Genomic DNA, 115,343 nt, shown 5'->3' on the forward strand with positions numbered 1-115,343 from the left:
CAAGCGACGGTGGAGCGGATGGTCGGACATTTTGAAGCACTGCTCGGCGGAATCGTGAAGGATGCCAAGCGGACGGTGGCCGAATTGCCGCTGGTGACTGCAAAAGAGCACGAGCAATTGCGGGTCTGGAATGGCGAGGTGGGGACCCTTCATGATCTTTGCCTGCACCAATTGGTGGAAGCGCAAGTTCTGCGCACCCCGCAGGAGATCGCCGTGGTCTTTGAAGGCGAGACGTTGACGTTCGCGGCGTTGAACGCCCGAGCCAATCAGCTCGCACACGCCTTGCGTGCGCAAGGTGTAACTGCGGATGTGCCGGTTGGAATCTTCATGGAGCGTTCGTTGGAACTGGTCATCGGCCTGCTTGCCGTCTTAAAAGCGGGTGGTGCCTATGTGCCGCTCGACCCGTCCTACCCGCAGGAGCGCATCGGCTGGATCGCGGAAGACACGCAGCTGTCAGTCGTGTTGACACAAGAAGCGCTGGTGGAGCGCATCCCGGTCAAAACGGCGCACCTGCTCTGCCTTGATCGCGACCGCGAACTGTTGGCGGCACACTCGGAAACCAATCTGGAGACGGTCGTGAAGCCAACCGATCTCGCGTACATCCTCTACACATCCGGTTCAACAGGCCGTCCGAAAGGGGTCGAGATCCCGCACCGCGCGATCGTCAATCACATGCTTTGGATGATTCAGGCCTATCCGCTGGACAGAACGGATAAAATTTTACAAAAGACGCCGATCGGCTTCGATGCATCCGTGTGGGAGTTCTGGGCACCACTCCTCTCTGGTGCGCAACTGGTGATGGCACGCCCTGGCGGTCATCGGGACAGCGGCTATCTGGTTGGCGCGGTGAAAGAGCAGGGGATCACCGTACTGCAACTTGTGCCGACGATGCTCGGACTGCTGCTGGATGAGCCGGAGATCGGTGCGTGCACGACGTTGCGACACGTTTTCTGCGGTGGCGAAGCGCTTTCGGTCGGTTTGCAAGATCGCTTTTTCCAACTTGTAAACGCCGAACTGCACAACCTGTATGGACCGACAGAATGCACGATCGATGCGACCGTCTGGGACTGCGAGCGTGAACAGCGCAGCGTGCCGATCGGACGGCCGATCACCAACACGCAGGTGTACGTGCTCGATGCCGACCTGCGTCCCGTCCCCGCCTTGGTGGCAGGTGAGCTGCACATCGGGGGAGCAGGCTTGGCAAGAGGATATCGCAACCGTCCTGATTTAACGGCCGAAAAATTTATTCCGCATCCGTTTGCAAACGGAGAGCGGATCTACAAGACGGGCGATCTTGCGCGCTACTTGCCTGACGGGACATTGGAATATCTTGGCCGACTGGACCAACAAGTGAAGATTCGCGGGTTCCGGATCGAATTGGGCGAGATCGAAGCGGTATTAATAGAACACTCGGACGTGCGCGAAGCGGTTGTGACTGCGCATGAGGAGGCTGGCGACCAGCGCCTGATCGCCTATCTCACCTGCCACAACACGGTAGCGGCACCAGATGCTGACCTGCGTGGCTTTTTGAAGCAAAAACTGCCCGAATACATGGTGCCATCGGCTTTCGTCGTTTTGGAAGCACTACCGCTATTGCCAAATGGCAAGGTTGATTTGAAATCGTTGCCCGTGCCTGAGCGAGGCCAGACAAATGCGACCGCACCTTCGATTCCCCCGCGCACACCGACCGAAGTACAACTGGCGGGCATGTGGTGCGAAGTGCTCGGCATCGAGCGCGTTGGTATTGCTGACAATTTCTTTGAACTCGGCGGGCATTCGCTACTCGCCATGCAGATTGTGACACGTATCCGCAAACAGTTTGGAGTGGAACTGCCAGTAGCGCGCCTGTTTGAAACGCCGACGATTGCAGAACTCGCACTTGTGGTAGACAGTTCAAAGGACGTTCCGAAAGTGAAAAAGATGGGGATGACCAAACTGTCTCGCGCCGCGCACCGTATCGATCAGCAAGACTGAGAAAGGGGATTCTCGAACATGAGCCACCCGGCCAACACACCGCGACCTCCGTATTATGCGGTGATCTTCACATCCTTGCGCACCGAAGGAGACAAGGGCTATGGTGACATGGCCGACCTGATGGTCGCACTCGCCTCCAAACAGCCGGGTTTCCTCGGCTTGGAAAGCGCGCGCGAGGATGGACTTGGGATCACCGTCTCCTACTGGGAGTCGCTCGAAGCGATCAAAGCGTGGAAAGATCATGTGGACCATCGCGAAGCACAAGCGAAAGGCCGCAGCGACTGGTACCGCAAGTACGTGACAAGAATTTGTAAGGTGGAACGCGATTATTCATTTGAATGAGATGAAAAAAGGTGATAGAGACGCAAAAAAAGGCGCCCGTGTCGAGACACGGGCGCCTTTTTACTTATGCGATTTTCGTTTCTAATTCTTCGTCTTCGTCGTTGTTAAACGCATCGCGGTCAAATTCGCCTTCGGAATTGGCGATGACCAGCGCAGAGACGGTGGTGCCGGTCGCGTTGATCGCGGTGCGGGCCATATCGATGATCGCGTCGACACCGAGCACCAGCGCGAAGCCTTCCAGCGGGAGGCCGAGCGTGGTCAGCACCACGGTGGTCGCGATCGTAGCCGGACCTGGTACACCGGCTGTGCCGATCGAAGCGATCATCGCGGCACCTACGATCAGCAGGTAGTCGGTGAAGCCAAGATCAATGTTGAAGACGCGGGCGACAAAGATCGCCACGATTGCCGGGTACAAGCCACCGCAACCGTTCATGTTGATCGTAGCGCCGAGCGGTGCGACGAACGAAGCGATCTTCTCAGACACTTTAACGCGCTTGGTGATCACTTCGAGGTTGACCGGAAGTGTGGCGTACGAACTGCGCGTGGTAAACGCGACTGTGATCACCGGATAGATTTTTTTCAGGAAGCGGAACGGATTGACACGCGCCACAAAGGTGACGAGCGATCCGAAGGTGATCACAAAGTGCAGCAGGCAAGCGATATACACGGCAATGATCACTTCACCCAGCGGGAGCAGGGTAGACAGACCGTACTTCGCAGCCATCGAGGTCATCAGGCCGAAGACACCGTATGGAGTCAAGGCGATGACCAATTTCACGACGCGGAACATGATCCCAGCAAACGAATTGATGAAATCCATGAAGGGCTGGACTTTTTCTGGCTTGCGTGTCCGCTCGATCAAGATCGCGACGGCGATGAACAGCGAGAAGATGATCACTGGGATCACTTTGCCGGTTGCCATTTCATTGATCGGATTGGACGGAACGAGGTCGAGCAACACTTTGTCAAATGTCGGAATCTCGCGCGCTTCAAAGGCGGCGTCTTTCACGAAGGTGACGCCTGCTCCTGGATCGATCACCAGTGCGACCAGAATGCCGATCACCGCCGCGATCCCCGTCGTAGCGAGGAACAGGGCTACAGTTTTGACACCTAGCTTGCGTAACTGGCTCGGGTCGGTCAGCTGCGTGACCGCCGTGATGATCATCGCGATCACCAGCGGCATGACGATCATTTTGATCAAGGAGACGTAAATGGAACCGATGGTGCCAACTTTGATCGCGTCCGCACCAAAGAAGGCGCCGACGCCGACACCGAGCAACATCGCGAGGATGACACGGGTACCAAAGCCGACTTTTTTAGTTTTTAGAAAATACAACAATGCCAAAATCACAAACGAGACAAGCAGGCTTGCAATCATCTGGGCACCTCCTGTGCAGATAGATTTTCATACAAGATAGAGGATCGATATATCTTGTTCTTAGTAATCTATATCGGATTACTTGGATATATAATAGAGCCGCCGATTCGGGAAGTCAATAGGTAGATAATAAAAGAATAAATCCACTAAATGGGACTCTTTCAAATATACTGATAATAGAATGACCTAGTCTGGCAGACTGTCGCGAATTGGAGGTGCAAACCATTTCCGGTTCATGTGAGCGCGGGTGGAGGTGTGGCTTTTTACAGATGAAAGGGACAGAGGCTGTAGGAGCAACGATGTAAATTTTCAGAAGGTGCAATCTTGGTGAAAACTTTAGAGTTTCAGGAAGGTTTATGCTTGTTTAATAAAGAAATAGAACACATAGAAAACATGTGCTAGAGATGGGAACGATAGAGCAATAACTGTGAGATGGCTAGGGAGGTCTATGAGATGGAGCATACAGGGAACCAGGCGATCAAAGAGGGAGCATTTGTCTTCCCAGCATCATTTGCTCAGCAGAGGCTGTGGTTTCTCGATAGGTTGATGCCGGGCAGTTCGATGTACAACATTCCGTTTGCGATTCGATTGGAAGGCAGTCTGGATGTAGAGGCGATCAAGCAGAGTTTAGAAGAGATCGTCGCCCGCCACGAGACGCTGCGCACGGTGTTTGACGAAAAGGACGGCGCCCCGATGCAGGTCGTGCTGCCCGAAATCGCTTTTACCATGCCGATGGTCGATTTGCGCCATTTGCCGGAAACGGAACGAATGGATCGCGCGCACCATCTGGCCGAAGAGGATGCCAACTGTCCATTCGATCTGACCCAAGGGCCCCTGATGAGGGCGACGCTTTTGAAATTGGATGAGCAGGATCACGTCCTGCTTTTGAATATGCATCACATCATCTCTGACGGCTGGTCCTGCGGCGTGATGATGCGGGAAGTTGCGGTGCTCTATGAAGCGTTTGTCAACCAACTGCCATCGCCGTTGCCGGAGTTGCCGATTCAGTATGTTGACTTTACGAGTTGGCAGATCGATAAACTGTCCGGGGCGGAGCTCGACCGTCAGCTTTCGTACTGGAAAGGGAAGCTGGGCGACCATCCTCCGGTGTTGCAATTGCCGACCGACCGTCCGCGTCAGGCGGTGCAAAGCCATCGTGGGGGGGCGATCGATTTTCGGTTGTCCAAAGAATTGTCAGATAAATTACGGGCACTGACTCATCAGGAAGGCGTAACGCTGTATATGACCTTGCTCACGGCGTTTTCCAGCTTGCTCAGCCGTTATAGCGGGCAGTTAGACATCGCTGTCGGCACGCCGATCGCAGGCCGCAACAACGGGCAGATCGAAGGGCTGATCGGCTTTTTCGTCAACACGCTGGTCATGCGCACCGACCTGTCGGGCGCGCCGACGTTCCGCCAACTGTTGCAACGGGTGCGCCAAACGGCGCTCGATGCGTATGCTCATCAAGATCTGCCGTTTGAGCGGTTGGTTGAAGAGCTGCAGCCTGAACGGAATATGAGCTACACACCGCTGTTCCAGACGATGTTCGCCGTGCAAAATGCACCGATGGGCGCGCATCACCTGCCAGGGCTTACGATGAGCTCGTTGGAGACGGGACAGCGCAACGCGAAATTTGATCTCAACCTTGCGATGACGGAGTCTCCGGAAGGTTTCTTTGGCTCGTTTGATTACAGCGCCGATCTGTTCGACGAAACGACGATTGAGCGCATGGCCGGTCATTTTACGAAACTGCTCGAAGGCATCGCGGCGAATCCGGATGCTCAGGTGGCGAAGCTTCCAGTGTTGACAGAGAGCGAACGGCAGATGCAACTGGTGGACTGGAATCAGAACGCAGTGGACTACCCACACGACAAGACGATTCCGCAACTGTTTGACGAACAGGTAGCGCTCTATCCCGATAAGGAAGCGTTGTCCTTTGAGGGGACGGTGTTAACCTACCGTGAACTGAGCGAAAGAGCAAATTCGCTTGCACACCTCTTGCAACGAAAAGGGGTAGGACCTGACGTGCTCGTCGGTCTGTGCATGGAGCGTTCGCTAGAGATGGTGATCGGCTTGCTCGGGATTGTGAAGGCGGGTGGGGCCTACGTGCCGCTTGACCCGTCCTATCCGAAAGACCGCATCGCCTACATGCTCGAAGACAGCGCAGTCAGCGTGTTGTTGACGCAAGAAAAGCTGCTCGTCGATCTGCCTGAGCATGGCGCAGAGGTGATCTGCCTCGACCGCGACTGGGCGCAGGAGGTGCCAGCCTGCACGGACGCTCCGGTGCTCGAACTGACCGCCGACAATCTGGCCTACATGATCTACACCTCCGGCTCGACCGGTAAGCCAAAAGGTGTGTTGATCCCGCATCGCGGGGTGGCGCGTTTGGTGAAAAACAGCAATTACCTGATGTTTGGCGCGAATGAGACCTTCCTGCAGGTCGCGGCGATCTCATTTGATGCTGCGACCCCAGAAGTGTGGGGCGCGCTGCTAAACGGAGCCAAGTTGGTCGTGTTCCCGGCCCAGACGCCGACGGTCGATGTGCTGGTGCGCGTGCTGAGTGAGGAAAAAATCACGGTTGCACTGCTGACTTCTGGTTTACTGCCGCAACTGGCAGAAGCGAATCTGGACAGCGTGCAACATTTGAAACTGCTCTCGGTGGGCGGAGACGTGATGTCTGCGCCGCACGCCAAGAAGTTTTTGCAAAAGTTGCCTGGGTGCGTGCTTGCCAACGCCTATGGGCCAACCGAAAATACGGTTGCCTCGACGACGCGCTGGATGACCAGTCCTGAAGAGGTCACTCCGGTTGTGCCGATCGGCCGTGCGATCCGCAACAATGAATTGTTCGTGTTTGACGCGAATCTCCAACCGCTCCCGATCGGTGTGCCGGGCGAACTGTATGTCGGCGGTCCTGGTCTTGCCCGCGGTTACTTAAACCGCCCGGAACTGACCGCTGAGGTGTTCATCCAGCATCCGTACCGAACAGACGGGTCTCGCCTCTATAAGACGGGTGACCTCGTGCGGTACCTGCCTGATGGAAGTCTGGAATTTATGGGGCGCATCGACCATCAGGTGAAGGTGCGCGGCTTCCGCATTGAACTGGGTGAGATCGAGTCGGTGCTCGGACAGCATGAGGGTGTGAAGGAGACGGTCGTCATCGTGCGCGAAGACGAGCCGGGAGATAAGCGGATCACCGCGTATGTGGTAGCGCAGCAAGAAGCGATCACAGTGGCAGATCTGCGCAGTCTGGCCAAGGAAAAATTGCCGGAGTACATGGTGCCGTCCGCTTTCGTCGTGCTGGATGAGATGCCGTTAACACCGAACGGCAAAGTGGATCGCAAAGCGTTGCCGATGCCGGACGGAGCGCGAGACGCGGAGAATGACTATGTGGCGCCTGAAACGTTCGTTCAGCAAAAGCTGGCTGCGATCTGGGCCGACATTTTGCGCGTTGATCACATCGGGCAACAAGACAACTTTTTTGAAATGGGCGGACATTCACTGCTCGCCACCCGTCTGATGTCGCGCGTGCTCGACGATTTCGGTGTGGAATTGCCGCTGCGTGCGCTGTTTGAAGCGCCGACACTGGCCGAGTTGGCCACCCGCGTCGAAGCGGCGCAGGGCAGCGGGGTGATCGCTGATCAGCAATGGCTGGGAGCGCGAGCAGAAGCGGAGTTGGTTGCAGGTGGTGAGGACGGAGGCGAAGGGTACAAAGTGTTCCCGACCTCATTTGCTCAGCGCCGACTGTGGTTCTTAGATCAGTTGATTCCCAATTCGCCGCTGTACAACATCCCGATGGCGTACCGAATGGACGGACCGCTGGATGTGGAAGCGTTGGAACAAAGCTTCCAAGAGATCATTCGCCGTCATGAAACGCTGCGCACGACGTTCCGGATGAACGGCACATTGCCTGAGCAGGTGGTCAAATCTGATTTGAACTGGTCGCTTCAAGTGGACAATTTAGAACACTTGTCCGAAGCGGAGCGCGAAGCTGAAGCGGCCAACTTGGCCGAGGCGGAAGCGCGTCTGCCATTCAATTTGCAAGAGGGGCCGCTGGTGCGGGCGCAGTTGGTGCGTTTGCAGGAGCAAGATCATCTGATGCTCTTCACGATTCATCACATCATCGCAGACGGCTGGTCTTATGGCGTGCTGATCCGCGAATTGACGCTTTTGTATCAAGCTTTTGTGCAAGGAGAACCTTCACCGCTCCCTGCTCTGACCATTCAGTATGGCGACTTCGCAGTGTGGCAGAGCAACTATCTGCAAGGCGAAGTGTTAGACCAACAGATCAACTATTGGAAAAACCAACTTGGCGGCACCTTGCCGATCTTGGAGCTGCCGACCGATTTCAAGCGTCCGAGCGTCCAGACCTACGCTGGTGAAACGATGAGCTATTTGTTGCCAAGAGCGTTGATGCACAAGTTGCAAGCGTTCAGTCAGCAGGAAGGCACCACGCTGTTCATGACATTGCTCGCCGGATTCAAGACGCTGTTGTACCACTACACGAAACAGGACGATATTTTGGTCGGCACGCCGATTGCTAACCGCAATCGCAGCGGCATCGAAGACCTGATCGGATTTTTCGTCAACACGTTGGTTTTGCGCTCCGATCTGTCGGGTGAACCGAGCTTCAAAGAGATGGTCAAGCGGGTGCGCGAAACGGCGCTGGAGGCGTATCAATACCAAGATGTTCCGTTTGAAAAACTGGTCGAAGAACTGCAACCGGACCGCAATCAGAGCCACTCGCCTGTGTTCCAAGTGATGTTCGCGCTACAAAACTTTGCCGCCGAAGGGTCGATGAACGGTGAGATCAAGCTGATGCCGGTCGAGCAAGCCAGCAAGACCGCGAAGTTTGACTTGCTGTGGACGATGTCTGAACGCGAGGACGGCTTGATCATCTCCACCGAATACAACATCGATCTGTTCAAAGCGGAGACGATCGAGCGGATGATCGGCCACTTTGAGAACTTGTTGGAAGCTGCGGTAAGCCAACCGACGCAATCGATTTCGCTGTTGCCGTTGATGGCACAAGAAGAGGAGCGCCGCGTGCTGGAGCTTTCGGCAGGTATCGTGCTCGACTACCCCGATCAATTGTGCGCGCATCAGATGTTTGAGGCACAGGTGGCCCGTACGCCCGATGCTGTCGCGCTGGTGCTCGACGAGGAGCGACTGAGCTACGCGGAATTGAACGAACGAGCGAACCAACTGGCTCATCATCTGAAAGCGCGCGGTGTGCAGCCTGACGTACTGGTCGGCTTGTGCATGGAGCGTTCGATCGATCTGGTTGTGGCGACGCTTGGCATTCTGAAAGCGGGCGGGGCCTATGTGCCGCTCGACCCAGCGCACCCGAAAGACCGCATCGGCTTCATTTTGGAGGATGCGCAAGTGAAGGTGCTGGTGACGCAGACGAGCCTGATCGAACACCTGCCGACAGACGGCGTGCAAGTGGTCGCAGTCGATGGAGACTGGTCGGAGATCGCCAGACAGTCGGTGCATAACCCGAACAGTGGCGAGACGTTGAGCAACACGCTCTATGTCATCTACACCTCAGGTACGACAGGCAAGCCGAAGGGTGTCATGATGACCCATCGTCCGTTGCGCAACATGATCTCTTGGCAATTGCAGGAAACGCCGTTTGCCTTTGGTGAGCGGACGCTGCAATATGCGTCGATGACGTTCGATATTTCGTTCCAAGAGTATTTCTGCACCTTGACCACAGGAGGCACGCTCGTGCTGGTCACAGAAGAGGTGCGCCGTGACCCGGTTCGCCTGCTGCGCTATCTGTCCGAGCAGGGCGTGCACCGCATCTACTTGCCGTTTGTCGCGTTCCAGCAACTGTGTGAAGTGGCGGAAGGGTTGAATGAGGAATTGCCGTTGCAACTCAAAGAGATCACGACAGCGGGCGATCAGTTGCAGACCACGCGTCCGGTTCGTCATTGGCTGTCCAACCTGAATGGTTGCCGCCTGTACAATCAGTACGGGCCGACCGAGTGCCACGTAGTCACTTCCTACACGTTGCCGCTTGCACAGGAGGAATGGCCGTTGCTGCCGCCGATCGGTCGTCCGATCGGCAACACGCAGATCTATATCCTCGATCCGCAGATGCGTCCCGTTCCGGTCGGCGTGCCAGGCGAGGTGTTTATCGGTGGGATGTCGTTGGCACGCGGGTATCTCAACCGTGAAGAATTGACCGGGGAGAAATTTATTGCTGATCCGTTCTCCAGCGAGCCGGGTGCCCGCCTGTACCGCACTGGTGACCTGGCACGCTATCTGGCGGACGGAAACATCGAGTTTTATGGACGGATTGACACGCAGGTGAAGATTCGCGGTTACCGTATCGAGCTTGGCGAGATCGAAACGATTCTCGGACAGCATCCGGGCGTTTTGGAGACGGTGGTCATGGCGCGTGAAGAGGTGGAAGGCGGCGCGAAAACGCTGCTCATCGCCTATGTGGTGCTCGATCAAGAGCAGGAAGTGACAACGCAGGAACTGCGTAGTTTCTTGAAAGAGCGCCTCCCCGAATACATGGTGCCGCAGCTGTTCATGCCGATCGACGCGGTGCCGCTCACCCCGAACCGCAAGATCGACCGCAAGGCACTGCCAGCACCAGACGGTCTGCGTCAGGAGATGGAAGAAAGCTATGTTGCGCCGCGCTCGGCGACCGAAGAGCTGATGGCGGGCATTTTCCGCGACGTGCTGAAAGTGGAGCGCATCGGCATTCACGATCACTTCTTCGACTTGGGAGGGCACTCATTGCTCGCCACGCAGATGATCTCGCGGATTCGCGAACTGTTTGGCGTGGAACTTCCGGTGCGCGCGCTGTTTGAGGCGGCGACCGTTGCCAGCTTGGTCGAGTATATGAAACGCCACGGCGAGAAGAACATCGTTGCCGCACCGAAGATCGTGCCGATCGGGCGCGACGGTGAGTTGCCTCTGTCCTTCGCTCAGCAACGCTTGTGGTTCATCGATCGTCTGACTGAGCAATCGAGCTACAACATGTTCACAGGCGTACGCTTTAGTGGAGCGTTGGACGCTGAAGCATTAGAGCGCGGCTTGCAGGAGATCGTGCGCCGACACGAAGTCTTGCGCACAACATTCTCCATGGTCGATGGTCGTCCCGTGCAGGTCGTGCATCCGGAGATGACGCATCAGTTGGAGCGCATCGACCTTCGCCATCTGCCCCATCAAGAGCGGGAGGCGGAGACGTTGCGCTTGGCACAGCTCGAAGCGGCCAAACCGTTCGATCTTAGTGTCGGACCGTTGTTCCGCTCGACGATGCTCACGCTGACAGAAGAGGAAGCAGTCTTGCTGTTCACGATGCACCATATCGTCTCGGACGGCTGGTCGATCGGCGTGTTTGTCGGCGAGCTTGGGCGCTTGTACGCCGCGTTCGCAGAAGGCAAACCTTCGCCACTGCCAGAACTTGACGTACAATATGCAGACTTTGCCTATTGGCAGCGCGAATGGTTGCAAGGTAAGAACTTGCAAGCGCAACTGGCCCATTGGAAAGATCAGCTAGACGGCGCGAAGACGGTACTGCCATTGCCGCACGACCATCCGCGTTCGCCTGTGCAGACGCTGCGCGGAGCTTCGCATTCTCTACAGTTGTCCAAAGAATTGTCCGACCAATTACAAGCGCTGTGCCAACAAGAAGGCGTCACGATGTACATGACCATGCTGGCCGCGCTCAACACCCTGCTGTACCGCTACACGGGACAGGACGACATCCTGATCGGTTCACCGATCGCAGGACGCAACCGCAGTGAGATTGAGCCGCTGATCGGCTTTTTCGTCAACACGCTGGTCATGCGTACTGACCTGTCAGGGCAACCGACGTTCCGTGAACTGCTGGCCCGCGTGCGGCAAACTGCACTCGACAGCTATGCGCATCAAGACCTACCTTTCGAAAAGCTGGTCGAAGAGGTCCAGCCGAACCGCGACATGAGCGTATCGCCGCTCTTCCAAGTGATGTTCGCCGTGCAAAATGCGCCGATGGGCGATCTGTCGCTGCCCGGGGTGACGATGTCGCCGCTTTCGGCGGGTGCCGATGTGGCCAACTTTGAACTGTCACTGATGGTCTACGAATCGGAAAATGGCCAACGACATGCCTATAACTACCAAGCCGATCTGTTCGAAGCGGAAACGATCGAGCGTTTGGCAGGTCATCTGCAGCGTTTGCTCCAAGCGCTGGTGGACAATCCGGACTGCAAAATTGAAGAGTTGCCGCTGTTGACAGCGGGCGAAATCGAACAGCTGGAGAGCTGGAATGAGCGATCTTTCAGCTATCCACAGGATAAACGGATGTCCGATTACATCGCTGAGCACGCCGCCAACAGACCGCATGCGATGGCTGTCGAATGCGCAGGTGAAGCGCTGACGTACGCAGAGCTTGATGCTCGGGCAAACGCATTGGCCCATCATTTACAAGCACTTGGCGTCGGTCCTGATGTTCTGGTCGGGGTGTACATGGAAAAATCGCTGGAACTGGTAATTTCGCTGGTTGCTGTGATGAAGGCGGGCGGGGCATATGTGCCACTCGATCCCTCTCATCCGCAAGAGCGCATCGCCTATATGCTGGAAGACGCGCAGATGGCGGTACTGTTGACGACGGAGCAATACGCAGAACTGTTGTCAGTTACAGACGCCACTGTGGTTTGTGTGGATCGCGGGGAGACATGGGCAGCGCTTCCGAACACTGCGCCTGACAATGCGGCCAAACCGCATCATCTCGCGTATCTGCTCTACACATCCGGTTCAACTGGCAAGCCGAAAGCGGTGATGATTGAACATGCGCACTTGATCAGCACGCTCTGGGCGCTCATCGAGGAGTTTGGAATGACCAGCGACCTGCGCAAGCTGTCGGTGACGACGATGACGTTTGACATCAGCGTGGCTGAGATTTTCGCACCGCTGATGGCGGGAGGCACGACCGTGCTGCTCACCAAAGACCAAGTGCTAAACATCCCGCACCTGGTGGAAGGGTTGCGAAATGCTACTTCGTGCATGTCCGTTCCGAGTTTGATGCGCCATGTCACACAGGAGATTATGAAAGAAAATGCACCTGTGGACACGATGGAATTGATCTATGTCGGTGGCGAAGCGGTCACCGCCGATTTGCAGGCCGATCTGACCAAAGCTTTCCCGAACGCGCGCATCCTCGTGGCCTACGGGCCTACCGAAACGACCATCCTCTGCACGTACCACGAGGTGGAAGCAACTTCTACCGAGCGCTTGATCATCGGACGGGCGATGCCAAATGCGAAACTGCGCGTCTGTGATACATCGGGAGCGCGCGTTCCGATCGGAGTGTCCGGTGAATTGTACATCGGAGGCTTTGGTGTCGGCCGAGGGTATCGCGGACGACCGGAGCTGACCGCTGAAAAATTTGTGCTGGCGGACGGTGAACGCTGGTATAAGAGCGGCGACTTGGTGCGGTTCCTTCCAGATGGGAATGTGGAGTTCCTCGGACGGATCGACCATCAGGTGAAAATTCGCGGGTTCCGGATTGAGATCGGGGAGATTGAATCGCTTCTCTCTGCACATCCGCGAGTTGCGCAGGCTGTCGTGGTCGCGCTGGACGACGCACAGGGGGAGAAACGCCTTGTCGCCTATGTCGAAGCGAACGAACAGGAAGGGATGACTGCCGAACTGCGCGGTTATCTGCGTCAATCGCTGCCCGAGTATATGGTGCCGTCCGCATTTGTGGTGTTGGAACAACTTCCGGTCACCGAAAACGGCAAAGTGGACCGCCGGGCCTTGCCAGTGCCCGAAGAAATCGTCGTGGAGCGTGAGGTCGAGTTTGTTTCGCCGCGCGATGAGATCGAGACGGAGCTGGCAGAGATCTGGGAAGAACTGCTGGGCATCGCACCGTCTGTCAAGGACAACTTCTTTGCAATTGGCGGCCACTCGCTTTTGGCCGTGCGGATGATGGCGCTGATCGAACAGCGCGCAGGTGTGAATCTGCCGCTGTCCGTGTTGTTCAAAGACGGTTCGATCGAAGCTCTTGCCATGTTGCTTCGCCAAGGGGCAAGCACGAACGCTGGCTCTTCGCTGGTGCCGATCACTGCGCAGGGCAGTCAAAAACCGCTCTTCTTCGTCCATCCGGTCGGTGGTGGCGTGTTCTCCTACTTCGAACTGGCGAGACGTCTCGGCCCGGATCAACCGTTCTACGGATTGCAGGCGATCGGCTTTGAAGATGACAGACTGCCGCTCACGAAGATCGAAGAGATGGCCGCTTGGTACGTGCAAGAAATTCAAAAGGTGCAGCCAGATGGCCCGTATCTGTTGGGCGGTTGGTCGCTCGGCGGCGCGATCGCCTTTGAGATGACGCGTCAATTGCGCGAGCAGGGAGAAACGGTCGAACTGTTGCTGTTGATCGATACGATGGCGCCGGTTGCATACAACCAAAATCAGAATGGGCAACTTGATGATGTCAGTTTGTTGATGGCGTTTGCGAGTGATTTGGTGAGCACGAACGGAGGTGCTGACTTCTCGCAGATGAAAGGTGTGGCGAACGAACTGGCTACACTTGACATCGAAGACGCCCTGAAAGAGCTGTATCAACAGGCCGCCGCGTCGGGCGCGCTGCCGCCGGGCTTAATGTTCGAGCAGGTTCGTCGCCTGTTCCGAATGTTTAAAGCGAATACCCAAGCGGTGGAAGCTTATCAACCGGAGCACAAGTCGGATGAGCAGATGCGCATCGTCTTCTTCCGGGCGAAGGAAACACCGGAGCAAGCAGACTTTGCGCACTTTCGCCAAAACCTGAGCTATGGCTGGGACCAGCTTTCCGCAAACGTCGAGGTAGTCGAAGCGGCAGGGAACCACTTTACGATGTTGCATCCGCCACAAGTACAAACGTTGGCTGACCGCATCCAAGGATACTTGGAGCAAGTGCAACTCATGAGCAAGTAAACAACCAGTTGAGACCATATAGGCAAGGGTGGAAGAGAAGGGTCATTCGGATCTTCACACACCCTTGCCTTTTTTTCGGAGAGTGCAGGAACTGTGAAACATTCAGAGTTGATGTAGCTCTGCGACGATGTTACCAAATCGTTGCCAGATTACATGATGCCGTCACATTTTCTGCTCCTCGACACCATGTCGCTCACAGCAAACGGCACGATCGACCAGCTTTACCCGCACCACTCTGTGTATGTCCTAATGGGGAGGAAGAGTATGTTGGACCGGGGTGAACGGGTGCAAGGCGAGTTTTCGATACATCGCCTGCCAGGCACTCATTTCTCGATCGTCCGCCCGCAGAATGTGGAAACGCTGGCGTAACATCTGGAAAGCGTGATAGACTGTTCGGGTGCAAAAAAGGAGTGATTTCCAAGATGGCAAAACCGAAAAACATCTCGGCGGAAGACGTGCGTGCGCGTCTTGATCGTGGCGAGGTGCTACAGATCCTCGACGTACGGGAAGAGAGCGAAGTCGCAACGGGCTTGATTCCTGGTGCGATCCACATCAGACTGCCCGATGTGGAGGCCCGTTATGAGGAACTCGATCCGGAACTGGAGACGGTCATCGTCTGCCGCAGTGGACGCCGGAGCCGTTCCGCTTGTAATTTTTTGCTCCAAAAGGGCTTTACCAAGCTGTTGAACATGGAAGATGGGATGCTGGCATGGAAAGGTGAATTGGAAGACTTTTACTCATAATTGCCTGTACGAAAACCTGGCCATTAAATGGTCAGGTTTTTTTGTGCTTAAAAACCGGGAATTTTTATATAAGTCCTAAAATATTCGAAATATTTACCTTCAATTCCCTAGCAATCTATGGTAATAATGAATAGAGGTAAAAATAAATTTTCACGACAGTTACTTTGTTGATAATTCAAATTTAATTCATACTATTATCAGGGTGCGGAGGGGACGCAAGGTGAGCAGATACGATCGCTATCAATCGTTGGTAGAATTGCTCGGCCATCGAGCAAACGAGCAACCAGAGCGGACAGCCTATGTTTTTTTGCTGGAAAACGGACGGGAGGAACGCTGCAGCTACGGGGAATTGGATGCACAAGCCCGCGGGGTGGCGGCCAACTTGCAACAGAGCCAGCATGTCGGCGAGCGTGCCCTGTTGCTGTTCCCGCCGGGACTGGATTATCTATACGCTTTTTTCGGATGTCTGTACGCGGGGGTCTTGCCCGTGCCTGCTTACCCGCCGCGTTCGAACGGCCACTTTACGCGCTTGCAGGCGATTGTGACCGATGCCGATGCGACCGTAGCGCTGACGACTCCTGCTATCCTGCAGGAGGTGCAAAGCCGCTTGAGCGACCTGCCCGCATTGGCCGGACTGAACTGGATGGCACCGACACGGGAAGCGGCGCACGCTTTACACTCGCAGTGGCAACCTGTGCCAGTTGAACGTGAAAGTCTAGCTTTTTTACAATACACGTCAGGTTCGACCGCCTTGCCGAAGGGGGTCATGCTCACGCATGGCAATCTGATGCACAATCTGCACCTCATGGAGACGAAATTCGGAACCACGCCAGACAGCCGCTGTGTGATCTGGTTGCCTCCTTACCATGACATGGGACTGATCGGCGGGATTTTGCAGCCGCTATACACCGGGTATCCCGTCACCTTGATGGCCCCGGTCGATTTTATTCAGAAACCGTTGCGCTGGTTGGAACTGATCAGCAAAACGGGGGCGACCATCTCTGGCGGGCCGAATTTTGCTTATGATCTGTGCGTGCAAAAAATCGGACCAACACAACGGGAAGCACTCGACCTGTCGTCTTGGGAAGTGGCGTTTTCGGGTGCAGAGCCTGTGCGAGCGGCGACTCTTTCGCGCTTTACCCAAGCGTTTGCCCCGAGCGGGTTTCGGGAATCGGCCTTTTTCCCCTGTTATGGGCTGGCCGAAGGAACGCTGTTCGCAGCGGGAGGTCACAAAGCAATAGGGCCTGTCGTGCGCTCGTTTGATGCTGACTCCTTGTTGGAGAACCAAGCTGTGGTGGCGACAGAACCAAAAGAGCACGACCGCGTGTTGGTCAGCAGCGGACGTGCGAAGGAAAGCGGCCAGCGACTGGCGATTGTCGATCCGCTCAGCGGCAGGTCCTGTTCGGATGGACAGGTCGGTGAAATCTGGGTCTCGGGACCGAGCATTGCCAAAGGGTATTGGAAGCGTGAGGAGCAGACAGCAGACGTGTTCGGGGCCAAACTGCAAGGGGATAGGGTCGGCCAAGATACCTTTTTGAAGACGGGCGACTTGGGGTTTGTGTTGGATGGTGAACTGTATGTCACCGGACGGATGAAAGACTTGCTGATTTTGCGCGGTCGCAACTATTATCCACAAGATTTGGAACAGACCGTGCAGCAGAGCCATCCGGCTGTGCAAAACAGCAATGGTGCTGCGGTCGGGATCGAGGTGGACGGTGAGGAGCGGCTGGTGATCGTCCAAGAGGTTGAGCGCTCGCATCGCCGTTCCAATCTGTCCGAAGTGGCAGAATTGATTCGAAAGCAAATATCCCTCGAGCACAGCCTGCAGGCCCATGCGATCGTCCTGTTGCGTCCGATGAGCATTCCGAAGACGACGAGTGGCAAGGTGCAACGGCATGCCTGCCGCGAGCAGTTTATGAACGGCACGTTGGAAGAGTTGTTCTCAGACGTACCGTTTGCTGGCGATGAAATTGCTATGAAAAAGAGCGCTGAGCCGTCTCTGCACAGTGTTAACATGTCGCGCGAGGCTTTGCTAGCCCTAAACGATTCAGAGCGTCAGGGCGCACTCGAGCAGTTACTGGCGCAGTTGACCGCCGCTGTGATGCGTCTGCCGCTCGAACGGGTACAGACGGCAGACGGGCTCGATGTGCTCGGGCTCGACTCGCTGATGGCAGCCGAGATCAAGCAGGAGGTCGAAGAGCGATGGGGTGTGAGCCTGCCTTTTTCCCGCTTGCTCAGCGGACCGACGCTGGAAGAGTTGGCGGTCGAGATCGGGGGACAGCTTGCGACTTGTGAAGCCAGTCTGTCTCGGCAGGAAGCAGCGGAGGAGCGATTGAGTGGAGATGTTGCGCTGACAGACGGGCAGCGCGCCCTCTGGTTGATGCAGCGGTTGGAGCCGCAAAGTGCGGCCTATCAGATTGCCAAAGCGGTGCGGGTGCGGCAGGAGTTGGATGTCGAGGCGCTGAGGGTTTCCTTTCGAGCGTTGAGCAAGCGCCATCCACTGCTTCGCGCCGCGCTAGAGATGCGGGACGGAACCCCTGTGCTGTTCGTCCACGAGGAGCCGCTTTGGGACGTGGTGCTCGAAGACGTGGCTGTTCAGGAGGAAACGGAGCTGCACAGGCGCTTGCAAACGGCGGCGCTCCTGCCCATTGCTTCGGAAGGGGAAGCGTTGGTACGGGTGCACTTGTTCCAGAAAAGTAAGCATGAATTTGTACTGCTGTTGGTCATGCACCACATCATCTGCGACTTCTGGTCGCTCGGGCTGTTGCTCCAGGAGCTGACCGCACTGTACGGGGCTGTTCGCGCAGGAACGCAGGCCGACTTGCCGAGTCCTCCGCGTTCGTTCGCGAGCTTTGCCATCGAACAAAAGCGCAGGCTGGATGGCGCGCGCCGTGCTGAGTTAGATCGCTTTTGGAAACAACAGCTCGGCGATGACCTTCCGGTGCTCGACCTGCCGACCGACTATCCGCGCTCTCCGGTGCAGACGTTTGGCGGTCGCACCTATACCTTTGCACTTCCTGAAGCGGACAGTGGCCGTTTGAAGGACTATGCCAAGTCGCGTGGCGTGACGATGAACATGCTGTTCCTCGCCGCCTATCAGGTGCTGTTACATCGCTATTCCGGGCAGGAAACGGTGGCGGTCGGCACGCCAGTTTCGGGACGGACGGGGCTTCGAGATGCGAAGACGATCGGTTATTTTGTCAACCCGCTCGTACAGCGTGCCGATTTTGATGGCGCGTTGACGTTTGCCGATCTGTTGGCACAGGTGCGCGAGGGCGTGACTCGGTCTTTGGAGCATCAGGATTTGCCATTTCCGCTGTTGGTCGATCTTTTGCAGCCCAAACGCGATCCGGCACATCCGCCGCTGTTCCAAACACTGTTCACCTACCAGACCAGTCCGCTGCGCGATCTGCCGGGACTGTCCGGCTGGGCGTTGGGACTGGACGGGGTTGAAATTGGCGGTGGGGAGTTGGCGTTCGAATCGGTCGCGCTACCACAACAGTTTGTCCAGTTCGACTTGGCGCTGTCAGCAGCCGAGTCGGGTGGGCGTTTCTGTGCGGTTTTCGAATACAACACGGCCCTCTTTCTGCCGGAGACGATCGAGCGGATGGCCGACGCGTATCAGCAGTTGCTGGATGCGGTGTTGGAAGACGATCAACTTCCTGTCGGTGCCTTGCCGATGCAAAGTGCGACCGCTCAAGCTGACCTGCTTGTGATTGGACGCGGCCCGCAGGTGGGGCTGCCGCGTCAAGCGGGGATGCATGAGCGTTTTGAGCATCAGGTGCAGACAGCCCCCGAGCGTGTGGCTTTGGTGTTTGAAGATCAAACCTACACCTACGGCGAGTTGAACGCCCGCGCGAACCGATTGGCGCGCCATCTGCAGCGGCTTGGCGTCGGCGCGGGTGCTCCGGTCGGCGTGTGCTTGCGCCGTTCACCGGAACTGGTGACCGCACTGCTTGCCGTCTTGAAAGCGGGTGGGATGTACGTGCCGCTCGACCCTGAATATCCGGGGGAGCGCATCGCGTATATGCTGGCCGATTGTCAGGCTGCGGTGCTGTTGACCTCCTCCGATCTACAAGCAGAACTGCCTCCGTATGCTGGGACGACCTTGTGTGTAGAAGAGCAGATCGACTGGATGACAGAACCGGAGCAGGATTTGCCCGCAGTAGACCGTCAGCAGGCTGCGTATCTGATCTATACGTCCGGTTCGACGGGCCGACCGAAAGGGGTGGTGGTCACCCACCACAACGTGACTCATTTTTACTCGGGTATGGACGAGCAGGTCGGTTGCGCGCCGACCGATGCGCTGTTGGCGGTGACGAGCATCTGTTTTGACATCTCGGTGCTTGAACTGTTCTGGACGCTGTCTTGCGGGGCCAAGCTGGTGCTTTTGTCGGAGCAGGAAGCAAAAGGTACAGGTGGTGGTGAGTTTTCCTTGAAGCGGCAGGCGCAGAGGCACGGTGCGACGCTGTTGCAAGGCACGCCATCGCTTGCCAAACTGATGTTTTCAGATCCTGAGACCGTACAGGCGCTGACCGGGCTGCGGGCGCTTTTGCTGGGCGGGGAAGCCTTGTCTGCCAAACAGGCTGCCGAAGTTCGCGCTGGGCTTCCGAACGTGCGGCTGTTCAATATGTACGGGCCGACCGAAGCGACCGTCTGGGCGGTGTCGATGGAAGTGGTTGATGTGAAGGGACGTGTGCCGATCGGCCGCCCGCTCGCCAATGTGCGTACATATGTGTTGGACGACAGGTTACAGCCAGTGCCGATCGGTGTGGCTGGGGAGTTGTACCTCGGCGGCGACGGGATCGCCCAAGGCTACTTTGGACGTGCCGATCTGACGGCGGAGCGCTTTCTGCTCGATCCGTTTGCCTCAGGTGGTCGGATCTACAAAACGGGCGACGCTGTGCGGCAACTTGCCGACGGAACGCTCGAATTCTTGGGTCGGTTGGATCATCAGGTCAAAGTGCGCGGTTTCCGCATTGAGCTTGAGGAGATCGAGGCGGTGCTCCTTGCGCATCCTGCGGTGCAGGAGGCGGTGTGCACAGCGAAAGAGTCGGCGCTGGTCGCCTATGTGGTAACGGGACGCGATCAAGAGCTTTTGCAGCCGGAACTGCTGAGCTTGCTGAGGCTCAAATTGCCTGCGTACATGGTGCCAGATCACCTGCTGTTTTTAGAGGCGTTGCCGCTCACGCCCAATGGCAAAACGGACAAAAAAGCGCTTCCTGCACCGAGCGGGGACCGTTCGCGATCCTCAGCCGCCTATGTACCTCCCGCGACGGAGATGGAGCGCTTGATCGTTTCGGTCTGGCAGGACGTATTGGGCACAGCAGAAGTTGGAGTGGATGACAACTTTTTTGAAGTTGGTGGCAATTCGCTGAAAATGGAGCAAGTCTTCAGCCGCTTGCAACCGCAGTTGCCTAGTGTGGTCGTGATCACCGACCTGTTCCGCTATCCGACGATTCGGCTGTTGGCACAAAAGCTTGGAGAAAGTGCAGACAAGCAGCAAGAGCAGGCAGTCGAAGCGCAAGGGCGGGGCAGTGCGCGTCGGGAAGCGATGCAGAAGCGGCGTGGCAAACGCTAATACATGGTGGAGGGAATCGACGTGGATAAATTTGCAGGAATCGACCGCAGTGGGGATATTGCGATCGTCGGGCTGTCCGGCCGCTTTCCGCAAGCGGCCGATGTGGATGAATTTTGGCGCAATCTGTGTGCAGGGGTGGAAGGCATCTCCGTCTTGAGCGATGAGGAACTGCGCCAAGCGGGGGTGGCAGAAACGCTCTTGCAGGCGCCAAATTACATCAAAGCGGCTCCGGTGTTACCAGATGCGGAGCGCTTTGATGCGGCCTTTTTCGGCTACAGTCCACGGGAAGCGGAGATTCTCGATCCGCAGCAGCGTCTTTTTTTGGAAATCGCTTGGGAAGCTTTCGAAAGCAGCGGATATGATCCGCAAAATTATGACGGACGCATTGCGCTGTACGCAGGGGCGGGGATGAACCGCTACCTGTTGCGCAATGTGCTACCGAACCGTGCGCTGGTCGAGTCGGTGGGCGAAGTGCCAGTTATGGTGGCGAGCGACAAAGATTATCTCGCCACGCGCGTTGCTTATAAACTCGATCTGACTGGGGCGGCGGTCAGCGTCCAGACTGCCTGCTCCACATCGCTCGTCGCTGTGCACATGGCCTGCCAAAGCTTGCTTGGCATGGAGTGCGACATGGCGCTCGCCGGAGGAGTGACCGTCGCAGTTCCACAGAAAAGCGGTTATCTGCACAGTGAAGGGGGGATGGTCTCGCGGGATGGGAAGATCAGACCCTTTGACGCGGAGGCGGACGGCACCGTGTTTGGCAGTGGTGCCGGGGCGGTCGTCTTGAAGCGCTATGAAGATGCGGAAGCGGACGGAGATACGATCTACGCGGTGATCAAAGGCTCTGCCATCAACAATGACGGCTCGCGCAAGGTCGGCTATTCCGCACCGAGCGTCGATGCGCAGGCGGCGGTGATCACCGAGGCGCTGTCGGTAGCCGGAGTGGAGTCGGACACGATCGATTTCTTGGAGACGCATGGCACAGGCACGGCGCTCGGCGACCCGATTGAGATCGCGGCGCTTGCCGAGGTGTTCGGTGAGCGTAGCGACGGATCACAGCTCGTGCTGGGCGCGGTGAAGAGTAGCATTGGACATCTCGATGCCGCTTCCGGTGTGACCGGATTGATCAAAGCGGTGCTCGCGCTGTATTACAAGGAGCTTCCAGGGACGTTGCATTTTCGTACCCCGAGCCCCAAGCTGCAATGGCCGGAGTGGTTTCGGATCGACGCTGAGACTCGTCCGTGGCCGGAGCGCAGCGCGCCGCGTCGGGCAGGGGTGAGTTCGTTCGGTTTTGGCGGCACCAACGCACATGTGGTGTTGGAAGAAGCGCCGCCAGTGGAGCGGACGATGCCCGTGCGTTCGCAACATCTGTTGCTGTTGTCGGCCAAAACGGAATCGGCTTTAGAAAGTATGACCGATCGTTTGACCGAACATCTGGTTGAACAACCGCACCTGTCGATCGCCGATGTCGCGTATACGCTACAAGTCGGGCGAAAAGCGTTCTCGCATCGACGTGTGGTGGTCTGTCAGAGTACGGAAGACGCGATTGCCGTGTTGAAGGAACGCGATCCGAAACGGGTCTGGACGTTTCGGCAGGATGCTTCGCGCAAAACGGCGTTTATGTTTTCGGGAACGGGCAGTCAGTATCCTCAGATGGCCCAGGAACTTTATGCTGAGCAAGCAGTTTTTCGGGAGGCGATGAATCGCTGCTGTGAACTGCTCCTCCCGCTTACAGGCTTCGATCTGCGCGATGCGATCTTCACACAGTCGAGTCGCTCGTTGTACGAGACAGACGTGGCACAGCTTGCTTTGTTTGTCACCGAATATGCGCTCAGCATGCTACTGATCGACTTGGGGATTCGTCCCGATGCGATGATCGGACACAGCGTCGGCGAGTATACGGCCGCTTGTCTGGCTGGCGTTTTCACGTTGGAAGAAGCGCTCCGCCTCGTCGTCAAACGTGGACAGCTGTTTCAAAAGATGGGCGAAGGCAAAATGCTCGCCGTCTCGTTATCTGAAGAGGAAGCGATGCGCTTTGTGAGCGACGAAGTTGGCCTGGCCGCCGTGAACGGGCCGGAGCAGTGCGTGCTCGCCGGGTGTCCGGTTGCGGTCGATGCGCTCGAGCGACAGTTGGAGGCGGAGGGCGTGAAGTGTGCGCGCGTGCATCTCGATCGCGCAGGCCATTCGCCGATGATCGATCGCATTTTGGCTGAATTTATTGACTTGTTCCGCTCTTTTACCTTGAAAAGTCCGCAAATTCCCTTTATTTCGAATGTCACGGGGACTTGGATTACAGCAGAACAGGCGGTCGATCCACAGTATTGGGCACGTCATTTGCGCGAGACGGTGCGCTTTGCAGACGGGGTTAAGGAACTGCTGGCAGAGGGTGATCTGGTGCTGCTCGAAGTCGGACCTGGCAAGACCCTGCAAGGCTATGCGACGCGTGTCAGCCAAACGGCGGTGGCGCTTACCACCATGCGCCACGTGAAAGAGGAGCAGTCCGATCTTGCCTTTTTCCTGAACGCGCTCGGAAAGCTTTGGCTGTATGGCGTGGCGGTCGATTGGAAGCGCGTGACCGCTGAGGAAGCACAGCGCCGCGTGGCACTGCCCACATACCCGTTTGAACGCGAGCGGTACTGGGTGGACCCAGTGTCTGAACAACTTGCGTGGCAAGCGTTGCCAGAACGCGGTCCAGATGACTGGTTTTATACGCCGATCTGGAAACAGGCGCAACCTGTGCCAAGCGGTGGGACGGTTCCGAAAGCTGTTATGGTCTTTGCAGAATCGGATGCGCGAAGCTCAGCGCTGATCCGCAGATTGGAGGAACAGGGCAGCACAGTGACGGTCGTAAGCGCGGGAGATCAGCTTTTGCAAACCCCAGAGGACTATGCGGCCTTTTTCATGGAGTTGAAGGAGACGGGGCGCGTTCCCGATGCGATCGTGCATCTCTTGGCCTGGCGAGAAGATGCGGCAGGTCACTTCGAAGTCGAGCAGGAGAACGGATTGTTCTCGCTGTTGTACATCGCCCAAGCACTCGGGCGTGCGGCGGTCACCTCGGCGCTCGATCTGTGGGTGGTCGGTAGCGGACTTGTGCAGGTGGACAACCGGGACAAACTCCTGCCCGAGCGGGCGACGTTGCTCGGTGCCTGCAAAGTGATCCCGCAGGAGTATCGCAACATCACCTGCCGCGTGATCGATGCACCGCTGTCCGACCGTTCGGCCCTGCTGGTAGCCGATGAAATGGCCGCAAAAGAGACGGCGCGCCTGATCGCCTATCGCGGCGGGAAGCGACTGGTACAGGAATATGAAACGCTGGCAAACGTGCAGTGTGCGCCGAAACTGCGCGAAAACGGCACCTACTTGATCACAGGTGGATTCGGTTATCTGGGCGAAAAAATCGGGCTCTGGCTGGCGCAACAGATGCCGGTCAATCTGGTGTTGCTCGCCCGCCGTGAATCGAATCCTGAGCAGAGTCGTCAGGTTCAGACACTCCAACAGCTCGGGGCGAACGTCATGACGATCGCAGCCGATGTGACCGATGAAGACGCGCTGGAAGAAGCGTTTACTGCTGCCCGCAAACGATTTGGCGCCGTGCACGGCATCTTCCACACGGCAGGCGTGCGCGGAGAAGCGGCGATCGACCTGATCCCGGAGCTTACTGTGGCGGACGGGGAGAAGCATTTTGGACCGAAAGTGCAAGCCGTTTATGCGCTGGAGCGGATTTTGCGAGCGCATCCAGCCGACTTTTGTCTGCTGGCCTCGTCGCTTGTCACCGTGCTCGGCGGTTTGGGCTGTGCGCTGTATACGGCGGCGCACCAGTTTCTTGACGCCTTTGCACAAGGGCAGAGCGAGCAAAGTGAGACGACTTGGCTGACCGTGAATTGGGACGCCAAAACATTAGAATCGATCGGCGAGAGTCTGAAACGGGTGCTCGCGTTCGATCAGTCGATGGTGCTGGCGGCCTCCTATGGGGATTTGACGCTCGCTTTGAAAACGTGGACGACCTTTGAAGCCGAGCATACAGAGCCCGCAGCTGCGGCGGTCGCCGCGCTGACCCAGCATGCACGGCCACAGCTCTTGACCGCCTATGTGGCGCCTCGCGATGAAACAGAGGCACGAATTGCCGAGCAATGGCAGGAACTACTTGGCATCGGGCAGGTAGGCGTGTATGACAATTTCTTTGATCTGGGCGGCAACTCGCTGTTGGCGACCAAATTTGTCACCTGGCTGCGCGACGTATTTGAGATCGATCTGTCATTGCGCCTGCTGTTTGAAGCGAGCACGGTGGCAGATGTGGCGGAGACGGTGGAGGAGCTTTTGATCGAACAGATTTTGCAACAAACGGAGGGAGTATGATGGAAAAAGGTCAGGATCGCATCAAAAAACGGGCCCAATTGTCCCCCGAACAGCAGCGGCTGCTCGAAGAGCGCCTGCGCGGGAAAAAGGATGTCGCGGAACGGAAAACGCTGATTCCCAAGCGTCCGGACGGTGCACCCGCCCCTCTGTCATACGCACAGCGGCGGCTGTGGTTTTTGGATCGCTTGGAACCGGGCAACCCGGCCTACAACATTTTGAATGCGGTGCGTCTTCGCGGTGTACTCGATGCGGAGCGCGTGCAGCAGAGCATGCAAAAGGTAGTTGATCGTCATGAAGCGTTGCGCACCGTTATTGTGACGGACGGCGGTACCGCTCAGCAGGTCGCATCGGCAAGTGCCGACTTTCACTGGTACTGGATCGATCTGACCACACTGCCCGAACACGAGCGTGAAGGCCATATGCAGGGACTGGCTGAAGCGGAAGCGCGCCATTCGTTCGATCTGGCGCAAGGGCCGCTGTTGCGCGTCACCCTGCTGCGCATGGGCGAACAAGAGCATGTGCTGTTTCTGATGGTGCACCACATCGCAGCGGACGGCTGGTCGCTCGATCTGCTGATTCGCGAGTTTGCGCTGTACTATGAAGCGCTGTCTACGGGGCAGGAACCGAAGTTGCCAGAATTACCTGTGCAATATGCCGATTTTGCCGCTTGGCAGAGCGCAGGGCAGGGTGAACAGGCTTCCACAGGCTCGCTAGCCTATTGGAAAAAACAGCTCGGGGGTGAACTTCCCGTCCTTGAGCTGCCGACCGACAGACCGCGGCCGCGCGTTCAGACCTATCGCGGCGCCTTGCACCGCTTTGCACTGCCTGATGAGTTGACCGCCAAGTTGGAGCGGATCGGCCGAGCGGAAGGTGCCACGCTGTACATGACCTTGCTTGCCGCCTTCAAAACGCTGCTTTACCGCTATACGGGGCAGACCGACCTGTTGGTCGGCTCGCCGATCGCCGGACGCAGCCACAGCGAGACGGCCAGTCTGATCGGCGTGTTCGTCAACACGTTGGTCATGCGTAGCGGTGTGGAAGGAAGCATGACGTTTCGCGAATTGCTGAGTGCGGTGAAAAACACGGCGCTCGATGCGTACGCCCACCAAGATACGCCGTTTGAAGCGCTGGTCGATCTGTTGTTGACCGAACGCAATACCGCCTATTCGCCGCTGTTTCAAGTGATGTTCGATTTGCTGAAGAACCCGGTTTCTGAGACGCAGGTGGCAGAGCTGAGTCTTGAGCTGATCCGACTTGACCTTGGCGCGGCCAAATTTGACCTGACGATGAACCTGCTTGAAGACACGGACGGTCTGACCGGAACGATCGAATACAACGTCGATCTGTTTGATGCCTCGACTGCGGAGCGTCTGGCCCGGCACTACCAAGTGCTGCTGGCAGCGATCGCAGAGGGGGTCGACGTGACGCTCGACGAGTTGCCGATCACGGCGGCCGAGTTGGACGAAGCGGTGTTTGCTGAGATGAACGAGACGGTGCGAGCGTATGACCTCAGTGAAACGCTGCTGGTGCCCTTTTTGCGGCAGGCTGAGGCGCACCCGGAACGCATTGCATTGTCCGATCAAGGTCGGCTGGTAACCTATGGGGAGCTGAACGTTCGTTCTAATCGGATCGCCCATCTATTGCAGGCGCAAGGGATCGGGCGAGGGGATCGAGTCGGCCTGTTCATGACGAGAAGCGCCGATCTGTTTGCTGGCTTGTACGGCATCGTGAAAGCGGGTGCCGCTTATGTGCCGATCGATCCCGAGTATCCGGCAGAACGGGTGCGCTATATGGCAGAAGACAGCGGAGTCAAAGCGCTGCTCACCGAAACGGAACACGCGGCACTGGCCAAGGAAATGTTGTCTGGCGCCACGGAGTTACAAGCGCTGGTCGTGCTGGGGGCAACAGGAGAGCAGGAACCCACTCGCGGCGCTTGGCAGCTGTTGACAGAAGCGGATGTGCTCGCCCAATCGGAGACAACACCCGAACTGATCAATCTGCCGGACGATCTGGCCTATCTGATCTATACGTCAGGCTCCACAGGCCATCCGAAAGGCGTGCGCGTCACGCATCGCGCCATCGTCAACCGCCTGTTGTGGCATCAGGAGATGTTTGACGCCAAGCCGGGCGATGTGGTGGCACAGCGCACATCGGTCTGTTTTGACGTGTCGGTATGGGAGCTGTTTTGGGCGCTCCGCCATGGGGCGACGATGAGCATCGTGCCCTCCGCAGTGGTCAAAGATCCCTATGCGCTGCTTGCTCATCTGCAGGCGGAGCAGGTGACGGTAATCCATTTTGTGCCGTCGCTGCTTACGATGTTCACCAGCGCTTTGCACAAGATCGATTCAGCTAAGCGAGCCTTACCCGCATTGCGCTGGGTGGTGACCAGCGGGGAGGCGTTGCCAGCTTCTACTGTCGCCCAATGGTTTGAACTGTATCCCGAGGGGAGTCGAATCGCCAACCTCTACGGCCCGACGGAAGCGGCGGTGGATGTGTCTTGCTCGGTGATGGACCGACCGCCTGCAGGCAACGTGCTGATCGGCAAGCCGATTGCCAACACCAAGCTCTACGTGCTCGACAAGGCGGGCAAGCGCTGTGCGGTCAATGTAAAAGGCGAACTGTACATCGCAGGTGTGCAGGTGGCTGACGGCTATCACAACAAGCCGGAGAAGACGGCGGAAGCGTTCGTGCCTGATCTTGCGGGCGGCGCTTCGGATCGGATGTATAAGACTGGCGACTTGGCACGCGTCTTGCCAGATGGCAACATCGAGTACCTTGGCCGGGTCGATTCGCAGGTCAAAGTGCGCGGATTCCGCATTGAGCTCGGCGAGGTCGAGCAGGTGTTGACCCAGCATGAACAGGTGGAACAGGCGGCAGTGGTGACGCGAAAAGGGCCAGATGGAAATGTGGAACTGGCCGCATTTTACACGTCTCAGGCAGCGCTTTCTTCCGTGATGCTCAAAACATTTTTGCAAGGTATTTTGCCACAACACCTAATTCCTGCTCATCTGGTATTGCTTTCGGAGATGCCATTGTCGCCAAACGGCAAGATCGACCGTCTAGCTTTGCAGAAGCATCCGGTGCAGACCGTGTCAGAACAGCGCGAAGCCAAGCCGGAATCGTTGTTGCAAAAACAGGTAGCCGGGATCTGGGCGCGCGTGTTGCAGCGCGAACAGGTCGGGCTGCATGACAACTTTTTTGACATCGGCGGGCACTCTCTTCTGTTGGTTCAGGTGCATGACCTGTTGAGCGAAGAGGTAGAGATTACCTTCCCGATCGTCGAGCTATTCCAGTATCCGACCGTCTATCTGCTCGCTGAGGAGATTGGACGACGGATGGCGGGCGGCAGTCAAGAAGCAAAGCGTGCAGGCGTCGAATCGGTGCAGGCTGTGCGGCTGGACGAGCGCGACGTCGCGATCATCGGGATCGGGCTGCGCTTGCCCGATGCGGCCGATGTCTATGAGTTTTGGGACAACCTGATCGGCGGTCGGGAATCGGTGCGCGAGATTTTGGACGAAGAGTGGGAAGCATCGTGGTTCAACCAGGATCCGCAGGTGCGGAGCAAAGTGGTGCGCTCCGGTGCGTTTTTGGAGGACATCGACCAGTTTGACGCAAGATTCTTTGGTTTCTCGGCACAGGAAGCGCGCTTGCTGGACCCGCAACATCGGATTTTTCTGGAGTGTGCCTATCAAGCGATGCAAAATGCAGGCTATAACGTACAGGGGATGCCAGGCCGGGTCAGTTTGTATGCCGGGGCCTCGCCATCTCAATATTTGCCGCAGATGTACGGCTCATCGGTCAGCGAAATCTATCAGGCATCGACGGCCAACCAGCCGCGCTTTTTGCCAACGCGGGTCTCGTACAAGCTCAATCTGACCGGGGAGAGCGTCGCGGTCGATACCGCCTGTTCGACCTCTTTGGTGGCGGTGCATATGGCTTGCAAAAGCCTGCTGACCGGAGAATCTGACTATGCGCTGGCTGGCGGCGTTTCGATCAACGTGCCGCAGAAAACCGGATATGTATATGAGCCCAACTTCATTCTGTCGGCGGACGGGCATGTGCGAGCATTTGACAAGGACGCTTCGGGCACTGTTCCTGGCAACGGATGCGGCGTCGTGCTACTCAAGCGATTGCAAGATGCACAGCGTGACGGCGATGCGATCTATGCGGTGATCAAAGGGTCGGCGCTGAACAATGACGGCAACTTGAAGATCGGCTATACCGCTCCTTCCATTCAAGGCCAAGCGGAAGTGATCCGCATGGCCCAGACGGCCGCTCAGGTGGAGGCAGATAGCATCACCTATCTGGAAGCGCACGGCACGGGTACGCAGCTTGGCGACCCGATTGAGATCAACGCGTTGACACAGGTGTTTGCAGCGGACACGGAGCGACGACAGTATTGTGCGCTCGGCTCGGTGAAGACGAACATTGGCCATCTCGACACGGCGGCAGGCATCGCCGGATTGATCAAAACCGCTTTGTCGCTGAAGCATGGGATGATCCCGCCGAGCCTCAACTACAGCGAAGCAAATCCGCAGATCGATTTTGCCCAAACACCGTTTTATGTGAACACAGAAGCGGTGCGTTGGCAGTCGGACGACCGTCCGCGCCGCGCCGGGGTGTCTTCGTTTGGTATCGGCGGCACCAACGCGCATGTGATTTTAGAAGAAGCGCCAGAAAGGAGCGCACCTCTGTTGAAAGATCGAACGCATCATCTGGTTACCCTTTCTGCGAACAGCGAAGCAGCATTGCTGCAAGCGGCGTCGAACTTGCAGAAGCATCTCGAGCGCGAACCTGGTCAGGCGCTTCATGATCTCGCCTATACGTTGCAAAACGGTCCGGTGTTCCCACACCGTCTCGCGCTTAGTGCGCCTAACCGTGAACGGTTGACAGAACTGCTGGCTGCTGTGCAGGAAGGCGGAGCGGACGCTGGACTGGAAGGTGTGGCTGGCGGAACGTCACAGCTGACACCGCATGCTCAGGTCGCCTTTTTGTTCACAGGGCAGGGATCGCAATACAGTGGCATGGGCCGCGAACTGTACGCAGGTTCGGACGTGTTCCGTCAGGCGTTGGATGAGTGTGCGGCGCTGTTGGCAGGCGAACTGGAACACGGGCTGCTCGACTATCTGTTCGATCCAAAGTTGGAAACGGAACTGAACGAAACGCACATCACCCAGCCCGCCCTGTTCGCGTTGGAATATGCGCTCGCCCAATTGTTGCTGTCCTATTCGATCAAGCCGAGCGTGCTGATCGGTCACAGCTTGGGCGAATATGTGGCCGTTTGTTTGGCGGGAGGATTGACGCTGTCCGATGCGTTGACCTTGGTGGCGGCGCGTGGCCGTCTGATGCGCGATCTGTGCAGCCGTGGCTCGATGGTGTCGGTGCGTGCCGATGCTGGGATCGCCAAGGAAATGCTGAGTGGCCTTTCCGCCGTATCGGTGGCAGCTGTCAACGGACCACAGGAAATCGTGTTCAGTGGGGACAGCGGCGAAGTGGAGACACTGTGCGCTCGGCTGGAGCGAGCCGGTGTTGTTTTCAAAAAACTTCCCGTTTCGCACGCCTTCCACTCTCCGCTGATGGAACCGATGTTGAGCACCTTTGCCAAGCTTGTGCAAGGCATCGAAAGCAAGCCGCTACAGATTCCGGTCATCTCCAATTTAAGCGGAGAGATACTGGCAGGCGTAGTGCTCGATGCTGACTACTGGGTTCGCCACCTGCGTGAGACGGTACAGTTCGAAAAAGGGCTGCAAACGCTCGCGGGGCAACAAGACATCGCCGTCTTGCTCGAAGTCGGTCCGCATCCGGTCTTGAAACGCTTGACTGCGAATGCGCGTCGTGCCGATCAGATCGCGGTCGGTACGCTGATGCGGGGCAAAGACGCTTGGCAGGCGTTGTTGTCACAGCTCGGGGCTTTGTGGGCGGACGGTTTTGCCCTCGATTTCCAAGCGTTGGAGCGCGAATACTCACGCCGTCGCGTCCATGTGCCGACCTACCCGTTTGAACGTGAGTCCTATTGGATTCATACCGACCGTCAGCCGCATCAGGCCGAACTGCATGCGGCGCGAACGGAAACGGCAGTCGCACAGGCGACAGAACCACAGTTACAGCGCGCTTTGTTGGCGACCGACACGGAGCAGCAGTTGGCGGTGCTGTGGACAGATTTGCTCGGCACAGCCGAATTGCGCAGCCATAGCGACTTTTTCGGACTCGGCGGCGACTCGCTGACGGTGATCCAACTGCAAACACGCCTGCGCGATCACTTGGGCATTGAGGCGGAGTACAAAGACCTGTTCATCCATACGACGTTGGAAGCACAAGCGGCCTATCTGGATCGGATGCGCGGGGAGAACACCGCGTCAACGCTGATCCCCTCTCTGCCTGTGCAGCCGCACTACGAGCTGTCTTATGCTCAGCAGCGACTGTGGTTCTTGCATCAGTTGGAGCCGGAGAGTTCGGCGTACCACATTCCGGCAGCGATGCGTCTACAGGGTCGCTTGCATGTGGAAGTGCTGGAGCGTGCACTGGCCGAGTTGTCATCACGTCATGAATCGCTGCGCACGCACTTCATCAGCGTGGACGAACAGCCGAGGCAAGTGATCGCGGAACAGGCCACCCTCAAGGTAGAGCTGATCGACCTGCAAGGGATGCCCGATATTGAGGCAGCCGTGCTGCGCTTGTCTCGCGAGACGGCAGAGGAGCCGTTCGATCTGACCCGGGCTCCGTTGCTGCGCCTGCGACTGCTGAAATTGCAGGAAACGGAGCACGTACTGTTGTTCACCGTCCATCACATCATCTGGGATGGCTGGTCGTTCCAGATTTTCCTGCGCGAACTTGCCGCTCTGTACGAAGCGTTTGCGCGAGGGAAGGAAGCACAGCTGCCGGAGCTTGCAGTGCGCTATGCCGAGTATGCGGCGTGGCAAAAAGCATGGCTTGAGCAAGACGTGCTGGACAAGCAGTTGGCCTTCTGGCGTGAACAGCTCAGCGGGGAACTGCCTGTGTTGCAACTGCCGCTCGACCATCCGCGACCGCCGATGCAAACCACGCGCGGCGAGACGATCACGTTTACCATCTCGGCACAGGTGGCCGAGCAGATCGGTGAGCTGAGCCGGGAAGCGGGAGCGACGTTGTACATGGGGCTGTTGGCCGCATTTAAAGTCCTGCTCAGCCGATATTCCGGTCAGGAAGACATTCTGATCGGATCTGCGACGGCGGGGCGCAAGGTGCGGGAAGTCGAAGATCTGATCGGATTTTTTGTCAACACCGTCGTGCTGCGCAGCGACTTGTCGGGTGCCCCGAGCTTCCGCGAACTGCTCAGCCGCGTGCGCGATGTGACGCTCGATGCGTTGGCCCATCAGGACGTGCCGTTTGAGCGGCTGGTCGATGAACTGCAACCGGAGCGCAGCTTGAGCCACTCGCCGCTGTTTCAGGTGATGTTCGATCTGCAAAATGCGCCGATCTCCAAGCTGGAAGTGGCTGAATTGTCGTTTGAGCCGCTGCGCATTGACAGCGGGGCCTCCATGTTCGACATGACGGTCAATCTGCAAGAGCGGGAGAGCGGGCTGGAAGGACAGTTGGAATTTAACGCCGATCTGTTTGAGCGGTCTACAGTGGAACGAATGATCGGTCATTTTGGCCAACTGCTGATAGCTGTCACATCTGCGCCCGATCATCCAGTTGGCGAGTTGAACCTGTTGACTGCAGAAGAGAGTAAGCAACTGCTGGTGGAATGGAACGACACCAAGGTCGATTTCCCGCAGGACATCTGCTTGCATCAGCTGTTCGAAGCGCAAGCGGAGCGAACGCCTACCCGTATCGCCGCCGTCTTTGGCGAGCAGGAACTGACCTACGGTGAACTGGAGGAGCAGGCGAACCAATTGGCTCACCACCTGCAAGCGCTTGGCGTTGGGCCTGACGTTCCGGTCGGCGTCTGCGTCGAGCGCTCGCTGGACTTGGTCGTCGCCTTGCTTGGCGTGCTGAAAGCGGGCGGTGCCTTCGTGCCTGTCGATACGGAAGCTCCGTCCGATCGCATTGAACAGCTGTTGGACGAGGCGCAAGCGTCCGTCTGTCTGGCGCAGTCCCATCTGCAAGCAAATTTGCCTGTGGAGAGCGCACGCTTTGTGTACCTCGATACGGAGCGGACAGCCATCGCAGCCCATCCTACGACGAGACCGCAGACGGACGTAAAGCCACACCATCTCGTCTCGATCTACTACACGTCCGGATCGACAGGTAAGCCAAAAGGGGTGGCCAGCGAACACCGGGGCTGGGTCAACCGAATGATCTGGAATCAAAAAGCGCACGGAATGCAGGTGGGCGAGAGCGTGTTGCAAAAGACGACGCTGACGTTCGACGATGCGGCGGTCGAGTTCTTCTGGCCCTTGATGGTCGGCGGACGGATCGCGCTGCTCGAACCGGGGATGCACCGCGATCCGAGCGCGATCTTGGAAGCGGCGGTGGCGCACGAAGCAGTGCTGATCCAGTTCGTGCCGAGCGTGTTGCGCCTGTTCCTTGAAGCGATCACACCGGAGGATGAACAGCGGCTGTCCGCGCTGCGCAGCGTGGTGTCGAGCGGGGAAGCGTTGCGTCCCGACTTGTGGCAGTTGTTTCAAGAACGTCTGCCGGGACGTAAGCTGTACAACCTGTGCGGCTCGACAGAGGTGTCGATCGACTCCACTGTACACTTGTGCAACGAGCAAGACCTGCACGGCGAGATCGTGTCGATCGGCAAGCCGTTCGACAACAACACGCTCTACATCTTGGATACTAAGCGTCAGCCTGTGCCGATCGGTGTGATCGGGGAGATCTACTACGGCGGTGTCGGCTTGGCGAGAGGGTATTGGAACCGCCCCGATTTGACGGAGCGGGCGTTCCTCGACAATCCGTTTGAGCCGGGAACGAGAATGTACAAAACGGGAGACCGTGCGTACTTCCGCGCCGATGGCTCGGTGCAGTTCCTCGGGCGCAACGACGACCAAGTGAAGATTCGCGGCGTTCGTGTGGAACCGGGGGAAATCGAAGTGGTGCTGGCCGCACATCGGTCGGTGCAACACACCGTCGTCATGGCGCGCGAAGATGTGCCGGGTGAAAAGCGTCTGGTCGCGTACGTGGTGCCAGACGAGCGCAACCTGCCGGAGAGCGGCGAACTGCGCCGCTATCTGAAGGACAAACTGCCCGAATACATGGTGCCGTCCGCCTTTGTGCTGTTGGATCATATGCCGCTCACAGCGAACGGCAAAGTGGATCGCAAAGCGCTACCGAAGCCGGAACTGGATCGGATCGATCGCGCCGCTTATGTAGAGCCGCGCACGGAGAGCGAACGGACGGTGGCGGCCGTCTATCGTGACATCTTAAAGGCGGAGCGTGTCGGCGCTGATGACCACTTCTTTGAACTGGGTGGCCACTCGCTGTTGGCGGCGCAAGTCATCACGCGCTTGAACGAAGCGTTCGGGATCAGCATTCCGCTGCGGACGCTGTTCGAAGCGCCAGCGGTGGCCGATCTGGCGGCGCGCATCGGTGAACTGCAAGGCACGGCAGAAGGGAAAAGCACGCTTCCTGCGATCACCAGAGCATCGCGCGAAGAGCCGTTGCCGCTTTCCTTTGCTCAACAGCGGCTGTGGTTGCTCGATTCGCTTTTGGAGGAGCGTCACGCCTATAACATCCCGTTTGCGATCCGCTTGCGAGGCGATCTTGACGTCACTGCTCTGGAACGGTCTTTGTCTGAGCTGATCTCCCGTCATGAAGCGCTGCGCACCACGATTGCAGTGCTGGACGGCAGGCCGATGCAACTGATTCGAGAAGCGGCGCCTTATGATCTGCCTCAGCTCGATCTTCGTGATCAATTGCCAGAGACGCGGGAAGCGGGGGTGGCGCTCATCGTACAGGAGGAGGAGCGCCATCTCTTCGACCTTCAGCAAGGTCCGTTGGTCCGCTTCCGACTGCTTCGTACCGATGAGCAGGAACATGTGCTGGTCTTCAACATTCACCACATCGTTTCGGACGGCTGGTCGTCCGGCGTGATGGTGCGGGAAGTGTCTGCGCTGTACAAGGCGTTTGCCACGGGTGAGACGTCTCCGTTTGCCGAATTGCCGATGCAGTATGCCGACTATGCGGTCTGGCAGAAAGAGTGGCTGGCGTCCGGCGTGCTTGACGAACAGTTGAGCTACTGGAAACAGCAACTGGGCGGGGAACTTCCGGTGTTGCAACTGCCGACCGATCATCCACGCCCGTCCCGTCAGTCCCACCGTGGCGCAACCGCTACGTTCTCCATGTCGGAGCGACTGACCGCGAAACTGAAGGATCTCTCTCGGAAGCAAAATGTCACGCTGTTCATGACTTTGCTCGCCGCCTTCCAGACTTTGTTATACCGCTACAGCGGGCAGGAAGACATCGTGGTCGGCACACCTGTTGCCGGACGGAGCAAGCGCGAGATGGAAGCGATGATCGGATTTTTTGTCAACACGCTGGTCATGCGTACCGACCTGTCTGGCAACCCCTCCTTCACAGACCTGCTGGCGCGAGTCCGCGAAATGGCGTTGGGAGCGTTTGCCCATCAGGATGTGCCGTTTGACAGTTTGGTTGAAGAGTTGCAGCCGGAGCGTGACATGAGCCTGTCCCCGCTGTTCCAAGTGATGTTCGTGTTGCAAAACACGCCGATGCCAGATCAGGAGCTGGCGGGCGTCACCGTATCGCCCGTTGAAATCGCAGCGACGATCGCCAAATTTGACCTGACCCTGACGCTCGAAGAACGGGGCAGTGTGATCAGCGGCTCGTTCGAATACAATACGGACCTGTTTGAAACATCGACGATTCAGCGCATGACATCGCACTTGCTGACATTGCTGGAAGCGATCGCAGAGGGAGCGGAGCAGTCGATCGGAGAACTGCCGATGCTGACGAATGCAGAGCGCAGTCAACTGTTGGTGGAATGGAACGACACCAAGGTCGATTTCCCGCAGGACATCTGCTTGCATCAGCTGTTCGAAGCGCAAGCGGAGCAAACGCCCGCTCGCATCGCTGCCGTCTTTGGCGAACAGGAACTTACTTACGGTGAACTGGAAGCGCAGGCGAACCAATTGGCGCACCACCTGCAAGCGCTTGGAGTTGGGCCGGACGTTCCGGTCGGCGTCTGCGTCGAGCGTTCGCTGGACTTGGTCGTCGCCTTGCTTGGTGTGTTGAAAGCAGGCGGTGCATTCGTGCCTGTCGATACAGAAGCGCCGTCCGATCGCATTGAACAGCTGTTGGAAGAGGCGCAAGCGTCCGTCTGTCTGGCGCAGTCCCATCTGCAAGCAAATTTGCCTGTGGAGAGCGCACGCTTTGTGTATCTCGATACGGAGCGGGCAGCCATCGCGGCCCATCCGACGACGAGACCGCAGACGGACGTAAAGCCGCACCACCTCGTCTCGATCTACTACACGTCCGGATCGACGGGCAAGCCAAAAGGGGTGGCCAGCGAACACCGGGGCTGGGTCAACCGAATGATCTGGAATCAAAAAGCCCACGGGATGCAGGCGGGCGAGAGCGTCTTGCAAAAAACGACGCTGACGTTCGACGATGCGGCGGTCGAGTTCTTCTGGCCCTTGATGGTCGGCGGACGGATCGCGCTGCTCGAACCAGGGATGCACCGCGATCCGAGCGCGATCTTGGAAGCGGCGGTGGCGCACGAAGCGGTGCTGATCCAGTTCGTGCCGAGCGTGTTGCGCCTGTTCCTCGAAGCGATCACACCGGAGGATGAACGGCGACTGTCCGCGCTACGCAGCGTGGTGTCGAGCGGGGAAGCGCTGCGTCCCGACTTGTGGCAGTTGTTTCAAGAACGCCTGCCGGGACGCAAGCTGTACAACCTGTGCGGCGCGACGGAGGTGTCGATCGACTCCACCGTACACGTGTGCAACGAGCAAGACCTGCATGGCGAGATCGTGTCGATCGGCAAGCCGTTCGACAACAACACGCTCTACATCTTGGATTCTAAGCGTCAGCCTGTGCCGATCGGTGTGATCGGGGAGATCTACTATGGCGGCGTCGGCTTGGCGAGAGGGTATTGGAACCGCCCCGATTTGACGGAGCAAGCGTTCCTCGACAATCCGTTTGAGCCGGGAACGAGAATGTACAAAGCGGGAGACCGTGCGTACTTCCGCGCCGACGGCTCGGTGCAGTTCCTCGGCCGCAACGACGACCAAGTGAAGATTCGCGGCGTGCGCGTGGAGCCGGGGGAAATCGAAGTGGTGCTGGCCGCGCATCGGTCGGTACAACACACCGTCGTCATGGCGCGCGAAGATGTGCCGGGTGAAAAGCGTCTGGTCGCGTACGTGGTGCCAAACGAGCGCAACCTGCCGGAGAGCGGCGAACTGCGCCGCTATCTGAAGGACAAACTGCCCGAATACATGGTGCCGTCCGCCTTTGTGCTGTTGGATCATATGCCGCTCACAGCGAACGGCAAGGCGGATCGCAAAGCGCTACCGAAGCCGGAACTGGATCGGATCGATCGCGCCGCTTATGTAGAGCCGCGCACGGAGAGCGAACGGACGGTGGCGGCCGTCTATCGTGACATCTTAAAGGCGGAGCGTGTCGGCGCTGATGACCACTTCTTTGAACTGGGTGGCCACTCACTCTTGGCGGCACAAGTCGTCGCGCGCTTGAACGAAGCGTTCGGGATCAGCATTCCGCTGCGGACGCTGTTCGAGGCACCAGCGGTGGCCGATCTGGCGGCGCGCATCGGTGAACTGCAAGGCACGGCGGAAGGGAAAAGCACGCTCCCTGAGATCACCAAAGCATCGCGCGAAGAGCCGTTGCCGCTTTCCTTTGCCCAACAGCGCTTGTGGGTGATCGATCGCGTGCTACCAGGCAGTGCCGCGTATAACATCCCGATGGCGTTGCGCTTGCAGGGTCATGTCAACACGGCGGCGCTCGAGCGGACGATCAATGAGATCATCACCCGTCATGAAGCGTTGCGCACCACATTTAACGAGCAGGATGGTCAGCCGATTCAGGTGATCGCCGAGCCGATCTGGCAGGAGTTGAACCTGCTGGACCTGCAAGGCTTGGAACCTGCTGTACGCGATGCGGAAGTGTTGCGCGTGATCAAGGAGGAAGCGGAAAGCGGCTTTGATTTAACAGTCGGTCCGCTGTTGCGATTCCGTCTGCTGCAATTGAACGAGTTGGAGTTTGTGTTGCTGCTCAACTTCCATCACATCGTCTCAGACGGCTGGTCAACCGGGGTGCTGGTACAGGAGTTCCAAGCGCTGTACAGCGCGTTTGCAAGCGGGCAAGCGTCTCCGCTGGTGCAGTTGCCTGTGCAATATGCAGATTACGCCGTTTGGCAACGACAATTTTTGCAAGGGGATGTGTTGGACCAGCAACTGGCGTACTGGAAAGAAGTTCTCGGCGGCGAACTTCAGCCGCTGAACCTGCCGCTCGATCGACCGCGCCCGACCGTTCCGGCCCATGTGGGAGCCAAGGAGCTGTTCGTGTTGCCCAAGGAGTTGACGCTCGCTCTGCAAGCGTTGAGCCAAGAGCAAGACGTCACGTTATACATGACGATGCTGGCGGCGTTCCAGACGATGCTCCACCGCTACAGTAGACAGGAGGACATCACCGTCGGAACACCGGTTGCAGGCCGCAATCGACAAGAGTTGGAACCGCTGATCGGCTTTTTCGTCAACACGCTGGTCATGCGTACACGTTTTGCCGATGAGCTAAGCTTTGTGGAACTGCTGCAACAGGTGCGTGAGACGGCGCTCGGCGCGTTCGCTCATCAGGACCTCCCATTTGAAAAGCTGGTCGAGGAATTGCAGCCGGAGCGCGATCTGAGTCGCTCACCGCTGTTCCAAGCGATGTTCGTGTTCAACGCGCCTTTGACGGGAGCAACGCTTCCCGATCTGACGTTGACCCCGCTTGAGGTGGACAACGGTACGGCGAAGTTTGAACTGACTTTGACCTTGCAGGAAGTGGATGGTGTACTGAGCGGTTCGTTCGAATACGCGACCGACCTGTTCGAGGTAGCGACGATCAAACGGATGTCCTTGCATTTCCAAACGTTGCTGCAAAGTATCGTGGCGCACAAGGAGCAAAGCGTTTCCCGCTTACCGCTGATCACTGTGGCAGAAGAAGTCACTCTGCTCAGCTTGGCTCATGCGGACGCACAAGCGGCATTGCCGTATGCCACGATTCAAGCGGCGTTCGAAGCACAGGTGCAGGCCGCACCGGAACGGACGGCGATCAAGTTCGGGGAGCAAAAGCTTACGTATGCAGAACTGGATGAATCGGCCAATCGATTGGCTCGCCATCTGCAAAAGCGGGGCGTGCAGCCAGGTGACTTGGTCGCACTCTGTGCAGAGCGTTCGGTGGAGATGATCGTCGGCATGCTTTCGATCCTCAAAGCGGGCGGTGCCTATGTGCCGCTTGACGTCACCTACCCGGCTGAACGGTTGTCCTTCATGCTGGAAGACACGGGCGCGCGCCTGCTCTTGACCCAGGCACAGCTGACCCAAAGCTTGCCTGCGCACCGAGCGGAAGTGCTGTTTATCGACCAGGCATTGGCAGCTTCGGCTGAGGAGAGCGCTGAACAGTTGGTGCTCGACCTCACCGAGGAGGCGCTCGCCTATGTGATGTACACATCCGGTTCGACGGGACTGCCCAAAGGCGTGTTGACACCGCATCGCGGTGTGGTGCGACTGGTCAAGAACAACGAGTATGTCGAATTTTCGCCTGAAGAAGTGTTTCTCCAGTTTGCTCCCATCGCCTTTGACGCGGCGACGTTCGAGATTTGGGGCGCGTTGCTTAGCGGTGCGCAGTTGGTGATCTATCCGCCACAGCAGGCATCGCTGCACGAACTGGGACAATTTTTACAACAAGAACGAATCACGACGCTTTGGCTGACCGCAGGATTGTTCCACCAGATGGTCGAGCATCAGCCGGAAGCTTTGCAAGGGGTCAGACAGCTGTTGGCAGGAGGGGATGCACTGTCCTTGCGCCATGTCAAACAGGTGTTGGCAAACAGCAAGGGCCGTCTGGTCAACGGATATGGCCCGACGGAGACGACGACGTTCGCTTGTTGCCATGTCATGCGCACTCCTGAAGAAGCGGGCCAAGCCTCCGTGCCGATCGGCCGTCCGATCGGGCATACGGACATCTATGTGCTCGACCGCCATCTGCGTCCGGTGCCGCTTGGCGTGGTCGGTGAGTTGTACATCGGCGGTGCAGGTCTGGCACAAGGCTACTTGAACAGACCAGATTTGACTGAACAGGCGTTTGTGCCGCATCCGTTCCGGGACGGTGCCAAGCTCTACAAAACGGGGGACTTGGTGCGCTGGCTTGCAGACGGCACACTCGAATTTGCCGGACGGGCCGACCAACAGGTAAAACTTCGCGGTTTCCGCATCGAGCCAGGTGAAATCGAGGCTGTGCTTACAAAACATCCGTCCGTTCAGAGCGCGTTGGCGACGGTGCTTGCAGACGAGTCGGGCAACAAAATGCTCGTCGCCTATCTGGTGCCGACCGTTGGACAGACTCAGCCGAACGCAGCAGAGCTGAGGGCGTATTTGGAAGACCAACTGCCTGCTTACATGATCCCGAATGCGTGGGTCAAACTCGAGTCGATCCCGTTGACGCCAAATGGAAAAGTTGATCTGCGCGCATTGCCTGCCCCGAGTGAAGCGGAACATCTAGCCAGCAACCGCCCGTACCTCGCACCGCGCACGCAGACCGAAGAAAAGTTGGCGGGCCTCTGTGCTGTGCTGCTCGGCGTGCCGCAGGTGAGCGTGGATGACAGCTTCTTCGACCTTGGGGGGCACTCGATGCTCGGCATTCAGTTGATCACGCGAATTCGTCAGGAATTCGGGGTCGAGTTACCGATGCGCAGCCTGTTCATGACCCCGACGGTCGCACAGCTTGCCATTGTGGTTGAACAGTTGATGCAGGCAGGCGCTAAGCCTGCAGCCCCGAAGATCGCGGCCCGAAAACGTCAGGCGCGCACGATCGAAGGCGATCAGTTATAAACGTAGAGAAAGGATGGGGAGCGTATGACTTTCACCAGCCAAGAAGAGACAGCCAATACCACTGAGGTATACGTTTTTCCCGCCTCATTTGCCCAACAGAGAATGTGGGTGTTAGATCAACTCATGCCAGGTACGTCTGTGTACAACATCCCGTTTGCTGTCCGGATGCAAGGGGAGGTTGACGGGGATGTTGTCGAAGCGTGCCTGAACGAAATCGTGGCGCGGCACGAAGTGTTGCGCACGCGTTTTCTGCCGATCGATGGGCAGCCGATGCAAGTCATCTCGCCATCTCTTACCCTTGCGATGCTCCGCGCCGATCTGCGCGGAGCCGAGGAGGGGGAGCGGGAGGCAGCGCTGCGTCATCTGGTGGAAACAGAAGCGGCTCAGCCGTTTGACCTGCGCAAAGGTCCGCTTCTGCGCGTGCAACTGATCTGTGTGCAGGAAGGGGAGCACGTTTTGCTCCTCACCATGCACCACATCATTTCGGACGGCTGGTCGATGGGCGTATTCATCAACGAATTTGTCGCCTTGTATGAGGCGTTTCGCGCCGGGTTGCCCTCGCCGCTTCCAGACTTGGAGATTCAATATGCGGACTATGCGGAGTGGCAACGCGACTACCTGCAGGGAGAGGTGTTGGAGCAACAGCTGGCCTTTTGGCGGCAACAGCTAGGGGATGATCCGCCCGCGCTGCAGTTGCCGACCGACTTTCCTCGCCCGCCTGTACAGACCAATCGCGGGACGACGATGAGTTTTACGTTGCCGACCGAGCTTGCCGAACGGCTCAAGGTGGTCTGTCAGGAACAAGGAGTCACGCTCTTCATGTTGCTGATCACCGCTTTCCACACGCTGATGTATCGGTACAGCGGGCAAGAAGACATTTCGGTCGGCACGCCGGTCGCGGGCCGCAACAGCCAGGAGACGGAGGAACTGATCGGTCTGTTTGTCAACACGCTCGTCCTGCGTGCCGATCTGTCGGGAAATCCGGCGTTTGCCGATCTGTTGCAGCGCGTGCGCGAAACGGCGGTCGATGCGTTTGCCAGCGCAGACGTGCCGTTCGAAAAGCTGGTCGAGGAGCTCAAGCCGGAGCGCGATCTGAGCATCTCGCCGCTGTTCCAAGCGATGTTCACCTTGCAGACCACGACACCAAGCGGTATCGAACTGCCCGGAGTCACGATCTCGCCCTTCGAATTTGAAAGCCGCATCGCCAAATTTGATCTGGAACTTGCCATGCAAGATCGTCCCGAAGGCTTGACGGGATGGCTGGAGTACAACACTGACCTGTTTACGCCAGCAAGGATCTCGCGGATGTTGAACCATTTTCAAACGTTGTTAGAAGGGGTCGCCGCCAATCCAGCTCAGCCGATTGGCGAACTGCCGCTGTTGACCGAAGCGGAGCGTCACCAACTGCTGATCGAGTGGAATGATACGAGCGCCGAGTTCCCGCAGGACATCTGCCTGCATCATCTGTTTGAGCAACAGGTCGATCAAACGCCCGATCTGGTCGCCGCCGTCTATGGCGAGCAGGAATTGACGTATGGTGAACTGGAAGATCGGGCCAATCAGTTGGCGCATCATCTGCAGTCGTTAGGTGTCGGGCCTGACGTTCCGGTCGGCGTCTGTGTCGAGCGCTCGCTCGATCTGGTCATCGCATTGCTTGGCGTGCTCAAAGCGGGCGGTGCCTTTGTTCCGGTCGATCCGGAAGCACCACTTGACCGCATCGATCAGTTGCTGGAAGAATCGCAGGCGGCCGTTTGCTTGGCACAGGCCCATTTGAAAGGCGGGCTGCCCACGCAGCGCACGCGCTTTGTTTTCCTCGATGAAGAGCGTGCAGAAATCGCAGCCTATCCGAAGTTCAGGCCGTCGGCTCACGTATTGCCGCACCATCTCGTCTCGATCTACTACACATCAGGTTCGACCGGCAAACCGAAAGGCGTGGCCAATGAACATCTGGGCTGGGTCAATCGCATGATCTGGAACCAGAAAGCGCATAACTTGCAAGCGGGGGAAACCGTTTTGCAAAAAACGACCTTGACCTTCGACGACTCAGCTGTCGAGTTTTTCTGGCCGCTGATGGTCGGCGGACGTATCGCGCTGCTCGAACCGGGACTGCACCGTGACCCGCGGGCGATCCTGGCAGCGGCAGAGCGTTTCGAAGCGGTGTTGATTCAGTTTGTGCCAAGTGTGCTACGGCTGTTCTTGGAAGAGGTCACACCAGCGGCAGAAGCGAAGCTTTGCGCCTTGCGCAGCGTGATTTCCAGCGGGGAAGCACTGCGCCCCGAGTTGGTCGATCTCTTTTTCGAACGCCTGCCCGGACGCAAGCTCTACAACCTGTGCGGGGCGACCGAAGTATCGATCGACTCGACCGTACACCTTTGCACCGAAGACGATTTGCAGGGTGAAATCGTGTCGATCGGCAAGCCGTTTGACAACAACACGCTCTATATTTTGGACGCACACCAGCAACCTGTGCCGATCGGTGCGGTCGGTGAGATCTATTACGGCGGTGTCGGTTTGGCGCGCGGGTATTGGATGCGTCCCGACCTCACCGAAAAAGCGTTCTTGGACAACCCGTTTGAGCCGGGCACCCGCATGTACAAGACGGGCGACCGCGCCTATTTCCGTCCGGACGGCTCGGTGCAGTTCCTTGGGCGCAACGACGATCAAGTCAAGATCCGCGGCGTTCGTGTGGAACTGGGCGAGATCGAAGTGGCCCTCGCGCTACATCCGTCCGTTCGCGATAACGTTGTGATCGCACACGAGTTTGTCAAAGGGGATAAGCGCCTGATCGCCTATGTGCTGGCCCATCCGGGGCAAGCGGCCGATGTAGCCGAGTATCGCCGCTTTATGAAAGAGAAACTTCCCGACTACATGGTGCCGTCCTTGTTCATGCTCGTCGATCACATCCCACTCACGCCAAACGGAAAGGTCGATCGTCGCGCCTTGCCGCTGCCCAGTGCAGAACTGCTCGGACGGGAAGCGGAGTATCGCGCACCTCGCAACAGCGTGGAACAGCGGCTGACAGAACTGTACAGCGAAGTGCTGGGTGTGCCGAAAGTGGGCATCTCCGACAACTTTTTTGAACTGGGAGGCCATTCACTGCTCGCAACACAGGTTGTCTCGCGGATTCGCGATGCGTTCCAGATCGAATTTCAACTGCGGCATCTGTTTGAAGCACCGCTGATTTCCGATCTGGCGTCGCGCATCGAAGCATCCCTGTTCGAACAAAATGGGGATCGACTGCCTCCGATTCGGGCGGGTTCGCGCGACGGCAATCTGCCGTTATCTTTTGCCCAACAGCGCTTGTGGGTGATTGATCGAATGCTGCCGGAAAGTTCGGTCTATAACATCGTATTTGGGTTGCGCATGACGGGGGAACTCGATCTGTCGGCGCTGGAGCGAAGTCTGACTGAGATCGTCAGCCGCCATGAGATCTTGCGCACCACGTTCACCGAAGCAGAAGGTGTGCCTGTGCAGGTGATCGCCGAGGCTAGGTCACAAACGCTCGATGTGATCGACCTGACGTTGCTCGACAGCGAGGCTCGCGAGCAGGAAGTGCTGCGTCAGGCGCAAAGCGAGGCACAACGCGGATTTGATTTGACACGCGGCCCGCTGTTCCGCTGTTTCCTGCTCCGGCTCGCGACAGATGAACATGTGTTGGTGCTCAACATGCACCATATCATCTCCGACGGCTGGTCTACCGGCGTGTTGGTTGGCGAGTTCGCTTCCTTGTATGCCGCCTTTACAAAAGCAGAGCCCTCGCCGCTGGCGGAGCTTGCTGTGCAATATGCCGATTATGCCCAGTGGCAACGGGACTGGTTGGCAGGGGAAGTGCTCGACGCTCAATTGGCGTATTGGAAAGAAAAACTGCGCGGCGTCGAAACGTTGCAGTTGCCGACCGACTCTCCACGGCCGGCGGTGCAGAGCAATCGCGGTGGGCGCATTCCGATCCAGTTGCCGCAAGAGGTGGTACAGGGACTGAGCGAGTTGAGCCAAACGGAAGGAGCAACTTTGTACATCACGTTGCTCGCCGCTTTCCAGACCTTGTTGTACCGCTATACGGGTCAGGAGGACTTTGCCATCGGTTCGCCGATCGCAGGGCGCACCGCGGCGGAGATCGAACCGCTGATCGGCTTTTTTGTCAACACGCTCGTTCTGCGCAGCGACCTGTCGAAGGAGCTGACGTTCCGTGAACTGCTGGAACGGACGCGAGTTACGACGTTGGAGGCGTTCGCTCATCAGGACGTACCGTTTGAAAAGTTGGTGGAAGAGCTCCAACCGGAGCGGAGTTTGAGCCATTCTCCGCTGTTCCAAGTGATGTTTACTCTGCAAAACACGCCCATTTCGCAGTTGGAACTGCCAGGACTGTCCGTTGCGCCTTTGGAGATTGAACACGGTAATGCGATGTTCGATCTGTCCTTGACTCTTGCCGAGACGGAGACGGGTGTACAGGGGGAACTGGAATACAACTGTGATCTATTTGCTGAACAGACGGTAGCGCGGATGGTGGAGCATTTCACCGTCTTGCTAAGCGCGATCATCCACATGCCGGACCAAAAGCTGAGCAGCTATCCACTGCTCCACGAAACGGAACGGGAACAGGTGTTGGAAGGGTGGAACGGACGTGCGATCGAGGTTCCAGCAGGGATGTGCGTACACCAGCTCTTCGAACAGCAAGCAGAGCAGAAGCCGGATGCGACCGCCATCGTTTTTGCAGGTAATCGATGGACCTATCTCGAGGTCAACGAGCAAGCCAATCGCCTCGCTCACCACCTGCGCCGCCGCGGGGTAGGCCGAGAAACGCTGGTCGGAATCTGTGTCGAGCGTTCCGAGCAGATGGTGATCACCGTCTTGGCGGTGCTCAAAGCGGGTGGCGCGTATGTGCCGATCGATCCGAGCTATCCGAAAGAACGGATCTCCTTGATGCTTGAACAGTGTGATCTGACCCTGCTGCTCACCGAATCTGAGCTGCTCGGCATGTTGCCCAATCATCAAGTCCCTGTGATTTGCGTGGATCGAGAGCGGGAACTGTTGGCACAGGAGCCTGTGCACAATCTGGTAGGAGAGGCGACCCCGACCGATTTGGCGTATGTGATCTTCACCTCAGGAACGACAGGCGTTCCCAAAGGTGTGATGGTCCAACACGACACGTTGGTTTATGTGGCTCACTGCTACCTACAAGAACACAGATTGGATCACTTCGACGCTCGAATGCTACAGATTGCATCGATGTCGTTTGACGTGTTCGCAGGCGATTTGCTCCGTCTGTTCGTGTCGGGCGGCAGCTTGGTGATCTGCCCAGCTGATGTGCGGCTCGATGTAGCTGCTCTGTACGAGTTGATCAAGGCAGAAGCGATCAATTATATCGACCTGACCCCAGGGCTTGCTGTTCCTTTGCTGGAGTATGTGTATCAAAACGGGTTCAAGATCGATCAGGTCGAGTTGTTCTCGGTCGGCTCCGATGTGTTCTCTGCCGCCGATTATCGACGAATGCTTGAACGCTTTGGAAACGGAATGCGAATCATCAACTCCTACGGCATCACCGAGACGACGATCGACTCCGCCTATTTTGAAATCGACTTGGCACAGTTTGACCTGTCGCTTGCCGGCTCTGTGCCGATTGGCGGACCATTGCCTGGAACCTGTTTTTACATTCTCGATGCTGAGATGAACCCACAGCCAGTCGGGGTCCCCGGAGAACTGTACATCGGAGGCCGAGGGGTGGCGCGCGGCTATTACAAGCGCCCCGATCTGACAGAGGAGCGCTTTGTCCACAACCCGTTCCGCACGGGAGAGCGCATGTACAAGACGGGAGACCTTGGCGCGTGGCGGCCAGATGGAACGGTGAATTTCCTCGGTCGCGCCGACAATCAGGTCAAAGTTCGCGGGTTTCGGATCGAAACGGGCGAAATCGAAGCGGTGCTGTCCCAACATTCGCAGGTGCGCGAAGTGGCGGTGATCGTGCGCGAGGACGTGCCGGGCGATCAGCGATTGGCCGCCTATTATACCGCGCTAGGAGCGCTTGAGGCCGAGGAGTTGCGCAGGCTGGCCAAAGCTGAACTGCCGACCCATATGGTGCCTGCCGCATTCGTCCAGTTGGAAGCGATGCCGCTGACTCCGAACATGAAATTGGATCGCAAGGCGCTTCCCGTCCCTGTCTATTTGGGAACGGGCGAATATGTAGCGCCAAGCACTGCGCTTGAGCAGATGATTGCCGACTCGTTTGCGGAAGTGTTGCAGGCCGAGCGTATTGGGGCAGAGGATGATTTCTTTGCGAGCGGCGGACACTCGTTGCTGGCGACGCAGGTCGTGTCACGCCTCAATGCTCGTCTACAACTGGAAGTCCCACTCCGTCTGCTGTTCGAATACCCGACACCGTTTGAGCTTGCAAAAGGGATTGAGCACCTGCAAACGGAGGCGCGGACTGAAGAACTGCCGCCGCTGCGGCTAGTTTCCCGGGACGAGGCATTGCCGCTTTCCTTTGCCCAACAGCGCTTGTGGATGCTCGACCAAATGTTGGACGACCGCTCGGTCTACAGCGTTCCGCTGGCCGTGCGGCTGACGGGGCGTTTGGACGCGACGGCACTTGAACAAAGCTTTGCCGACCTGATCGAGCGCCATGAGGTGTTGCGCACTCGCTTCGCTGAGGACAAAGGACATCCTGTGCAGATCATCGATCACGAGCAGTCCGTTCCGCTCGAATTTGCAGATTTTCAGGACGTTCCGCAGGAGGAGCGAGAAGCGTTAGTACGGCGACAGATTGGCGAAGAGGTGCGACGTCCGTTTGAGTTGAGCCGTGGGCCACTGCTCCGCACTTTGTTGATGCGGATCGCACCCGATGAGCATGTCTTGCTTTTGAACATGCACCATATCATCACCGACGGCTGGTCGATGGAAATTTTGATCCGCGACTTGAGCGCCTTGTATGAGTCGCGCGCCAAAGGGGAGCCTGCAACACTCACCGAGCAACCGTTGCAGTACGCCGACTTTGCGCTTTGGCAGCGCGAGTGGCTGACCGAGGACGTATTGGAAAGCCAGATGAACTATTGGCGGAAGCAACTGGGCGGAGAACCGCCTGTGTTGCAATTGTTGACCGACCGTCCTCGCCCTGCCGTGCAGACCTATCGCGGGGCGACGATCGAGTTTCAGGTGGCTACTGAGACGGCGCAGCGATTGCGCAGCTTGAGCCGCCAACATGGCACCACCTTGTTCATGACGTTGCTTGCGGCCTTCCAAACTTTGCTGTTCCGCTACACGGGGCAGGAAGACTTCTGTGTCGGCACACCGATCGCTGGACGCCGCAAGCAGGAGACGGAGCAGATGATCGGCTTTTTCGTCAACATGCTGGTACTGCGCTCCGACCTGAGCGGGAATGACTCCTTCGAAACCGTTTTGGCACGTGTGCGCGAAACGGCGCTCAATGCGTATGCCCATCAGGATGTGCCGTTTGAACGGTTGGTCGAAGAACTGCACAACGGACGTGACTTGAGCAGCTCGCCGCTGTTCCAAGCTGTTTTTGCCTTGCAAAACGATGCGAAAACGCAAGTGGAACTGACCGATCTGTCCCTGAGCATCTTCGAACTGCCGCAGGAGGTCGCGCGCTTCGATTTGAACATGACGCTCAGCGAAGCAGGCGATGCACTGTTTGGCGGTTTGGAGTACAACACCGATCTGTTTGACGCCTCGACGATCGAACGGATGATCGGACATTTCCAAAACCTGTTGCACAGCATCGTCCAAGAGCCGCAGGTCGAACTGTCTCGCTTGCCGATGATCGAAGAAGTGGAGCGCACGGCGCTACTGTACGAGTGCAACAAAACGCAAGTAGACTACCCGACCGAACGATTGGTGCATGAACTGTTCGAAGAGCAAGCTGCGCTGGTCCCGCAACGTCTCGCCGTCGTCTATGAAGATCAACACCTGACCTACCAACAGCTCAATGAGTGCGCCAACCAACTTGCCCATCAACTGCGCGAGTGGGGCGTAGGGCCGGATACGATCGTCGGCATCTGCCTCGAGCGTTCTCCGATGATGATCGTCGCATTGCTTGCGGTGTTGAAGGCGGGCGGTGCCTATGTGGCGTTCGACCCGACCTACCCGCAAGATCGCGTGGCTTACATGCTGGAATTGACACAAGTTCCGGTCGTGTTGACGCAGACCTCGTTGTTGGCGGTGTTTTCAAAGTCGGATGTGTTGTCGCTCTGCCTCGACCGCGACTGGGCGCAGGTAGCGGACAACAGCACCGAAAATCTGGTCAGCGGCGCAACAGCCAACCATTTGGTCTATGTCATCTTCACTTCTGGCTCGACAGGACGACCAAAAGGCGTGATGGTCGAACACCGCAATGTGCTGAACTACCTGTACGGGATCGGCGACGTGATGCAGTTGCCAGCCGAGGCTAGCTACGGCAATGTCTCGACCTTGGCGGCAGACGTCGGGAACACGGCGATCTATCCGGCGCTCTGCCGCGGCGGTACGTTGCACCTCCTGTCGCAGGAGCGCATCTCCGATCCAGGGCTGATGGCCGACTATTTTGCAGAGCATCCGATCGACCTGTTGAAGATTGTTCCGACGCATCTGGCCGCACTGATGACCGCGGCACCGGAGAAAGTTTTGCCGCAAAAAGGCATGGTGCTCGGCGGAGAAACACTGCGTTGGGATCTGATCAAGCGCATTGAAGAGCATGGCTCGGGACAGTTTGTCATCAACCACTATGGCCCGACCGAAGTCACGATCGCAGGCGTGGTTTACCGGGTAGAGGCCGATCTGTCCAGCCGTCAGACCCCAACCGTTCCGCTGGGCCGTCCGATTGGCAATGTGCAGGTCTACCTGCTCGACGAGCATCTAAGCCCGGTACCGTTTGGCGTGCCAGGCGAGGTGTACTTTGGAGGAGCGGGTGTGACCAGAGGCTATCTGGGTCGCCCTGATCTCACCGCAGAGCGCTACTTGCCCGATCCGTTCCGCACCGAACCGGGCGCACGTCTGTACAAGACGGGCGATTTGGCGCGCCGACTGCCCGACGGCAGATTGGAGTTCCTGACTCGGATCGATTCACAGGTGAAAATCCGTGGCTTCCGCGTCGAACTTGGGGAAGTGGAGACGGTGCTCGGAAATCATCCGCAGGTGCAAGAAAATGTGGTGGTAGCACATGAGGACGAAACGGGCGACCGCCGCCTGATCGCCTATGTCGTGTTGGCAGAAGGAGCGGAAGGTGAGCAGGTAGATCTGCGCCAGTTTATGCAGGCCGAACTGCCCGACTATATGGTGCCATCCGCCTTTGTCGAGATGTCTGCGATTCCGCTGACCGCAAATGGCAAAATCGACCGTCGCGCACTACCCGTGCCAGACCTGAACCTGCGCTTGGAAGATGCCGACTACATCGCGCCGCGAACGTCAACAGAGCAGACTTTGGCTGATATCTTTGCCGAAGTGCTTCGTTTGGACAAGGTGGGTATTGAAGAAGACTTCTTCGGCCTTGGCGGTCACTCGTTGTTGGCGACCCAAGCGATTTCGCGTATCTCGGCCGCCTTTGCGATCAAAGTTCCGTTGCGCAGCCTGTTTGAATGTCCGACCGTCGCGTCATTGGCGCAAAAGGTTCAACAGCTGCAAGCGGAGTCGCGCAGCAGTCTGGACACGCCGATTACAAGGGCTTCTCGGACACAAGATTTGCCGCTTTCGTTCGCGCAAGAGCGCATGTGGTTACTCGATCAATTGATGCCTGCGAGCGCGGCGTACAACATGCCGTATGCAGTGCGCTTGAGCGGAAATTTGAACGTTTCCGCGCTCCAGCAAAGCGTAAACGAACTGCTGGTCCGTCATGAATCGTTCCGTACCACGTTTCAGGAGCGGGAGGGCGGCACCGTGCAAGTGATCGCAGAACCTGCATGGCGAAAGTTGCTGGTCGAAGATTTGCGCGTCATTCCGCAACAACAGCGCGAGCGCGCTCTGTTGCAGGAGGTGCAGACGGAGGCAGATCAACCGTTCGATCTCCGCTCGGGCCCGCTGGTGCGCTTTCGACTGTGGCAGACAGCAGATGACGAACATGTACTGCTGCTCACCTTGCACCACATTATTTCGGACGGCTGGTCGCGAGGGATCTTCACACAAGAATTGGGCGAACTCTATGATCACCTCGTCCGCGGCGAGCAATCGATGCTCCCGGAACTTCCACTCCAATACGCCGATTTCGCCGTCTGGCAGCGGTCGTGGTTGCAAGGGCCGGAGCTGCAGAATCAGCTCGCCTATTGGAAAAACCAGCTTTCTGGTGATCTGCCCGTCCTGCAGTTGCCAATCGATCAACCGCGTCCAGCTGTTCAAACCTACGCTGGAGCGACGGCTCATTTTGCCTTGACCCCGGCACTGACCGAAGGGCTGCAACAACTGAGCCAACAACAGGGCGCCACTCTGTTCATGACATTGCTTGGCGCGTTCCAAACGTTGCTCGGACGCCTCGCAGGTCAAAACGACATTCTGGTCGGCACACCGATTGCCGGACGTACACGCAAAGACACGGAACGAATTGTCGGTCTGTTTATCAACACGTTGGTGATGCGCACCGATTTATCGGGCGAACCGAACTTTGTGCAGTTGATCGACCGTGTGCGCGATATGACGTTGGAAGCATTTGCACACCAGGATCTGCCGTTCGAAAAGTTGGTCGATGAGCTTGAGTTGGAACGCGACATGAGTCGCTCTCCGCTGTTCCAGACGTTCTTCGCTTTGCAAAACATGCCGACCGCGACCGATTTTGCTCTGCAAGATGTGAGGATGAGCGCATTCGAGTTTGAGCACACCACGGCGAAGTTCGACCTCTCTCTGTATATGACGGTAGAAGAGGAGACGCTGACTGGGGTGTTTGAATACAACACCGACCTGTTCGAGGCGGCCACGATCGAACGCTTGCTCGGACATTTCCACACGCTGCTTGATGCGATCGTGCACGATCCGACGCAACCGATCTCGCAACTGCCGCTCTTGAACGACGCAGAGCGTTCGCAACTGCTACACGATTGGAACTCGACGGAGCGAGACGTGCCGTCACACCTGCCCGTTCATCGACTGTTCGAAGCGCAAGTGCAACAAACACCTCTTGCACGCGCCATCGTATGCAACGGAGAGAGTCTGACTTATGAAGAGCTCAACGAGCGAGCAAACCGCCTGGCCCATCTGCTTCGAGAGCGGGGAGCAGGCCCAGACCAACTGATCGGGATCTGTCTCGAGCGCTCACTGGACCTGCTGATCGGCGTGCTCGGCATTCTGAAGGCGGGCAGCGCCTACGTGCCGCTCGACCCGACCTATCCGCAGGAACGCCTGCACTTGATGCTCGAAGATTCGCAAGCGTCGCTCCTCGTCACGAAAAGTGCGCTGGCGACCAGCTTGCCGCCGCATGGCGCGCAAGTGATCGATCTCGAGGACGGAGAGCCGTTGACCGCGTTCCCTGCGGAGAATCTGCAGGTGTCGGTAGCGGAGCACGATCTCGCTTATGTCATCTACACATCGGGCTCGACAGGGACACCGAAAGGCGTGGCGATTGAACACCGCAGTTTGAGCAACTTCCTGCTGGCAATGCAACACGAGTTGGAGTTCACAGCGCAAGACGTGCTGTGTGCTGTCACTTCCTTGTCTTTTGACATCGCCGGACTGGAACTGTATCTGCCTTTGATCTGTGGTGCCCAAATTGTCCTCGCCGACCGAGCGACCGTAGGCGACGGCGAACGGTTGGCGCGTCTGCTCGATGAAAAGCAGGTGACCGTCTTGCAAGCGACACCGGTCACGTGGCAGATGTTGCTCGCTGTAGGCTGGACCAATTCATCGCGCCTGCGCATGCTCGTCGGCGGGGAGGCGTTATCTGCAGAGCTTGCGGCTAACTTGCTCGATCTGCAAGCCCCGCTGTACAACCTGTACGGACCGACAGAAGCGACGATCTGGGCTACCGTTCACCGCGTCGAGGAAGTGAAGCGCCCGATGCCGATCGGCCGTCCGATCGCCAACACCCGCGCCTACGTGCTCGATCAAAAGCTACAGCCTGTTCCTGTCGGCGTGTCGGGTGAACTGTATCTTGGCGGACATGGCATCGCCAGAGGTTACCTGAACCGACCGGACCTGACAGCAGAACGCTTCTTGCCCAGCCCGTTCGATGGGGAAGATACGCTGTACAAAACGGGTGATGCGGTGCGCTGGCTTGCCTGTGGCACGTTGGAATACCTCGACCGTCTCGACAACCAAGTGAAGATTCGCGGATTCCGCATCGAGACAGGGGACATTGAAGCGGCACTTAGCCTCCATCCGCACATCAACCAGGCGTTGGTGACCGCACGCGCTGACAAAACGGGCAACAAACGGCTGGTTGCGTACCTGATCGCCCCACAATTGCAAGGCGTCGAGGACCTGTCGCTCTTCGTGCAGAGCAAGTTGCCGTCTTATATGTTGCCAGATGCTTTTCTCGTCTTGGAGCAGTTCCCGCTGACACCAAACGGAAAGATCGACCGCAACGCGCTTCCCGAGCCGAGCGCCAGCATTGATAAAACGCAGATGCACGTCCTGCCGCGCACTCCGCTCGAAGAACAGATTGTAAGCATCTGGGCTGAAGTGCTGGGACATGAAGAGATCGGTGTGACCGACAACTTCTTCCGCTTGGGCGGTCACTCGCTGCGGGCGGTGCAGATGATCTCCCGTCTGAACGCGCGGTTGCAAAAACGAGTTCCGCTGCGCACCTTGTTTGAAGCCCCTACGGTGGCCGGGTTAGCGGAAGCCATTTTGCACCTGCAGCCGGAAGCGGACGGACAAACGATTCCGGTGATCGCAGATGGTCAAGCCTTGCCGCTGTCCTTTGCTCAACAGCGCCTGTGGCTGTTGGAGCAGATGCTTTCGTCCAACTCGTTGTACAACATGCCGTTTGCCGTTCGCTTGACAGGTCAGCTCGATCGTCGCGCATTCGAGAACAGCTTGCTGTTGCTCGTACAACGCCATGAGTCGTTGCGAACCTCTTTCCAAGAGAGCGAAGCGGGCGTCGTGCAAGTGATCGCTCCTGCTTCTGCAGGGCCGTTGCTCGACTTCCACGACTTGCGCGAACTCGCTTCTGCGAAGCGAGAGCAAACCGCACATGAGCTGGTGCAACGGGCAACCGACATGCCATTCGATTTGCAAACCGGTCCGCTCGTGCGTTTCCAACTGCTGCAAGTGGAAGTGGAGGAGCATCTGTTCGTCGTCACGATGCATCACATCATTTCGGACGGCTGGTCGCTCAGCATCTTTGCTGAGGAGCTGTCGGCGCTCTATGTCGCACATCTGCAAGGCGGCGAAGGCGAATCTCTGTTACAGCAATTGCCTCAGGTTCCCGTTCGGTATGCCGATTTTGCAGCTTGGCAGCGCCAGTGGTTGCAAGGAGTGGAGATGGAACGCCAACTGTCGTACTGGAAGCGGCAATTGGGAAGTGAACTGCCCGTTCTGCAACTTCCGACCGACCGTCCACATCCGCCTGTTCAGACCCACAACGGCGCAGTGGAGATGTTTGCGATCGACGCAGGGCTGACCGCGAAGTTACAACAGCTCAGCAACGAGCAGGACGTCACCTTGTTCATGACGTTGCTCGCCGCGTACCAAACGTTGCTCATGCGCTACAGCGGGCAGGAGGACATCGCAGTCGGCACACCGGTCGCGGGACGTCAGAGCGAAGCGACCGAACGAATCATCGGCTTCTTTATCAACACGCTGGTCATGCGCACCGATCTTTCTGGCGCGCCGTCTTTCCTCGACTTGCTGACCCGTGTCCGCGAAACGGCACTTGGGGCGTTCGCGCATCAGGATGTGCCGTTCGAACAGCTCGTCGAAATGCTCGCGACCGACCGCGACGCTTCCCGAACACCGCTGTTCCAAGTGATGTTCGCACTGCAAAACGTGCCGGAACAGCCGCTCCAACTGCAAGGGCTTGCGATCGATGAACTGTCGCTTGTGCGCAACACTGCGAAATTCGAACTGTCCCTCGCACTGGAAGAGGTGGACGGACAGCTGAACGGTGCGTTCGAATACAACACCGATCTGTTTGACGCGACGACGATCAGCCGAATGATCGGACATTTCCGTAATCTGCTGGAAAGCATTGTCGATGCGCCACAGAAAGCGCTTGGCGACCTCACCTTGCTGTCTGCCGCAGAACGCAGTCAGTTGTTGGGGACGTGGAATGAAACGCAAGGTGAGTACCCAGAACAGGTCTGCATCCAGCAACTGTTCGAGCAACAAGCGTTGCGCACACCGCACGCGCTCGCCGTGGTGGCGGATAAGATTTCGCTCACCTACGAAGAACTGAACGGCAAAGCGAACTCCCTTGCGCATTATCTGCGCAAAAAAGGCGCGGGCAGGGAGTCGGTGATCGCCTTGTGCACGGAGCGGTCAGCACAGATGATCATCGGCATGCTCGGCATTTTAAAGGCAGGGGCCGCTTACCTGCCGCTCGATATCACACACCCGGCGGAGCGTCTCCAACTGATGTTGACTGATGCACATCCGCATCTGTTGCTCACCGAAGCGCATTTGCAACCCCTTTTGCAAGGCGCAGGAGCAGAAACGATTCTGCTCGATGCTCACGAAGCCCAGTTTGCACAGGAATCGATGGACAATCCTAGCTCAGTGAATCGTCCTGACGACCTGTTCTACATTTTGTACACATCGGGTACGACCGGGGTGCCAAAAGGGGTCGAATGTATTCAGAGAGGCCCGATCAACCTGATCGCCGATCTCCAGCACAAACGAGCGGTGCGGACGGGCGACAATTGTTCAGTTTGGACGAGCGTAGGATTTGACGTCTCCGTTTTGGAAATCTTCAGCGCGCTGCTGCACGGAGCGACTGTGCAGATCGTGCCAGAAACGGTGCGCACAGACAGCGATGCATTCTTCCGCTGGCTGTGGCAAAACGAAATCCACAGCGCCTACCTGCCGCCCTTTTTGCTCAAAGAATTTGCCAACTGGCTGGCGAGCGGCAACAGCACCAGCCTGCGTCGAATGATCGTCGGGGTCGAACCGATCCGCGAACGGCTGTTGGAGCAACTGCACCGACAGATTCCGGGCGTTACGATCATCAACGGTTACGGCCCGACCGAAGCGAGCATCGCATCGGATCTTTACGTGTTCGATCCGCAGCAGGTCAAAGACCGGGTCACCCCGATCGGCCGACCGGTGCAAAACACATCGACGTACATCTTTGACCGCCATCTGAACCCGGTGCCGATCGGGGTGTACGGGGAGATCTATCTCGGCGGGATCGGCTTGGCGCGGGGCTACCGCAATCAGCCCGAACTGACGGCTGAAAAATTCATCCCGCATCCGCTGAAGCCAGATTCGGGTGAGGTGCTGTACAAGACGGGGGACATGGCCCGCTACCTTCCGGATGGAAACATCGAGTTCCTCGGCCGCGCCGACCAGCAGGTGAAAATCCGTGGGTTCCGCGTCGAATTGGGCGAAGTTGAAGCAGCTTTAACCAAACTTCCTACGGTCGCAGAGAGCATCTGTCTGGTGCACGCTGACGAGCAGGGACAAAAGCGTCTGATCGCCTACATTCTGCCTGCCAGTCAGGTGGGCGCAAGCGAACTGCGCAGTTCCCTGCAAGCGGTGTTACCAGGTCCGATGGTACCGTCCGCGTTTGTGATGGTGGAGCGCTGGCCGCTTAGTCCGAACGGCAAAATCGACCGTCGAGCCTTGCCAAAACCGGAATGGAATCGAGCAGGGGTACAGTATGTCCCACCGCGCGACGAACTGGAATGGCAGCTTGCCACAGTTTGGCAAGATGTGTTGGGACAAGCGCGAGTCGGTATCGAAGATGACTTCTTCACCATCGGCGGACACTCGTTGCTCGCCGTGCGCCTGCTGGCCGAAGTAGAAAAGCGGTTGGGGATGCGCCTGCAGATGGCCAGCCTGTTCCAGCATCCGACCGTCGAACAATTGGCTGAATTGGTGCGCCAAGGCACATCGGAGGCGGTGATCGAGCATTCGCCGCTCGTCAAGTTGAACGCAGGAACGGCGGGAATGACCCCGCTGATCCTTGTCCATGCGGTCAGCGGCAACGCTTTCAGCTATCTAGAACTCAGCGCTGAGCTACGCGAACGCCCAATCTTCGCCTTGCAAGCACAAGGGCTGGAGCCGGGCAGTGCTCCGCTCACCGATGTACAAACGATGGCCGCTCGCTACATCGAAAGCGTGCGCGCCGTCCAACCCCAAGGACCTTATCTGCTTGCAGGTTGGTCGTTTGGTGGAGCGGTCGCCTATGAGATGGCCGCGCAACTGGTGCGGCTCGGCGAACGAGTGGAGCGAGTGCTGCTGCTCGACACGCGGATGCCGACCGCTGTTGGCGAGACGGTCGCAGAACTGGACGAAGCCGAGTTGGCGCTCGGTTTTGTGCAAGACCTTGCGGGACGCTTCGCCTTGGCAGACGAAGTAGAGGTGGAAGCGGGTCAAAATGAAAGGCTGAGCGCAACGGACATCCTGCGTCGAGCGCTCCAAGTCGCGCGCGCCCATCGCGTGCTTTCCGATTCGTTCGAACTGCACGATCTCGAGCGCATGTTCCACGTCTATCGCGCGAATATCACCGCGCTCTGCCGCTACCAACCACAGCCAGCAGACGTTCCTCTCGTCCTGCTGCGCGCCGAACAGGGCAGCCTGCCTGCGACCGCGTTGTCGGAGTGGCAGGGTCTGGGCTGTGAAGCTGTCAGTTATGACGTGCCGGGCAATCACTACACGGTGGTGCAACAACCGCATGTGAAAACGCTGGCTGCGACGATGCGAGCGGTGCTGACCGAACGTTCACGCTGATCACACCCGATTCTAAGCTGTGCCTGCGCGCACAGCTTAGAATCTCATGAAAAGGAAAGGAGCGAGCGCACGTGCTGAAAAAAATCATGATCACTTCGCTGTCCAGCTTGCTCGGACTTACGGCAGTCGTTAGCGGCGGCGGTTACTGGTACGTCCAGGACTCGCTGGCCGATCTAGACGGTGAAGTGTTGACCGCCGTGGAAAAACCGGTGCGTCTGCTCCGCGATGAATACGGTGTTTCGCATCTCTACGCTGAAACGGAGCGCGACCTGCTGTTCGCGCAAGGCTTTGCACACGCTCAAGACCGTCTGTGGCAGATGGAACTGTCCCGACGCGGTGCAGCGGGCCGACTGTCCGAACTATTTGGAGAGGATCTTGTCACCACCGATCGGATGTACCGCACGCTTGGCATGCACCGCGTTGCCGAAGCGGCAGTGAACAGTCTGGACGCTACCTCCAAGCAGAATCTGCAAGCTTATGCGGACGGCGTAAATGCTTTTCTCGAGCAAAAAGATATGCCCTTCGAATATGGTATCTTTTCGATCGATCCTGAACCGTGGACGATCGCCGATTCGCTCAGCATTTCGAAGATGATGGCGTGGGACCTTGGCGGCAACATGTTCACCGAACTGTTTCTCAGTGCGGCTGGTGATCAGGTCGGCCGTGAAAAAGCGCTGACCTTGATCGCCGAGTATGCGCCGCAAGACGCCCGCGTGCTCAAAGAGTCGTCCGAGCAAGCGCCCGCCCAAGCGGCTCAAGCGTCGCCATTCTCGATCGCCCCGGAAGCGGTGGCACAACTGCACCAAGCCAAGGCTGGTCTGAAGGAATTGGGCATTCCAGGGGAGAGTTTGGGCAGCAACAACTGGGTCGTTTCCGGCAACAAAAGCGCATCTGGCAAGCCACTGCTTGCCAACGACATGCATCTCTCCTTGCAAGCGCCATCCGTCTTCTATCAAAATCATCTTGTCGTGCCTAATCTGTACAACGTATCAGGGGTGATTTTCCCTGGCGTGCCCGGCGTGATCGTCGGTCACAACGACAAGCTTGCTTGGGGGTTCACGAACGTCTATCCGGACGTGCAAGACCTCTATATTCAAAAGCCGAACCCGAATAACCCACACCAATTTGAGTACATGGGCAAGTATGAGGATGCCAAAGTCATCCAAGAAGAGATCAAAGTCAAGGGTGGCGATCCGGTGCGCTTTGAAAACATCATCACCCGCCAAGGCCCGATCATCACCGACATCGTCGAAGGGATTCCCGTTTCCGCCCCACTGTCGCTCAAATGGAGCACCTATGAGTTTCATGATGAAATCTCTGCGATGCTCGCCATGAACAAGGCGCAAAACTGGGAACAGTTCGAAACGGCGTTACAACGGTTCAGCGCTCCGGCGCAAAATGTCGTCTATGCGGACGTCGAAGGCAACATCGCCTACCAGTTGGCTGGTAAAATCCCCGTTCGCAAAAAAGGGGACGGGCTGCTTCCCGTGCCGGGCTGGACCGACGAGTTTGAGTGGACCTCCTACATCGCTTGGGAAGATCTGCCGCATACGTTTAACCCAGAGCAAGGCTTCATCGCAACGGCCAACAACAAGATCATCGCCGAAGCGGACGACCCCTATCTGATCACTTATGAGTGGGCCGCTCCCTACCGCGCCAAACGGATCGAAGAGATGATCGAAGCGAAAGACAAACTGACGCTTGCTGACATGCAACAGATGCAACTCGATTGGAAAAATCTCCAGGCCGTACAAAACGTGCCCTTGTGGCTGCCGATCTTGGAAAAAGGAATGTGGAATAAAGCGGAGAGCGCGGCCTTACAAATTTTGAAAGAGTGGGCCAAAGATCCGTGGGACAACCCGGACCAAGCGGGTCCGGCGATCTACCACGCCATGCTCAACAAAACGATCGAACAGGTCTATCAACCACAGCTCGGAGAGGAACTGTTCTACGAGTATGTGGCGACAGGATTGTCGGTCAACGCTTTTGACACCTTGATGCTCGACCAAAGCCCGAAATGGTTGGCCGGGACAGGACTGACCAAAGAACAGGCGGTCGAACAGGGTTTCCGCGCCGCTGTTGCGTTTTTGCAGGAACGAGCAGGAGCGGAGCCTGCCAAATGGACGTGGGGCGATGTTCACCAACTGACCTTCCGCCACGCGTTTGGCGACATCAAGCCGCTCCATCTGCTGTTCGATGATGGCCCGTATCCCTACGGTGGTAGTCATGTCACGGTCAACGCCGCCGCCTACTCCCGCATCGACAATCCGTTCCGAGCAGGTTTTGGCGCGCCGTGGCGGTTTACGATCGACATGGCCGACCCGGCCGCGGCGGAAGATGTGATGGAGATGGGGGCATCCGGTCAATTGGGCAGCAAACACTACAAAGACCAAAGTCATCTCTGGTTGGATGGGAAATACAAATCGATGTATTTTCGTGCCGAAGATGTACAAGCGCATCAGGTCAACGAATACAAACTGCTTCCGATAACGAACTAAAGATGCTATCCTAGTTGGAAATCGCAAGGGAAGAGTGACATCGATGCAAAACATTATGATCCGCCCTTTAGTGCCTGCTGATCACAGCTGGCTTCGTGACTTTCTTGTGAAACAGTGGGGCAGCACGCAAATGGTGTACTCCAAAGGGATTCACCACTGTGACCAACTGCCCGGATTTGTCGCCCTACAAGGGGCCGAACCGGTCGGGTTGATCACATATCTCATCTCCGAAGACGAATTGGAAGTCATCTCCCTCGACTCGCTATGTGAGGGGAGTGGCATCGGCAGCGCGCTGCTGACGGCGACGGAGGAAGTCGCTCAGGAGCAAGGTCTTCGCCGCATCTGGCTGATCACGACCAATGACAACTTGCACGCTTTGAAATTCTACCAAAAGCGTGGCTACGACCTTGTGCAAATCTATCGCTTTGCGGTCGAAGCGGCGCGGAAGATCAAGCCGCAAATTCCGTTGATCGGAAACGACGGGATCAAAATTCAAGACGAGATCGAACTGGAAAAGACCCTCTGCTGACCAGTCAAAACCGTGCTCTTTCTACCGATCGAAAGGCAGGGCAGACGTAAACGTGCCAGTATGATGCAGGCATCTAGCAAAAGTAGTGCTACGCGGTACGGTTGAGATTCGCAGAAGATGACAACCTCACCAGCAACTCGTAGCGCAGACAACGATGAGAGGATTGATTTTCTGATGACTAATCTTGATCTCACCCTTCCGGCACAACGCCAGCTCGAAGCCTATAATCGAGGTGACATCGAAGCCTTTATGGCTTGCTATGCCCCTGATGTTGTCGTCGAAGATGCGGCTGGCAACGTCATGATGCAGGGCTGGGATGCGATGTACAAAAGCTATGCGCACATGTTCGCACAAAGCCCTGACCTGCACTGTACGTTAGTCTCTCGTATCGTCGTCGGCAACTATGTCCTCGACGAAGAAAATGTGACGGGACGTCCTGGCACCACGGAAATGTCGCATGTCGTCGCGGTGTACCAGATCGCAGATGGACTGATTCAACATGTGCGCTTTATCCGGTAAGGTTTGATGGGCGAGCAAACCCTGAGACAAAGTTCAGGGAATTCCCTGATAGAAACGGATATCAATCTGACGTACGATGAAAGGGAAGAAGCCTAACCCGATATCTTCCAAATTGATACGGCACTTTGCCGTAGCCCCTGCTTGCGCAGGGGCTTTTTTTATCGAACTGACTGACACACATCGGTATCAATCAACAACTTTGGTAGGTGTTGAAAAATACTAACTTTTCCGTGCGGCCACTTTTTTGTGTTCACGTTTTGTGCTATGTTTAATCAATAGATTTGATGATTAAAGTTGAGGTGATCGAATGCGCTCTTCTGCTGGGAAATCAAACAATTCGCTGAAGCATCATTCGCGAGCAACTTCTCCTGCCGATCAAAAGCAGAGGGCAGGCATCTCTTCGCTCGATCGGCTGGTGCAGATGCAAAAAACGGTCGGCAATCGGATGACCGTCCAATACCTACAGAGTCAGCAACCGTTGCAGAGGACCCCCGCCAGCTTTAGTACCTGGCCGTCAGACGAACATGCGCCCGATAAGGGGACGTGGGGCAAAATCTGTGCGCTCGTCGTTGAATACTCGAAATTACAGGCCCAATCACCAGAGCGAGAACAGATCTTGCTTGCGCTCAACCCGTTGATTACGAAGTGGGAAAGCGAGTATCTCGCGGCGAACAAAGACAAGGCAACGATGGATTTTAATATATGGGGAAAACGTTCGAGCGCGTTCAATGACTTGCTGAGACGGATTTCTGCCGAGTGGAAAGAGATGGACGGTCATGGAGACTTGGTTCCGCAGTTGCCTATGGAACTGGCTGCCAATCCTTTGTTGACGAAAAAGAAGCCCGATTCGGGAACTGATAAAATATTCGGAGGCTATTTTTCCACGAACGCGAGGATCTACGATCAGATCGGCAACACGATCGGGGTCGCGAGAAAAGGCTATATTTGTGAATATCAAATCGACACCATTGGCCCTGACGGTGCGAATGCGGCCGATTATTATAAAGTTCGTCCGAATCCTGCGATCATGGGAACTGCTAACTATTTGGCTTTTCAGGAGGGGTATGTGGAGCGTACTGCCGTGGAGACGATCAACAATTCGCAGTTCGATCCGGCATTGCGCTACGAGATGATTGGACAGGGCATGGAGGTCCATCCTTTGTTCCCGCACCCGCCGAAGCTGGACGATGTCAGACAGGGCTTTATTGGCGATTGCTATCTTTTGGCCGCGGTCTGTAGCCTAGTCCACAAGTCGCCTGCGCTGATCACACAAATGATGAAGGACAACGGGAACAATACGGTGACAGTTCGGCTCTTCGATGTGCAAGAGAATGGCGGCACGAAGTCGTTTACGCCTCGGGAAGTGACCGTTGAAAAGTCGGTCGTCAGGCGGGTTACACCAAAAGTGAGTCGCGATGAGAACGCACAAGGGTCGCTATGGGTACAAATTCTAGAAAAAGCGTACGCGGCCGCCGGTTATCATGGCAGGACAGCAGAGCGTCTCCCGCTTAGGGCAAACACTTTCGAGCAAATCGCAAGCGGTCAATCTGGGTTTGCCTTTGAGCATCTCACCGGGACTGAAGCCCAATATGGGCGTGTCGAGACCTACGATCAGATGGTGAGCAGCGGAGATTGGCTGTTTGATCGGGGACTGAAAGCGTTGTTGACGCCGGATCAACAGATGGAGATCTTTATGAACCCCGACATCAAGGATGGACTCCAGAAGATGCATGAAGAGAATAAACATGTTTATCAAGAGGAAGTGAAAGCCTTACTGGAACAAAAGGGCGTCTCGGCACCGTTGATTGCGATCATGCTCACCTATCTTGCGCAAAATAAAATGTATTCTGGCAAGCGAGGTACGGGCAAGTACACCGCGACACAGCTCGGGGTATTTAACACGATTAAGACAGCGCTAGATGCAGGAAGAGCGATCACGATCGATACGCAAGAGAAGATCGCCTCGCCTTCGAAAAAAACGATCTTTGGTTTTGGGCACAGCGGTGGCGAGGAGATGGCGAAAGGATTGGTCGGCAACCATGCGTACTCCGTCCTTGCCTACAAGGAAGAAAGTGGAGTGAAGTACGTGCGGTTGCGCAATCCTTGGGGACACTACGGACGGGCGTACAGCAAGAAGTTCTTCTCCGGTAAGATTCAGGCATCGGAAGCAGACAGTGGAGAGTTTTGGCTCGAGTTGTCCGATGTGACGAAACGTTTCTCCCGCGTGCATCATGTGGTTTGATTGGTTGCCGCTGTGTGAACTCATCAAGGGTGAGAGCCGCGTTGACATTTGCGAGCCCACTGCCAAAGTCATAAGTTTGAAAATACGCATGAACAGGAAAAGCGCATGGCCAAAAGAAGGCTCATCGCGCTTTTTTTGTGGGTGCGTAGGGTGCCAGAATCGGGGGGAGGTTTGGGGTAACACCAGTTCCGTGCCGAGTTGAGGTCAGGGTTTTCACGCTCCAAAATCAGGGAAGCTCCCGACTTACAGCGTTTGGATGTGGGCATACAATAAAAGTAGAAATCAAGTTACCACGGATGAGGAGGAACTTCTGATGTTTAAAAAAATCCTTGTCGCCCTCGATGGCTCCCAAGCTTCAGACAAAGCGCTCGCATGGGCAATCGAAACGCACGATGCGCTGCCGGAAGTAGAAATTACCTTCCTGTACGCTCACCAACCGGTAACCACTTCGATCGTTGCCGCCTACGCCCCGGTTGGCTATCAATTCGACTACGATCTCAAGCAGGACTCGGGTGAGGGTGCAGAAGATACCCCTTCGGCCCGCGCGGTCGACCGATTCTCACAAGAAGATCGTGTCAGACACCTGACCAAGACGGGCATTCCTGCTGAGGTCATCCTCAAGGAAGCGGAAGCGGGTGGCTACGACCTCCTCGCCCTTGGCGCAGAAGGACATGGCGTGGTCGAATCGGTTCTGCTCGGCAGCGTCTCGGCGAAAGTTCTCCACTATGCAAAACTTCCGGTGCTGATCGTTCGATAGATGTAACAGGAGCACCTGACTAAGCGTATCCCTGTCAAGCGGACAGGAAGTAAACAAAGTACCCGATGCGACCCTAGCTCGATCTTCAAACGAGCTAGGGTCGTTTCATTTTCGTTAATTTCGATCCTGTTTTGCGCTTGGGAAGTGGTTCTTGTCAGCGAAAAAGGGGCAGGAATTTTCAGTCTCATCTTGAATTACCAATCTTAGGAACGAATGCGTTCTGGATGGGTATAGACATTTAAGGAGCGGTTGCGAATAAATCCGACCACGGTGATCCCAAGCTCTTCGGCAAGGTCGAGTGCAAGTTCGGTAGGGGCCGATTTGGAGAGCACGATTTCGCAACCGATTTTGGCTGCTTTCAGGAGCACTTCGGAAGAGACTCGGCCTGAGAAGACGATCACTTTGTCGTCGAGCGCGATCTCGTGTTGCAGGCAGTAGCCATAGATTTTATCGAGTGCGTTGTGCCGGCCGATGTCCATGCGGGCGAGGATGATGCCCGACGCATCGCAGAGCGCCGCATTGTGCACGCCGCCCGTTTCGCGGAAGATGTCAGCTCCGCCCTGCATTTTTTTCATCAGGGCGAAACAGTCCTGATAGGTCAGCGTGACGCGTCTAGCGGTGATCTTTTTAGCCGTTTTGGCATCATTGTAAAAATAGAAGCTTTGGCGGCTCTTTCCGCAACAAGAGGTGAGGTAGCGCTTCGAGTGCAAGTTTTTTGAAAGCGCATTCACGCGGTTTGTTTCCACATGGACCAACCCGCGCGTTTCCTCGACGAGCAGACTTTTGATGTCACCGAAGCTGGTGATCACACCTTCAGAGGCCAAAAAGCCCACCGTGAGCTGTTCCAGATGCTCCGGTGTGCAGACCAATGTGGCAAACTCTTCCTCATTTAGAAAGATCGTCAGCGGATATTCGGTCACCACTTGGTCTTCACGGTGTTCGACAACACCGTCCGCGTAGGTGAGCACGGGACGTTTGATCACGATGTTGCGCAAGTTTACACACCTCCTGCGTACCATTATATCCGCAGCATATCCTCATGCAAATGCTGGCAATACTGGAATTGTTAAAGAACGACCGGACAGGCGGTGCTACTGATGAGCGATCAGCAATTTTCGATACGAATCAACGATCAAGAATTTATTTGCAAACAAGGCGATACGGTACTGCAAGTGGCAGAGTCGCATGACTTTTACATGCCGCATATCTGTTACCACAACAACCTCGGCCCGATCCAAAGCTGTGACACCTGTATGGTGGAGATCGACGGGGAATTGAAACGCGCCTGCTCGACTGCGGTTGAGCCAGGCATGACGGTCAATTCCAACTCCGACCTTGCGAAAGCGGCACAGTTGGAAGCGATGCAGCGGATTTTGAAAAACCACGAGTTGTATTGCACCGTCTGTGACAATAACAACGGCAACTGTACGGTGCATAACACGGCCGAGTATCTGCAAGTCGAGCACAACAAATATGAGTTCACACCGAAACCGTATCCACCGGACAACTCGCACCCGTTCTATCGCTATGAGCCAGATCAGTGCATCCTGTGTGCACGCTGTGTGGAGGCGTGTCAAGATTTGCAAGTCAATGAAACGCTGACCATCGATTGGAGCATGGAGCAACCCCGCGTGCTGTGGGATGGTGGCCGTCCGATCGATGAAAGCTCCTGCGTCTCCTGCGGACATTGTGTGACCGTCTGCCCGTGCAATGCGCTGATGGAAAAATCGATGCTCGGCGAAGCGGGCTATCTGACGGGCATTCCGAATGATTTGCTCCTGCCGATGATCGATCTGACCAAAGCGGTGGAGCCAGGCTATCAGGAAATTTTTGCGATCTCCGAGATCGAATCGGCGATGCGCGACACGCGAATCAAGCGCACAAAGACAGTTTGCACCTACTGCGGGGTCGGTTGCGCGTTTGAAGTGTGGACGAAGGACCGCAAAATCCTCAAGATCGAACCACAGGCCGAGGCGCCGGTCAATGGCATTTCGACCTGCGTGAAAGGCAAGTTTGGCTGGGACTTCATCAACAGTGAAGAGCGGTTGACCACCCCGCTGATCCGCCAAGGGGACAAGTTTGTCGAAGCGACATGGGAGGAAGCACTCGACCTGATCGCAGAAAAATTATCGGCGATCAAAAATCTACACGGTCCGGATTCGATTGGATATATCGCTTCCTCGAAATGTTCAAACGAAGAGAATTTCATCTTTCAAAAGTTTGCCCGAGCGATCATGGGCACGAACAACGTGGACAACTGCTCGCGCTACTGCCAGTCACCTGCGACGGCAGGACTGATGCGCACCGTCGGCATCGGTGGCGATTCCGGGACGATCAGAGACCTCGCTGCCGCCGATCTCGTCGTGGTGATCGGGGCCAATCCTGCCGAATCGCATCCGGTGTTGGCGACGCGGATCAAGCGGGCGCAAAAGCTGCGCGGGCAAAAACTGCTCGTGCTCGATCTGCGCAAACACGAACTTGGCGAGCGTGCCGATTTGTTCCTCCGCCCAAATCCGGGTACCGACCTGATCTGGCTGTCGGCGGTGACGAAATACATCCTCGACCAAGGGTTGGAAGACCGCGCGTTTTTGAACGAGCGTGTTCATGGCTTAGAAGAGTACAGAGCATCGCTCGCACCGTATACGCTTGACTATGCCAGCGAGAAAACGGGCCTGACTTCTGAGCAGTTGATCGAGATTGCTACGATGGTTCAGGAAGCGAAATCGGTCTGCATCGCGTGGGCGATGGGCGTCACTCAGCACTTAGGCGGCACCGACACGTCTACGGCGATCTCCAACCTGCTATTGATCACAGGCAACTATGGTCGAGAAGGCACAGGTGCCTATCCGCTGCGCGGACATAACAATGTGCAAGGCGCCTGCGATTTTGGCACGATGCCCGCGTGGTTCCCTGGGTATGAAGCGGTGGAAAACGATGCGGTTCGGGCCAAATATGAACAGGCATGGAAGGTCAAGCTGTCTGTGGAACCGGGGCTGAACAACCATCAGATGATCGAAACGATCCATTCTGGCAAGCTGAAAGCGATGTACCTGTTCGGGGAAGACATGGGGCTGGTCGATTCAAACTCCAACCATGTCGATTCGGCGTTTGAGCAGATGGAGTTCTTTGTCGTGCAGGACATCTTCTTCACGCGCACAGCACAATTTGCCGATGTGGTATTGCCGGCCGCACCAAGCTTGGAAAAAGAAGGGACGTTCACCAACACGGAGCGCCGTATCCAGCGTTTTTACAAAGCGCTCGACCCGCTCGGTGATGCCAAACCGGACTGGGAGATCATTCAGTTGGTCGCCAACCGACTCGGCGCGAACTGGAAGTACCAAAGCCCGTCCGACATCATGGAGGAAGCAGCATCGCTGGCCCCAATTTTTGCGGGAGTGTCCTACGATCGCTTGGAGCATTGGAATTCTCAAGTTTGGCCGGTCAAAGCGGACGGCAGTGATACACCGCTATTGTTTACAGAGAAGTTCGAGTTCCCCGATGGCAAAGCGCGCTTGTTCCCGGTCGAGTGGACACCTCCATTCGATCCAGGGGAGGAATATGATCTGCATCTGAACAACGGCCGCCTGCTCGAACATTTCCATGAAGGCAACATGACCTATAAATCGGAGGGTCTGTCGCACAAAGTGCCGCGCGAATGGCTGGAAATCTCGCCGGAGTTGGCAGAGGAGCGCGGTATTCGCTCCGGCGCGCTGGTGCGGTTGACCTCACCATACGGCAGTGTCAAAGTTCAGGTTGAAGTGACCGACCGAGTGCGCGGACGTGAGCTGTACATCACGATGAACTCGCGCGGCGAAGGCGCGGTCAACAAATTGACCTCTTCTTATCACGACAAAGTGACACATACACCGAACTACAAAGAGATGAGCGTGAAGATGGAAGTGCTGGAGCAAAGTGGTGAGCGTCCGCTTCCGAAGTGGAACCATCGCTTCGGCAACCGTCAGCCGCAACTGGGCGTTCGCATCGAAGAAAAGTGGCAGCGCGACGATTACATACCGATCTCCGAAGAGATCACAGGAGGTGGACATCGTGGCTAAAGCGACGACGCAGATCGAAAAGCGGGTGCCAAGTCAAGCTGAACAGGAAGCGGATGCGTTAAAAGAAGTGCTGGGCGCGGTCGTACAGCACAAAGACGCGTTGCTCACCTTCTTGGATGTGCTCGGTGAACTGCATGATGCGGGTACCTTGGAAATGGCGCAAGGTGCGCTGAAGAGCCGCCACAAGATCGGCGTGATCGGCATGAATCAACTGAACAAGTCGGGTGCTCAAAACATGATCAAAAACGGGATGAGCACCCTGCAATTTCTCGGTCAGCTCGATCCGAACAAACTGCAAACACTGCTCGCTTCGCTGGCCGCTGGCGTCGAGCATGCCGTGCCGACCGAGCCAGAACCGAAAAACAAAAAAACAGGGGTGTTCGATCTGATCAAAGGAGTGCGCGATCCGGAAGTATCGTCGTCCCTTTCGATGTTGCTCAACTTCTTGCGCGGAATGGGCGCAAAGAAAGGGGGGGAGTAGGATGGCGATCCACAAACTGTTTGTCAAAGGCATGAGCCATCCTGGCGATTGTGAAAAAATTGGCCACGCACTGCGCCAAGTTTTTGGGATTCAAGAAGTGACGATCAATTATCACGATGCTGAAGTGACGGTCAGCTATGATGAACGCGCCGCTTCCCTGCACGATTTTCAACAAGCGATCGACGATTGCGGATTTCAAGCGACTGCCGAGTGAAAACTCGGCTTTGGTTCGCTGGAGATGCTGATCGCGATGGCGGCGTTTTTCCTCCCGGTGGTCAAGAAGTATGGCAAATCGAGCGAACCTGTAGTGCAAACGACCTCCACCCACTAGGGAGGAGGTTTTTCTATTTGTTGGGTGGTAATTTTCTGAAAGTTAACACTTTAGTTCCGTGAGTATCTATATTATAATTGTTATAACCTACTAAACGAAGGGGAAATTTAAATGAATCAAGTTGCGGAGCGGATTATATCGACGTTGTTAGATAATGGATATCGTGCGTTTACTGGTGTCCCATGCTCATTGCTTAAGGGCGCCTTTCGCTTGTTGGAGGAGGAGATGCGACAAGAGAAACCGCGCTTGCGCTATGTGAGCGCAGTGCGTGAAGATTCGGCACTGGGGCTGGCAGCTGGGATGTATCTGGGTGGTGAGAAGACTGTGGTGCTGATGCAGAACTCCGGTTTGGGCTATTGTCTAAACGTTTTGACGTCGATGTCTTTGATCTACGATATTCCCAACCTGATGGTGATCTCGTGGCGTGGAGCGGAAGGTATGAATGATGCGGTGGAGCATGACATCATCGGTGAACGCCTGCTCCATGTGTTGGACGCGGTGGGCATCACCTATGTGCTGTTGGACCCGGAGACGCCAGAAGCGAGTGTGGAGGCGTGTTTGCATCAGATCGAGGAATTGCATAAGCCAGTAGCTCTGTTAATTCGACAAGCGGTGTGAGGTGAATGATGATGAAGATGAAAGATGCGATGAAAGCGGTGTTGGATCGATACCCGAATGCACTCTATGTGAGCACTTGTGGATATATATCACGGGAATTATTCAATCTGCATGATAGCGAAGATCATTTTTATATGCTGGGGTCGATGGGAATGGCAGCACCGGTTGGATTGGGGTTGGCACTGACTCATCCCGAGCGTACGATCGTCGTGCTGGACGGCGACGGCTCCTTCATGATGAACCTTGGCATCATTGCGATGATCACCTCGGAACAGCCGCAGAATTTGGTGCATGTCGTGCTGGATAATCGGCTGTATGAAAGCACAGGCGGGCAGAAACCTGTGCAGTTTGAAAACATGGTAGGCGTCGCTGTTGCGGCCGGATACCGCCATGCTGTGCATGTGCAGGAGGAAGCCGATTTTGGGAAGCTGGACGGTCTGGCTGGGTTGACGTTTGTACAAGCCTTGATCGAGCCGCGCACAGAGCCGATCGGCAAGCGCATCAAGTGGACGCCACAGGAGCTCGTGGAGCGGTTTCACACGGCGGCAGGAAGAGGGTGAGTTCGATGAATGTAGTCAAGATTGGAGGGAGTTTGCTGACCGATAAGGACGGCTACTGTGCGCCGAATCAGGAGATGGTGCGGCAGTATGCGCGCACGATCGCCAAGGAGTGGGAGCGGCTGCGTGGCAACTTGATCCTGATCGTCGGCGGAGGCTCGTATGGGAATGCAGTGCCGGTTCGCTATCACTTGAAGGATGCTTCCCTGCCGTGGAAAGATACGGACCTGTCGATGATGACGGTGAAGATGTTTGAGTGGTTGTCGCTGGTGACCCAGATTTTTCGGGAAGAGGGAGTGCCTTGCTATCCGTTCCAGACCAGCGGGTATGTGGTGACGAAAAACAAACGGCCCCAGCGTTTTTTTGTGGAGCCGGTGGAGCACGTGCTGTCGATGGGGGTGCTGCCCGTTTTCTCGGGCGACCTGGTCTTTGATGAGGAGCAGCAGTTTATCATTTTTTCGAGTGATAATTTGCCCGAGTTGTTTGTCGAGCGGATGTCTCTCCGGCGGATGGTGATGCTGACCGATGTTGAGGGAGTGATGCAAATCGGAACGGATGGGCAGCAGACGGTGATTCCTGAAGTGACGCGTGCAAATTTTCAGGAGGTGCTGCGCTGTGCGGGGCCTTCGCAAAAGCCGGATATCACAGGCGGAATGAAAAATAAGCTGGAAGCTCTGTTGCGCTTGGCGGAGCAGGGAGTGGAAGGTGTGATCACCAGCGGAAGGAAGGCGGAGGCATTGCTGCCAGCGTTGTTTGAGCCCGAGCCTGTAGGCACGATGATTCGGCCTTGGGCACAAGAGAATAGAGGGGGATTGCTGTAGATGTTGATTGCGTTTTCGGGATGTGACGGGGCAGGTAAGAGCACGCAGGTGAAGGCGGTTCAGCAAATCTTGCAGGAGCGCGGGCTGCAGGTGAAGGTGCTGGATAAATGGGAGATTCGGGATCATGAGAAGTTTAGAGAGTGCCGCATGATCAACATTGAGCTGGAAGATTTGAAAAATGCGGTCGGGGAGATGGAAGGGCACAGTCGAGCGATGTTTTTGTTCTGGGCGATTGGGATCACGATGACGCGGGACGATTTGGATGACCCGAACGTCGTGTATTTGCTGGACGGGTACTGGATGAAGCATGCGGCGGTGGAGATTGAGTATGGGTGCTCGCCAGAGTGGATTGAGCTGACGGCGCAACAGTTTCGCCCGGCCGATCTGACGTTTTATTTTGATGTGTTGCCGGAGGTGGCTTTGGAGCGGAAGGATGATTTTAATGTCTATGAGTGCGGGCGGGACCCGGAATGTCGGCCGGAGTCGTTTATCGAGCACCAGACCAAGTTGCGCAAGCGGATGCTGCAGTGGTCGGAGCGGTTTGGCTGGGAAGTGGTGAATTCGATGCAAGAGCAACAGGCGATCACCGAGCTTGTGATGAAGCAGGTGGATCAGCTGCTTGAGCAGAACAAGGGCCAGAGCTAGACGTTGAAGGGTGGCGAAGATGGTGAAGAGAATCGGCTGGATTGGAACCGGGGTGTTAGGTTCTGCTGTGGTCGCAAGGCTATTGGAACGGGGTTATGAGGTAGTTGTGTATAACCGGACCGTACAGAAAGCTGAGCAGTTGGGCGTTGCGGTCGCGAGTTCGCCTCGGGAATTGGCTGAGACGTGTGATCTGTTGTTTTTGTGTGTGAAAGGTCAAGACGCGGCCGAATCGCTGCTGTTCGATCCCGAGCGTGGCGTAGTGGCCAGTGGTCGCAAGGGGCTGTGCGTGATCGATATGAGCACCGTGGCTCCGGAGTTCGCCGTTTCGTTGCATCAGCGATTGGAGGCGGCTGGACTTGATTATCTGGAAGTCCCGGTCTCCGGCGGGCGCGAAGGAGGGCGCAAGGGCACGCTTGGGGCGCTGGTCGCAGGTCGGGAAGAAGTGTTTGCACAGCAGCGCGATGTGTTAGGTGAACTGACGAGCAAGCTGCTGTATGTGGGAGAAGGCGGAAAAGCGCAACTGCTAAAAGTCTTGAACAACTTGGCGGAGAGCATTCATATGCTGGCGGCGGCTGAAGTGGCGGCGATCGGGAAACAGGCTGGGCTCGATCTAACGTTGATGCATGAGGCCCTCTCTTCAATGCGCGGCTATTCAACGTATATGGGCGTGCTGTTTGAACGGTTGATCAATCCAAGTGATGTGGTATCGACCTCTTTGGCGGTCAGGATCAAAGATTTGGATTTGGCCCATTCGTTGGCCGATCAATTCGATGTTTCGATCCCGATGGGGGCGCTGGCTGAGCAGTTGTTTAAGCTGGCGGCGCAGCAACAAGGTGCCGCTCGCGACCAGACCGAATGTGTGAAACTCCTGCTGCCCTGATCCTTTTTCGTTGCTGGTGCGAGAACGATTTCAGCCTCTGGAGCTACTACCAGTTGTTACGATAGATCGTTTGTGTCATGTCCTACATGCTGACCGAAACAAAAGCTGCCCTCTTTGTGTAAAGCAAAGAGGGCAGTCCTTTGTATGCGGGCCCTTGCTAAGCGAAAGGGTTTTTTCTGTTGTGTGTAGGTGCTGATCACATCACCGCTACGGTTACGCGATGCTAAACAGCAATCCAAAACAGGCCGCGTTCAAGAGGAAGGCGATGCCTGCCGATACCAAGATGCCTGGCACCATGCCAGCTCGGCTCGGGTTGCGGCGAGCCCAGATGATCAGCGGGATCACATAGATCAATTGAACGACCCCGACGAGAAACACAACGGGGATGCCGAGTAACGTCACGAGAAGTTGGAAGAGATGTCCGACGATGACCAAGCCAAAGCCTAGAAAAAAATTAACAGTCGAATTGGGTTTTGCCATGCCTCTCGCTCCTTTATGAAATAATCTCCGAACCACGTGGAACGATGGAAAACGTGTGCGCAACATCCCCGCCACGAACACGATCGACGCGAAGTGGCGGCAGGATGAAGATCGCACGTGCTGTAGAGGTCAGATGATGCAGTTTTGGCCGTGTTTTTAGGACTGCTGCTCCACTTGGATCGGTGTGCGTTCATCGCGAAGCTTCTGCAACAACTCTTCTTTGTCGCCGCGATAAAACATGTTGTACGTGTCGAACGGAATGATCCTCCCGTCAGGATGAACGATGTGCACACACGATTTTTTGACCGAACGGACATCGAAGTTATGCGGATCGAGGAACTGCATGATCAACACGCGAAACACATTGTCATAGCTCAACTGCTCTGGCACAGCGACCAGCGGTAGGCAGCAGAGCAAATTTTTCAAAGACAGGGCTTGTGATTCGGGGGAGTGGGAGGTGGAGAAAAGTTCGAACACTCTGCTTTTCAGCGTCTCATCCTGCTCAAACACGATCGTGTTGCGACCGCCCTGAAGGAGCACATCCGGGTTGATCAACCCGGTCAGCGGAATCACTTCATCGCCAAATTTTAATGCATAGCCCATCGCCAGCGAATCGGGGTGGCAGGGGACCGGAATCATGTCTTTCGCCCCAAATACTTCCGATTGGTCGATGATGCTTTGGCGCACTTCGCTCAAGGTCAAGCGGTCGGTCGCCGGATCAAATTCCTCCAGACGCCCAGCCGCTTGAATCGGCTGAAACGTGACGCCGCGCACCGCGCGCTGCTTGAGGCCATATTGGATGATCGAGCCGATCTCATGGTCGTTGAGTCCTTTTTTCAGCGTGACGACGAGCGTAGTGGAGATGTTGAACTCATTGAGATGCTCGATCGCCTTGCGCCGAATCTCCCGCAGATCGGCCCCGCGCAGTTCGCGCAACACATCTTCCTCGAACGAGTCGAACTGTAAATAGATTTCAAAGCCCGGCGTATACGTGGCCAAACGTTTCACAAACTCGCGGTCCTGAGCGATGCGAACGCCATTGGTGTTGAGCATGAGGTGTTTGATCGGCTTCGATTTGGCCAGGTCCAAAATTTCAAAAAACTGCGGATGGATCGTCGGTTCACCGCCCGAAATTTGCACGATATCAGGCTCGCCCTCATTGCGCACGACCGCATCGAGCATGCGTTCGACCTCTTCGAGCGAGCGAACCTTGTCAACATGAGGAGAGGACTCCGCGTAGCAGATCGGGCATTGCAGGTTGCACTTTTCGATGATCTCGACCAGCGTCAAGCAGCTGTGCTGTTCATGATCCGGGCAGAGTCCGCAGTCGTACGGACAGCCGTATTTGATCGGCGTATTCCAGACCAGCGGCATCTCCGAGGGTTTGAGATATTCACGGCACAGCTTGTAATATTCGATATCGGTCGATATCAACACTTTCTCTGGACCATGGTGGAAGCAGTGCTTGTGGAGGTAGACCTTTTCGTCCTGAAAGATGACTTTTGCTTCAACCTTACGAAAACAAGTGGCGCAGATGCTGTTGGTCAACTCATAAAACAGGTAGGGACGATTTTTCGGCATGAGTATTCTCCTTTTTCTGCCTTCTGATCAGCAAGATGTAATAGATCAACCCTGCGATGCAGGCGAGCTGGATGTTGTTGAGGATGAGGTAGGGGTGAGGCGTCGGTTTGATAAAGTCGATGACCAGCCGGAACCCCAAATATCCGATCATAAAAAACTGAAACAGCGCGCCGTTATGTAGTTGTGGACGCTTCCTTACCGCAATTAGCGCAGCACCCAGCACAGCCAAAAACGCAATCTCATACAACTGTGTGGGATGGCGCAAGACCCCGTCTCCAAAATCGACTCCGGTAAACCATGTAGTTTCCGTTCCATAGGTGTGGTCGCTCAAACCAGTGAGAAAACACCCGATGCGTCCGATCATCATCCCGAGGATCAGGGGCAAGGCAAAGTCATCTCCTGTCGAGCGCGTCCATCCGATCATCTTCTTGGCGATCTCCACTCCGATCAAGCCGCCGAGCAGCCCGCCGACGATCGTCTTTCCTTCCATTAAATAAACGAGATCATTCCATCGCTGCATCGTCTGCGCCGGATCTTCCAACCAATACAAGATCTTCGACCCTAACGCCGCGCCGACGATCGCCCCCGCGATCACATAGAGCGCTTTATCGACAGGAGTTCGTTCCTTGCTTCGGGTGTAGAGGTACACGCGAAAACCGATCATGTAGGCGAGCGTTTCAAAGAGGAAGTGCGGGTGAATGGTCAGTGAGCCAAGATGCAGGTAGACAGGAAAGGTCATAGGTCACCGCCTGTTTCAAGTGATACTTTCAGTATAGTGAGGGCGAATCAAAATGCAAGAAGAGTTCTGCCCAATTTGCAGAACTCCTTGATTGCTAAGCAATTTATGATGCAAACCCTACTTATCGAATCGAGAAGAAGACAGTTGTTGCACCAAAGCAACTCGGGAAGGTGCCAGCTACCTGATCTCATTTTTGCACCTGAACTTCGGGTTATTTCCAAAGGGTAGAGGAGCAGTCGTTTGCAGGCTCGATTCCGGGAGCGGTTGATCGTCGGTAGTTTCGACGGCCGTATGGTTGCGCTGGTAGATGAAACGCGCAATTGTTACGCTTGAGTACAAGGGGATTTTGAGCGGATCGGTAGCAAACGCCGCACAGGTAGGTTATGATCGATTACGTGTAAAGATGAGTGTGTGATAGGACTGCGCAAGGAAGAACATGATCAAGGGTATAAAGGCTTTCGCTGGACCCCGATCAATTTGCATACATAAGGTGGGATTCTCATGCAAGCAACGATTCTCCAAATGCTCCGTGAGCAACCGGGCGATTTTGTTTCTGGCGAAACGATGTGCAATTCGCTCGGCGTATCGCGAACTGCGATTTGGAAACACATAAAAGAGTTGCAAGACGCAGGCTATCAGATTGAAGCGGTGCGAAATCGTGGATACCGCTTGCAAAGCTCGCCCGATCTGGTCACCGCAGTCGAACTTCGCGACGGCCTGTCCACGACCTTGCTTGGACAGAGCATCGTCTACCGCGAAACGATCGATTCGACCAACAACCTAGCACGAGAGCTCGCCAACAACGGGGCGATCGAAGGGACGCTCGTCATCGCCGACGAGCAGCAGCAAGGGAGAGGTCGTCGAGGACGGGATTGGTTTTCTCCGCCGCAGTCGGGGGTGTGGATGTCGCTGATCTTGCGGCCGGAACTGCCTTTGGCGCATGCGGCACAGATCACGCTGGTGACTGCGATTGCGCTGGCGAGGGCATTGACCCGACTGACGGGCGTGCAAGCGGGCATCAAATGGCCGAACGATATCCTCTTCAATCAGAAAAAATGCTGTGGCATTTTGACGGAGATGCATGCGGAGTTCGATCAGATTCACCACCTCGTGCTCGGCATCGGCATCAATGTCAACATCCCGCAAGCCGACTTCCCTGCGGACATCGAGCACATCGCCACCTCGTTGCAAGCGGTCAAGGGCACGCCCATCGCGCGTGCAAAAGTTGTGCAGACCGTCTTGGAAGAACTGGAACCGCTCTACCGCCAATATGTTGCTGACGGCGGCTTCGGCACGCTTCGTGAGGAGTGGAAGGCGCACAACATCACGCTTGGCAACAACATCATTGCCCACACAGCGCAGGGTACGATCGAAGGGCGTGCACTCGACATCGACGAATTCGGTGTACTGCTGATCGAACTGCCGGACGGCGCGCATAAAAAGATCTACTCGGCTGACATCATGTTTACGTGATCGACATGTTTCAAGTGTAATCGCGAATACTATACAGACATTCCATTCCAATGTATACTGACATTGGAGCCGGTATCATGAAAGTGAACTGTACTCCGTTTGCAACATGTAGCTCAAGAAATTTCAACTGAATCTGCTCTGAGCCGAATGCGGACCGAGACAGGACAAAGACAAACTCTTGTATCTGACAGGACTCTTTGCGGCCTCTATCACGGCGTTAGGAGTCTTTTTTGGCTTTTGGCAGACCACCGAATGGAGGAGTCTGACAATGACAACCACAAAAGCAACGACGATCTCACTGCGGGCGATGAAAAAGGAACAACGGAAGATCGTCATGCTCACCGCCTACGATTATCCGACAGCCCGCGTGGCGGAAGAGGGCGGAGCTGACATGATCCTTGTCGGCGATTCGCTCGGCATGGTGGTACTGGGATATGACACCACATTGCCCGTCACAATGGAAGACATGATCCACCACACGAAAGCGGTTACACGCGGTTCGAAACACACGATGATCGTCACCGATCTGCCCTTCCTGTCCTATCACATCTCCACGCCAGAGACGGTGCGCAACGCAGGACGCTTGATCCAAGAGGGCTTTGCAGATGCGGTCAAACTCGAAGGCGGCCGCGAAGTGCTCGACCAAGTGCAGGCGATTGTGCGCGCCGGCATCCCGGTAGTGGGCCACATCGGACTGCAGCCGCAGATGGTCAACCAACTCGGTGGCTTTAAAGTGCAAGGCAAAGACTACGAGAGCGCTCTGCGCATCTATGAAGACGCCTTGCTGCTACAAGAGGCCGGATGCTTCGCGATCGTCCTCGAATGTGTTCCGACCCCGCTAGCCCGCTTGATTTCCGAACACCTGACCATCCCGACAATCGGCATCGGGGCAGGAGAGGGCACCGATGGACAGGTGCTCGTCATTCATGACATGCTCGGCATCACCGACCGCTACCTGCCAAAGTTTGCGAAAAAATATGGCGAGCTGTTCACCGACATGACCACAGCTGTTGAAAGCTATGTACAAGAAGTGCGCGATCACGTGTTTCCGGGCACTGAGCACGGCTTTAAAATGAATGACGATGTTTTGGAGAGACTACAGAACGAGATCACGCAGAGGAGCTAACAGCCGCAATGATCATCGTCCATACGATTCAGGAGATCCGCAAATACGTGCGCGAACAACGCGCGAAAGGCCATACGATCGGTTTCGTGCCCACGATGGGCTACTTGCATGACGGCCATCTGTCATTGCTTCGCGCAGCCAAAGCGCAATGTGAGACGGTCGTGATGAGTATCTTTGTCAACCCTTTGCAATTTGGGCCTAACGAAGACTTCGAACGTTACCCACGCGACTTAGAGCGTGATGCGAAGATGGCTGAACAGGCAGGTTGCCACATCATCTTCGCGCCCGATGTGAACGAAATGTATCCGCGCAGCAAGGGGAGCGTGCTCACCCGAGTTGAAGTGGATGAAGTCACCGTCCAGTTGTGCGGTGCCTCGCGCCCTGGCCATTTCCGCGGCGTGGCGACAGTCGTCTCCAAGCTGTTCAACATCGTCCAGCCGGACCAAGCGTTTTTTGGCATGAAAGATGCTCAGCAGGTCGCTGTTTTGCAAACGATGGTCGATGACCTGAACATTCCGGTCGAGATCGTGCCCTGCCCGATTCTACGAGAAGTTGATGGCCTCGCGATGAGTTCCCGCAACGTCTTTCTTTCTGCGGATGAGCGTCAGCAGGCGCTCGTGCTCCATGCGTCTTTGCAGATGGCCGAGCGGATGGTGGCAGACGGGGTGCGCGATGTCGTGCAACTCAAACAGGCGATCCGCGAACAGATCCAAACAGCGCCGCTGGCCGATATCGACTATGTGGAAATTCTCAACTTCCGCGATCTTTCGCCGATCATGACCATCGACCAGCCCGCCTTGCTCGCCTTGGCTGTGCGCTTTGGCCAAACGCGGCTGATCGACAATATTGTCTTGAAAATTCGTTAGTCCCCCAGAAAAAGGAGATTCGGGTTATGTTTCGTACGATGATGAAATCGAAAATTCACCGCGCGACGGTGACAGAGGCCAACCTCAACTATGTCGGATCGATCACGATCGATCAGGACATTTTGGATGCGGTAGACATTTTAGAAAATGAAAAAGTGCAGATCGTCAACAACAACAATGGCGCTCGCTTGGAGACCTACGTGATCTCTGGTGCACGCGGTTCGGGCGTCATCTGTCTGAACGGCGCGGCCGCACGTCTTGTCCAACCAGGGGATACGGTGATCATCATCTCCTATGCGACCATGTCGGACGAAGAGGCGAGAAAACACCAACCTACCGTCGCGCTGATGGACCGAGAGAACAAAATCATCGACATGCTTAGCGAAACGCACGGTACGATCGTCTAATTTAAAAATCTTGGATAAAAATAGCCTCCCGCGCCTAAACTAGGAAGTAGTAAGTAGGGCATACGGGAGGCTTTTTGTGATGTTTGAAAAACCATTTATGTTGCTGAACCGCGCTGTGGACCGCATCGAAGTCCAATTGCACAACGCCGATCCAGAACAAAGGCAAATCCTTGGGGAAGAACTGGTCGCATTGCGCAGCGCCTGCGATACGTTTGTCGAACGATGGCTCAGCTTTGAGGAGCGCGTCACCGAACTCGGAGAAGCGTTCAGTCTGGATCTCGATGGCACCTTGCCGACCCAGGAGTTGCAGATCATGCAGCAAAAACTGTCGACGATGCAACATCCCTACCTTCCCACCGTCGCTTCGCAAGTTGAACAGGAAGCACAGACAAGCGTTGAGCACTTCGAATCAGCTCAAACTGACCTAGAGGACGTGACCACAAACGACCAAGCGAACAGCACCGCACCACAAAAAAAATTGATCCTGTCACTTGGGGAAGGTACATCGATTCGTCCGATCGATGAGCAGATGGTGCGCTCGTTTCGCCGTGGCATCGGGTTTTTCGACCTGTTGATGTTCAAAGAGGCGATGGATGAGTTCAGACGGGTCATCGAGATTGACGAATCGTTTACGATCGCTCGGCTCTACCTCGCCTTTGGGTATTTGGCGGAAGAGCAGTACGAAGAGGCGAGCAAGCATCTCAACCTGCTCCAGCTCGAGGAAGGCGACGATTTGATTCGCGCCACTGTGCACGGTACGTTTGGACACATTTTTGCGGCACAAGGTCAGTATCGCCAAGCGTTGATCGAATTTGAAGCGGCCCGCCAACTGGTTCCCGACTATCGCGACATCGAGTTCAATATGGGCTGCTGTCACTTTAACCTCGGTCAGCATAAAGAGGCTTTGATGAGCTACCAGCGCGCACTGATCCTCGCTCCGGACGACTGGGAAGCGCATCGTTTTTGCGGATTGATCTACGTCCAGCTCGGCAATGGCGAACGGGCTTATCGTCATTTGGCTCGGGCTTATGATCTGAATGGGGCGCACGAAGAACTGATCCTCGAATTTGCCCGGCTCTCCGAACAGATGGGGCAAGCTGAGCAAGCCTACGCGCTGTACCAAAAGGCGCTCCGCTATCATCCGGAGTCGGCCGCCGCATATGGGGGGCTTGGCTGGATCAAAATGCGTACCGGCGATCATGATCAGGCTTTCGCGCTGTTTCAAAAGCAGCTTTCGTTCAAACCAAACGACCGCCAAGGCATGTTCAATTTGGGGTGGGCCGCGTACCATCGCCAAGATTTTGTGGAAGCGGAACGCTGTTTTGCGGCGTTGCTCACTCAAAACGCCCGCGATGTCTACGCTTTGTCGGGGCTAGCCCGCACCTGGAGCAGGATGGGCAAGCGCGCTGAAGCAAAGGAGCAGCTCTTGCAGCTCGTCGCCCGCGATGGAACGAACGAAAAAAAAATGGGACTGTTCCACCTCGGGCGCCTCGCGCTCGAAGAGGAAGCCTATCTGCAGGCGTTGCGCTACTTCAACGCCGCTCTCGTCTACGAGCGCACCTGCATCGAGTCACTCTTTTTCAAAGGGGTTGCGCACTATGCGCTCGGCCAACAGGAGCGTGCCGACCAGTGTTTCGCGACGTGCAGGCGGCTCACGACGGTTTCCGAGATGGTGCAAACCCACGAATAGCACGAGAAAAGATCGGCCCTGTGGTCGATCTTTCTTTATTTCAAAAAAACTTTTCGAGAAGATGAAACTATTTCCACTCTGTAAGCATCTTACAGTATAGAGAATCCTAAAAACAACATTTAATAATTAACATTCTAAGGAGGAATTAATATGAAATCCCCAAAAGCGATTTCGATGTTGGTTGCCGCAGGTCTGTTGATGACATCTACTTCCGCGTTTGCCGTTGTTGATGGCCCGAAAGTTCAGGGACCGGATCAGGTGGCGATCACGATCTATCAACCGAATATCGATCCGGTTGTAACATACGACCCGGATCTTCACCGCATCATGATTGGTGCACCTGAAGTACCTGCCGTCAGTGGTCACTGGTCGAAATTCGCGCTGGATCACTTGCTCAATGCTGGCGTCCTCACCAGAAATGAAGCGGACGTATTCGAGCCGAATAAGGAGATCACCAAGGATGATTTCCAAATCTGGACCAATCGCATCCTGGGCAAAAAAGACGGCGCACCGGAGCCGGCATCTGCGATGACTCGTCTTGACGCTGCCGTTTGGCTCGCCGATCTGCTCCCTGCACTGAATACTGGCATTAACGGCGCTAACCTGCTCTATCCTTTCAACGATACACAGGGCATCTCCGAACAGCAAAAGAGTGCGGTTCATTACCTCTACAAGCTCGGCATCATGGTCGGTGATGGGCAGGGCAAATTCTCGCCGAAGTCCAAACTCTCCAAAGGCGAAGCGGCTGTGTTGCTCGATAAGGTACTCGAGCGCGCCAGCTCGGTTGCCAAGCCTGCCGCTTATGAAGTGGTGACCGGTTTGTATCCGGAGACGGTAAACACCGTGGTCAAAGAAAACAAAACGGAGCCGGGTGTCTACACGGTAGTTGAAGATGGTGTTCGTTATCTGGTGATCGCAGGCGGTGAGGCTCCGAACCCGGGCTACTCGGTTGAACTGACCTCCCTCGGCGAATCGGACGGCGCTTTCTTCGTCAACGCAAACGTCAAAGCTCCGGAAAAAGGCAATGCACATCCAGAAGTGATCTCGTATCCGGTGCTCGTGGTGAAGACGGCCGAATCGAAAAAGCCAGTTTTCATGATGAACTAAATGTATATTCTGCCCCGAAGCGGGCAAAGAGGAGAAGTGGTGCCTGTCGCCACTTCTTCTTTTTTTACCAAGAGCGAGTTTGTTTCGGTAGGCAGGATTTCCCCGAACAAGAGGCGAACAGGTCTAGTTCATACGATAAATAGGAGCTGACCCCAAGCGTGTCCGAGACATATATCGTGTTTGACCTCGAGACCACCGGATTAGAGCCGTCCCGCGACGACATCATCGAAATTGGTGCGGTGAAGATTGAAGCGGGGCGCGTCACCGATCAGTATCAAACACTTATCAAACGGAACAAAGCGCTTCCGGCACACATTCGCGATCTGACCGGAATCACCGATGCGGATCTGGCAGGCGCACCGGAACTGGAAGCTGTGATCGATGATTTTTTGAAATTTATAGGCGATGGCATCCTCGTCGCGCACAATGCCGAATTTGATCTGGGCTTTTTAAATGAAGCGCTCGAAGAGTGCGGTTATTTGCGCTATGTTGGCGAGGTGATCGACACGGTCACCTTGGCCCAGATCGTGTGGCCGCGCGAGGCCAGTTTTTCACTCGGTTCGCTGACGGAACGCTTTGCACTGGCGCACGAACAGGCACACCGAGCGCTGTCTGACGCCGAGGCGACCGCAGCGATGTTTCTGCTCTTGCTGGAACGTGCGGCCGACCTGCCATATTTGATTTTGCAACAAATCCACGGCTTGACCGAATATAGCGACTGGCCACTGCGCCACTTCTTCCGTCGTCTGGCCGAATCGAATACATCGCTTCTGAAGATCGACGAACCGGAGGGCTGTGTCACCATCGACCGCCTGATGCACCGTCCGGTAGAGATCGGAGTCAAGGAAAATGAGACGGGTGGGATGTTTGCTTTTTCTGCGGATGAGGTGGAAAAAGTGTTAGCGAAAGGCGGTCCGATGTCAGATCTGATGCCGGGCTATGAGGAGCGACCGCCGCAGATGCAGATGCTGCGCGCCGTATCGGAAGCCTTTCAAGACAACAAACACCTGATCGTCGAAGCGGGGACGGGGACGGGGAAGTCGCTCGCCTACCTGATTCCTGCTGTCTATTATGCGAAGGCCGCAGGTGAACGTGTCGTCGTCGCGACCCACACGATCAATCTGCAAGAGCAGCTTCGTGAACGCGATGTGCCCTTGCTACAGGAAGTGGTGCCGTTTCCGTTTGACATCACCGTGTTCAAAGGGCGCAGCAACTACCTGTGCATGCGAAAAGTTGCGACTGGGGTCAACCATCCAGGGCTGATCACCGATCACCAAGAGATGACGTTTCATGTCCGCATGCTGACTTGGCTGTTGGAAACAAGAGCAGGGGACCGTGAAGAATTGACTTTGTCAGGCTCGCAAGCGGACGGTTGGAACAAAGTCTCGTCTGCGTCCGATTCCTGTATCAATAAAGCGTGTCCGTGGTTTCGCAACTGCTACTACCATCGGGCGCGGGCCCAAGCGCAAAACGCCGACGTGATCATCACCAACCACTCGCTGGTGCTGACCGATGTCAAAGCGGATCACAACGTTTTGCCCGGTTATCAATACCTCGTCCTCGACGAGGCACACCATATGGAAGACGAAGCAACCAAGCACCTGGGTGATGAAGTGTCCTATTTTCAAATGTACGGGGCGTTGAATCGACTGTTCCGCGATAAAAACAAAGGGCTGTTGTATCAGCTTTTGCAAAAAATTGATTTGCTGCAAAACGGGGATGGAGGCGTCTACAGCGACCTGCGCGCCACCGTTGAAAAGATGGTGGAGCAAATCGGTGACCTGCGCGACTCCAATGAAGAGGTATTCCGCCTGTTGCAAGATTTTGTGATCAAATATTCGACCGGAACTGATGGGGGGCGCTATACGCTACGCCTGCGGACGGAGACGTTTGAAGTGGAGGAGGCGGAAAACGCATGGAAGGCCATCGCCTCATCCAGTGAGAACCTGCAAACGGACGTACAATCATTCAGACGACTCGCTTCGAAGGTGGAAGAGTATTCGGAGGACTTGATGCGCGATGAGATGTACGCAGGGTTGCTCACCGACGTAAGCGGACAAGTCAAGGAGTTGGACGGGGGCTGGCAAGGTCTTGCTACCTTCTTGCGCTCCGTCGGAAGCGAGACCTCCGTCTTGTGGATGGAGGCGGAGGACCGGACCATGCGTCCCGTCGTCTTCCTCAACTCCGCGCCGATCGATGTCGCGCCGCTGTTGCACACCCATCTGTTTTCCAAAAAGGAAAGCGTGGTGCTCGCCTCGGCGACGCTTACGATCAACCAAGATTTCAAGTACACGATCCGGCAGCTCGGGCTGACCGAGTCGGAGAAGATCGATCGCTTGTTGCAATTGCAGGTCGAGTCACCGTTCGATTACAAAAAACAATCGTTGCTTTGTGTGCCTGCCGATGCGCTCCCAGTCAAAGGGGTCAGCGAAGACGTGTTCACCACCTCATTTGCTGAATCGCTGACCAACCTCGCTCGCGCCTCGCAAGGGCGGATGCTCGTCTTGTTCACCTCACATCGGATGTTGCGTGAAACGTATCACAAGACCAAACCGATGCTGGCCGAGCATGGCATAACTCTATTGGCACACAACATCGAATCCACGTCGCGTCACCGCCTGATCAGCGAGTTCCAACGCCAGGAGCGAGCCGTATTGTTTGGTGCGAATTCCTTCTGGGAAGGCGTCGATATTCCAGGTGATGCATTGTCGCTGCTGGTGATTGCGCGCCTGCCGTTCTGGCCGCCCAATCAGCCGGTGGTGGAAGCGCGTACCGAAAAGTTGGAGCGGGAAGGTCGCAATTCGTTTATGGACTACAGCGTCCCACAGGCGATCATCCGCTTTAAACAAGGGTTTGGCCGTCTGATTCGCACCAAGCGCGACCGTGGGGCCATCGTCGTGTACGACCGCCGCATCGTCGAATCGCGATACGGGCGCCATTTTATCAAGTCATTGCCAGGTCCCTGGTTCTATCAAGGGAACGAACGGGAAGTTTTGCGCACCGTCTATAATTGGCTAAAATCGCCACTTTAAGGCGAAAAATGGGAAGGATTTCAAGGGAATCCTTCCTTTTCTCTATCATTCTTTCTTTTTCGACAGTGTTTTCGGAATTTTCTCCAACTATGCAGGATTGTCGAAAAAGATCAATGTAGTGGTCAAATCAGGAGTTAAATTCGAAATATCGGCGTTTTTCGTGATTTGACGATTCTTAATGAGAGAAGTTAAGATTATGATAAATTAATAGATTTTATGAGGTAAGTTGAACAGTAAGCAGATGAACTTGAGGTGATCGCGGTGGCAATGGTAATGGCAAGTGCAGAAGAGCGTTTCACGGCAACAACCGTTCAAGCAGCGTGTGCCGACGATACATTCGAAGAAAAAGTGCTGCGCGCACAACTTGGTGATGAATATGCTGTGGAAGATATTTTGCATAGTTTTCATGGGATTGTGCGTATGAAAGCGCGCTCTTATTTTATCGCAGGTGCAGATAGCGAAGACCTGATTCAAGAAGGCATGATTGGTTTGTATAAAGCGATTCGCGATTTTCAGCAGGAACGCCAGATTCCGTTTCGCGCCTTTGCAGAGATCTGCATCACCCGTCAATTGATCACTGCGATTAAAACAGCGATGCGGCTGAAACACCAGCCACTCAACTATTACCTGTCGCTCAACCGACCAATGTATGAAGAGGACACCGACAGAACGTTGATGGATACCTTGCCGGGCCCGGCGATCTGTGATCCGGAGTATGTGTTCCTCGTGCGCGAACAACTGAAAGAGCTGCGCGAAGAACTGGCCGGTTCTTTATCTCCGTTTGAACTGAAGGTGTTAACCTTGTATGTGGACCACAATACCTACAAGGAAATCGCCGACGAGATGGGGACGACGACCAAAGCGGTTGACAATGCGCTGTGCCGCGTCAAACGCAAATTGCTCACCTTTTATTCCAACAAAAAATTGACCAAGCTCACCTCGTAAGCGCAGGATTTTGGGCGAAGATAGCGAATTGATTAGGGTACAAGTCGCAATCGGGAGGGGTCTACCTGAAGACGCCTAAAATTTCGGAAGCGGTCATACGACGCCTGCCGGTCTATCTTCGTTGTTTACAAATGCTGCAAGAGATGAACATTCGCACGGTCTCATCCTATGAATTGGGTCAGAAACTCGATATGAATCCTGCACAGATTCGCAAAGACCTCGCGTACTTTGGTGAGTTTGGACGCAAGGGTATCGGTTATGAAGTTGTGTACTTGGTTGAAAAGATCAGACAGATTCTCAAGCTTGACCGTCACGTAAACGTCGCATTAGTTGGTGCAGGTCATCTCGGGATCGCCCTGTCCAATTACAACCGATACACGGAAGAGAAACTAATGATCGCCGCGATCTTCGACACAGACCCAGAGAAGATCGGGAAACACGTTGGCAGCCTGACCATCCAACATATCGACGAGTTGGAGACTGCGGTGCAGGAACTGGATATTCGCATCGGCATGATCACCGTCCCGGCGCCATATGCGCAAGGGGTGGCCGACCGTCTGGTTCAAGCTGGAGTCAAGGGCATTTTGAACTTTGCGCCCGTCTCACTGTTGGTGCCGCCCGATGTCCATCTGCGCAGCACCGATGTGACGACCGAATTGCACGCGTTGGCGTATTACATCCAAGAATAGATAGTAAGTCAAGCCTCTCATGGATTCCATGAGGGGTTTTTTACATCCTGACACATACTAGACCCAAACCTGAGAAGGAGTGGGTGCACCTGCATACGATGTGGAAAGGCTCGATCTCGTTTGGCTTGGTCAACGTCCCTGTCAAAATGTTTGCTGCGACAGAAGATAAAGACATCAAGTTTCGCTATCTCCACAGCGAATGCCACACGCCGGTGAAAAATATCCGCACTTGTCCTACCTGCGAGCGTGAAATTGAGTGGGGGGAAGTGGTCAAGGGCTATGAGTATCAGGATGGGCAGTATGTGGTGTTTTCGGACGAAGAGATGGAAAGTTTTGTGCCACAAAAGACGAAGACGATCGACATTCAAAGCTTCGTCGATCTGCAAGAGATCGATCCGATCTATTTTAATAAATCCTACTATTTAGCGCCACAAGACACTGGTAACAAAGCGTATGCGCTCTTGCGTCAAGCGATTGCCGAAACGGGCAAGATTGCCATCGCCAAGCTGATCATCCGTTCCAATCAGCAGTTGGCCGTGTTGCGAACATATGTGGATGTGATCGTGATGGAGACGATCTTCTATCCGGAGGAAGTGCGCTCATCCAGCCAGATTCCGTCCGTGCCGACCGACATCGAACTGGACGAGCGGGAAGTGAACATGGCCAAGCAGTTGATCGAAAGCCTCGTCACCGAGTTTGATCCCGAGCAGTATACGAATGAATATCGGGCGACACTGCTCGATGTGATCCAGCAAAAGGTCGAAGGTGCAGAGGTCATACTGGCTGCGGAGCCGAAACGTGATGAGATTCACGATTTGATGAAAGCGCTGCAGGAGAGTCTCAATTTCACGCGCGGCGGTGGCGAGGCGGAACGAGCTGTGGCTGTGGGGGAGAGGCAGTTTGTGCTAAGCTCAGTTGCTGATGACGCGACAACAGATGCCAAGCCCAAGCGACGCCGGCGCAAAACGGCCGAATGAGCCTGCCGCAGCCGTTTGAGCCGATGGCGCTCTTCATGGTGGACAAGCCGTTTGATGATCCGAACTGCATCGCGCAGATCAAGTGGGACGGTGTCCGCATGTTGGCCTATCTGGATGCAACAGGACTTCGCCTTTTCAATCGCCGCAAAAACGAACGGACAGAGCAGTATCCGGAACTTCAGGACTTGAAAGGGCAGGTCAAAGCGCGCTCTCTGATCCTCGATGGGGAGATCGTGGCGCTGGGGCAGGGGAGCAAGCCGACGTTTACTAACATATTAAAGCGCGACCTCGCCACCCGCACCGATAAGATTCGCCTGCTGACCCGTCAGATTCCGATCTACTTTATGGTGTTCGACTTGCTGTACGCCGATGACCGCTGGCTGGTCGAAGAGCCGCTCACGACCCGTCAAGAGCGACTCTTCGACATGATCCAGCCGTCCGAACAGGTTCGCTTGGTCGAGAACCATGCATCCGCTGTGCATCTGTATCAGGTCATGCAGGAGCAGGGGATGGAAGGCATTGTGATCAAAGAAAAAATGGGTCGCTACCACATCGGAGCGCGCCATCGGACATGGATCAAAGTGAAAAACTTCCGCACTTTATTTGCGGTTGTCGGTGGAGTCACCCTGCGTGGTGGCCAGGTCAATGCACTGCTGCTCGGTGTTTATCAGGAGGGCAGGCTGATCTACATCGGCAAAGCGGGTTCGGGGCTGAACCATGAGATGATCGTAGCCTTGACCTCCTTTGTTCGCCAACTGCCTAAACAAGCTCAGCCGTTCGCTCACAGGCCGAAATTGCCTTCTGCTACTGCTTATGACGAAATCGTCTTCTTCCCTCCACAACTGGTGGTTGAGGTGCAGTTTATGGAGTGGACGAACGATATGACGTTGCGCGCCCCGACGATTCAAGGGTTCTGTGAGCGCGATCCGAAGACGTGTGAGTTACATGGATGACCGCCGTTTGACGGAGTGCATTGCTTCGTGGCAAGTGGCTGTGGGCAGTTGGGCAACGGAGACCTTTCCATAGGAATTGAAAGTTCGGCGATACTAGTCCGGAGTAGTAGGGGCGGAGGGTTTCCGATGAAGACGAATGTGCTGATGGCCGAATACCCGGTGACGGTCAGCAATCTGGACAAGGTGCTATGGCCGGAGCAGGGGATTACGAAAGCGGAATACATCCACTACATGATCGTGATGAGCAGGGTCATGTTGCGGCATTATGAAAATCGTTTATTGACCGTCATTCGCTACCCACACGGCATTCATGAGAAATCGTTTTATCAAAAAAACGTCCCAAGCGGCGCACCAGATTGGATTCAAACCTATCCAGTCTGGTCGGATGACTCGCAGCGGGAAATTGCGTACATGCTCGCGAACAACACGTCGAGCTTGATCTGGCTCGCCAATCAGGCGGCGATGGAACTGCATCTGTCCTACTCGTTGATCGACAAGTTAGAAGAGCCGACCAACATCGCGTTCGATCTCGACCCGACCGTGAAAATAGCAGATCGCCACAGTTTTCGCAAAGCGTGCCAAGTGGCGCTCCTGTTAAAAGAAGTCCTCGACGATCTCGGGTTGCAAAGCTATCCGAAAACGTCAGGTGCGACCGGGTTGCAAGTGTTTGTGCCGATCGCGAAAGGGTACACTTTTGCTGATACGAGACAGATCACACACTTCCTCGGCAACTATTTGGTACAAAAAGCGCCCGACCTCGTCACGATCGAGCGTCTGACCAAAGACCGCGGCGACAAAGTCTATTTTGACTATCTTCAGCATCATCAGAGCAAAACGCTCTCGGGGCCCTATACGCCGCGCGCTGTGCCATCGGGGGCGGTGTCCGCTCCGCTGGCTTGGGAGGAGATCAAAGAGGGAGTGGAGCCGCACATGTTCACGCTGCGCACGATGCCGAAACGGATCGAGATGTATGGCGATCTGTTTGAACCGATGAGCCGACCTGGTGTTGACATCAAAGAGATCATTCATTTTATTAAGAACCACCCGAAAGGATAATCGATTCCTCCCTTGACGAAGTGGAAAGCCCTCTGATTAAATGGAACTGAATGACTTTTGGAAATGCTAGGAGGCACAGAAAATAAATGCATGCTGAATACGCCATCATCGGCGGGACGGGCGTCTATGATCCCGCGATGCTACAAGACGCAGAACGACATACGATCGAGACTCCCTATGGAACGGCAGAAGTGACGCTCGGCACGTACGCAGGCAAGCGCGTCGCGTTTATGCCGCGCCACGGATACAAACACAGCGTAGCACCGCATAAGATCAACTACCGTGCCAACATCCGCGCGTTAAAGCAGCTTGGTGTACATACGGTGCTGGCGACCGCGGCGGTCGGCTCTTTGAAAAAAGAACTGGCGCCGGGCGATCTTGTCCTCGTCAACGATTTTCTTGACATGACGAAGAGCCGTCCGCATACGTTCTATGAAGGCGCGCCAGAGGGCGTCGTGCACATCGACATGACCGACGCTTACTGCAGTCGCACGCGTGGTCATCTCGCCAAGGTTGCGGCTAGCCAAAACATCAAAGTGGTGGACGGCGGCGTCTATGTGACCACCGAAGGGCCGCGTTTTGAGACTCCGGCCGAAATTCGTCTGTACGCCGCTTGGGGCGGCGACGTGGTCGGCATGACTTCGGTGCCGGAAGTCATCTTGGCCAAGGAAGCAGAGATGTGCTATGCGACCGTGGCGATGGTCACCAACTATTGCACGGGTATCTCTGCCCATCCGTTGACCCATCAGGAAGTGGTTGACACGATGAAAGAGAACGTACAGAAGATTCGCGAGCTATTTTTCCACGCGATCGAATGCGACCATGGCGAGCGCACGTGTGCCTGCCCGCACGCTCTGGCCGAACTCGGCTCGCTCTAAGAAGAAACTGGAGGAGGAGACAAGATGCAACCTTTGCGCTTTACGGGCCGAACGCTTGACGTTCTGGATCAAACTTTGCTCCCAGAGCAAGAAGTATGGGAGACTTGTGATACATATGAACTGGTCGCTGAAGCGATCGAAAAAATGAAGGTGCGCGGCGCCCCGGCGATCGGCGCGACGGCCGCTTATGGCATCGCGATCGGGGCACAGCAGGGCCTCGAACTCTCGAAAGGAGAGTTTCTCTCGTACCTCGAAGGCGTCTGCGAGCGGCTCGCCAAAACGCGCCCGACTGCTGTCAATCTGTTCTGGGCGATCAAGCGCATGCGCGGTCTGATTCAAACGAACGCAGACCTCGATGTGGCAGATCTCACGAAGCTGATCATCGCCGAGGCGAACTTGATCGCAGAAGAGGATGTGCGCCTGAATAAGCAGATGGGTCAGCATGGCCTGCCGTACATTCCGGAAAATGCGCGCATACTGACACACTGCAACACCGGTTCTTTGGCGACTGTCGATTACGGGACGGCGCTTGGCGTGATTCGGGCTGCGCATGATGCGGGTAGAAATGTCACCGTGTATGCGGATGAGACTCGTCCCTATTTGCAAGGGGCGCGTCTGACCGCTTTTGAACTGCATCGCGACAACATTCCGGTCACCGTCGTCACCGACTCGATGGCTGGCTACCTGATGCAGCAAGGGATGGTCGATCTTGTCATCGTCGGCGCAGACCGCATCACCGCCAACGGCGACGCGGCAAACAAGATCGGCACCTATTCACTGGCAGTTCTGGCTAAGCATCACGGGATTCCATTCTATGTAGCAGCACCGATGTCCACGGTGGACTACGAGTTGGAGACGGGTGCTAGCATTGAGATCGAGCAACGTTCGGCCGATGAGGTGGTGTTTATCGGTGGCAAGCGCATGGCTCCGGAAGGCGTTTCGGCACTGCATCCAGCTTTTGATGTGACGCCGCACGAGCTGATCACCGCGATCATCACCGATCGAGGTGCAGTCGAGAGCCCTGACGAGGAACGTATGGCCAAGCTGAAGTAAGGAAGGGGCGAGTTTGTATGTCGCAGCACACATTGGAACAGTATCGCGAACTCGTAGATCGTACGAAAGGCGAAGTCCTCCGCGCTTCGCTGAACATGTACCGCTCAGGTCTGGTCGCTGCGGTTTGGGGCAACGTCTCCGCACGCGTGCCGGGCACCGATCTGGTGGTGATCACACCAAGCGGTGTGGATTACGAGATGTTGGTCGAAGAGATGCTCTGCGTGATCGATCTAAATACAGAAGAAGTGGTGGAGGGGAGCTACAAGCCCTCATCGGAGCGGCTGTTGCATCTGACCGTCTACCGCGCGCGCGAAGACGTATTTGGCGTCATGCATACGCACAGCAACTATGCGAGTGCGTTTTCGGTCGCACACAAAGACATCCCACCGGTGGTCGAAGATCTGGCCCAAGTGGTTGGCGGGCCTGTGACCTGCTCGAAGTACGCACTGCCTGGCACCCCGGATCTGGGGAGAAATGTCGTCAAGGCGCTTGGCAAGAAAGGCGCCGTGTTGCTGGCAAATCACGGGGTCGTGGGAGTCGGGCACACGGTCGATGAAGCGTTCCGCACCTGTTTGATCGTGGAAAAAGGCGCACAGATTCATGCTGTCGCGAAGCTGATCGGCAATCCGGTCTTGTTGTCGCTCGAGGATGTCGAGCATCTGCGGCATGAGTACCGACACAGCTACGGACAAAAATAATCAGGGCATAAGAGAGGAGTAAGACAGCATATGGGACGCACTCTGATTCATGGCGCAGTCATCGTGACGGCGCTGGAAGACGCTTCGATTCCGAACGGTTATCTGATCATCGAAGGCAACCGTCTTGCAGAAGTTGGCAGCGGTGAATACACAGGAACGACGGAAGGTTTTGACCGCGTGATCGACGCGAAAGGGAAATTGGCGATGCCAGGTTTGATCAACACGCACGGCCATGCGGCGATGACGCTGTTGCGCGGCTATGCGGACGACCTCCCGCTGCAGACATGGCTGGAAGATCGCTGCTGGCCGATCGAAGCGAAGATGACCGACGAAGACATCTATTGGGGCACGCAATTGGCGATCCTTGAGATGTTGAAAGGTGGCACGACAACGTTTACCGACATGTACTTTTCGATGGATCGAGTGGCTGAGGCGGCAAAAGAGTCGGGCATCCGCGCTTGTCTGTCTCGCGGTATCATCGGATTCCCTCCGGATGGCGAGAAAAAGCTGGCTGAGGCGATCTCCTTTAGCAAAGAGTATCATGGCCAAGCGAACAACCGCATCACCGTCACGTTCGGACCGCACGCGCCATATACTTGTCCGCCCGATTTCATGAAAAAAGTGGTCTCGGCATCTGAGGAATTGAACCTGCCGATTCAAATTCATCTGTCCGAAACGGCGCGTGAAGTTGCGGAGTGTGTCGAACAGCACGGCGTTTCGCCGATCAAACTGATGGAAGAACTCGGCGTCTTCAACCGCCCGACTTTGGCAGCGCACTGTGTTCACCTCTCGGACGAAGACATCGAGATCATGGCAAAATACGATGTGCGCGTCGCGCACAACCCAGACTCCAACCTGAAACTCGGCTCGGGTATCGCTCCTGTGCTGAAGATGTTGGAGAAAGGGCTCACGGTCGGACTTGGCACCGACGGAGCTGCTTCCAACAACAACCTCGACATGTTTGAAGAGATGCGCATGGCAGCGATGCTGCACAAAGGCGTCAACCAAGACGCGATCGCAGTCAGCGCGTTCAAAGCGTTAGAAATGGCAACCACTGATGGTGCACGCGCCCTGTTCCTCGAAGAGTCGCTGGGCACGTTGCAAGCGGGAGCGCTGGCCGACGTACTGCTTCTCGACATCGAGCAACCGCACTTCTACCCGCGCCACAACATGATCGCCCATCTCGTCTACTCTGCAGGTTCTCGCGACGTCACACACGTCTTCGTTGATGGTGAACTCGTCGTGGAAGACCGCAAAGTCCTGACGATGGACGAGCAACAAATTTATGCTGAAGTCCAACGCGTCTGCGAAAGACTGTACGCCGAGTGATTGAAAAAGGGACAGCTTGATCGAAGCTGATCCCTTTTCATTTTCCTGCATGTATAGTCACTTTTTGTATCGGGTAACGTACTGTTGTAAGAGGTGCAGTTTCACCGCATTTTTTCGCTCCGCAAGCGAAGTTGGCTGTTGCGCATCTGACAGAGGCTGTCAGGGATCGTCAGGTTGCACAGGTTCGGGGTGGCCCAAAGTTCCATGTGCAAGAGTTCGGTCAGACCGAGCTCTTGCGCCATCTGTTCGGCGAAACGCTTGACTTCCTCGGTGGAAACCGTACTACAGGTGGAAGATGTCATCCGGTTCACCCCCTTGGTGTTGTAGCCATAGTATCTCCGCTTACAAAGGCACTATGTTGAATGGTTTTTACCATTCGGGTACAATGGGCGGAAAGGAGCGTGGTATCATGCGTATTTTGATCTCCAATGATGATGGTTGGCAAGCAGAAGGCATCCGCGTGCTCGCCGAACGATTGAAGAAAGTGGGCAAAGTGGTCGTCGTTGCCCCAGACCGCCAGCGCAGTGCAGCAGGTCACGGCATCACCTTACATAGGCCTTTGTTCGTTCAATATCATAAACTCTGTGAAGGCGTTGATGCGTACGCCGTCTCCGGCACTCCGGCCGATTGTGTGAAGATCGGCGTCAACGAAATTATGAAGGATGCTCCGCCAGATATTGTGGTATCAGGGATCAACGAAGGGAGCAACCTAGGCAGTGACGTCATCTATTCGGGCACCGTTTCTGCCGCGATCGAAGGCGCGATTCAAGGCATCCCCGCGATTGCCGTCTCGCAATGCGGTCACAGCCATTTTGACTACACGGGGGCTGCCGACTTCACCGCCAAACTGATCGGCCAGGTGCTTCAGCACGGCCTGACCAAAGATACGGTGATCAATGTCAACTATCCGGCGGTCAAACCGGACGCGGTCAAAGGTGTCAAGGTCGCCACACTTGGCGAGCGCCGCTATCATAACGATTTTCAAAAGCATTACAGCCCGCGCGGAGAAGCGTATTATTGGCTCGGAGGAGACCTCAAAGACTTGGACGTTCATCCCGACTCGGACATTCAAGCGGTCAAAGACGACTACATCGCCGTATCGCCTGTGCATTTTGACTTCACACATTTTGGCTTGATGAACGAGTTGAAAAAATGGACGCTTGACTAGCCGACGAAAGAGGAGGAAACTAAATGGAAGAAACCAAGCTCGTCACACTTGGCATGGCGGAATTTGACAATCCGAGCGATCTTTACTATGTGGTCGATTTCCTCAATCACACACTGAAAGAACGTGGCTTCGTGTTTGGCTTGAGCAAGGGTGAAGAAGGTCTCCTCAATATTTCCGTGTACGAGGAATATGATCAATAGAGCAGATTGATCAATTACAGAGAAAGTGAGTACCGTGTGGATGAAGAAGTACATTTGGCTTTCCATTTTCATCCTGACGGCTCTGATCGGGGGAGCCGTTTTTGCTGTGCGAGAGGTTACCTACTCGCAATATGCGGGAGCAGAAACGTCGGTACAGACCGCGCTAGATACGACCGTTCTACAAAAGGTAGTCGACGTCGAACCGTATACGGGCGGTATGAACGGCTTTTTCATCAGCGGCAAGGATGAACTCGACCGCGCGGTGTACATCTGGACACAAGATGGCAAAGTTGTCGCCCAAGCGTACGCCAGCCAAGGGTTGACCGAGGAAAAAGCGGTCGCCGCTGCGGAAAAGCCGGTTTGGTCTGCACAACTGGTTCGCAAAGAATTGGCCGAGCAACCATTAAAATCGGTCGTTGAAGTGATTCACATCGCACCAGGACCTATTTTGCCGAAATCAACAACGGAATATCGCCTTGCACCGAGTCGTTTTGTCTGGGAGTTGTACGGCAAATTTGACAATGGCGAAACAGGCTATACCTATTTGGATTTCAAAAGTGGAGAAGTGCTTTGGCAGATCGATTTGCCAGAGCCCAAATAGACACCTCTTCCTCAAGGAAGGGGTGTTTTTTCCTGTAGAATCCTAAACCGGTCGGTCAGGAACGTGTGCTATAATGGCAAAGTTGAGTTCTATCGTTATGTAAACTAGTCGCAAACAAGACAAGATCAATAATAGATTGTGGAAGAGGAGGGATGACCATGTCTCGAATTCGGCTCATTCCGATTCTGGCCATCACTTGTGTCACGCTGTCGCTTTTGTTCGGCGGATGGGAACTGTACCGTAATTTTGGACTGGTACGCCCACTCGAAGATCAGCTGATGGCAGCCGGCACCGTTGAGCAGGTGGAATCGGTTGTTAACGGTCAACATCGCGAGATCAAAGTCACCATGAAACAGGTGTCCGATTTACAAACGGCCTACGAAGTCGTCGAAAAGGTCGTGCAAGAAGCACTCGGCCCGTCTGTGACGATCGACCTCGTCGATCGCCGTCAGGATCAGTTGCAACAGACCTATCAAAACTTGCAGCCGACGTTGTATGCGGGGATCGCCAAAGGAGAATTTCCGGAGATGATCAAAAGCATGAGCGCACAAGCGAAACTAGAGGGCATCGAATCAAAGATTTCGATGAATGAGAACCATATTTTTATTGAGTTGAACCAGGACGGTAAGTACCTGTATGAAGTTGTTCCGTACCAAAAACTTACAGCGTTCACACTGAAGGGGGTGTCGTCGCAATGAAGCGCTACCTCAAAGAATTGATCATTGGGGTTGGGATTGCGACGATCACCTTTGTCGCTTTCAACTTCCAACAGTTCACCGTACCATTTTTGCTGCTGTTTGGCATTTTGTTGACGTTTGCGTTTGTGATCGACAGAAACCGCAGTGCGACGGCAGCGCTGTCCCATGAGGTGGCCAAGTCGCACCGCATCGAATTTGATGAGATCGGCGGTCAGGATATGGCGAAGCGCGAATTGACCGAAGCGCTCGATTTTCTGCGTCATCGTGAAAAGATCAAGCAACTGGGTATCAATCCTCTGAAAGGTATCATCTTGACCGGGCCTCCGGGAACGGGCAAAACGCTGTTGGCGAAAGCGGCCGCCACGTACACCGATTCGGTGTTTGTGTCAGCATCTGGTTCGGAATTTGTGGAGATGTACGTCGGTGTCGGGGCCTCTCGCGTGCGTCAGATGTTCCAAAAAGCGCGTGCGCAGGCGAAAAAAGAGGGCAAAGACTCGGCGATCATCTTTATCGACGAGATCGATGTCATCGGCGGCAAGCGTGGCGGCAACCAGTCGCATCAAGAGTATGACCAGACGCTCAACCAACTGCTGACCGAGATGGACGGCATGCAGACCACCTCTTCGCCGCTCGTACTGGTGATCGCAGCGACCAACCGTCTGGACATGCTCGACCCAGCGTTGATTCGTCCAGGCCGTTTCGACCGTCAGATCAAAGTCGATCTGCCAGATAAGAACGGTCGTTTGCATATCCTGCAGATTCAGACGAAAAAACGCCCGCTGGCCGATTCGGTCGATCTGGAAAAAGTCGCGGCGGAAGCGTACGGTTTCTCCGGCGCGCAGTTGGAGAGTTTGTGCAATGAAGCGGCGATCATGGCGATGCGTGAAAACAAAGAGCAGATCGAACAGCTGCACTTCCGCGACTCGGTAGACAAAGTTCTGCTCGGGGAGCGCACCGGCAAGCGTCCGCGTCAAGAAGAACTGGAGCGCGTGGCGGTGCATGAATTGGGCCACGCGATTGTAAGCGAGTCGGTGCGCAAGCGCTCCGTTTCGCATATCACGATTGCCCCGCGCGGCAACGCGCTCGGATTTGTCCGTCAAGTGCCGGAATCGGACGGCTACCTCTACACCTACGATCAACTGGTCGATCAGATCAAAATCGCGCTGGGCGGCACGGTGGCCGAAGAACTGATCTACGGCAACCGTTCTACCGGAGCGCAGGGCGACATTCAGCAAGCGACCAACATGGCGCGCACCATCGTCGCCTGTGGTCTCTCTTCGCTTGGGATCGTCGATATTGATAACCTGCAGCGAAATGTGCTCGATGAAGAGATTCGCCGCATTTTTGCCGACCTTTACGATGCGACCAGCGAATTGCTATCCGTCTACAAAGATGGCATTGCAACACTGTCGGTCAACCTCGTTCGAGATGAGAACATGTCTGGCGATCAGTTCCGCGCGTGGATGGCTGTGAACGAGAAGCAACCACTCGCAGTCTGACAAAGGGCATTACACACAGAGATCCGCCGCTCCACGTAGGAGCGGCGGATTTTGTTTTCCACTGCCTTTGTTCTATAATGGGTGCAAATAGAACTGGACAGAAGGGCGGTGCAGTGCCTGATGAACAATCGCTATGAATGCGGAACGCGAGTCATCGAGCGATGTCTGGTGCTGGGAGCGACGACAAATGAAGTGTATATGATGCTCTCCCAGCCGACGGAGATCACGCGCTGGTTGTCCCATCGGGCTGCACAGGACGGCGAAGTGCTGAAACTGACGTGGGAGTATCCGCATCAGCAGGTGGAGCGAAACTGTTTGCTTGTCGAAGCGACCCCAGGCTCCTCGTTTGCGTTCCGTTGGGAGAGCGAGTTCCAAGGGCACGATACGGTGGTGCACATATCGCTTTCGGCAGAGCTGGGCGGTACTCGTCTGCTGCTGACCGAGACGGGATTTGGCGATGGGCCGGAGTGGGACCGTGCGACCGCTTTACATAGCGCACGCTGGGACGAGGCGCTCGACACGTTGGCGCACGTGACGGGACGGGGGAAGACGCGGTCGATCCTCAAGGAGACGGTCGTGCCTTTCTCAGCTCAGCGTGTCTATCATGCGTTCACCGACCGCAGTCAGTTGATGACCTGGCTGGCCCGCGAAGCGTTTCTTGATCCGCGTCAAGGCGGGTCTTATTGGCTACGCGATGAGTTTCCGACCGATGGCACTGGCTATGTGCAGGAACTGGTGCCAGGCAAGTGCATTCGCCTATCGTGGCGCTGGTATCTGACCGATCTTCCCCCGACCGAAGTTACGATCGACTTGCAAGAACGCAGGGGTGAGACCTGCGTGCAGTTGGAGCACCGAGCATTTGGCAATGGGCCGGAGTGGGATCAAGAATATCACGAGCATGAAGAAGGCTGGAACAATTTGCTGGGCTTTTTGTGGAACCATTTGTATAGCGATGAACCTTCAAAAGTGTAGTGGAGCGAATGATGCGGAGCACATACTTGTTGCGAACCTCTTCGATTGTCATCCCCCCCATGCCGCTGAACGTCTCTCTGACGTGCGGTCGATTCAGCCAATCATGGAGCAACGGTAGGTCGATCTCCCGCAATTTATGAAAACTGATCAATTCCTCATCCTTTCCTACTTAAAGTATATCTGGAAACTGGTTTTTTCGGGGAAAGTGAACTATAATGTTCACTAACTACAAACGTTATTGATTTCCTGTTTTCGTAACCGTTGGAGGGATAGCAAGTGACAGTAAAAGCAAGAATTGAACGTATTGGCGAATTTGTCGATCAAGAAGTAGTATTGGAAGGCTGGCTCTGGAACAAACGTTCCTCCGGCAAGATCGCTTTCTTGAACTTCCGCGATGGCAGTGGGTTTATCCAGTGCGTAGTGGTCAAACAAGACGTGCCCGAAGAGCTGTTCGATCTGGCGAAAGGTTTGTCGCAAGAATCTTCCATCCGCGTCACTGGCATCGTGCGCAAGGAAGAGCGCTCGCAGATCGGCTACGAGCTCACCGTAACGAACATTGAAGTCGTCTCCCGCACGGAAGACTACCCGATCACTCCGAAAGAGCACGGCGTTGACTTCCTGCTCGACCACCGTCATCTGTGGATTCGTTCGCCGCGCCAACGCGCCATTTTGAAAATCCGCGCCGAAGTGATCAAAGGCATGCGTGCGTTCTTTGACGAAAACGGCTTTACGCAAGTCGATCCGCCGATCTTGACCCCGTCTTCGGCAGAAGGCACGACCAACATGTTCGAAACCGAATATGTGAACGGCGAAAATGCGTACTTGTCGCAATCGGGCCAGCTCTATATGGAAGCGGCTGCGATGGCGCTGGGCCGCGTCTATTCCTTCGGTCCGACGTTCCGCGCGGAGAAATCGAAGACTCGCAAGCACATGAACGAGTTTTGGATGATCGAGCCGGAGATGGCTTATGTCGAACACAAAGAAAATTTGCAGATCCAAGAGGCGCTGGTCAAATATACGATCAAGCATATCCTCGATCACTGCCCGACCGAGTTAAAAGTGCTGGAACGTGATACAGCACCGCTGGAGCGCGTGGTCGCTGAGAAATTCCCGATCATCACCTATGCGGAAGCGGTCAAGATCCTTCAGGAAAAAGGACACGATTTCCCATACGGCGAAGATTTTGGCGCACCGCATGAAACGGAGCTGACCAACCACTTCGATCTGCCTGTATTCGTCGAAAAGTGGCCGGCCAACATCAAAGCGTTTTACATGCAGCCCGACCCGGAGAACCCGGATGTCATTCTTGGTGCAGACCTGCTGGCACCGGAAGGCTACGGCGAGATCGTCGGCGGTTCGGAACGCATTCATGATTATGAACTGATGAAAGAGCGCTTCGCACAAGAGAATTTCGATGACTCCTACAACTGGTACCTCGAACTGCGTCAGTATGGTTCTGTGCCGCACTCCGGCTTTGGGATCGGACTTGAGCGCACGATCGCGTGGATTTGCGGGATCGATCACATCCGTGAAACGATCATGATCCCACGCACCTTGTATCGTCTCTATCCGTAAATTGCATCGAGCAAAGGACAAGTAGAATATGCTTGTCCTTTTTTGCATTTACGTACCTCTGTTCGCCTACAACATGTGATATACTAGGGGTCGCTACTAGTGAAGAGGGGGAGAGAAACGGATGCAGAGACAGTCCCACGACAACGCATTCACCGTTCTCATGTCATCCGGATTTGTCGCCATTCCGGGGATTTTATTGCGTGACTATAAGCGGTTAGGACTCTCTGATGAAGAGATGATGTTGGTCCTGCACTTGATGCAATTTCATCAAGAGGGGGTCGGTTTTCCGACACCGCGCGAACTGAGCGAGCGAATGACCGTGCATCCAGATGTGCTGTCAGGCATGTTGCAGCAACTGGTGCATCGCGGTCTGCTCGATATTGATGAGCACGGCTTGGGGCACGATACGTTCAACTTGCGGCCGCTCTATGCCAAGCTTGCCCAATTGCTCGAACCAAAACCGGTGAAGAAGAACGTTTCAAGCTACGAGATGTTGGAGAAGCGGGAACAGCGGCAGAACCTCTATGCGTTGTTCGAACAAGAGTTTGGCCGTCCGATCTCGCCGATCGAATATGAGCGGATCTCCAGTTGGATCGACGACGATCAGTATCGTGAAGAAATGATCCGCGAGGCGCTAAAAGAGGCCGTGTTGGCCGGGAAGTTCAACTTCCGCTATATCGATCGGATACTTTTTGAGTGGGGGAAGAACAACATTCGCTCACTGCAAGACCTCACTGTACACCGCGAACAGTTCCGTAACCGCATCCCGACCCGCGGTCAGAACAACAAAACTGGGAACCATAAAAATGGAAACGCAGCCAAGCCTGCCGCCGCGTCAGACGAAGACTCTGGCAATAAATACGATATGTTTTACAAAGTGTATGGCGGAAACGGATAAGCACTCGCAGATACGTGAAATCAGACAAGGTAGACAGATGTACGAAAAGACGCAAGGCCCCGCGGCCTTGCGTCTTTTGACGCTAATGTTGTTGCTTCACCACTTGAACTTCCTCGTGTGACGTCTGTCCTTTGTTACTTCGAATCACCGCGATCGCTTGCCGGAGCAAGAAGCGGCTGCCGCGGTAAGCGAAGCGGGTAGCCTTGACGACAGGACGGAAGATGCGAAAAGATTGGACGAATGCGTAGCGTCTTTTTGGTAGCGGTTTGCGCAAGTCTTCCAAGAGAACGAGCGACATTTCTCGAGACCTCCTGACCTCTTTGATGTTTTAACCCTACGCAGGGGGCCGCTTGACCTATGCTTTTTTCGAAAGAAACGCAACATTGGGCGAACAAGAGGCTTGCGCTGTGTGTAAAATGGTGGTAAATTATGTACAATCAATCGTAAAGGGGTGAAAGGGATCCTATGTTGAAGTCCGTTGTTTTGCAACAGGTGTTGTCGTAAAGACGGGAGAAGTCTGCCCATTTTTAGACAACTGCCAAGTTGCAAGAACAGCGAGACGGAGCACGGACCCTTTGTATCGGCGAGCCCTGATTTGCCATACACACGGGTAGAGCGTGTTTTGCTCTACCCGTTTTTCTATTTCTCACTCGTCGTGTCTTGCGCTTGGCGTTTGGTTACGGAATCACCAAGCGAAGGAGTGGCTTAAATGAGTATTGTACAGGTGGAACGATTGACACATGGATTTGGCGAGAAGACGGTCTTGCGAGACGTTCAATTTCGGCTGTTGCAAGGTGAACATGTCGGTTTGGTCGGGCCGAACGGTGCGGGAAAATCGACCTTGCTGAAAATTTTGATCGGGCAGACGATCCCTGACGCAGGGCAGATCGAGTGGTTGCCACAGCTCAAGCCAGGCTTTTTGGAGCAACATGCTGAACTGCAATCGGGCACGACGATGCGTGATTTTTTACGCGAGGCGTTTGCCAACTTGTATGTTGCCGAACGCGACATGCTCCAAGCGGCTGAGGAGATGGGGACGGCGAACGAGAAGCAATTGGATGCTCTGCTCAAGCGCTTCGGGCAGTTGCAAGAATTTTTGGAAGCACAAGAATTTTACGCAGTCGATGCAAAAATAGAGGCGGTGGCGGGCGGTCTTGGACTGACCGCGCTAGGATTGGACAGCGACGTCGGTGCACTGAGCGGCGGTCAGCGAACGAAGCTGTTGCTTGCCAAACTGCTGTTGCAAAAGCCGGAAGTGCTCTTGCTCGATGAGCCTACCAACTATCTTGATACTGCGCACATCGAATGGCTGACCGATCATTTGCAGAGCTATCCGCATGCGTTTGTGTTGATCTCCCACGACAAGCATTTTTTGAGTCGTGTCGTCAACGTGGTCTACCATTTGGAGCACCAGACGCTGACCCGCTTTCCAGGCAGCTATCAGCAATATGTGGCCGCTTTCGAACAGCGCAAACATCAGACCGACCAAGCGTATGTTCGCCAGCAACAAGAGATTGAAAAGCTGGAAGCGTACGTGCAGAAAAACAAAGCGCGGGTCTCGACCTCTAAGCAGGCCAAAAGTCGTGAGAAACGCCTGCAAAAGATGGAGCGCATCGAGAAACCATTGCCCGTGCCGCGCCCGCGATTTTCTTTCGCGGTCAAGGTCGAGCCGGTCAGCAAAGTGCTGATCGCGCAAGGACTGAGCGTAGGTTTTGACAAAGCGCTTTTTGCACCGATCGATCTGCTCATCAAACGCGGGGAAAAAGTTGCTCTGGTCGGTTACAACGGCATTGGGAAGACGACAACGTTGCGCACCTTGCTGGGCAGACTTCCGGCGCTAGGTGGCTCGTTGAAGCTCGGAGACCGGGTCAAACCTGCCTATTTTGAGCAGGAAGTCGAGTCGAAAGCGGTGCACACCGCACTCGAAGATGTCTGGCATGCGCATCCCAAGCTGACACAAAAAGAAGTTCGCACAGCGCTGGCCCGCTGTGGCCTGCGTGCCGATCACATCGGCCAGTCGATGCGTTCGCTGAGCGGTGGGGAACAAAGCAAGGTGCGCCTGTGCCACCTGATGCTCGCCGACAGCAATCTGCTCGTACTCGATGAGCCGACCAACCATCTTGATCAGGCAGCCAAGGAAGCGTTGCAAGAAGCATTGCGCAACTATGCGGGCACCGTGTTACTCGTTACACACGAACCAGAATTTTATCAGGGCTGGGTGGATCACGTCTGGGACGTAGAACGTTGGCAGTAAGAGCATCCACACAACTGCGGCCTCGACATCAAGTGACAGATCGAGCCGCTTCTTGTAGATTTGCGCGAATTATCTCATTTCCTTGGGAATGAAAATGAGCAACTAGAGCATGAGTGACGGAAGGGAGCAAACGAGGGAAGAATAGCAAACGAGTGGGGGGGCATGCGAGTGTGGATTGAAACTGGTTGGCAGATCGTATGCGGTCGCGGTAATCGCTTGCTATCGTCGTGTGCTGGGATGATTAAGATCGCATGATCGAAGGGCGATCGATCTGTTAATCTGCAGTGAATATAGGTCGAAAGGGAACGCAGATCGAATCGATAGGCGAGTTTCTGGTTGTGTTGGCCGAATCGATGAACAGGGGAGTCACCATGTGATTATCCGTGCTTCAGCTTGATGGCAGGGCACGTATCAACTTGAAAGATTTCATTGCTGTGGAAATATTCTGTATCAGTGAACATTCGATTATGGAAGCGGCAACACAGGATCAAGAGGAATACATCGGCTGGGGCCGATGCCTTAACGGGATAAGATTGCCGATTTCCTTGAGCGGGACTCAACTATTGGGCCTTGGACGAGGAAGCGGCGCACACATCATGCAGCAATTGCAGCAAGTGGAGCCAATCATCGAAGTATTGTCCAAGTTAAGCGAATTGGACGAGAAATGAAGACCAACATTGTGTCACAGAGACGGAATGAGGGAGTCCCATTTTCGGCGTGTTGTCTCAGATAAGCGAAGCAATACGGACAAGGTGAAGTCAAATCCCGTGTCGATGCGACGAAGTCAGAGCGCCCCATCATAACCGTTTTCTCCTATTCAAGCGAAGCAAAACTGCCGAGAAATGAAGACCAACATCGCTTCCATACGTCAGCAAGTTGTGATGACACGCAAGAAAATAGGTCTGACCTTTCGGATTCACGTGCGGAAAAGCAAAAACCACCAAGAGCGAGTGCTCCGGTGGTTTTTGCTTATTGCAGCAGGCCAAATTTTTCGGCCAGTTTCAATCCCAGTTCTTCGGTCAGCGAGTGAAAATCGCCTTGGTTCAATTCGAAAGGCTCTTCGGTGACCATCGTACCCCAAAAGCCAGCTTCCTCGACGCTTTCTTCAATCAGGTAAGGCAGATGAGGGTGCTCCTCATCGTGTCGCATCTCGTAGTAGAACTTATCTGCGTCGCGGTCTTCCTCAGCAATGCGCTCGGTGGTGATGCCAACTTTTTGGCCTTTAAATTTCAAATATTTCACAAGCAGTCTTCCTTTCCTTGGAATGCAGTTGATTTTTTCATTATACTAGATGATAGTACCGGATCAAAGGAGGCGTTGGAGATGGAGGCGTGTTGGCACCGTCATTTGGGGGTCTATGGCATCTGCTACGATGAAGAGAGAGAGGCGTTGCTCGTTGTGGAAAAAGCGGGCGGCCCTTACCGTGGACGCTACGATTTGCCCGGTGGTTCGGTCGATCCCGGCGAAGGGATGCTGGAAGCGTTGCAGCGTGAATTTTTAGAAGAGACAGGCATGCCAGTGACCGTTCAGCAAAATTTGGGTGCTTATGATTTTGTTGTACCCCACCTTTTAAAGGATACGACCCATCTGTACCACATCGCCGTCTTTTATGAGGCGACGCTTGCGGAAGAGGAGGCGTCGGTCGGCTCGATCGAACAGGTGCTGCAAAAGGGCGGTGCACTCGAACTGAACGATTCGTTCGGGTTGGAGTGGGTGCATCTTGGCGAACTAGAAGAGGCGAACACCTCGCCGCTGGTCCGAAAAGCGCTGGAATGGATCGAGTCTGGACGAATGAGTTCAGAGACGGTGGTGTATGAAAGCTGGACGGTGTTACAATAACAGCTAAGATCAGATAAAAAGGAATGGTCACATGCATGAAATTCAGGAACAAATCGATCGCGTCGAGCGAGCGGTGCTCGTTGGACTACGTTTGAATCAACAGGATGAAATGGTTTGGACGATGGCGTTTCAAGAATTGCACGGCTTAGTGGAAACGGCGGGTGCGGAAGTGGTGTCCGAAGTGGTGCAAAACCGCGGGTTGCCCGATTCGGCAACCTATATCGGAAGCGGAAAGCTCGCCGAACTTCGCGCCGTGGTGGAAGAATTGGAAGCGGATCTCGTCGTCTTTGACTCAGAACTGTCGCCCAAACATGTGCGCAACCTACAAGACGCGCTGCCTTGCCGAGTGCTCGACCGCACCCAGATCATTTTAGATATCTTCGCTTTGCGCGCCAAAACGCGGGAAGGCAAACTGCAGGTCGAACTTGCGCAGCTCAACTACCTGCTGCCGCGCCTGACCGGACGAGGTGCCTCCATGTCGCGGCTTGGCGGCGGGGTCGGTACCCGCGGGCCAGGTGAGACCAAGTTGGAGACAGATCGACGCTATATCCATCGCCGTCTGGTCGAACTGAGCCGTCAGTTGGATGAAGTGCGCAAACACCGCGACCTGCACCGTCAGCGCCGCAAAAAGCAGGAAGTCCCGGTGATCGCATTTGTAGGCTATACCAACGCCGGCAAATCGACGTTGATGCGCAAGATCGTCGAGCGCTACGGGACTGGCAGCAAAGATGTCGCCGAAGGGCGCAACCGACTGTTCGATACGCTAGACACGACAACGCGGCAAGTGCAGTTGCCCGATGGCAAGACGGCGATCTTCTCAGATACGGTCGGTTTTATCCAGAAACTGCCACACTCGCTGGTCAAGGCGTTCCGCTCGACGCTCGAAGAAACTGCGGAGGCCGATCTGATCGTTCATGTCGTCGATGCATCCCATCCAAATTATGACGTGCAGATGAACACGGTCTATCAAGTGCTTGGACAGCTTGACGTGCTAAACCGTCCGGTGCTGACCGCGTTTAATAAAATTGACCTTGTGCCGGGCACTTGGATTGGCAATGATCCGAACTCGACGGAGACGATTCGCTTGTCTGCGCTGAAAGGTGACGGGGTGCTGGATATGATGGAGAAGATCGACGACTTGGTCGGAGTGCGCCATCTGATCGTCAAGGCGGAGGTGCCGTATCGGGAGAGCGCTTTGGTGGCGAAAATTCACCGTGAAGGGCGACTCTTTATGGAAGAGCATCGCGAGACGGGCACTTATCTGCATGCTGAGGTCCCGCAGCATTTGGCAGAGGAACTGCGGGCCTACTTCGTCGAGGAAGCGCAGACAGCACAGCCGGTCCGCGCGGTGAAGACGAAAGATCAAATGATTTTCGATATGACAGATTCGACGCTGCAGTAAGCGCAGGAGAGGAGAACCAATCGCGTGTAAAGGATTGGTTCTTTCTTTAAATCGAAACTACATTATTCGTCTATAAATTTTATTAGGTAAGTTGTTGACTTTATCGAAAAGTCTGCTTATACTGTAAGTACAAGAGAGAGTAAACATTGAGAGCAGCGAGGAAAAGGCACCCGATTGGGTGCCTTTTCCAATTTTGTGCATGTGGATTCAGCAGTGGGAAATAGTACGGAGGATACCATGTAATGTCAGGAGGGCTTCGCATGCAACGTTATTGGAAGCGCATCAGACTGGTCTTCTTCTGTATGATCCTGTTGATCTACTCGACTCCACTACCTGCCGCCGCTTGGCAGGGCGATTGGCTCGAACTCGCTTTCATCCGCAACGGAAAGCTGTGGGTCAAACAAGGGGGACAGGAGCGTCCGATCACCGCAGATGGTATCGCGTCTTGGCCAAGTTGGTCACCAGACGGGAAGTGGATCGCCTATCTCAGGCGGGAGAGCGTGCAAGCAGACCTGGCGCAGCTGTGGCTTTATGATACGACGAAGGGTCGGACGTATCAGGTGCAAGATGCTGTGCAGGATGTGAATTGGTCGCCCACGCAAAACCTGTTGGCCTATCGGATCGATTCAATTTTGACGGTCACCGATTTGCGAGATGGCCATCCGCGACGTGCACAGGAGGTCGTCCCTGGGGTCGGCGAATATTCGTGGTTGCCTGACGGAAGTGGATTTTTGGTCTCAGCGGCAGGCAGTTTGGGGCCGATGGGATGGTCGCCGAGCGAACTGTACAAGGTGATCGCTTCCCCCGATGAAGCGACGAAACAGGTGCACAAATTCTACACGTTGCCGACCACGTTTCGCTTTCAGGGTCAGCAGTTTTTGGCGGTCGGGACAAGCCGTTTTAAATGGTCGGCAGATGGCAAGTGGATCAGCTTTCTTGCGACGCAGACCGCGTCCTTGTCGGCCGACGAGAACGTATTATGCCTGCTGTCCAGCGATGGCAAAACGTTTGTTCCGACGGCGGAGATGCTCGCCTATGACCGGTGGTTCAAGTGGTCGCCCCAAGATGCCACGCTTGGCGTGATTGCAGGCATTGGACGGTTTTCACTGGTAGGAAAGCGACTGCAACTGTTTGGACCGCCTTTTGGACACGGGAGGACGCTGACGCCGAACAAACAGGCGGACCGCTCGTTTGACTGGCTTGATGCGCAGACCTTGCTCGTCTCCAGAAGTGCTGAGCCCGCTTCTGATCACGAGCCGTTGGCAAACGTCATGCCCAAAATTTTTCAGGTGCACGGAAAGGACGGGACTGCTCAAGCGATCAGTTCGCCACAAGCGGGGGCAGGTGATTTCGACCCGCAAGTGTTAAGCGGTGGACAGGCGATCACTTGGGTGCGTTGGGATCGAAGACGAGCGGATATTTGGGTGGCCGACCGTGACGGATCACATGCCAAACGTTGGGTCGAAGGCATCGGGGAAGGGCAGTTGTCTGTTGAGCATTGGCATTGGGACAGCGTGATAAGTTGGAAAAAACAGCATGACCGCTAAGGGTCATGCTGTTTTGAGTTGTTGGAGTTGGGTGATCAAGTCTTGTAGTGGCAGTTCGGCCATCGAATCGAGCCGGATGTCGAAGCCTTCAAAGGCGAGGTGCTTGGTGATCGTGTTGGGGAAGATTACGCAGTGCATGCCAGCCGCTTTTGCTGCGCGCAGGCCATTGTAGGAATCTTCGAAGGCGAGTGCGTGTGCGGGATCGATCCCAAGTGCTGTCAGTGCCGAGAGATAGAGCTCAGGATCAGGCTTTACGCGTCTGACATCATTCGATGTGCGGATCACCTCAAAGTGTTGACGCAGGTCAAGGCGTTCAAGGAATGTAAGCACCCATTCGCGGCTGGAACTGGAAGCGAGTCCGATCTTGATGCCGAGTTGTTTGGCTTGGCGTAGATAGTCCTCCACGCCCGGGCGCAAGACGACCTCTTGCATCAGTTGGGAATGGAGATCGGCTGTCTTTTGCCGAAGCTGTGGTTGGTCGAGGGAGCGCCCGATGCAGGTTTCCAAATGGAGGTAGGGATCGAACTGTTCGAGGCTGGTTCCGACACATTGCAAATAGGTTTCTAGTGGCAGATGGGCGCCATGCTCCTGATAAACGGCGAGCATCGCCTCATACCACGGTGTTTCCGTATCGATGATCAATCCGTCAAAGTCAAAGACGACCGCTTGGATCATAGGAAGGCCCCCTTTTCAAAGTTAAATACAACAATAATCGAGGCGATCTGTCAGGTCAACCCAATTGCTACTTTTTTTGCGACCCTTTTCGTCCATTTTGAAACCTTTTCCGGCCGTGTCTCGTGTAAGGTGTGTGATCACGTACTACAAATGGATCGAGCATGTTCGGAGAGGGGAACTTCATGCATACGGTAGAAATCGCGGGCTTGCGCAAAGTGTACGGCAAGTTTCACGCGCTAAAAGGGATTGATTTGAAGCTGGAACCTGGTCTGTTCGGGCTGCTTGGCCCAAACGGGGCGGGGAAGACGACGTTGATGCAAATCGTCTGTACGCTTTTGGATTTTGATGCGGGTCAGGTGTTGGTTCACGGTTTGGATCTGCGAAAGGAAGGGCATCTGATTCGGGGTCTGCTCGGTTATCTGCCGCAGCATTTCAATCTGCCGACGCAGTTTACCGGAAAGGAATTTCTGCATTACGCAGCTTCGATGAAAGGCTTGTCCGACCGTCGGGAGCGTCAGCAACAAGTCGAGCGGGTGCTTCAGGAAGTCAACCTACAAGACGAAGCGAACAAAAGGGTCAAAGGTTATTCGGGCGGCATGAAGCGCCGCCTTGGCATCGCACAGGCGTTGCTCGGTGACCCCAAGTTGATCATCGTGGATGAACCAACTGCCGGACTCGACCCAGCGGAGCGGATTCGCTTTCGGAATCTGATCGCGAGGCTGAGTGCGGAGCGGACGATCTTGCTCTCCACGCACATCGTCAGCGACATCGAAGCGAGCTGCGATCAGGCGGCTGTCCTGTTGCGAGGGGAGCTGAAATTTCAAGGCTCCCTGCAAGAATTGGCCGCCAAGGCGGAGGGTCTGGTCTATGAGGCGATCGTACCTGCAAATCGCTATGAGGAGATCGAAAAAGAGCATACGATCATCGCCTCGCGCAAGGAACACAGCGATTTAATCCTGCGCATTTTAGCTGGTGCACCTCCACTGCAAGGTGCAGAGTTGGTCAAGCCTGTGGTGGAAGATGGGTACATGTCGATCCTGAGGGGGATGGAACATGTTTAAACTGCGCCAGGTGTTGCGCTATGAAGGGCTTTTGCTGCTCCGTAGCAAGACGATGATGGGGTTTTTGATTCTTTTTGCACTGTTTTGGTTGGGAGCGGTCGGATTTTATGAAGTGACCGATCTGCCGAATACGCGGGCCGGGTTTTTCTATGAGCTGTTGTTTCGGTGGTATGTGCTGTGGGTGATGTTGCTGGTAGCAGGTCTGGTCGGAACGTATCTCGCTCAAAAGGACCACTCGAGCCGATTTGAGCAGTTGTTGCTAGTCTGGAAAGTGAAAAACAGCGAATGGTTGATCGGCAAATGGTTGGTTGTTCAAGCATATGGCGCTGTGCTCACCTTGATGACGCTGATCATTTTCGGGGGATGGCTGGCGACAGGGAACTATGACCTGAAGGGCTGGCTACAGCACATGGCGTTTGTGTTTTTGAATGTGGGAGGCGCGGTGTTCTTCTTTTCGACGCTTTGTTTTTGGCTCGGAAAGACGATCAAAAACCGGCTGGTCTATCTGCTGATTCCTGTGCTTTGGGTGGCAATGTCCTGGATTCAAATCGAGGTGGCCGGGCACTCTTCTTTGAATCCGCGACTGCGGCTGTTGGCTCCTTATTTCACCGAATATTATTTTTCCCCATTTGGAGATGTGTTCGAATTATCAGGGAATCAATCGCTTGTGTGGCTGCACCAGTCGGCAGTTCTGCTGTTCGGTGTGGCGCTTATGTTGCTCATGTTGCTGTTGTACCGCAAGCATCGGCAGGAGGGGGCGGAGCGGCGGTATGGCAGATTGGGGCTGGTGATTGCGATCGTGCCCGCTCTGCTGCTTACCGCATGGCGATTGCAGATGTATGAAGGGAAGCTGGAGCAACACGTTCAGTTTGCCCAAGCGCGGATGGTGCTGCCAGAGAACAACGAAAATTTTTATGAGCAGACCCCAAGGCGCTTGGACACACAGTTCTCGATGGATCGCACCGATCTGCAAGTCACATTGCTGGGGGGCAATCGCATTACGGTCAACGCGGTGCTGACAGCGACCTATCATGGGACACAGCCAACGCGGCAACTTGATCTGGCGCTGTTTGGCGATCTGAAGGTGCAAGAAGTACGAGCGAAGAACGATGCTGCGATCGTCTGGGAACAGGTGGGAGATTCGATCAATGTCACGCTTTCGGAGTCGGTCGCGTCGGAAGAATCGATCGAACTCGCCATGCGCTATGAAGGCAGCGTGTTGCAAACCGATTGGGATGCGTTTGCATCGACCTCCTTTGCAGAGGAGGGGCGTGTGTTCCTGCGTAAAGGAAGCGGCTGGTATCCGCTGATCGGGAAGCGAGAATTTTGGAAAGCGCGTGAGCACAATAATCGCTATCTGAATTTTGAGTTACGGGAAGTGACTTTTGAGGAGCCGAGTCCGACCGAGTTTACCGTGCAGATCGAGCAGGCGGAGGAACTGGATGCGGTGCTGGCCATGTCGATTGCACAGACGGGGGCCAACACGTTTGCCGGACGAGCGACCGACTTGGCACTTGTCGGCGGACATCTGACCGCAAAGACGGTCGAAGGAGTTCGCGTATATGCGCATCCTGACGTGATCGCCTATGCAACTGCAGAAGTTCAAGCAAAACTGCAAGGGTGGAACTATATGGAACGCCTCCTTGGTGTACAGCAGGCACCGCAAGCGGTGTTCGTCATCGGAGCCTCTGCGATTCAGCCTACCTCCGTACAAGATTCTCTGCTGCAGTATTGGAGCGTGTATACGTTAGGCAGAAAGGCAGACATGTATTACTATAAGACCGACTATCTGGTCCAGTTGCCTTTGGATCCCGCGTTTTTCACCTCGGATGGACAGTATGCCTATCATCTCGATCTGTTAGTAAATGCGATAAAATGGGCGGTACGAAAAGAGTTCCAAGATACGCATGACCATAACCGTTTTGTCGAGTTTTATACCCAGACCTATTTTTGGGATTCACAGCACCATCTGCAACCAGAAGAAGAAGCGCTTCGGAAGCAGGCGGAACGTTGGATCGAGACGATCGGACGGTATGACGAGCAAGGGCCGCGTGAGTATGAAGCATTGATACGCTTTTTATATAAGCAGTACAAGTTGGCGCAAACACCGGAGGATTTCGATATGGCAAAAGCGTTGACGCTCTATGAGCAAGGAGGAGCCGCCCAGTGAACGGGTTGCTGACTCGATACGCATTGCTGTTGCGCTTGTGGATTCGCTCTTGGTTCGCATATGGCATCCTGGTGCTGGTCCTGCTTGCGGCAAATGTCGTTTCGCTTTATATAGGGAGCGTCTCCGATACCGTTTCGTTGCTCTATGAGACGGTTGGCGTGTTGCTTTTGATCTTCTTTTTGACGTGGCCGTTGATGATCGATTTTGATTCGTCGTACGTGGAACTGATTTTTACTTACCCGATGCGGCGCTTGGCATTTTTGATCGAGCGGTTGTTGTTCGGCTGGCTGTTCTTTTCTGGTATCATGGTCGTGCTGTCCATGTGGTTTGCGCATGCTCTGTCCGAACAGGTCTTTAAGGCGCTCCTGTTCACGATGCCGCTCTACCTGATCTGCACAGCCGTTGTCGGGCTGGGAACGGTGTTGATGCGCCACTCACTGGGCGGACTGCTGGCGGGCCTTTGCTTTTGGATGCTGTTCGCGGTGATCAAAGGACTGATGGGGGCGTACTCTGGCGTGATCTTACATTTTAATTCGGTGAGCTATTTTGCCTTCCACTGGAAATTGCACGACGCGGATGATGTCTGGATTATACACAATCGATTGGTTTTTGCGGGACTTGCTGTGCTGTTGAGCGCCGTGATGATGTGGCGATTTGCGCGCAAGCAACGATAGGAGAGGAGGGGGCATATCGTGCAGGATGAGGAATCGATGCGGCAGTTGGCGGTGGGCAACGATGCGGCGATGGATTCGATCATTTTTCGCCACCACAAGCCGCTGTTTGGCTATTTGTATCGCATGACGCTCGATGAGAAAGTGGCCGAAGATCTGGTGCAGGATACGTTTGTCGCGATCTATCAGCAGGGTCAGCGGGGCTTTGTGCCCGATCGCTTCAAGCCGTGGCTGTACAAGATTGCGACGAACACCTGTCGAGATTATTGGAAGAAAGCGTCAACGCGGCGGGAACTGCCGATCGAAACACAAGAGGCGTCGCCAGCGTCAGTTACGAATTTGATCGACAGGCAAGTGGAGCGCCAATGGATGATCGATTCGCTCAATCGCTTACCGATCGCCTATCGTACCGTGTTGTATCTGCGCTTTTATCAGGACATGAAACACAGCGAGATCGCCGCCGCGCTTGAATTGCCTGTGAATACTGTAAAAACGCAGGTCGTGCGCGGGTTGCAAAAGTTAGAGAGCATTTTAAAGGAAGCTGAGTCGGAGCGGGAGGTGATGAGCAGATGAAGGAACGATTTCCGGTTTTTGATGCGTCTGAGGAGTTGGAAGAATGGAGCGACGAGGAAGTTGAGCGTTTGGAGCAGGAGTGGAGCGGACGCTTGGAGCGCTTTACGGCGCCGACCCCTTCGATTGAATCGACCTTGCAATTGATCGCAAACGTCAAACGGAGCGAAACGCACCAACCGACCGACCATCGTGCTGAATTGGAGTCCTATCAGCAAGCGCAACCGCTTGTTCGCAAGCTGTTCGACCTGCTCGCTGCACAGTGGAACGTGTATGGCAGCCGAGGGTGGATCGGCACCGCCGTGCTGATGATCGGGGCAACCGTGCTGTCCGCAACCCGGGCGCGAAGTGACCTCCCAATGCATGCGCTGTTGGAATGGCTGACCTATGTCACCTTGATCACGATCGCTGTGGTCGCCTACGCATTCTGGCCGAAAAATGAGGGCATGAGCATTTTGGAGAAATTGAGCGCGTACACGTTGATGCAGCAGTTGAGCGCACGCTTTGTGCTGGTGGTCGGCTTTCAGATGATCGCCGCTGTTCCTCTGTCCTGGATGATCGGGGGGACGCCGCATCGCTTGGCGGGTTGCTGCTGTCATGGGCAGTGCCGATGTTCCTTTTTGGAGCGGTCTGCTTTGTACTCTCCAACTGGGTGTCTACGCAGGCGGCGCTCGGTTTCTGCTTGGCCTTGTGGACGGCTCAGGTGCTCTTTCACGCCAAGCTCAAATATTTCAATCTGTTTTCCGCGCCAGGGGAGCCGTATTTTCTTCCATCCCGACTGACAGCGCTCGGTATTAGCCTGTTGTTGTTCGGACTGTTCTATCTCTGGAAACGACGGGCGGTGCAAACCGCTTGAGCATGAGGGTGACAGTGAAAGATGTCGGGTATCAGCAAGGTCCGCTGACGATCTTGAAAAACATCGAGTATACATTTTCCAGCGGACTGACCTATGTGATCGGCCGAAATGGAGCCGGGAAGAGTTCGCTGTTGAAACTGCTGACGACAGGGGTCGTGCCAAGTTCAGGTGAGCTACTGTATACGCAACTGGTCAAACACCCTCAGCAAGGGACGTATCGCAGGTTGCTGTCGATCGAAGAGGTGCGCCGCGTGACCAGTTATCTGCCCCAGGAGTTCACAGGTTACCCGGAGATGACGGTGGCGCAGTTTTTAACCAACGCTGCGATTCACAAAGGCATTCCACGCGCGCGAGTCAAAGCGCGCGTGGAAGAGATGATCGCTGGAGCGCGTTTGACCGAGCAGAGCAGGCGAAAGCTGAGCAAGCTTTCTGGCGGCGAGTTGCAAAAAGTAGGTCTGGTGCAAGCCATGATCCATTATCCAAGGCTTTGCATCTTGGACGAGCCGTTTGAAGGGCTCGATCTGCAAGAGACGTTGTACTTTCGTCAGCAGTTGCAAAAGCTGTCCTACCATGCGGTCGTGATCGTGAGCACCCATCAGATCGAGCA

The 115,343-nt window shown here is 55.6% G+C and carries 65 protein-coding genes (2 of these 65 only partly in view); 56 read left to right on the forward strand and 9 right to left on the reverse strand.

Features of this window, described 5'->3' with window-relative positions; genetic code table 11:
- Both CIG75_RS09760 and CIG75_RS09765 read left to right on the forward strand, forming a co-directional pair.
- On the forward strand, positions 1-1,974 hold the 3' end of the coding sequence (locus tag CIG75_RS09760; protein ID WP_094236487.1) for a non-ribosomal peptide synthetase. It extends 3,354 nt beyond the left edge of the window; only the last 1,974 of its 5,328 coding nucleotides appear in the window; its start codon lies off the left edge, out of view; it ends in the stop codon at positions 1,972-1,974.
- Between the two features lie 18 nt (positions 1,975-1,992).
- On the forward strand, positions 1,993-2,316 hold the full coding sequence (locus CIG75_RS09765) for an antibiotic biosynthesis monooxygenase family protein (protein ID WP_094236488.1): 324 nt from the start codon (positions 1,993-1,995) through the stop codon (positions 2,314-2,316).
- A gap of 64 nt (positions 2,317-2,380) precedes the next feature.
- Here the strand turns inward: CIG75_RS09765 and CIG75_RS09770 are convergent, their stop codons facing one another.
- The gene (locus CIG75_RS09770) at positions 2,381-3,694 is read right to left on the reverse strand and encodes a dicarboxylate/amino acid:cation symporter (RefSeq protein ID WP_094236489.1); all 1,314 of its coding nucleotides are present in this window, start codon (positions 3,692-3,694) and stop codon (positions 2,381-2,383) included.
- Between the two features lie 453 nt (positions 3,695-4,147).
- On the opposite strand from CIG75_RS09770, the gene CIG75_RS09775 reads away from it, so the two are divergent.
- The 11 genes from CIG75_RS09775 (at position 4,148) to CIG75_RS09825 (ending at position 64,613) form a co-directional block, all read left to right on the forward strand.
- Complete coding sequence (locus CIG75_RS09775; protein ID WP_172844444.1) at positions 4,148-14,602, forward strand: non-ribosomal peptide synthetase; 10,455 nt, start codon at positions 4,148-4,150, stop codon at positions 14,600-14,602.
- Positions 14,603-15,024: 422 nt separating this feature from the next.
- Positions 15,025-15,345 carry a rhodanese-like domain-containing protein gene (locus tag CIG75_RS09780; protein WP_094236491.1) on the forward strand — a complete coding sequence of 107 codons (321 nt, stop codon included), beginning with the start codon at positions 15,025-15,027 and terminating at the stop codon, positions 15,343-15,345.
- A gap of 220 nt (positions 15,346-15,565) precedes the next feature.
- Positions 15,566-20,926 carry a non-ribosomal peptide synthetase gene (locus CIG75_RS09785; protein ID WP_157729484.1) on the forward strand — a complete coding sequence of 1,787 codons (5,361 nt, stop codon included), beginning with the start codon at positions 15,566-15,568 and terminating at the stop codon, positions 20,924-20,926.
- Between the two features lie 21 nt (positions 20,927-20,947).
- Positions 20,948-25,282 (forward strand): type I polyketide synthase, encoded by a 4,335-nt coding sequence (locus CIG75_RS09790; protein ID WP_172844445.1) that lies wholly within the window; start codon positions 20,948-20,950, stop codon positions 25,280-25,282.
- Positions 25,279-41,271 (forward strand): hybrid non-ribosomal peptide synthetase/type I polyketide synthase, encoded by a 15,993-nt coding sequence (locus CIG75_RS09795; protein WP_094236494.1) that lies wholly within the window; start codon positions 25,279-25,281, stop codon positions 41,269-41,271. Before CIG75_RS09790 ends, CIG75_RS09795 begins: the two co-directional genes overlap by 4 nt.
- A gap of 24 nt (positions 41,272-41,295) precedes the next feature.
- Complete coding sequence (locus CIG75_RS09800; RefSeq protein WP_094236495.1) at positions 41,296-58,068, forward strand: non-ribosomal peptide synthetase; 16,773 nt, start codon at positions 41,296-41,298, stop codon at positions 58,066-58,068.
- Positions 58,069-58,139: 71 nt separating this feature from the next.
- The gene (locus CIG75_RS09805; RefSeq protein ID WP_094236496.1) at positions 58,140-60,566 is read left to right on the forward strand and encodes a penicillin acylase family protein; all 2,427 of its coding nucleotides are present in this window, start codon (positions 58,140-58,142) and stop codon (positions 60,564-60,566) included.
- Positions 60,567-60,609: 43 nt separating this feature from the next.
- A complete protein-coding gene (locus CIG75_RS09810) occupies positions 60,610-61,095 on the forward strand; it encodes a GNAT family N-acetyltransferase (protein WP_094236497.1) in 486 nt (161 codons plus the stop codon).
- Positions 61,096-61,269: 174 nt separating this feature from the next.
- Positions 61,270-61,614 carry a nuclear transport factor 2 family protein gene (locus CIG75_RS09815; protein WP_157729485.1) on the forward strand — a complete coding sequence of 115 codons (345 nt, stop codon included), beginning with the start codon at positions 61,270-61,272 and terminating at the stop codon, positions 61,612-61,614.
- A 307-nt stretch (positions 61,615-61,921) separates the two neighbouring features.
- Entirely contained in the window at positions 61,922-63,856 is a 1,935-nt protein-coding gene (locus CIG75_RS09820) for a C2 family cysteine protease (protein ID WP_094236499.1), read from the forward strand.
- A gap of 313 nt (positions 63,857-64,169) precedes the next feature.
- Complete coding sequence (locus CIG75_RS09825) at positions 64,170-64,613, forward strand: universal stress protein (RefSeq protein ID WP_157729486.1); 444 nt, start codon at positions 64,170-64,172, stop codon at positions 64,611-64,613.
- A 203-nt stretch (positions 64,614-64,816) separates the two neighbouring features.
- Here CIG75_RS09825 and fdhD read toward each other — a convergent pair whose 3' ends face one another.
- Entirely contained in the window at positions 64,817-65,608 is a 792-nt protein-coding gene (gene fdhD / locus CIG75_RS09830; protein WP_094236501.1) for a formate dehydrogenase accessory sulfurtransferase FdhD, read from the reverse strand.
- A 102-nt stretch (positions 65,609-65,710) separates the two neighbouring features.
- Between fdhD and fdhF the strand changes: the two genes are divergently transcribed.
- From fdhF to CIG75_RS09870, 8 genes are all read left to right on the forward strand, one after another.
- A complete protein-coding gene (gene fdhF / locus CIG75_RS09835; protein WP_094236502.1) occupies positions 65,711-68,668 on the forward strand; it encodes a formate dehydrogenase subunit alpha in 2,958 nt (985 codons plus the stop codon).
- Positions 68,661-69,149 carry a helical membrane plugin domain-containing protein gene (locus CIG75_RS09840; RefSeq protein ID WP_094236503.1) on the forward strand — a complete coding sequence of 163 codons (489 nt, stop codon included), beginning with the start codon at positions 68,661-68,663 and terminating at the stop codon, positions 69,147-69,149. The genes fdhF and CIG75_RS09840 overlap by 8 nt, the downstream gene beginning before the upstream one ends.
- Before the next feature lies 1 nt (position 69,150).
- Positions 69,151-69,363: a heavy-metal-associated domain-containing protein gene (locus CIG75_RS09845; RefSeq protein ID WP_094236504.1), complete on the forward strand. Its 213-nt coding sequence runs from the start codon at positions 69,151-69,153 to the stop codon at positions 69,361-69,363.
- 228 nt (positions 69,364-69,591) lie between these two features.
- On the forward strand, positions 69,592-70,098 hold the full coding sequence (locus CIG75_RS09850) for a thiamine pyrophosphate-binding protein (protein ID WP_094236505.1): 507 nt from the start codon (positions 69,592-69,594) through the stop codon (positions 70,096-70,098).
- Positions 70,099-70,103: 5 nt separating this feature from the next.
- Positions 70,104-70,658 (forward strand): thiamine pyrophosphate-dependent enzyme, encoded by a 555-nt coding sequence (locus tag CIG75_RS09855; protein ID WP_227874395.1) that lies wholly within the window; start codon positions 70,104-70,106, stop codon positions 70,656-70,658.
- A gap of 5 nt (positions 70,659-70,663) precedes the next feature.
- Complete coding sequence (locus CIG75_RS09860) at positions 70,664-71,476, forward strand: isopentenyl phosphate kinase (protein WP_094236507.1); 813 nt, start codon at positions 70,664-70,666, stop codon at positions 71,474-71,476.
- Positions 71,477-72,121: a dTMP kinase gene (locus CIG75_RS09865; protein WP_094236508.1), complete on the forward strand. Its 645-nt coding sequence runs from the start codon at positions 71,477-71,479 to the stop codon at positions 72,119-72,121.
- A 19-nt stretch (positions 72,122-72,140) separates the two neighbouring features.
- Positions 72,141-73,001, forward strand: coding sequence for an NAD(P)-dependent oxidoreductase (locus tag CIG75_RS09870; protein ID WP_094236509.1), 861 nt, complete (start codon positions 72,141-72,143; stop codon positions 72,999-73,001).
- 213 nt (positions 73,002-73,214) lie between these two features.
- On the opposite strand, the gene CIG75_RS09875 is transcribed toward CIG75_RS09870, so the two are convergent.
- The 3 genes from CIG75_RS09875 to CIG75_RS09885 form a co-directional block, all read right to left on the reverse strand.
- The gene (locus CIG75_RS09875) at positions 73,215-73,481 is read right to left on the reverse strand and encodes a hypothetical protein (RefSeq protein ID WP_094236510.1); all 267 of its coding nucleotides are present in this window, start codon (positions 73,479-73,481) and stop codon (positions 73,215-73,217) included.
- 156 nt (positions 73,482-73,637) lie between these two features.
- On the reverse strand, positions 73,638-75,062 hold the full coding sequence (locus CIG75_RS09880; protein WP_094236511.1) for a radical SAM protein: 1,425 nt from the start codon (positions 75,060-75,062) through the stop codon (positions 73,638-73,640).
- The gene (locus CIG75_RS09885; protein WP_094236512.1) at positions 75,031-75,801 is read right to left on the reverse strand and encodes a prolipoprotein diacylglyceryl transferase; all 771 of its coding nucleotides are present in this window, start codon (positions 75,799-75,801) and stop codon (positions 75,031-75,033) included. Before CIG75_RS09885 ends, CIG75_RS09880 begins: the two co-directional genes overlap by 32 nt.
- 501 nt (positions 75,802-76,302) lie before the next feature.
- Between CIG75_RS09885 and CIG75_RS09890 the strand changes: the two genes are divergently transcribed.
- The 16 genes from CIG75_RS09890 (at position 76,303) to CIG75_RS09965 (ending at position 94,080) form a co-directional block, all read left to right on the forward strand.
- Complete coding sequence (locus CIG75_RS09890; protein ID WP_094236513.1) at positions 76,303-77,274, forward strand: biotin--[acetyl-CoA-carboxylase] ligase; 972 nt, start codon at positions 76,303-76,305, stop codon at positions 77,272-77,274.
- A gap of 268 nt (positions 77,275-77,542) precedes the next feature.
- The gene (gene panB / locus CIG75_RS09895) at positions 77,543-78,400 is read left to right on the forward strand and encodes a 3-methyl-2-oxobutanoate hydroxymethyltransferase (RefSeq protein WP_094236514.1); all 858 of its coding nucleotides are present in this window, start codon (positions 77,543-77,545) and stop codon (positions 78,398-78,400) included.
- Between the two features lie 8 nt (positions 78,401-78,408).
- Positions 78,409-79,266 (forward strand): pantoate--beta-alanine ligase, encoded by an 858-nt coding sequence (gene panC / locus CIG75_RS09900; protein WP_094236515.1) that lies wholly within the window; start codon positions 78,409-78,411, stop codon positions 79,264-79,266.
- Between the two features lie 26 nt (positions 79,267-79,292).
- Positions 79,293-79,673: an aspartate 1-decarboxylase gene (gene panD, locus CIG75_RS09905; RefSeq protein ID WP_094236516.1), complete on the forward strand. Its 381-nt coding sequence runs from the start codon at positions 79,293-79,295 to the stop codon at positions 79,671-79,673.
- 79 nt (positions 79,674-79,752) lie between these two features.
- Positions 79,753-81,363, forward strand: a complete 1,611-nt coding sequence (locus tag CIG75_RS09910) for a tetratricopeptide repeat protein (RefSeq protein WP_094236517.1) — start codon at positions 79,753-79,755, stop codon at positions 81,361-81,363.
- A 150-nt stretch (positions 81,364-81,513) separates the two neighbouring features.
- Positions 81,514-82,470, forward strand: coding sequence for an S-layer homology domain-containing protein (locus CIG75_RS09915; RefSeq protein ID WP_094236518.1), 957 nt, complete (start codon positions 81,514-81,516; stop codon positions 82,468-82,470).
- Positions 82,471-82,628: 158 nt separating this feature from the next.
- On the forward strand, positions 82,629-85,502 hold the full coding sequence (gene dinG, locus CIG75_RS09920; protein ID WP_157729488.1) for an ATP-dependent DNA helicase DinG: 2,874 nt from the start codon (positions 82,629-82,631) through the stop codon (positions 85,500-85,502).
- Positions 85,503-85,775: 273 nt separating this feature from the next.
- On the forward strand, positions 85,776-86,447 hold the full coding sequence (gene sigH, locus CIG75_RS09925) for an RNA polymerase sporulation sigma factor SigH (RefSeq protein WP_094236520.1): 672 nt from the start codon (positions 85,776-85,778) through the stop codon (positions 86,445-86,447).
- 65 nt (positions 86,448-86,512) lie between these two features.
- The gene (locus tag CIG75_RS09930) at positions 86,513-87,136 is read left to right on the forward strand and encodes a redox-sensing transcriptional repressor Rex (protein WP_094236521.1); all 624 of its coding nucleotides are present in this window, start codon (positions 86,513-86,515) and stop codon (positions 87,134-87,136) included.
- Positions 87,137-87,234: 98 nt separating this feature from the next.
- The gene (gene ku / locus CIG75_RS09935; protein WP_227874396.1) at positions 87,235-88,113 is read left to right on the forward strand and encodes a non-homologous end joining protein Ku; all 879 of its coding nucleotides are present in this window, start codon (positions 87,235-87,237) and stop codon (positions 88,111-88,113) included.
- Positions 88,110-89,066, forward strand: a complete 957-nt coding sequence (locus CIG75_RS09940) for an ATP-dependent DNA ligase (protein ID WP_094236522.1) — start codon at positions 88,110-88,112, stop codon at positions 89,064-89,066. Before ku ends, CIG75_RS09940 begins: the two co-directional genes overlap by 4 nt.
- A gap of 126 nt (positions 89,067-89,192) precedes the next feature.
- Positions 89,193-90,122, forward strand: a complete 930-nt coding sequence (gene ligD, locus CIG75_RS09945) for a non-homologous end-joining DNA ligase (RefSeq protein WP_094236523.1) — start codon at positions 89,193-89,195, stop codon at positions 90,120-90,122.
- Positions 90,123-90,208: 86 nt separating this feature from the next.
- Positions 90,209-91,000 (forward strand): S-methyl-5'-thioadenosine phosphorylase, encoded by a 792-nt coding sequence (gene mtnP, locus CIG75_RS09950; protein WP_094236524.1) that lies wholly within the window; start codon positions 90,209-90,211, stop codon positions 90,998-91,000.
- Between the two features lie 24 nt (positions 91,001-91,024).
- Positions 91,025-92,053: an S-methyl-5-thioribose-1-phosphate isomerase gene (gene mtnA / locus CIG75_RS09955; protein ID WP_094236525.1), complete on the forward strand. Its 1,029-nt coding sequence runs from the start codon at positions 91,025-91,027 to the stop codon at positions 92,051-92,053.
- Between the two features lie 17 nt (positions 92,054-92,070).
- A complete protein-coding gene (locus tag CIG75_RS09960; RefSeq protein ID WP_094236526.1) occupies positions 92,071-92,751 on the forward strand; it encodes a class II aldolase/adducin family protein in 681 nt (226 codons plus the stop codon).
- Between the two features lie 30 nt (positions 92,752-92,781).
- The gene (locus CIG75_RS09965; RefSeq protein ID WP_094236527.1) at positions 92,782-94,080 is read left to right on the forward strand and encodes an amidohydrolase; all 1,299 of its coding nucleotides are present in this window, start codon (positions 92,782-92,784) and stop codon (positions 94,078-94,080) included.
- A gap of 101 nt (positions 94,081-94,181) precedes the next feature.
- Here CIG75_RS09965 and CIG75_RS09970 read toward each other — a convergent pair whose 3' ends face one another.
- Positions 94,182-94,382, reverse strand: coding sequence for a hypothetical protein (locus tag CIG75_RS09970; RefSeq protein ID WP_094236528.1), 201 nt, complete (start codon positions 94,380-94,382; stop codon positions 94,182-94,184).
- 107 nt (positions 94,383-94,489) lie between these two features.
- Here CIG75_RS09970 and surE point away from each other — a divergent pair, with 107 nt between their 5' ends.
- The 8 genes from surE to CIG75_RS10005 all read left to right on the forward strand — a co-directional run bounded on the left by surE (position 94,490) and on the right by CIG75_RS10005 (position 101,691).
- A complete protein-coding gene (gene surE / locus CIG75_RS09975; RefSeq protein WP_094236529.1) occupies positions 94,490-95,248 on the forward strand; it encodes a 5'/3'-nucleotidase SurE in 759 nt (252 codons plus the stop codon).
- Positions 95,249-95,271: 23 nt separating this feature from the next.
- Positions 95,272-95,448 (forward strand): DUF4264 family protein, encoded by a 177-nt coding sequence (locus tag CIG75_RS20700; protein ID WP_157729489.1) that lies wholly within the window; start codon positions 95,272-95,274, stop codon positions 95,446-95,448.
- Between the two features lie 40 nt (positions 95,449-95,488).
- Complete coding sequence (locus CIG75_RS09980; RefSeq protein WP_094236530.1) at positions 95,489-96,049, forward strand: hypothetical protein; 561 nt, start codon at positions 95,489-95,491, stop codon at positions 96,047-96,049.
- 158 nt (positions 96,050-96,207) lie between these two features.
- The gene (locus CIG75_RS09985) at positions 96,208-96,747 is read left to right on the forward strand and encodes a hypothetical protein (RefSeq protein WP_094236531.1); all 540 of its coding nucleotides are present in this window, start codon (positions 96,208-96,210) and stop codon (positions 96,745-96,747) included.
- Entirely contained in the window at positions 96,744-98,246 is a 1,503-nt protein-coding gene (locus CIG75_RS09990) for an AAA family ATPase (protein WP_094236532.1), read from the forward strand. The genes CIG75_RS09985 and CIG75_RS09990 overlap by 4 nt, the downstream gene beginning before the upstream one ends.
- A 120-nt stretch (positions 98,247-98,366) precedes the next feature.
- Positions 98,367-99,218, forward strand: coding sequence for an SRPBCC family protein (locus CIG75_RS09995; protein ID WP_094236533.1), 852 nt, complete (start codon positions 98,367-98,369; stop codon positions 99,216-99,218).
- Between the two features lie 276 nt (positions 99,219-99,494).
- Positions 99,495-100,793 (forward strand): asparagine--tRNA ligase, encoded by a 1,299-nt coding sequence (asnS, locus tag CIG75_RS10000; RefSeq protein ID WP_094236534.1) that lies wholly within the window; start codon positions 99,495-99,497, stop codon positions 100,791-100,793.
- A gap of 121 nt (positions 100,794-100,914) precedes the next feature.
- Positions 100,915-101,691 (forward strand): DnaD domain-containing protein, encoded by a 777-nt coding sequence (locus CIG75_RS10005; protein WP_094236535.1) that lies wholly within the window; start codon positions 100,915-100,917, stop codon positions 101,689-101,691.
- An 82-nt stretch (positions 101,692-101,773) separates the two neighbouring features.
- Here CIG75_RS10005 and CIG75_RS10010 read toward each other — a convergent pair whose 3' ends face one another.
- Positions 101,774-101,989 carry a hypothetical protein gene (locus CIG75_RS10010; RefSeq protein WP_094236536.1) on the reverse strand — a complete coding sequence of 72 codons (216 nt, stop codon included), beginning with the start codon at positions 101,987-101,989 and terminating at the stop codon, positions 101,774-101,776.
- 411 nt (positions 101,990-102,400) lie between these two features.
- Between CIG75_RS10010 and CIG75_RS10015 the strand changes: the two genes are divergently transcribed.
- The gene (locus CIG75_RS10015; RefSeq protein WP_094236537.1) at positions 102,401-103,945 is read left to right on the forward strand and encodes an ABC-F family ATP-binding cassette domain-containing protein; all 1,545 of its coding nucleotides are present in this window, start codon (positions 102,401-102,403) and stop codon (positions 103,943-103,945) included.
- Positions 103,946-104,361: 416 nt separating this feature from the next.
- A complete protein-coding gene (locus CIG75_RS10020; protein ID WP_157729490.1) occupies positions 104,362-104,613 on the forward strand; it encodes a hypothetical protein in 252 nt (83 codons plus the stop codon).
- Positions 104,614-104,914: 301 nt separating this feature from the next.
- On the opposite strand, the gene CIG75_RS10025 is transcribed toward CIG75_RS10020, so the two are convergent.
- A complete protein-coding gene (locus tag CIG75_RS10025) occupies positions 104,915-105,187 on the reverse strand; it encodes an LPD28 domain-containing protein (protein ID WP_157729491.1) in 273 nt (90 codons plus the stop codon).
- Positions 105,188-105,268: 81 nt separating this feature from the next.
- On the opposite strand from CIG75_RS10025, the gene CIG75_RS10030 reads away from it, so the two are divergent.
- From CIG75_RS10030 to CIG75_RS10040, 3 genes are all read left to right on the forward strand, one after another.
- The gene (locus CIG75_RS10030; protein WP_157729492.1) at positions 105,269-105,784 is read left to right on the forward strand and encodes an NUDIX hydrolase; all 516 of its coding nucleotides are present in this window, start codon (positions 105,269-105,271) and stop codon (positions 105,782-105,784) included.
- Positions 105,785-105,815: 31 nt separating this feature from the next.
- A complete protein-coding gene (gene hflX, locus CIG75_RS10035; RefSeq protein ID WP_094236541.1) occupies positions 105,816-107,186 on the forward strand; it encodes a GTPase HflX in 1,371 nt (456 codons plus the stop codon).
- 260 nt (positions 107,187-107,446) lie between these two features.
- Complete coding sequence (locus CIG75_RS10040; protein ID WP_157729493.1) at positions 107,447-108,733, forward strand: TolB-like translocation protein; 1,287 nt, start codon at positions 107,447-107,449, stop codon at positions 108,731-108,733.
- Between the two features lie 3 nt (positions 108,734-108,736).
- Here CIG75_RS10040 and CIG75_RS10045 read toward each other — a convergent pair whose 3' ends face one another.
- Positions 108,737-109,408, reverse strand: a complete 672-nt coding sequence (locus CIG75_RS10045; protein WP_094236543.1) for an HAD family hydrolase — start codon at positions 109,406-109,408, stop codon at positions 108,737-108,739.
- Between the two features lie 182 nt (positions 109,409-109,590).
- Between CIG75_RS10045 and CIG75_RS10050 the strand changes: the two genes are divergently transcribed.
- From CIG75_RS10050 to CIG75_RS10075, 6 genes are all read left to right on the forward strand, one after another.
- Complete coding sequence (locus CIG75_RS10050) at positions 109,591-110,469, forward strand: ABC transporter ATP-binding protein (protein ID WP_094236544.1); 879 nt, start codon at positions 109,591-109,593, stop codon at positions 110,467-110,469.
- Positions 110,462-112,639 (forward strand): ABC transporter permease, encoded by a 2,178-nt coding sequence (locus CIG75_RS10055; RefSeq protein WP_094236545.1) that lies wholly within the window; start codon positions 110,462-110,464, stop codon positions 112,637-112,639. Before CIG75_RS10050 ends, CIG75_RS10055 begins: the two co-directional genes overlap by 8 nt.
- A complete protein-coding gene (locus CIG75_RS10060; protein ID WP_094236546.1) occupies positions 112,636-113,313 on the forward strand; it encodes a hypothetical protein in 678 nt (225 codons plus the stop codon). The genes CIG75_RS10055 and CIG75_RS10060 overlap by 4 nt, the downstream gene beginning before the upstream one ends.
- Positions 113,314-113,331: 18 nt before the next feature.
- A complete protein-coding gene (locus CIG75_RS10065; RefSeq protein ID WP_094236547.1) occupies positions 113,332-113,883 on the forward strand; it encodes an RNA polymerase sigma factor in 552 nt (183 codons plus the stop codon).
- Positions 113,880-114,662, forward strand: coding sequence for a hypothetical protein (locus CIG75_RS10070; protein ID WP_094236548.1), 783 nt, complete (start codon positions 113,880-113,882; stop codon positions 114,660-114,662). Before CIG75_RS10065 ends, CIG75_RS10070 begins: the two co-directional genes overlap by 4 nt.
- A gap of 82 nt (positions 114,663-114,744) precedes the next feature.
- On the forward strand, positions 114,745-115,343 hold the 5' portion of the coding sequence (locus CIG75_RS10075) for an ATP-binding cassette domain-containing protein (RefSeq protein WP_157729494.1). Its footprint extends 109 nt past the window's final position; 599 of the gene's 708 nt are visible here — the first part of the coding sequence; the start codon lies at positions 114,745-114,747; the stop codon falls past the right edge of the window.

The organism is Tumebacillus algifaecis (assembly GCF_002243515.1).
Classification (GTDB): Bacteria; Bacillota; Bacilli; order Tumebacillales; family Tumebacillaceae; genus Tumebacillus_A; species Tumebacillus_A algifaecis.

Coding starts and splice junctions, on each gene's coding strand:
- CIG75_RS09765 (WP_094236488.1), top strand. CDS start 1,993: ATGAGCCACCCGGCCAACACACCGCGACCTCCGTATTATGCGGTGATC.
- CIG75_RS09770 (WP_094236489.1), bottom strand. CDS start 3,694: ATGATTGCAAGCCTGCTTGTCTCGTTTGTGATTTTGGCATTGTTGTAT.
- CIG75_RS09775 (WP_172844444.1), top strand. CDS start 4,148: ATGGAGCATACAGGGAACCAGGCGATCAAAGAGGGAGCATTTGTCTTC.
- CIG75_RS09780 (WP_094236491.1), top strand. CDS start 15,025: ATGGCAAAACCGAAAAACATCTCGGCGGAAGACGTGCGTGCGCGTCTT.
- CIG75_RS09795 (WP_094236494.1), top strand. CDS start 25,279: ATGATGGAAAAAGGTCAGGATCGCATCAAAAAACGGGCCCAATTGTCC.
- CIG75_RS09800 (WP_094236495.1), top strand. CDS start 41,296: ATGACTTTCACCAGCCAAGAAGAGACAGCCAATACCACTGAGGTATAC.
- CIG75_RS09810 (WP_094236497.1), top strand. CDS start 60,610: ATGCAAAACATTATGATCCGCCCTTTAGTGCCTGCTGATCACAGCTGG.
- CIG75_RS09815 (WP_157729485.1), top strand. CDS start 61,270: ATGACTAATCTTGATCTCACCCTTCCGGCACAACGCCAGCTCGAAGCC.
- CIG75_RS09820 (WP_094236499.1), top strand. CDS start 61,922: ATGCGCTCTTCTGCTGGGAAATCAAACAATTCGCTGAAGCATCATTCG.
- CIG75_RS09825 (WP_157729486.1), top strand. CDS start 64,170: ATGTTTAAAAAAATCCTTGTCGCCCTCGATGGCTCCCAAGCTTCAGAC.
- fdhF (WP_094236502.1), top strand. CDS start 65,711: ATGAGCGATCAGCAATTTTCGATACGAATCAACGATCAAGAATTTATT.
- CIG75_RS09845 (WP_094236504.1), top strand. CDS start 69,151: ATGGCGATCCACAAACTGTTTGTCAAAGGCATGAGCCATCCTGGCGAT.
- CIG75_RS09850 (WP_094236505.1), top strand. CDS start 69,592: ATGAATCAAGTTGCGGAGCGGATTATATCGACGTTGTTAGATAATGGA.
- CIG75_RS09855 (WP_227874395.1), top strand. CDS start 70,104: ATGATGATGAAGATGAAAGATGCGATGAAAGCGGTGTTGGATCGATAC.
- CIG75_RS09860 (WP_094236507.1), top strand. CDS start 70,664: ATGAATGTAGTCAAGATTGGAGGGAGTTTGCTGACCGATAAGGACGGC.
- CIG75_RS09865 (WP_094236508.1), top strand. CDS start 71,477: ATGTTGATTGCGTTTTCGGGATGTGACGGGGCAGGTAAGAGCACGCAG.
- CIG75_RS09870 (WP_094236509.1), top strand. CDS start 72,141: ATGGTGAAGAGAATCGGCTGGATTGGAACCGGGGTGTTAGGTTCTGCT.
- CIG75_RS09875 (WP_094236510.1), bottom strand. CDS start 73,481: ATGGCAAAACCCAATTCGACTGTTAATTTTTTTCTAGGCTTTGGCTTG.
- CIG75_RS09880 (WP_094236511.1), bottom strand. CDS start 75,062: ATGCCGAAAAATCGTCCCTACCTGTTTTATGAGTTGACCAACAGCATC.
- CIG75_RS09885 (WP_094236512.1), bottom strand. CDS start 75,801: ATGACCTTTCCTGTCTACCTGCATCTTGGCTCACTGACCATTCACCCG.
- CIG75_RS09890 (WP_094236513.1), top strand. CDS start 76,303: ATGCAAGCAACGATTCTCCAAATGCTCCGTGAGCAACCGGGCGATTTT.
- panB (WP_094236514.1), top strand. CDS start 77,543: ATGACAACCACAAAAGCAACGACGATCTCACTGCGGGCGATGAAAAAG.
- panC (WP_094236515.1), top strand. CDS start 78,409: ATGATCATCGTCCATACGATTCAGGAGATCCGCAAATACGTGCGCGAA.
- panD (WP_094236516.1), top strand. CDS start 79,293: ATGTTTCGTACGATGATGAAATCGAAAATTCACCGCGCGACGGTGACA.
- CIG75_RS09910 (WP_094236517.1), top strand. CDS start 79,753: ATGTTTGAAAAACCATTTATGTTGCTGAACCGCGCTGTGGACCGCATC.
- CIG75_RS09915 (WP_094236518.1), top strand. CDS start 81,514: ATGAAATCCCCAAAAGCGATTTCGATGTTGGTTGCCGCAGGTCTGTTG.
- sigH (WP_094236520.1), top strand. CDS start 85,776: ATGGCAAGTGCAGAAGAGCGTTTCACGGCAACAACCGTTCAAGCAGCG.
- ku (WP_227874396.1), top strand. CDS start 87,235: ATGTGGAAAGGCTCGATCTCGTTTGGCTTGGTCAACGTCCCTGTCAAA.
- CIG75_RS09940 (WP_094236522.1), top strand. CDS start 88,110: ATGAGCCTGCCGCAGCCGTTTGAGCCGATGGCGCTCTTCATGGTGGAC.
- ligD (WP_094236523.1), top strand. CDS start 89,193: ATGAAGACGAATGTGCTGATGGCCGAATACCCGGTGACGGTCAGCAAT.
- mtnP (WP_094236524.1), top strand. CDS start 90,209: ATGCATGCTGAATACGCCATCATCGGCGGGACGGGCGTCTATGATCCC.
- mtnA (WP_094236525.1), top strand. CDS start 91,025: ATGCAACCTTTGCGCTTTACGGGCCGAACGCTTGACGTTCTGGATCAA.
- CIG75_RS09960 (WP_094236526.1), top strand. CDS start 92,071: ATGTCGCAGCACACATTGGAACAGTATCGCGAACTCGTAGATCGTACG.
- CIG75_RS09965 (WP_094236527.1), top strand. CDS start 92,782: ATGGGACGCACTCTGATTCATGGCGCAGTCATCGTGACGGCGCTGGAA.
- CIG75_RS09970 (WP_094236528.1), bottom strand. CDS start 94,382: ATGACATCTTCCACCTGTAGTACGGTTTCCACCGAGGAAGTCAAGCGT.
- surE (WP_094236529.1), top strand. CDS start 94,490: ATGCGTATTTTGATCTCCAATGATGATGGTTGGCAAGCAGAAGGCATC.
- CIG75_RS20700 (WP_157729489.1), top strand. CDS start 95,272: ATGGAAGAAACCAAGCTCGTCACACTTGGCATGGCGGAATTTGACAAT.
- CIG75_RS09980 (WP_094236530.1), top strand. CDS start 95,489: ATGAAGAAGTACATTTGGCTTTCCATTTTCATCCTGACGGCTCTGATC.
- CIG75_RS09985 (WP_094236531.1), top strand. CDS start 96,208: ATGTCTCGAATTCGGCTCATTCCGATTCTGGCCATCACTTGTGTCACG.
- CIG75_RS09990 (WP_094236532.1), top strand. CDS start 96,744: ATGAAGCGCTACCTCAAAGAATTGATCATTGGGGTTGGGATTGCGACG.
- CIG75_RS09995 (WP_094236533.1), top strand. CDS start 98,367: ATGAACAATCGCTATGAATGCGGAACGCGAGTCATCGAGCGATGTCTG.
- CIG75_RS10005 (WP_094236535.1), top strand. CDS start 100,915: ATGCAGAGACAGTCCCACGACAACGCATTCACCGTTCTCATGTCATCC.
- CIG75_RS10010 (WP_094236536.1), bottom strand. CDS start 101,989: ATGTCGCTCGTTCTCTTGGAAGACTTGCGCAAACCGCTACCAAAAAGA.
- CIG75_RS10015 (WP_094236537.1), top strand. CDS start 102,401: ATGAGTATTGTACAGGTGGAACGATTGACACATGGATTTGGCGAGAAG.
- CIG75_RS10030 (WP_157729492.1), top strand. CDS start 105,269: ATGGAGGCGTGTTGGCACCGTCATTTGGGGGTCTATGGCATCTGCTAC.
- hflX (WP_094236541.1), top strand. CDS start 105,816: ATGCATGAAATTCAGGAACAAATCGATCGCGTCGAGCGAGCGGTGCTC.
- CIG75_RS10040 (WP_157729493.1), top strand. CDS start 107,447: ATGCAACGTTATTGGAAGCGCATCAGACTGGTCTTCTTCTGTATGATC.
- CIG75_RS10045 (WP_094236543.1), bottom strand. CDS start 109,408: ATGATCCAAGCGGTCGTCTTTGACTTTGACGGATTGATCATCGATACG.
- CIG75_RS10050 (WP_094236544.1), top strand. CDS start 109,591: ATGCATACGGTAGAAATCGCGGGCTTGCGCAAAGTGTACGGCAAGTTT.
- CIG75_RS10055 (WP_094236545.1), top strand. CDS start 110,462: ATGTTTAAACTGCGCCAGGTGTTGCGCTATGAAGGGCTTTTGCTGCTC.
- CIG75_RS10070 (WP_094236548.1), top strand. CDS start 113,880: ATGAAGGAACGATTTCCGGTTTTTGATGCGTCTGAGGAGTTGGAAGAA.